Origin of the sequence: Thermomicrobium sp. 4228-Ro, assembly GCF_026241205.1 — a bacterium.
Taxonomy (GTDB): domain Bacteria; phylum Chloroflexota; class Chloroflexia; order Thermomicrobiales; family Thermomicrobiaceae; genus Thermomicrobium.
In genome coordinates, this window is record NZ_JAPFQM010000001.1 from 1,832,833 (window position 1) to 1,948,175 (window position 115,343).

The following is a 115,343-nucleotide window of genomic DNA, read 5'->3' on the forward strand; positions in this document are numbered from 1 at the left end:
GTTCCGGGGCATGCGCGCGTTCCACCGAAGGGGCAATCGTCTGCGTTTCCATAGATCATTCGGTCCTTTCCTGCTTCAGACCTGACTACCCGTGCGTGCTTGTCGGACGACCGTCGTGAGCGCTTGGACACCGCGGAGCAAGGCTGCGAGGTCATCTGCGGCAAGCTCGGCGAGGAGCTCTCGCCACGGCTGTTCGTTGCCTTGGCGAACCTGCCGCAAGAGCGCGTCCCCGCGCTCGGTGATCTCGACGAGCGTTCGCCGGCGATCGCGTTCGTCTTCCCGGCGTGCGGCCAACCCAAGTTGCACGACACGGTCGACGAGGTGGCTGGCCGTCGGCAGGCTAATGCCAAGTCGCTCAGCGATCTCGCTGATCGTGAGCGAACCGCCACAGCTGACAGCGAACAGCACCTTGAGCTGCGCCATCGTGAGGTCGAGCGCATCGAACGGTGGCGGGCTGCGCCGATGGAGATAGGCGACGATGTCGCGCATTCCCTCAATGATCATCTCGATCAGCTGATCGCGGTCATGCATTCTTTCCTCCCGTCCTGCACACACAGCAGCGAAGTCTACGTCACTGATTCGACGGCGTCAAACTATTTGAGGAATTCGACTGGTTCGATCGCCCGATCTCCTGGCGGTAGCTTGACGTATAATGGTGGTGGCTCCGGTGTCGATGGTCATATCCGCACACACCGCTCCACCCCTCCCCTTCCCGCGTTCGAGCCGGGCACGCGCCCGGCTCGGCGTCTTCGCTCGTGCCTCGGAGGCACTGGTTGTCAGCAGAGTGCACCCATGCTACGATCCAGGTACGTGTGTACGTACACGCCCGTGGGGGACAGGCATGCGACCGAAGCAGCTGTGGCAAGTGGCCCTGGGAGACCTAGCGAAGCGCGTGTCGCGGGCGAACTTCGAGACGTGGCTCAAGCACACCCAGCTCGTCGCCTTCGAGGACGACTGTGCGACCATCGCTGCGGCATCGAGCTTCGCCGCTGAGCAGCTCCGCAGCAAATTCGCTGCGGATATCCAGGAGACGTTATCGCTCCTGCTCGGTCGACCGGTCACGGTGCAATTCACCGTGCTCGGCGCAGAAGGAGAGGTGCTGCCCAGCTCTCGCAAGAGCCAGCGCCGTGTGGTGGCGGCTGATGGTGCCGAACCGCAAACGAAGCAACTCGCTTTGGCTCCCTCTCCTGATCATGGCTTGAATCCGCGGTACACGTTCGAGAAGTTCGTAGTGGGCCCGAACAATCGCCTCGCCCATGCTGCTGCACTGGCGGTCGCCGACCGACCCGGTGAAAAGTTCAACCCATTGTTCATCTACGGGGGGGTCGGTCTCGGAAAAACGCACCTTCTCCATGCGATCGGTCACCGCGCACTGGCAAACCGCCCGACGCTCCGTGTGTGTTACGTCTCGTCAGAAGTCTTCACGAACGAACTCATCAATGCTATCCGTCATCAGCGGACGGACGAGTTCCGCAATCGATATCGCACGATCGATATCCTGATGATCGACGACATCCAGTTCATCGCTGGCAAGGAGAGTACTCAGGAAGAGTTCTTCCACACGTTCAACGCGCTCTATCAGGCTGGCAAACAGATCGTCATTTCGAGCGACCGCCCGCCACGGCTCATTCCGGATCTCGCTGATCGCTTGCGCTCCCGCTTCGAGGGAGGATTGCTTGCCGACATCCAGCCACCGGATCTCGAGACACGACAGGCCATTCTCATCGAAAAGGGACGCGAACTCGGCATTCGGATTCCGGACGATGTAGTGGAGTTCGTGGCACGCCGCGTCGAGAGCAATATTCGCGAGCTCGAAGGCGCACTCAATCGGATCGTGGCGTTGTCGCAACTGTTGCATCAGCCTATTACCTTGCAGCTCGCCGTCGAGGCGCTGAGCGACGGCGACGCGCGCGGGCGGCGCGAGCAGCTCACGCCCGAGCTGGTGCTCCAGTCGGTGTGCAACTACTACCGGGTCTCGCTCGCCGAACTGGTGGGACCGGGACGCCGCCGGGAAATCGTCGTGCCTCGGCAGGTGGCCATGTATCTCCTGCGAGACGAGCTCGGCTTGTCGCTGGTCGAGATCGGCCAGCGGCTGGGTGGCCGAGACCACACGACGGTCCTGCACGGCATCGAGAAAATCGAACAACAACTGCGCCAGGACGAACAGCTTCGTGGTGACCTCCTGGCGCTCCGGGCACGACTGTACCAGGACAGTGCAGCACCGATCGGTGCGTGAGGTCAGACGCGGTACGCGAACCCTGCTGCGAGAACGAGAACGACGAGCCCCACCCAGACGACCGCGATGCCGGTCGCGCCGGCAGTGAAACCAGCGACGAGGGTCAGCCGGATCGCTGCTATCAGGACGAGAAGGAGCGTGAGTCCCTTTCCGAAGGCAGCCCGACGGCGTCGGCGTTCGCGCTCGTGCCAGAGGGTGTCGATACGCTCTTCGATCGCTGCTTGGATCTGCACGAGGAAGGCGTCGACGAGTTCAGGATCGTACTCCGATCCCAGCTCTCTGCGGGCACCCAGAAGGATCTCGAGTTCCTCGGCGATCCGGCGATCGGGCGGTGGTGGGGGACGATCGGGCTGACAACGGACCGTCGCGAGGATCGTCCCGAGCGTGTCCTCCCAACGAGGCCGTCGGTTCGGTGATGCCACCGTGAGCCCTCACAGCGAGCCTCAGTCGGCAACGATGCTAGCATGCTGCGCGTTCTCGAGGCGATGGGCCAGTACTTCGGCGAGATGGAGCGGTCGGCGTCCCGTGAAGTGCGCGATCTGCTCGCGACACGAGACGCCCATGACCGCGACGATCGTCTCCGCCGGTTGCTCGAGCACCTTCGGGAAGAGTCGGTCGGCACCGATCTTCTCCGAGATCGCATAATGCTCGGCCTCGTAGCCAAAAGAGCCGGCCATTCCGCAGCAGCCCGCGCCACTCTCCTCGGCCTCGCAACCCGCTGCCTGGAGAAGCGTCAATGCGTGCTTGGTCCCGACGAGCGCTTTTTGATGGCAGTGCCCGTGGAAGAGGACGCGCGGTCCACGGTCTCGTTTCCAGGGCAGGGAGAGGTTGTCCTGCTGCATCGCGCGGACCAAGAACTCGTCGAGCAGGAAGCTCTGCTGGGCGACGATCTCGACATCCTCGCTCTTCGGGAGGAGATCCGGGTATTCGTCCCGGAAAGTCAGGATGCAGCTCGGCTCGGTTCCGACGATGGGAATGCCCGCGCGCGCGAACGGGGCGAGCAATGCGACGTTTTCTCGGGCCAGCCGCTGAGCCTCTCGCAGGAGCCCCTTGGAGATCATCGGTCGACCACAACAACGTCGGCGTTCGAGAACGAGCACCTGATAGCCGGCTGCCTCGAGCAGAGCGACGGTGGCACGACCGATCTCCGGGTAGTTGTACGTGGCGAATGTGTCTTGGTAGTAGATCACTGGCCCGCGGATTCCATCGGTCTGCGGCACATGGCGCTCGCGGAACCAGCGGTCGAACGGTACGCGCGCGAACGCCGGCAGGGATCGTGCTGGGTGCACACCGAGCACGCGCTTACCGACAGCACTGAGCGGGCTGCGAAGCAGCAAGTTGCTGAACGGTGCGGTGCGCGAGCCGATCCGGTTGAGCAGATGGATGTGCCCGAAGGCGCGAGCACGCAGCGGAGTCCCGTGCGCGGCGTAATACTGCGCGAGGAACTCCGACTTGATCCGCGCCATGTCGACGCTCGACGGGCACTCGGTCTTGCAGGCCTTACAGGCGAGGCAGAGATCCAGCACCTCGTAGGTGCGCGGGTCAGTGAAGTGGCGCGGCTCGAGGATGCGGCCAGCCAGCGCGTTCCGCAAGGCATTGGCCCGTGCCCGCGTCGTATCGCGTTCGTCGCGAGTCGCCATGTACGAAGGGCACATCGTTCCGCTGCCGATCTTCCGACAGACGCCAGCACCGTTGCACATCTCGATCGCGCGGAGAAAGCCGCCGTCCTGTTCGAAGCGGAAGAACGTCTTCGGCTCGATCGGTCGATAATCCGGCCCGTACCGGAGGTTCTGGTCGAGGGGTGGACAGTCGACGATCTTGCCGGGGTTGAGCAAGTTGAGCGGGTCGAACGCCGCTTTCAGTTCCCGCATGCACTGGTAGAGCGTCGGTCCGAAGAGTAGCGGATTGAGTTCACCACGGGCGAGGCCGTCGCCGTGCTCGCCGCTCAAGACACCGCCGAACCGCTTGGCCAGCTGGAGCGATCCTTCCGTGAGCGCTCGCATCGTGCGCACGCCGTCGGCTGTCTTCAGGTTGACGAGTGGACGGACATGGAGGCAGCCGGCGCTAGCGTGGGCGTAGAAGGCCGCCTTCGTACCGTGTTCCGCGACGAGACGAAGGATCTCGCGGACATACTCGGCCAGGTGCTCGACCGGAACCGAGACGTCCTCGATACACGCGATCGGCTTGTAGTCGCCCCGGATACTGTAGAGCAGGCCGAGTCCGGCTTTGCGCACTGCCCAGACGTCAGCCTGGCGCTGCCGATCGCTGATGGCGATGGGGTCCCGTCCGAGCTTGCGCTGCTCGACGAGCTGGACCAACGCTTGGAGCTTGTGCTGGAGCTCGGTTTCGGTCTCAGCGTAGTACTCGACCATGAGGAGGGCTTCCGGGTTGCCCCGGAGGAAAGCGATGCGGTGTGCGTATCCTGGTTGCTCGCGGGTGAGCCGGATGAGCAGACCGTCCATCAACTCGATTGCTGAGGGGCCCGTCTCGAGGAAGGCCGGCGTGGCCTCCATCGCTGTGACGAGGTCATCGAACTGGACGAGCACGAGCCCGGTCAGTCGCGGCACAGGAACGAGGTTCAGCGTGTACTCGAGGCCGACCGCGAGGGTACCCTCGGAACTGGCGAGCAGGCGTGCCACGTTGAGCTGCGGCTCGAGGAGGACCGGCAGACCATAGCCACTGGCCCGGCGCCAGTGCTTGGGGAAATCGCGAGCGATCGCCTCACCGTACTGTGAACGGAGCCGGAGGAGCTCGCGATAGAGTGCTCCTTCGCGGGTCGTTGTACTGGCGCGGCGTTCCGCTTCTTCCCAGGTCAGTGGGGAAAAGGTCAGTTCGCTGCCATCGGGGAGTAACGTGTGAGCCTCGAGGACATGGTCTGCCGTCATACCGTACAGGATCGAGTGCGATCCCGAGGCGTTGTTCCCGATGACACCGCCGATGGTCGCGCGGTCCGCACTCGAGGGGTCTGGCCCGAACATGAGCCCCAAGCGCCGGAGTTTGGCGTTGAGCTGGGCGAGCACGATGCCGGGCTGGACACGCACCCGTCGTCCGGCCGGATCGATATCGAGCACCTGGTTCAAGTACTTCGAGAAGTCGATGACGATCGCTCGCCCGACCGCTTGCCCGGCGAGACTGCTGCCTCCGCCGCGTGGCAAGACCGGTACCTCGAACTTCCGAGCCAGCTCCATCGTCCAACGGACGTCATCGTAGGTACGCGGGATGACGACGCCGATCGGCTCGATCTGATAGTTGGACGCGTCGGTGCTGTAGAGCATACGAGTGTAGAGGTCGAAGCGGACTTCGCCATCCAGACGCCAGCGCAGTTCCTGTTCGAGGGCAGTGATCTTCTCTCGCTGGTCACGGCGAGTGATGCCGTTCGTCGCGACTGTCGTGGGCACCGTGCGATCCTCTCTCGACGCTCGACCAGTTCGATTTCGCACGGTGCAGTCTAGCACTCGGTGACCGGTCCCGTCAGTCCTCGAGGGACTCGAGATCCGGATCGTCGGCGCGCCAGAGTCGTTCCGGTGGAGCGAAGCCGAGATCGACGAGGTGAGCGATCACGGCGAGGATGACCTCGTCCGGGGTCGAAGCACCCGCGGTCACGCCAACCCGACGAACCGACGCAACGAGCGCAGGCTCGATCTCCTCGGCACGCTCGACCAGGACGCTCGGTGTGCCGAGAGCACGACTGACCTCGACGAGCCGGGCTGAGTTGGAACTCTTCCGGCCGCCGACCACGATGACGAGGTCGACATCGCGCGCGAGACGAGCGAGGGCTTCTTGCCGTTCCCAGGTCGGTTGGCAGATCGTATTGACCACCCGTAATTCGCCGCCGTGCGGGAGAACCCAGCTCGCGAGCTGGTGCGCGAAAGCGATGAACTCCTCGGTCCGTTTCGTGGTCTGGGCGAGCAGTGCAACCTTTCTCGGCGGTTGTTTTCCGCTGGACCCGCCACGCGGTGCGTCCCACGGCAGATCGTTGAGGTGCTTCGCCGCACAGGCTCGCTCGGTCCCGGCCCAACCGAGCACACCGCGGACTTCGGGGTGCTGGGCGTCACCGAAGATGACAAGAAAATAGCCTTGCACCGCGAGCTTTTGGGCGAGGCGCTGGACGCGTGTGACCAGCGGGCATGTGGTGTCGATCACTTGGAGTCCGTGGCGAGCCGCTTCCTGGTAATGCTGGGGTGGTGCGCCGTGGGCGGTAATCGCGACCGTGGTAAAGCCACGCGCCTGTGCTTGCGCGACCTCACTGATCGGTTCGATCCGTTCCTGCTGCAGCTGCTGCACGACGATCGGATTGTGGATGATGTCACCCAGCGCAGCGACCGGTTGCTCGCGGGCGGCGGCACGCACGATGTCGAGTGCTCGGCGAACACCCCAACAGAAACCGAGCACCTCAGCGACGAGAATCTCTTTTTTGGCTACGGAGAGAGTCATGTCTTGTTCACTCTGCATCGATCCGTCCCCCTATTGCTCTCGGTCTCTCGTTCACCATCACGGACACGCTCTTGCTCGGCGGGATATCCTCGCAGAGGACGCCCGTGGTCACTGCCGCGGAAAGGAGGACTCCTGGGATGCCGGCACCCGGGTGCGTGCCGGCGCCGACGAAGTACAGGCCAGGAATGCCCGCTCGGTTGTGCGGTCGGAAAAACGCGGACTGGAGGAGTGTCGGCTCCAGCGAGAAGGCCGCACCCTTGAAACTTCGCAGGACTTTCCAGAAATGCATGGGCGTCCACTCACGTGCAACCCGTATGGCCCGACCCAGTCCTTCCAAGCCGTGGACGTATTCGAGTGTCGTGAGGACACGCTCGCGAAAGCGGTGCTGTTGGTCCTCAGACCATGGACCGGTTTTCCCGAGATGCGGAACCGGCACGAGAATGTAGAGACTCTCGTGTCCAGGCGGTGCGAAGGTCGGATCGGTGCGAGCTGGCGCGTGCAAGTAGAACGCTAGTTCCGAGAGGGTGCTGTTTCCATCAAACAGCTCTCGTAACTGTTGTTCGTAGTCGAGCGGCATGATGATCGTATGGTGTCGCAGTTGCTCGAATTGCCGATCGATCCCGAGATAGAGGAGATAACAGCTCATCGAATAGCGTGCCCGGCGGAGCCAGGCAGCCAACAGTCTCGGTCGCTCGGCAGCCGGGAGCAATTCGAGGATCGTGGTGGCGACATCACTGTTCGCGACGACAGCGTCGGCCGCGAGCCCGGTGCCATCGGCCAGCACGACGCCGGTCACTCGTCCATGTCCGTTCGTCAGAAGCCGCTCGACCGGAGCGTTGAGTTGGATCGTGCCACCGAGTCGCTGGACCAGCTGTCCGAGGAGCGCGACGACCGAAGCCATACCGCCGATGGCGAAGAAGACGCCTTCGCGCCGTTCGAGGTAAGGGACGATGCTGTAGATCGCACTGGCTCGGAGCGGATTGCCACCGATGAAGAGCGGGTGGAACGAGAAAACCATCCGGAGATGAGGTTCGCGCAGGAACTGTCCGACGAAGCGATAGACGCTCTCGTGCGCGCGGACAGCCAACAACTCCGGAAGAATGCGGAGGAAGGTCGTCAGTCGATCGAACGGGACACGAGCGAGGTCCTCGAAGGCTCGTTCGTAGATCCGTTGCGTTGCCGTCAGCAACCGACGAAATCCCAGTACCGCGTCGGGGGAAAAACGGGCGACCTCAGCTTCGTCACGTTCGGCTTCGCCCCAATAGTCGAAGCACGCACCGTCGCTGAAAAGGATACGGTAGGCCGGTGTGAGTCGGACGAGACGCAACTCGTCATCCAGCGTCGTTCCTGCGAGCCGACAGAGGTCGTCGAGCAATGACGGAAGCGTGATCAGCGTCGGTCCGGTATCGAAACGATAGGGCCCGAGCTCGAGGACACCGGCACGGCCACCGAGCCGATCGAGCGCCTCGACGACCGTGACACGATATCCGTGGTGGAGAAGGCGGATAGCGGTGGCGAGTCCACCGATACCAGCACCGATAACGAGTACGTGCGTCACTCAACGATCCTTTCCGACGATTCCCACAGCTGGCTCGCGTATGTCGGTCGCGGCTCGGTCCGTATGTAACCCGAGGCGATCGGCGAGCAGTTTCGCGATCGAGTCGGTCGACGAGTCGGCGTTGACCCAGATGGGTGGTTCGAAAACCAGTTGGGTGTCACTGGGCTCGAGAATCAGACGAACTGGAATGACGGGAACGGCGGTGGCGAGACGACGGGCGGCTTGTTGGGCGATCCAGACCGCGCCTGGTTTCATCCCGCCGACCATCGCCCGGCGCCCAGGAAGGTGCGGGTCGATGACGGGATACCCCTCGGGAAACACGACGAGGAGTTGTCCGCTGGATACTCGATGGATCGCGTCACGCAAGCCGCGAACCAGCAGGAGCTGCGCTTCCGTGGTGCCGTACTGTATTCCTGGGCGATCACGCTCCGATGGGCGGACGATCACCGGCCAGCCAGCGAGGCGGCACAGGAACTCCATGAGCCACCGCCATCGCTGGTTGGGTACCCAGTCGAGGGCAACCAAGAAACGGAGCGGCCGTGGGACGGTCGCTAACAGGATCCGACCATCGTCGAGGTGATGGATATGCTGCGGAGCCAGCACGACCGGACCATGGGCTGGCACGAGATCGAGTCCGTGAGTCTTGAGCCGGCGGTCCCGGAGCGTACGCCGTGCCAGAGTCGCGAGAAACCGCCAAGCCATGTCTTCCGCGAGAGCGTTTCTGGCTGCTCGCCGTTCAGCACGGGGAAGCGACCCCTTTTCGCCGATTCGACCTCGCAGCGCGATCGTCGCTGGGAGGAACCCTCCGAGAGCCGCGAGAGCGATCGGTCCCCAGAGACCGACTGCCGCGCAGAGTGCACTCGCGAAGAGAACGTTGGCACTGTAAATGGCCCACGGGAACGTGGCGGAGAAGTGCTCAGGCTCCTGGCGCCAGATCCATCGGCTGATACTCATGAAGACGAACCCTGTCAATGCCCAACCGAGGAAGTTGATCACCGGCATCCCGTAGTACGCACCGCTCTGGTGCCAGACCCAAAAGCGCGCTTGCATCGACTCGTGTGCCATCGCTGGGTCGAGCACGAGATCCCAGACGACGAGTAGCCAGACACCGATCGGAACAGTGCTCCAGGAGGGAAGACGAGGGAACAATCGGCTGCGGAGTGCGATTGCCAGCAGATACGAACTCAGACCGACCGTGAACCAGGAGAGCGGGATCGTGAATGGCACACGGTCGAGAATCTTCCAGCCGAGTCCGGACGTGTAGCTGTAATTGCCGAATGGCCAGCCGGTGCTCGTCCCGATCAACTCGGCCGCGAGCGAAGTTGGGACCGTCACGAGGAAGAAGCCGAGCGTCTTGCGCGGGCCGATCGCGTGCCAGGCCCACACGAAGAGGGCAGCAGCGCCGAGAACGATATAGGCAGTGCCGCCCCACTTCATGCCAAAGGCATAGACAGCTCGCCCAAGCTCGAGATCGGCCCAGAGCTCGGGATTCTCGAGCGCGATAGCGATCCCGCCGACACCGAAAGCCAGCGCCAGCACATATGCTGCATACAACAGCCAGGCAAGTGACAGCCTACGCATGTTTCCTCCTCTCGATGACGCGTCCACGCCAGGTCGGCGTACCGACGAGGGCCTGTTGGACGAGCCGGGCGACGACCAGCGAGTCCGCCAACGGTGCGAGCCAGTACCACCACTGCAAGGGCCGATAGGCACGCCGCATCCCGAGCGCCATCCCGAACCGCACGGCAGTTGCGAGGGTCGCGAGCAGTCGAAACGATCGCTGGCGCCAGCTAAACAGGAGAAGCGGGAACCACGCAGCCTGTGTCGTCAGCAGGAGGAGAAAGTCGAGTACGCTCCGCCACCTCGGCTGCTCGTCGGTTGCCGGGAGAGAACGGGGCCAGGACCGCCAGAGTGCTTTGCCATCTCGGTACATGGTCACGAACGAAGCGTCGCGCAGTTCGAGGAATGCGACTCGGTAACCGAGTCGAGCGAGTCGGCGCCCGATCGCGACATCTTCGGCGACTGCGCGGGCCACGGCACGGAGGCCGTCCAGTTGCTGGACAGTCTCGCGATGCAGGAGAAGCGCTTGGCCATTGACGAGCACGTGGTGGGACTGCGAAAAGACCTGTCCGGGGATACCGTAGCGGTAGACCAGCGTCGCTAGGAATGCGGGGTGGAGGAGCCAACTCAGAGGATCCGGCATGAGTGTCTGGGTCAAGGCCACGCTCACACAGTCGGCCTCGAGTTTCCGCGCCGCAGCCAGGAGGCGCTCGGCGAGTGCGGGATCTGGCCGCACGTCAGCATCGAGCACGAGGTACCAATCGGCGTCGACCTCCTGGCAGGCTCGCTGCAGCCCCCATACTTTCCCGTTCCAGCCGATCGGTGGTGCACCGGCCTCCAGCCAGCGAACCCGTGTGTCGCGCGCGCGATACGCAGCAACCACCCTTTCTGTCCAGTCTGTCGAGCCCGTATCGACGATGACGATCGTTCCGACGAGGTCAGGCGGTTGCTGGATCGCCCCCTCCAAGCACAGTGCGAGTCGTTGTTGTTCGTTGTAGACCGGAATGAGCAGTGCGACGGATCCGGATCGCTCCGGAGGCGTCACCTGGGCGAGTTCCAGCCTGACCCTCCGACTCTCGATGGCGGAGTCGACCAAGCGAACGATCGCGAGCCCGTGCCCGAAGGCGACAGCTCCTTGGATCAGAAGTCTCATCCAACGCATGCTCATTCGCTCGACCCTTCACCACGATCCATGAGCAGTCTCTCGAGTAGACGGAACGCTGGGTGGGTGGGGTCGACCAGCTGGTGATCCCCGGACGTTTCGATATAGACCTCAAGCGTTCGAAACGCTTGCGCGAAGCGACGCGTGTCTTGCGGACGCACCGTCCGGTCAGCCCGGCCTTGGACGATCGTGACTGGGCACGTTACGCGGCATGCAGCGGCTCTGGCTCGCCGTGCTGTCTCATCCAAAGTCCGCAGCAGTGACCACGGAAAGCGGACCGCACGAAGTTCTTGGCGGACGATCGGGTCGGAAAGATCCAGGGTAGCGTTCCAGCCGGAGAAGGCTCGACTCACTGCTGGATCGTCGAAGTCGATGCGGGCGAACGGTCGCGGTCCAGCTGTGAACCGTGCGAGCACCGGGACGATGGCACGATACCAGAAGGGCAGCGGCAAGCGGGAGAACGGGGCGAGGAGGACGAGCTGGCTGGGTGGAACGATAGAGGCTGCGATGGTCGCCAGTGCACCACCGAAGGAAAAGCCGACCAGGATGACTGGAGCAGGGGAACAGTCTCGGACGGTGGTGAGGACGCTGTCGAGCCAGGTGCGAAGCGAAACGCGCGGTAGTTCTGGTAGATCCGGTCCGAAACCCGGTAACAGGGGTGCCTGAACTGCGAAACCGGCGTGGTTGAGTTGCTGGGCGAGCGGCAACCATTCCCGCGGTGTGCCCATGAAGCCGTGCAGGAGTACGAAGACTGGGGAGCGGCCTGTCAGACGAATGGGATGATGCTCTGGTCCATTCAGCGAGTTGCGCAAAATCGTCCACAGGTTCGACACGGTTGGTCCCCCTGACGCCGTAGGTCGAGATGAGCCTGCCACGCTCGGAGCAATGCACAGAGCTTGTCGTCATACCCGGCAATGGCCCGGACACGGACGGTGTCGAAACGATTCCGTTCGATGGCACGGAGGATGGCTGCATAGATCTCTGCTGCAGCGATGATGCCGAAGCGTACCCGCTCGGGGAGACAGCGGTAGCCGATCCGTGCTCGTTCGTAGATTTGTCGGGCACGGGTGATCTGCAGGCGAACGACCATCTGGAGCTGCGGGGTCGGTGGGCTGAACGTCTGAGCGAGATGATAGAGGCTCCTCAGCTCGATACCGTAGCGGGACAGGTCTTCGGTCGGGAGATACAAGCGCTGGCGGCGGAGGTCCTCACCGAGATCGCGCGTGATGTTGGTGAGCTGCATCGCGATCCCGAGTGCGTTCGCGGCAGCTTGTCCAGTATCACACCGAACACCGAGCACGGGTGCCAAGGTCAGGCCGACGGTCCCGCCGACCTGGTAGCAGTACCGGTAGAGCTCATCGCGGGTGCGAATCTGGCGAGGCGTGATATCAGAGAGTATGCCCGAAATGAGGTCAGCCGTATAAGCTGTTGGGATATGGTACCGTCGATAGACACCAGCGACCGCCTTGGCGAGTGTCGGCTCCGGACTGCTCGACGCGAGACCCGAGACGACCCACTGGTACCATTGCTGGAGAACTTGCGCGGCGAGACCTTGCTCGACGGTATCGGTATCGGCGAGATCATCGAGATAACGGAAGAAGGCGTAGATAGTCGTGACATCACGGCGGATGTCGGCCGGAAGAAAGCGGCTAGCGAGCCAAAAACTCCGTCCGTACCGAGCGAGGATCTGTTCGCTCGGAACCTGGCTCCGGGGCGGAGCGGTCTGCGCGGCGAAAGAGCTAAAATTAGTTAACGGACTTCTCGACTCTCGCTCAGTGACGGGCATTGACCAGATCCGCACCGCGACCTTCTGCACCTGCAACGAGCAGTATAGTGACGATCGACTTCGCGATCAAGGCACCAGTCGGTCGCGAAGCCCCTGGATGTCCAGATTGTATTGGGTACGAACTGTCTCGGTTCCGCTGACGGGGCATCCTGTGGAAACGCGAGGCGAGACGCTGCACAGCCACGCGAACCGCGATGGGGATCGGACAGGAGCGTACCTGCCAGGCGACGGCCCAGCGAGGACACGACGTCGACGGAGGACACAGCGTGTCTAGTGCTTGAGAGGGGCGGCTGACACGGTCGTACTGCAGCCTATCGTTGCGCGTAAGAAAACGAGAGGGAGCGCGTGAGGCGCTCCCCCTCGTTCATCGATCGCCCGGAGCGATCAGCCTTCTAGGCACGGAGTCCGTCGAGCAGCATGGGAAGGGCTGTCTCGACGAGCTCGGTCGCCTCCTTCCCGGTTAGCCGCGCGTGCGCATGCAATGCCTCGGCCAGCGAGAGAATCGCGAGGGCCGCGAAGCGCGGCTGAACCGACCGTGCCTCTCCGCGCTCGTGCGCTGCTTTCAGGAGCTGTTCGATCGGCTGGACCAGACACTCGGTCACCAGCTCGGTGAGCCGCTTGCGCGGTTCCTCCGAGATAGCTGGGAGGTCTGCCAGCAGCATTCGGCCGACATCGACCGGTGCATGAGCTGCGAGCCATTGCAGGATTGCCCGGAGGCTCGACTCTAACGACGCCCCAGCGCTGGCAATCGCTTGCTCGAGACCGTCACGATGGGCCCGCAGGTTCCGCTCAGTGACCGTGACGTACAGTTCCTCTTTCCCGCCTGGAAAATGGTAGTACAGGGACGCTTGGCGAATCCCGAGTTCCTGCGCGATATCGCGGAGCGTCACCGCTTTGTAGCCACGTTCCGCGAACAATCGCTCCGCTGCTGCTTGAACCCGCTCGCGTGCAGCGCTCGTCGTGCTCACCACGGTTGCCTCCTCCTGATGGTTCATTCGCACTTCTACTGAACGGCCAGTCACACTATAGCAAAACTTGTCTGCGTCGTCAACTGGCCGTTCCGAGCCTCTTGCCCCGGTATCGAGCAGAATCGTGTCGTTATGGACAGCCAATCATGTGCCGAAAGCGAATCGAAACGTGTCCGTTGCTGATTCGCTTTCTGCTCACTGCACTGTGATCAGGTATGATCGAGTTTGGGTAGGTGAGAGGCGACGGGATGCAGGTGATGCAGCACGTTCAGGTAAAGGTGCCGGTTGGGAGCTTTTGGGTCTTGCGCCTGCTGCTCTTCGCGTCGTTCTTCGACCTGTTCGTCCAGTATCCGATCGCCGCTCCCTATGCTTCCGCGCTCGGTGCCTCTCCAGCGCTGGTCGGAGCGATCGTCGCTGCGTATTCTGTGAGCAATCTCCTGGGAAACGTCGTAGCCGGTATCGCGCTCGATCGCTTCGGTCGCTTCCCACTGCTCGTCGCCGGTGCTCTCACCACCGCCGCTGTCGTCGCTGCCTACACGCTCGCCCGGACACCAGCTCAGCTTCTCAGCCTCCGGTTGCTCCACGGATTGACGGTGGCAGCGCTCGCACCGGGAACCTTCGCGTTGTCGGGTGACCTGGCTCAGGGAGATCGCCGTGCACGTGCGATGGGAGCGAACGGTGCAGTCATCGCGCTCGCGGCGATCATCGCTCCTGCTCTCGCTGGTATCGTGCAGGAGCGAACTGGATTCGCGACGGTCTTCCTTCTCGACGCGCTCGTCCTCGCTGTGGCAGGTTCGCTCGTGTTGGCCGCCGGTCGATCGCTTCGGCGCCTCGAGTCAGCTCGTGGTGGCCGCGCGCAGTCACCATCCAGTGCACTGACGGCCCTTCGTGCTCTGACGGTTCCGTACGGTGCTCTTCTGCTCTTCGCCTTCGCACTCGGCACCTTCGTGACTGGACTCCCCGAACAGCTTCATGCCCTGGGTATCGCTCCCTCGATTCGTGGCGCGGCGTTCAGTACCTACGGACTGGTTGCAGCCGGAGTGATGGTGAGCCCGATCGCGAGCCGTCTCATTCGGCGAGCCTGGCGGCTCGGAACTGCTATCGGCTCGCTCTCGATCGCCATCGGACTCGGTCTCGCCGGTACGGGATCGGCCGTCTCGACCGTCGAGCGCGCGGTGCTCAGCGGTGCAGCGTTCTTCGGTTTGGGCTTCGGATTCCTCTTCCCTGCTCTGACGACCGAAGTCGCTCGCCGTACCGAACCTGGACAACGAGGCCGCGCCTTCGGGGTCTTTTATGCCTTGTACTCACTCGGTGTGATCGGGGGATCGCTGGTCGCTGGCTGGCTCAGCGAGCGTGCTGGAGCGGACAGCGGGTGGCCTCTCTGGATCGGGGCAGCGGTCGCGCTCTGCGGTGTCGCGTTCCCGCTCCTCGAGCGATGTCGGTCGGCCCTTCCAGCTGCATGACGACCGCTCGGTAAGCGTTGACTAAGCCGTGCGAGCAGTGCCTGGAGCCCATTGACGAGCGCTGAGCGTTCGGCATCGGTCAGTTCGTCGATCGCCTGCGCGAGGACAGCGGCGGGTGCGATTTCAGCGAGGGCGACGAGACGTCCGGTAGGGGTCGCACTGACGAGGACAGCGCGACGATCGCGCGGATCGGGCTCGCGGTGGGCAAGGCCAGCGTGTTCGAGACTATCGATCAGTCGGGTCGCAGCAGCGCGCGAAATGCGGAACATATTGGCGAGATCGCTGGCTCGCTGTGGTCCGAGAATGACGAGGACATGCAGTGCCGCGAGATCCCGCTCCCCTGCCGTGAGTTGCGTCACTCCGGAGACGATCCCGACTGTCCGCGCGGCGGCGATGGCGTGGAGCAGCAGCTCTGTCGCTGGTAGCTGCGACGAACTCGCCCGTTCTGGTGACGACTCCACAGCTCGCTTCCTCTCGTCTTGGAAAGCTACCGCGTCCGCCGGATGCCGGAAACGGCGGTAGCCTAGCCGATCAGTCATGAACGAGGTGGCCAGATGGTCCCGATACTGCGCTCCGCTGCACTTCACCGAGCGCTGACCGAGCATGCACCGTGCTGATCACGAATGATCGGCATCCGAACGGTGGTCCATTAGGGGATTGGCGAATCATGTGGCAGAGGAGCATTCGCGGTACCGATGTGCCTGCAGATCTTCAGTCATCCGGATCGCGTCGTGTAACTTGTCAGGGCGGAGAAGGTACCGGTTGGACCGCTGGCAGGCTCGTCAGTCGCGGCATCGATGGGTTTGGCGTTCTGGCTCCCGTCGTGTAGGCTAGCGAAGTTGGAAAGTGGAGACGTGGGGGACGCATCGATCGAGGGACGGAGCGAGCAGCGATGGCAGAGCATCCTGTAATCACCTGTGAGCGCCGTGAAGTCATCGGGAAGAAGGTGAAGCGAGTTCGACGTCAGGGTAAGACTCCGGGCGTCATATCCGGGCCGGTCGTGTCCGAACCCCTGCCGATCGCTTTCGATACGCGCGATTTTGAACGGGTCTATCACCAGGCTGGCCTGGCTCGCCTGGTCGATCTCGTCGTCGATGGCACAACGTATCCCGTCTTCATCCGGGAAGTCGCCGTCCATCCAGTGACGCGCGAAATCCTGAACGTCGAGTTCTACGCGCCGGACCTGGCACGACCGGTGACGGTGACAGTTCCGGTCGTCACCGTCGGGTCGGTGTCACCGGACGTGGTCGGTGTGGTGACGGTTCAGACGCCGGAGCTGGCGATCCGGGCTTTGCCGACTGCCGTGCCGGAGCATATCGAAGTCGACCTCGGTCTCCTCTCGCCGGAGCGCACCGCGATTCACGCTGGTGAGATTCCGCTCCCCGCGGGAGTCGAGCTCGACACGGACCCGGATGTGGTGGTCGTGGTGGTGGAGGAGGCCGAAGAGGTCGAGGCTGCCGAAGAAGCAGCGCATGTTCTGGCTGAAGAGACCGGCGATCGCTTGCGGGCAGTAGAACAGGGCGCTGCCCCGGTGCACGAGCGCGAGCTGCGCGAGTCCTAACGCGTGAGCCTATCGCTCCGGCCGCTGGAACAGGAGATCGAGACGGACTGATCGCGTTACTGCCCAGGCCAGTAGGCTGAGGCAGGAGACTCCGAGTAGCCATCGCCCCGGAAGCCCGCGGCGCCGGGGCTTTTCCATACTCACGTGCTCCAGTTCCCACAGACGGGAACCGTCCGCGTCCTCGAGGAGCCGGATGCTGAGCGCCTCGACCAGGACGAATCCCTCCGTCGAGGGTGGACGCGGCACGCGCTCAGGCCGCGCCAACCGGTGCACCAGTTCCCCAACCACAGGCGCGAGCGGCGCGGCCCGCTGCACCAGGTCACGCGCTCGGCCGAGCGACGCGACAGCCTGCCTCGTTTTGTCGGGAAATTCGGACACTGGCACCGGGAGTGGACGCGTCATCAGTCCTCCCCAGCTTTCCGACGGGCTTCCCAGCGTTCACGCGCTTCTCGTACCGCTTCTTCGCCACCGAGATATTTTTCGATAAGCTGATCGAGACCGAAGACGACGTCGACACGGACATCGACGTCATGATACTTCAGGACGAGATCCTCGTAGCGTGCCCAGTACCAGTCCTCGCCACCGCCAGCATGATATTCCCACTCCGGTCGAACTTGAACGAGAAGCCGCTGGTCCGGATCGTAGTATTCGAAAATCGTATCGATTGCGCGCGGCTGCTTGCAGACGGGACAGCGTGTCCAATGCATCGTCTTGAGGAGGATGCCCAGCCGTGCGTCTGGGTGCGTTCGGACGTTCACTCGCCGGGCGACGGGTGCTGACCAGACGGCATTACAAGGCGGACAGCGCATTTCGATCTCACTGAATTCCGTCGGGAGATCAGGTGCTGTAACAACATCCTGGTCGTGGTCCGACATATGCCGATCCTTCGTGAGCCATGCACGACCTGCGATGCCCCACCGCATTGTACCGCAGGCGGGATCGGTATCGTGCTCGAATCCATCCCCGCAGCGTTGATGACGGTGTGGACCTACTCCTATTCCGATTCTGTTGCTTCCGGCTGTTCCGAGGCCCGTACGCACTGAACCGCTACACTTGAGTGAAGGAGGTAGCTTAGTGACTTCTCCGGATTTCGTTATCGACCAGCTGGAGCGAGCGGGGTTCCGAGTTGCCCGGAGGACGGGCGCCCTCACCTTCCTCGTCCATCCAGCGTATCCTGGACTGCAACTCCGCGTGGGGACCGTCTACGTGGTCGCTGAGCGTGACGAGGGAGAGATCGCGCGCCAGCGCCTCGACACGCTGGACGTCGAGGCGTTGTTGGCAGTGATCGAACGGGCGCAAGCGAGGATACAACCATGAGCAGGGGGCGAGCGGTCTCGTTGTTCCTGCAGGGGGCGGTTGTCGGTCTCCTCTGGGGCATCGTGGCGCTCCTTGCCGAGTTCGGGTTCGGACATCCCGGGATCGTGGGTCGACTGCTCGAGGGGCTCACGAGGCTTGTGCCGCTGGGCGTCCAGAACTGGGCACTCGGATCGGGGGAAGCCTGGACGAAAGTGGCCGCGCTCCTCGCCCTGCTCTTCGTCGGTGCGGTCGCGACCGGTGCTGTGGTGGTTTTGGCTGGGAGCAGCCCGCAGCGCCGCGTACCGGTGGTCGTGGTCTACGCGGGTGCTGTTGGGCTCTTACAGGTCTTTGCTTCGGCAACGCATGCATTCCTGCTCGCGGTCTCCCTCGCGGATACGATGCTGCTGGGGATCGGACTCGTCGCGGTCACCGAGCCGGGAGCTGTACGCGAGCAGGTCGGACGGCGACAGTTTGTCCGAGGGTTCGCTGCTCTCGGGCTGGTAGTCGGTGCAGTCGGCGCAGCCCGTGCCCTCTGGCTACTCCGCGCACGTTCGCAGCCACCGGCCGCCGTCGATGAGCGGGGGTTGCCACCACCGCTCACACCGATCAGTGATTTTTACGTCGTTTCCAAGAATCTCGGCGATCCTGACGTCTCGCTGGCTAGCTGGCGCCTGGAAGTCCGGGGGCAGGTACAGCGGCAACTCGTCCTCGATATGGCTGCCCTGCGGCAGCGCCCGGCGACGCGGCAGATCGTGACACTGGAATGCATCAGCAACGACGTCTGGGGACCATACATCAGTAATGGCGAATGGGTCGGGATACCGTTACGCGACATCCTTCTCGAGGCAGGGCCGATCGAACCGGTGGTCGATGTCGTGTTCACTGCAGCCGACGGGTACAGCGATTCGATCCCGTTCTCCCTCGCGCTGGAGCCGAGCGTTTTGCTCGCCTACGCGCTGAATGGGGAACCGCTGCCGCGGGAGCATGGCTTCCCGCTGCGACTGGTCGTTCCCGGGATCTATGGCATGAAGAATGTGAAGTGGATCACCGGTATCGAATTGAGTCCGACGGACTATCGTGGATTCTGGCAGCAGCGCGGCTGGAGCGATGTGGCGATCGTCCAGATTCACTCTCGGATCGATACGCCGCGTGGTGGTGCGACGGTACCAGTCGGTCGCGAAGTCTTTATCGGTGGCATCGCGTTCGCTGGTGATCGAGGTATCGCGCGCATAGAGCTCTCGACCGATGGCGGGGAGAGTTGGCGGGAAGCGGAGCGGGAGCAACCGCTGTCGCCCTATTCGTGGGTCCGTTGGTGGACCTGGTGGCAGCCTCCGGCCCCTGGCCGGTACCGCCTCGTCGTGCGAGCCTGGGATGGACAAGGCAACCTGCAGGTGGAGGATGAGCGTCCCCCACTACCGGACGGCGCGACCGGCTGGCATCGTATCACGGTGGAGGCCCGGGCAGGCGCCTGAGCGAGGACGGAGGCAGAAGCGGTGACCCAAACGGCGTTCCAGCTCGTCCCGATCGGCATCGTCCATTCACCGATCGCCGATCGGCGGATGATGCCGCCCGAAGGGGTGGAAGCGGAAATCGAAGTCTTCCCCGAGTTCGCCGAGGGGTTGCTTCGTATCGAAGAGAACACGCACATCTGGGTGCTCGGCTGGTTTCACGATGCCGATCGTGCCCGGCTCGAGCTGGTCCGTCCTGAGTACGAGCCAGCACGACGTCGGCGCGGTGTCTTCGGTCTCCGTTCCGTCGCCCGGCCGAATCCGATCGCGCTCACCGCGACGCGCTTACTCTCCGTCGAAGGAAGGCGGCTCCGGGTGGCACGTCTCGACTTCGTGGATGGGACACCGGTCATCGATCTCAAACGGTACTCGCCGAGCTGGGACTGCATCTTCGCGGCGCGGAGCTCGCGAGATCGATATCTCATCGATCTTGCCAGTCCAGAGCGCCTCGCTGAATACGAGATGGAAGCAGCCAACTTTCACGGTGAGCAGTGCGTCTGGGTCGCGCTGGCGGCACGGCTCGTGCAGTACCTCGCACTATCCTGGAACGTACGCCCCAAGGACGATCGTCTGATGGTGACTGTCAGTCTCGCCGACGAACTCCGTCACTTGGCTGACGCACTGCAGGCGCTCACCGGTGCCACGTTCGGGAACGGGCGGCTGGCGGTGACCGGCGAGTCGGTCGTGCGCTTCAGCTTGGAGAATCAGCAGCTCAGCGTGCGACCGAAGGTGCCGAGCGACATGGGTCTCGCGACGGTGCGGACGATGCCGCTCGAACACCTCGTTGTGGTGACACCCTAAATCGCGTTCTCCCTTCACTCCCAGCGGAAGGTCCGTCGCGCGACCAACAGGATCAGTGCGGTCCACAAAGCGAGCATGCCGAGTTGGGGCAGGGGCCAGCTCGGTTCCGGTGAGAGCGACGCCCGGAGCGCACTCGCCAGCGCATTGGAGGGGAGGACGAGCCCGACGAGCGCGATCGGCCCGGGAAGCCGGTCGAGCGGCCAGGCGACGCCTCCGAGCAAGATGAAGAGGACATACAGGCCGTTGGCCAGGCCGAGCGTTGTCTCGGCGCGGAACGTGCCAGCGATGAAGAGGCCGAGACTGGCGAAAACGGCTGTGCCGAGGAGTAGAGTGACCAGTGCGACGGCGAGAGCGCCAGTGGGACGCCATCCGAAGAGGAAGGCGGCACCTCCCAGGAGGAGGAGCTGGAGCACTTCGACCGCGAGAACGGACAGGATCTTGGCACCGATCAGGCGCCCGCGTCCCAATGGGGTTGCACCAAGCCGTTTGAGTACGCCGTAGTGGCGCTCGTACGCCGTGCGGATCCCGAGGCTCACCAGCCCGATCGACATCACTGCCAGGGCGAGCATGCTCGGGAGCAGAAAGTCGATGGGACGCGTGTATCCGCTCGGTGCCAAATGGAGTGCTGCGAAGAAGACGAGCAGCGCCGGTGGGACGATCAGCGTGACGAGCAGCCCTTCTCCGCTGCGCAGCGTGAGTCGGAGTTCCATCTGTGCCTGTGCCAGCAACGCGTGCATACCGTCACTCCCGTAACCCGTTGCCGGTCAGGTGGAGAAACACTTCTTCGAGTGATTGGTGACCGACGCGGAGTTCGAGCAGCAGGATGCCGCGGTCGCGAGCCCAGCTCGTCACTTCGACGAGCGTATCCATCGGGCTGTCGGTCTCGAGCGCGTAGCGTCCGTTGCCGAGTGCCTGGACCTGACGGACACTGGGCAATTGCCGGAGTTCGGCCGGTTCGATCGCTTGAGCAGCACTCAGAGTGACCTGGTCGGCCTCGTGGCGCATCAACTCGTGCGGTGTCGCGAGCACGAGGAGGCGGCCGTGGTCGATGATGCCGACGCGATCGGCTAAGCGCTCGGCTTCCTCGAGAAAATGCGTCGTCAGGACGATCGTCTTACCACGCTGCTTCAGTTCCTCGAGCAAAGACCAGGTGAGCCGGCGTGCCTGGGGATCCATACCGGTCGTCGGCTCGTCGAGGAACAGTAACTCGGGCTTCCCGATGAGTGCCAGAGCGAGCGCGAGTCGCCGCTGCTGGCCGCCTGAAAGGTAGCGATAGCGTGTCCTAGCGACTTCCTCCAAACCGACGAGACGGAGCAATTCGTCCGGATCTTCCGGATCCGGATAGTAGGTCGCGAAGAGTTCCATGACCTCCTCTGGGGTCGCGGCCGGATACACGCCACCACTTTGCAGCATGACGCCGATGCGCGGTTTCAAGCGACTGGCATCCTGCCAGGGATCGAGGCCGAGCACGCGGACAGAACCCTCGTCCGGCTTGCGGTAACCCTCGAGGATTTCGATCGTCGTCGTTTTGCCGGCTCCGTTCGGACCGAGCAGGGCGAACAGCTCGCCTCGAAAGATTGTCAGGTTCAAATGATCGACGACGACGCGACCGCTATAGCGCTTGACGAGTGCTTCGACCTCGATTGCCCGATCCTCCGGCGGCGCGACTGGCTGCGTTGGGGATTGCACTCGAGCGTGTGTCATCGTCATCGCCTCGCCTCACGAACGCTGTGCGGGGTGGTCGAGCTGGCGCCAGCGGGTGCGGGACTGGTCCGGTGCCAGGGAAAGCAGAGGGACAGGGGCCCACGTGTGACAGACGGATGCACCCGCGGTGCACATCGGTACCGGCCAAAAGCGCGTGGAATCGAGCGGCAACGCGCGTCACAACCCATAGAGCATCGCATAGATGATCCAGCCAGTCACCGCAACATACAGCCAAATGGGCAGCGTGATACGGGCAATTGCGCGATGCCGACTGAACTGTCGTCGTAGGGCGCGCGCGAGCGTCACGAGCACCAGTGGTCCGAGTGCAGTGGCGAGTATGGTGTGCGAGATCAGGATGAACAGGTAAACGATGCGCACCCATCCCTCCCCAGTATAGAGCTTCGTACCGAGCAAGAAGTAGCGTAGGACATAGACGACGAGGAAGAGTGCGGCGAACACGGTGCCGGTGAGCATCGCGGTTCGGTGCACCTCGATGCGGTGCCTCCGGATTGCGACGTAGCCAACGAGAACGCTCAGACCGCTGATCACGATCAGGGCGGTATTCAGGATCGGAAGCCATCGTTCCATGATGCTGGTGCCAACCTTCCGGCACGAGCACGACTGTCGTCCAACGCGCAAGGATACCGAACTGGTTCGATCGGAACGTCAGGAAAGCTCCGATCCTCGACCGGGGAGCGAAAGCCGATGGCGGGTCGGTTTGGTGCCACCGTGAACCGTGTGCAGCGGACGAGGATCGTACCTGTCGTGACGAGAGGCCGGAAGGCGTATCGCTCTCCGCCGGTCTACGGGCATGGCCCGGTGCTCAGGGAGAGGTCGTGGGCTGCAGCCCGATCGAGGATCCACACGACCGTGCCATGCGCTCCGCGCAGAATATGGGCGGGAACGCGATCCGGGTCGTCCGTTTCTTCGAGTGCGGCGCGTACGGCCGCTGCCTTTTCCGAGCCAGTTACCAGGACGATCACGTGTCGTGCCGCGCGGATCAGCGGTGGCGTGAAGGTAATGCGGACGGTGCCGAGCGCTGGTACCTCGTTGGCAACGACGAGGTGCTCGGTCTCGTGCAGTGCTTTCGTTCCGGGAAAGAGGGAGGCGACATGCGCGTCCGCACCCATGCCCAGCAGGACGAGATCCAACTGGGGAATGTCGCGTTCGTGCGTGCCAAAAAGACTTCGGAGTGTTCGTTCGTAGGCAACAGCTGCAGCTTCTGCACCGAGTTCGGTCGGAATACGATGAATGCGGTCCGGATCGATCGGTAACCGGTTCAGGAGCGTTTCGGCAGCGAGCCGATAGTTGCTGTCCGGATGATCGGGTGGTACGAGCCGTTCGTCGCCCCAGAACCAATCGACCGCTTGCCAGGGAACGCGATCACGATACGGAGGGTCAGCCAGCAATCGGTACAGAAGCCGTGGAGTGCGACCGCCTGCCAGGGCGACCGACGCGCGTCCGTTCTGCGCGATCGCCGCAGCGAGAATCGTCGTAATGTACTCGGCTGCGTGCTCGGCTGCCGCACGCTCGTTCTCGAAAATGCGGATTTCGCATGCCATAGGTTCAGTGTCCGCGTTGCGCTCGTTCCAATTTCCGAAGCTCCACGGCGAGCGCTGTCGCTTCGTCGAGTGCTTGCTCGTAGAGCCAGTCCGGTCCGGTCTCCTGCAGTTCTTCGACGAGCAAGCGTTGGAGGTCGAGGAGGTGGTGGTGGAAGGCGTGTTCCAAAAGACAATGGGTCCGATCGTGAACGCGGAGACGGAGAGTTGCGTGCCGATCGCTACCACCCGTGAGGTCGATCGTCAAGTTCGCTGCGTCGTGGTCGTGCTCGGCTGTGAAAGCGACGTGGAGGAGCTGACCGTGAAACAGAGCGGGGCAGGATTCGGGGAATAGGACCCACTGCAATTGGCGGTGCCCAGGAGCGGTGAATTCGAGGATCCAGGTCGGATCGCGTCGGTCACTCGCAGCGAGTCGCCAGCCGAGTCGGCTCGCCATCCAGCCGAGATAGAGGAGCGGTTGCGTCGGATTGTCGGGAGTATTACTTCTGCCGTGACCGTAGCGCAGCTCCACGCGGACGATGGACTCCAGAGCCCACCGGCAGTGCGTGATATCGAACATCCGAGCTGTCGTTTCCAACCACGGACCGAGGCGTCCCCAGTTCAGGTCAGAGACGGCAGTGCTCCGAGCAACCTGCTGGATAAGCCGACGCGTGGCGATAATATCGGCGATGGGGTGAGGGCTTTCCAACGAGTCGAAGATCAGGCGATCGACCGTCCGGGCGACGGCTGGGAAGCGACGATCGTGACACGGTAGGGGGCCGAGCCACCAGAGAAAAGCCGGAAGGTCGGGTAAGGCGAGCGGCATGATGAGGCTCGGTAGGAGTTCGATCCCTTCGTCCGGTAGGGTGATCGTGATCTGCTCGTAACAGGGGGCATAGCGGCCTGCGGTTCCGAGATCGCACTGGATACTGACGGTCGGTTCCTCGAGCGATGTCGAGCGATTGGCGAGGAAGAGGACGACCCGGGAGGGATGGTGGGTCGAGAGGCGACCGATCACCTCTCGGGCCCAGGCCGCTCGCTGGCTATCCGGTGCGTAGACGAAGAGCGTCAGAACACTCGTCCGGCTGAGGGCGAGTTCGTTCCGTCGGTCAGCCCACGGGGGCGATTGCCAGAGCCGAGCGAGTTCCCGCTCGATCGCCTCGATGTCGACTGGGACAGCTGGTGGTGCGTTCATCGTGCACCTCCCCGGGTCGCACTCCTAGGGACGACGCCAGCGACGGCCGTCACGAGCGATGAACAGTTCGGCCTCGGGTGGTCCCCACGTTCCGGCATCGTAGTTCGGGAATTCGGGCGGCGGCAATTCGGCCCATCCGCGGAGAATTTGCGTGATCGGTACCCAGGCAGCCTCGGTTTCGTCGCGTCGTGTGAAGAGCGTCGAGTCACCGAGCATGCAGTCGAGCAGCAAGCGCTCGTACGCATCGGGCGACTGCACCAGGAATGACGTGCCATAGAGGAACCCCATCGTGACGGTGCGCAGCCGGATACGAGGCCCGGGTACCTTGGCAGCGATATGGAGCGAGACTCCCTCGTCGGGCTGGATGCGGATGATCAGCCAGTTCGGCTCGACACCGGAGGTCATCATTCCCTTGAAGAGCGGGTGCGGAACGCGCTTGAACTGGATCGCGATTTCGGTGACGCGTCGTGGAAGCCGCTTTCCGGTGCGCAAATAGAAGGGGACGTCTGCCCAGCGCCAGTTATCGATGAAGAGTTTGAGCGCCACGTACGTTTCGGTGATCGAGTTCGGGGCGACTCGCGGCTCTTCCCGATATCCGGGAACCGGCCGACCGCCGATGAACCCCGGACCGTACTGACCGCGGACAGTGATCTCATTCACTTCTTCCGGTCGGATCGGACGGATCGCCCGCAGTGCCTTGACCTTCTCGTCGCGTACCGGATCGGCCTCGAAAGCGATCGGTGGCTCCATAGCGACAACACTCAAAAGCTGCAGCATATGGTTCTGCACCATGTCTCGAAGCGCTCCGGCGCGGTCGTAATAGCCACCTCGTCCTTCGATGCCGATCGTTTCGGCAACGGTGATCTGGACATGGTCGATGTAGTTGCGGTTCCAGATCGGTTCGAAAATCCCGTTGGCGAAGCGTAAGGCGAGGATGTTCTGCACCGTCTCTTTCCCGAGGTAGTGATCGATGCGATAGATCTGCTCCTCCCGGAAATATTTGAGGAGATGGTTGTTGAGAGCGATCGCACTCTCGAGATCGTGTCCGAACGGCTTTTCGACGATCAGGCGCACCCAGCTTCCTGGTTGGCTCGGTTGGGCGAGGCCGCTCTCACCGAGGTGCTGGGTGATCGTCTCGTAGGCATCAGGTGGGGTTGCGAGGTAGAAGATGCGGTTACCGGAGGTGCCTCGCTCTCGATCGAGCCGCTCGAGTTCCTCGCCCAGCTTCGGATAGGCGGATCGATCGTTGAAATCCGCACTGAAGTAGAACAGTCCTTGGGCGAACGTCTGCCAGACGTCGGGATCGATCCGCTGACGCCGGGAAAAGCGCTCGACCGCGGCGCGCATCTCCTGACGGAACTCGTCATCCGTATATGGCCGCCGGGCATACCCAACGACGGTCAACCCAGGTGGCAGCAAGCCGTCGTAGGCGAGGTTATAGAGGGCTGGCAGCAACTTCCGATGTGTGAGGTCTCCCGATGCGCCGAAGATGACCATGATGCAGGGATCGGGTAAGCGCTCGAAACGAAGTCCCTCGCGGAGCGGATTGTGCAACGTGGTCGCAGTCATGGACTCGTCCCACTCCCTCTGGTTTCGACAGGCTTGACGCTGTGGCCACCGAACTCGCGGCGGAGAGCGGCGACGACCTTGGCAGCGAAGGAATCTTCCTGCCGCGAGCGGAAACGCATCTGCAAGGAAAGGGTGATCACCGGTGCCGGGACGTCCTCTTCGATCGCCGTGAGAACGGTCCACCGCCCCTCGCCGGAATCCTCGACATAGCCGCGTATCGCGGTGAGATGCGGGTCGTGACGGAACGCTCGCTCGGCCAGCTCGAGGAGCCAGGAGCGGATGACGCTGCCACGGTTCCAGAGCGCGGCGAGTTCAGCGAGGTCGTACTCGTAGGGTGAGCGTTCGAGAATCTCGAAACCCTCTGCATAGGCTTGCATCAAGCCGTACTCGATGCCGTTGTGCACCATCTTCGCGAAGTGGCCTGCACCGGCCGGCCCGAGATACCGGTATCCGTTCTCCGGCGCGAGCGTCGCGAGGGCTGGCTCCAGGTGGTGGAAAGCGGATTTGTCGCCGCCGACCATCAGGCAATAGCCGTACTCGAGTCCCCAGATACCACCGCTCGTCCCGACATCGAGGAATCGGATACCTCGCTCTTCCAGATGAGTCGCACGCCGAACCGAGTCTTTCCAGTAGGAGTTCCCTCCGTCGACCAGGATATCGCCGGGCTCCAGCAAGGGGGCGAAGCGTTCGATCATCTGCTCGGTCGGATCGCCGGCTGGTACCATCAGCCACACAGCTCGTGGCGGTGTGAGGGCTCGGACGGTTTCCTCGGGGGTATAGGCACCGATCGCGCCTTCAGTTTCCAGTTGCCGGATCGGCTCAGGACTTCGGTTATGGACGATGACCCGGTGACCGCCCTGCAAAAGGCGGCGAGCCATGTTGCTGCCCATCCGGCCGAGTCCAACGATCGCGAGTTCCATGTCGACCTCTCCCGTTTTTCTCCTTCAGCGCGCAGCAGTGACGACCAGTTCCTGCTCCAGGCGTTCCAACGCAGCGACTGGGTCGCCACGGAGCGTGATCTGAAGGACCGGTCGTCGCCGCTCGGTGAGCGCCGCGAAGTCGCCGTCGGCTTGTGCCAGGAACAAGGTGCGGAACGAATAGGGCTCACCGGGAATCGGCAGATCGTACTCCGGTTCGCTAACGAGTTGCAGGAAGACACCGGTATCGGGACCACCCTTGTAGAGCTGGCCGATCGAGTGCAGATAGCGCGGTCCGATGCCGAGCGTGGTCGCGACGCGGAGTCGTTCCGCGAGTAGTTGGCGGATCGTGTGCAGCCGATCGAGCATGTCCGAGTTCGGATCCACGAAGGCCAGGATACCGAGATAGCCGGAGGAGGAGATTCGGGAGAAGAGCTCAGTGAGGGCGCTCCGGAGATCGGTCGCTTCGGTCCCCGCGACAGTGAGGGAGCCCTCGGTAAACGCGACTGCCGGACGGACGAGTTCTCCGGAGTGCCGGTAATGCTCGAGGAGCATCGCGGTGCGTTCCTTGCTCGCGCGGACATCAGGCTCGTCGAACGGGTCAATACCGAGCACGCGTCCAGCGATCGCGGTGGCGAACTCCCAGCGGAGCATTTCGGCACCGAGTTCCCAGAGGTTCCAGAGCTGTGTACGCAGGATCGGGTGCCCGAGCGTCTCGGCGGCCTTGAGGAGCGCTTCGGTCGGTTGATATGGCTGCAAGGCGAGATCGATGCCGACGAAGACGCGGTCAGGACCGTACTGCTCCGGTGGGAGATGCGGCTCGTGCACGATCGGCACGAGGCCGGTTCCTTGCTTCCCCGTGCTCTCAGCCAAGAGTTGCTCGAGCCAGTCGCCGAACGGGGCGACCGCCGGTTCGAGTAAGAAGGTGACCTTATCGCGGCCCAGCTGCGCGAGTGTCGCCAGAGCAGCTCCCAGCCAGAGACCGGGGTTCTCTCCGTTCGGACGGTGCAGCCGTTCGACCATCGGATTCACACGGTCGAGGAGCGCTTCGATCGAGAGGCCGATGACACTGGCCGGTACCAGCCCGAAGTAACTCAGCGCACTGTACCGGCCGCCGATGTCGGGTGGGTTGAGGAAGATCCGCCAGGCCTGATGGCTGCGTGCCCATGCTTCCAGAGGAGTACCCGGATCGGTGATCACGACGAGGTGGTTCCCAGCCCTGTCACCGAGTTCGCGTTCGAGTTCGCCGAACCAATAGGCGGCGAGGCTGGTCGTTTCGATCGTCGTGCCGGACTTCGAGCTGACGATGACCAGTGTCTGGGTGAGGTTGACGCGTTCACGCACGCGCTTGATCGTGTCGGGGTGGGTGGTGTCGAGGACGATCAGTTCCGGATGCCCCGCGTCGTTTCCGAGTACACGCTGGAAGACCTCCGGCGCGAGACTGCTCCCGCCCATACCCAGCAGGAGCGCATGTGCGAACCGACGTTCGCGAACCTCGTGGCGGAAGACAATGAGTTCCTCGAGTCGCTCGCGGATCCAGTCGACGATCGCCAGCCAGCCCAGTCGCTGGGCGATACGACGCTGGCGTTCCGGATCGTCCGTCCAGAACGAAGCGTCTCGTTGCCAGACGCGTTCGACCGCCTTTGCCGCGACGAGTTCCTCGACGGTGCGCTCGATATCCTGGCTATACGCGCCGAGGTAGCTTCCGCGGCGCTCGCTCGCGGCGATGAGGTGGCGTCGCCGCTCGGCGATACGCTGGAGTGCACTCACGTAGGATTCCTCGAAGAGCCGCACGCCATCCTCTTGCAGCTTGGCGGTAACCTCCGTGTACGAGATACCGAGTTCTTCCAGCCGCTGAAGGACTGTGGCAGCGTCCTCGACTCCCTCCTCGACGGTATTCGGCCGCGGGTGCCCATGGTCACGATAGGCTTCGACTGTGACTGGAGCCATCGTCTGCACGGTGTAGGGGCCGATAAGATGCTCGACATACATGACGTCGGAGTAAGCCGGGTTCTTCGTGCTGGTACTGGCCCAGAGGATGCGCTGGATCTGCGCGCCGTGTTCACGCAAACGGGCGAATCGCGCACCCTCGAGGAACACGCGCTTGAACCGCTGATACGCCAGCTTCGCATTGGCGATCGCGGCCTTCCCCTTGAGCGATTCGACCAGCACTCTCCGCTCCGGATCGCGCTCCTGCTCCAGCAGCTGGTCGAGACGACGATCCACCTCCGTATCGACGCGTGAAACGAAGAAGCTCGCGACGGAGGCGATCCGATCGATGGCGAGACCCTCGACCAGCCGGCGCTCGAGTCCGCGCAGGTAGGCTTCCATCACCTGCTCGTAGTTCTCGAGCGAGAAGAGCAAGGTGACATTCACGTTGACACCATCAGCAATCAGCTGCTCGATCGCTGGGATACCCGGTGGTGTTCCGGGAACCTTGATCATCGCATTAGGACGGTCGATCCTCGCGAAGAGCCGCCGTGCTTCGGCAATCGTTCGTTCGGTGTCGTAGGCGAGTGCCGGTGGGAGCTCGAGCGAGACGAAGCCATCCTGCCCTTGTGAGGCTTCGTAGACGAGCCACAGCAGGTCACAGGCCTTCTGGACGTCGTGAACAGCGAGTTCCTCGAAGATTCGCTCGTCGGACAGTCCCTGTGCGGCCAGTTCAGCGATCTCCTGGTCGTATTCGTCGGTTCCGGCGATCGCCTTGTCGAAGATCGTCGGATTCGAGGTGACGCCGCGGAGGCCATCTTCCTCGATCAACCGGGCGAGCTCGCCCGAAGTGATCAGCGGACGACTCAGGAAGTCCAACCAGAAACGTTGGCCGTAGCTTGCGAGTTGACGGAGCGGGTTCGTCATCGTGGTACCCTCCGGTCATCGGGTGGTTGTCGCTCGGTGCACCGAGCGGCCGATCCGTGTCGTGACGAAGACCGGCTCTCAATCTTAGCGCACGGAGGACGCGCGGTCCTTCAGCCACAGGTCGGAAGCTCGGTATGGGGACGAAGCTCGATTACTGGCAACGCTTCGGCGTGTCGCAAGGCGAAAGCGATTTCGGCGTCGTAGTCGAAGATCCGGAGCAGCCGCAGGAGTGGCCGGGTTGGGACTGGCGGGCCACAGCGGCGCGAGTAAACCGCCATGCGTTCCATCAGGGCACGGCGCTCGGCAGGATCGGCGACGACCCGGGCCGTGGCCCGCCAGCACCGGTGCCCGTGGCGGACGATCACCTCGGGATGCGCGACGATGTTCCGATACCAGTCGGCTCGGACGCCAGCGAACCCGGCGAAGACGACGAACCGGTCATCGAGGCGCATCGCGCTGACGGCCGTCCGGCGTGGCAGACCCGTCTTCCGGCCGATCGTCGTGAGCAGGATGACACAGCGCCAGGCGAGCAGACTGGCGAGCGGTCCTCGATACAGGTAGACCGGTAAGCGAAACAGGAACCGCTGAAGACCACGTGGCCGGTGTCGTACGAGTGTCGGCGGTTGCACCGTCATCGTTCGTTGTCCTCTCCCGTGGAAGCGCGGTACATGCGTCCGATTGCCGCGATCTCCTCGACCGCTGCCGGGTTCTCCAGCGCGGAGAGATCGCCAGGATCCTGCCCGAGATAGACAGCCCGGATGACTCGTCGCATGATCTTCGCATTCCGAGTCCGCGGTAGCTCGCGGACGACGTGAACCCGTTCCGGACGTAACGGCTTGCCGAGCCGCTCGGTGATGCGGTCACGGATCTCCTCGAGGAGCTCGGCTGAGGGTTCAACGCCTTGCCGGAGCTGGCAGAACACGACGAGGGCCTCCCCCTTGACTGGGTCGGGGATACCGATGGCAGCGGCTTCCTGGACAGCAGGATGGGAGACGGCGATCGATTCCACTTCAGCTGGGCCGAGGCGCTTGCCGGCGATCTTCAGTGTGTCGTCCGAGCGACCGAGGATGTACCAGAAGCCATCGGTATCGATCAGAGCCCAGTCACCGTGTACCCACATGTTCGGCCAGCGTGACCAATAGGTCGCAAGGTACCGTTCAGGATCGCGCCAGAAACCAGCGGTCATACCGACCCAGGGCTGCCGGAGGACGAGCTCGCCCACTTGTCCGCGCACCGGGCGACCTTCGTCGTCGACGACATCGGCAGCCATGCCCGGAACCGGTCCGGTGAAGGCACACGGTACCTGCGGCTCGATCGTCGTGCAGCTGAGGATGCCGCCAGCGATTTCCGTCCCTCCAGTGTAATTGATGATCGGGACACGTCGTTGGCCGACGGTCTCGAAAAGCCACCACCAGGGTGTGGGATTCCACGGTTCGCCGGTCGACCCGAAGGCTCGGAGCGACGAGAGATCGTGCCGGTCGTCTGGGGAAGCGCCGCGTGCCATTGCAGCGCGGACGACGCTCGGCGTGAGGCCGAGGACCGTGATCCGGTGACGGGAGACGAGCTGCCAGAGCCGATCCGGCGTCGGCCAGTCGGGCGTACCCTCATAGAGCACGACCGTGGCACCGAGCAGCAAGGTCCCCTGGATGAGCCAGGGGCCCATCATCCAGCCCAGATCGGTGAGCCAGAGAACGCGATCGTCCGGTTGGACATCGAAGCAATAGGCGAGATCGTGCGCAGCTTTGATCGGAAAACCAGCCTGGACATGGACGGTTCCCTTCGGGCGTCCGGTCGTGCCGGAGGTGTAGATCAGCATGCAGGGTGCCGTCGCGCCAGTAACAGCCGGTTCGGCTCGGGAGTCGTTCTGCTCGAGCAGGTCGTGCCACCAGACGTCGCGGCCTGGGATCCAAGACGTTGCAGTACCGGTACGCCGAACCACTACGACGTGCTGGACACTCGGGCAGCGCTCGAGAGCCTGGTCGACGATTGCCTTGAGGGCGATCAGTCTGCCCCGTCGGGGGAACGCGTCGGCAGTCATGACGAGCGTCGCTTCGGCGTCCTGGAGGCGCGTCGCCACGGGATCGGGACCGAAGCCCGAGAAGATTGGCACGACGAGAGCCCCGAGCCAGCTCGCGGCGAGGACGGCAAGTGCCGTTTCGGGTAGCATCGGCAGGAAGATGCCGATGCGATCACCAGGCGATACACCAAGAGCGGCGAGCCCAGCAGCGAGTCGGGGAACGAGCCGCGCGAGGTCGGTATACGCGAATGCGGCAGTTGTTCCGTCGTCACCCTCCCAGATGAGCGCTGGCCGATTACTGCTTCCCCAGCGCTCCAGAATGTCAGCGACGTAATTGTAGTGTGCATCTGGGAAAAAGCGTGCCCACGGTAAACCGTCGGACAAATCGAGGACTGTTGTCGGAGGCTGTTGCCACCGGATACCTAAGTCATGGACAGCAACGTTCCAATACCAGGCAGGGTCTGCTGCACTCCGCTCGCGCAACTCGGTCAGCGAAGCCAGGCCGAGCGAGCGGTAGAAGCGATAAAGACGACTGCGGGCCAGCTCAGCTTCCGACGGTACCCAGGCGAGTGTCTCCATCGCGCCTGCTCCTTGTCCGATCGTGCCGTTTCGCATTCATCGTAGACGGGAAGGGACCATCTTGGCTAGCGATGGAATCTCGGTGTGCCCACTTGACAGCCAACGCAGTCTTCGCGTAGCCTGGGGCTGGAGCCGAAGAGCGTCGATTGGTGGACGTCATACCGTAAGGTGTCCGATATTTCGGACTTTCGGGGACGTCAACGACGACGTGAAGGCTGCGGGATGGTCAGTCGTGCGAGGAGGTCAGAGGATGAGCCGGAAACCGGATGACCGCTGGATGCGGAGCACGCTGTCTCGGCGGGCTCTGGTGCGTGGCCTCGTCGGTGGCCTAGCAGTGCCGGCCGTGAGCGCGCTGCTTGCGGCCTGCGCCGGTCAGGCTACTCCGACGCCAGCACCGCAACCCACGCCGACAACTGCGCCGGCGCAACAACCGTCGCCGACGGCAGCTCCTGCGGCGACGACGGCACCCGCGGCGACACCCACAGCGACGCCGGTGGTCCTCAAGGGAACGAAACTGAACATCCTTATGGGAACGTTCTTCGTTCCAGAGACCCAAGACTTGATGAAGAAGCAACTCGAGGAGTTCGGGAAAGAGACCGGTGTCGAGGCGACGATCGACTTCATCAACTGGCCGGACTTGCAACCGAAGATCAGTGCGGCTGTGCAGGCAGGTGCTGGTCCGGACATCGTCGGGATGTGGGATACGTGGCCCTCGCTGTACAAGGATGCGCTGGTGGATGTACACGAGATCGTGGAGAAGCGCATCAAGGGCGAGGGTGACTACTTCGACTGGGTGAAGAAGACCGTCCTCGTCGGAGACCAGTGGTTGAGCATCCCGATCGGAGCACCGACCAGCGCCCAAGTGTTCCGGAAGAGCGCGCTTGAAAAGGCCGGGTGGCCTGATCCCAACAATCCACCGGACACCTGGGAGGATCTCTTCAAGGTCGGTGTCGAGATGAAGAAGAACGGGATGCCGCTCGGACAGGCCTTCGGTCACTCGACGGGCGATCCGCCTTCGTTCTGCTATGCCTTCATGTGGGCGTACGGGGCAATGGAAGTGGAGCAGGACGGCAAGACTGTCGCCTTCAACAAGCCACAGTTCGTCGAGGGGATGAAGCTGTTCTTGAGTTACTGGAAGCAGGCGTTCGACGAGACCGGCCTTTCCTGGGATGACGCGACCAACAACCGGGCCTTCCTGGCGGGACAGATCGGCTGGACGTTCAACGGAAGCAGCATCTACATCGCTGCGAAGAAGCAGGCACCGGATATTGCGCAGGATATTGTCCATCACATCTTCCCGAAGGGACCGGCAGGTCGTTTCAATAACCTCGGTAGCTGGTCAGTGGGTATCGTGAAGTACTCCAAGAATATCGCAGGGGCGAAGGCATTTCTCGAATGGTGGACTGCCCCCGAGCAATTCCGGAAGTGGTTGGAAATCCAGCAGGGATATCAGGTTGCGCCGACTCAGTACTACCTCGATGATCCGTACTACAAGGCTGATCCCAAACTGGTGCCGTACGTCGAGGCTGCCAAGTACGGTCGGAACAAGGGGTACGCTGGGCTCGGCAACGAAAAGGCGGCTGAGGCGTTCGCTCGGTATATCGTGGTCGATACCTTCGCGCGCGCGATCCAGTCGGGGAATGCGGAGGAAGCGATCCAGTGGGGTGCTAGTGAGCTGCAGAAGATCTACGGAGCGTGAACTGGTATCTGGGGTAGGGGTGTCGCGCCCCTACCCCTCTTTGCGATGACCGGCAGTGTGCGTGGCGAGGTGCGACGATGACGACTGCTCCGGCCGGTACGGTCACCCAGGTTGTTCCGCTCAGTCTCCGTGAGCGCGTCCGGCAGTGGCTCGACAGCGAGCCGGTGCTCGCCTATCTCTTCATGTCACCGGGATGGCTCATCTTGCTTCTCTTCATGAGCTACCCGTTCTTTCTCGGGCTCTGGATTTCGTTGACTGACCGGACGGTCGGGCTTCCTGGTGGCGAGTTCGTCGGTCTACGGAACTATGCGGAGCTTCTGCGGGATCGGACTTTTCACCTGACGGTCATGAATACGTTCATCTACGGCTTCGTGACCGTACCGTTCAAGCTGCTGCTCGGTCTCCTGCTGGCGCTGCTCCTGAACCAGGTCTTCCCCCTGCGCAACGTCCTGCGCGCGGCGCTCCTGTTGCCTTGGATCGTGCCGACGGCGCTCTCGAGCCTCGCCTGGTTGATGTTATACGACGCTGTTTTGAGCCCGTTTTCGTGGATCCTGAAGAACTGGGGACTGATCGAGTCGAACATCGCGTTTCTCGGCACCCGAACGAACGCGATCATCTCGCTCTGTCTTGCCAACATTTGGCGCGGTACGCCGTTCTTCGCCGTCGCCATTCTCGCTGGCCTGCAAGCCGTGCCGCAGGAGCTCCACGAGGCAGCGGCGATCGAGGGGGCCAATAGCGTGCAGCGGTTCTTCGCCGTCACGTTGCCGGTGATCAAGGGAATCCTCGTCATCACGACGCTGTTTTCGATCATCTGGACCTTCGCTGACTTCCAGCTCGTTTACGTGTTGACCAAGGGTGGACCAGCCAACTCCACCCATATCTTCGGTACCTACGCTTGGCAGATCGGAATCGGTGGGGCTGGAAAGCTCGGAATCGGTGCCGCGATTTCGCTCTACATGTTCCCAGTGTTGGCTGTCCTCTCAGCGATCCTGTTGCGCTACGTGCGTTCCCAGGAGGCATGACGGTGGTCGGCAGCAATCGCTTGCGTAATCGGCTCCTCTTCCTCTACTTCCCACTCGCCTTGTTCACGATATTTCTGTTGTTTCCCTTCTATTGGATGTTCATCATTTCGGTGAAGCCCAATAGCTTACTTCTCAACATGAAAGTCAATCCCTTGTACCTGACGCAGTTCACGCTCGAGCACTATCGCTATCTCCTCTCGAACACCGATTTTCCTCGCTGGGCACTGAATACGGCCATTGTGACCTTTGGGGCCACATTTCTCTCGCTGACGAGTAGTATTCTGATGGGGTACGCGTTGGGGCGTTTCCGGTTCCGTGGTGGGAACGTTGCTGGCACGCTCATCTTCCTCGCCTACCTCATTCCGCCAACGCTGCTCTTCATACCGCTCAGTCAAGTCGTTGCGCGCTTCGGTCTCTACAACACCTACTGGGCGCTGATTCTCACCTATCCGACCTTTCTCATTCCTTTCGCATCGTGGCTCCTCATGGGCTATTTCCGAACGATTCCACGCGAGCTCGAAGAATGCGCGATGATCGACGGGGCGAGCCGTTTTCAGGCGATGTGGCGGATCATCCTGCCTCTCGCCCTGCCCGGTGTGCTGTCAGCTGGAATTTTCTCGTTCACGCTGTCTTGGAACGAGTTCTTGTATGCCCTCGTCTTCATGGGTTCTGGTGAGATGAAGACGATCCCCGTCGGTACGGTCAGTGACCTCATCCGGGCTGACGTCTTCCAGTGGGGACCGTTGATGGCAGCGGCCATGCTCGGGTCGGTGCCGGTGGCCGTCGCCTACATGTTCTTCGTGGATCAGTACGTGTCAGGACTCACGGCTGGCGCCGTGAAGGGATGACCTCGGTTGACCGTGTATACTGTGCATGGGCGGTCTCCGGTCGAGAACGGTCGGGAATCACGCACGACGGAGGGTGCGTATGGCGCAGGTGATCTACGATCATGTGACCAAGCGATTCGATGGCGTCATCGCTGTCAATGACCTCAATCTGGAGGTCAGGGACGGTGAGTTCCTCGTTCTCGTCGGACCGTCCGGGTGTGGAAAGACGACAGCCCTGCGCTGTCTCGCTGGGCTCGAGGAAGTCACGAGTGGGGACATCATCATCGGCGATCGCGTCGTTACCCATATCCCACCGAAGGACCGCGATATCGCGATGGTCTTCCAGAACTACGCCTTGTACCCGCACATGACGGTGTACGAGAACATGGCCTTCGGTCTCAAGCTCCGTAAGGTGCCGAAGCAGGAGATCGATCGGCGGGTCAAGGAAGTCGCCGAGATGCTCGGCATTCAAGACCTTTTGAACCGGAAGCCACGCCAGCTCTCCGGCGGCCAGCGGCAGCGTGTCGCGCTCGGCCGGGCGATCGTGCGTGAGCCTCAGGTGTTCTTGATGGACGAGCCGCTCTCGAACCTGGACGCCAAGCTGCGTGTCCAGACGCGTGGTGAGCTCATCAAGCTGCAGCGTCGGCTCGGCGTTACGACAATCTACGTGACGCACGATCAGGTCGAGGCCATGACGATGGGGCACCGGATCGCGGTGATGAACCAGGGTGTCCTGCAGCAGCTCGATACCCCAGAAAACCTCTACGATCATCCGGCCAACTTGTTCGTGGCGACCTTCATCGGGAGCCCGGCGATGAATATCTTCCCGGCTCAGGTCGTTACCGGTGAGGGAACCGTGCGGCTCGTGGCGGGCGACATCACGCTGGAAGCTCCAGCTGAGCAGCGCAGCCGTCTCGCGGAGTACAGCGGGCGTGAGGTACTGGTCGGCATCCGCCCGGAGGATCTCATCGTCCAACCTGGCACGGTGGCGGAAGATCGTCAGTTGCGTCTGCCGGTGGAAATCGTCGAGCCGCTCGGCTCGGAGACACTTGTGCATTTGCGTGGACCGAACGGAGCGCTCGTCGCCAAGGCAGAGCCGCACGTGCACTTCTCGGTTGGTGAGCTCGCTTCCGTGCGCGTGCGAACCGAGCACCTACACGCGTTCGATCCGCAGACTGAACTGGCACTCTTCTGACGATAGCTGCCGACTGAGGAATGACCCCACCGAGCGCCGCTCGGTGGGGTCACTCTTTTCGCGGGGACGTCAATGCTCCGTTAGATGAGAACGGCTCGTGATGAGGAACCTTTGCCGCGGTCCCGGAGACGTGCTCGCTCACGCTCGGCCCAGTTCTGCCTCGATGCGAGCGGCGACCAACTCGGCCTCGCCGTGTTCGAGTGTCTCTGCTGTCAGGGAGAGGTGTCGTTCGTCATGCAAGGCGACAGCGATACGAGGATCGCCCTCCCAAAGACGATCTCTCAGCTCGCGTGCCGTCATACCGCAGTGCAGTGGATCGAGTTCCAGGACGAGGCGGGGCAGGGGCTGCCCCGCTTCGTTGGGGAAAGCACGATAGGCGCGCACACCCGGCAACTGCGCGAACCGAGCGATCCACCTCGCGATCGTTTCCTCGCAGGCTCGCGTGCGGGCGGCATGATCCAATCGCAGGTAGCGATCCACCGCGGCCAGCAGGCCGATCAGCTCCTCGCGGCTGACTTTGAAGGGTCTCCCGAGTCGCTGATTTGGCGGCCCGTGCAGGGCAATCGCCTCGATCAGCTCGGCTCGCCCCACGATCAAACCGGTCGATTGTGGTCCGGCGAGATCCTTGCCGCCGCTGAAAATCGCCACATCGGCGCCCATGTCGCGTGTGAAGCGCCAGAGATTCTCGGGCGGTGGAAGCTGTGCTGCAGCATCGACGATCACCGGTACGCCGTGCGCGTGGGCGATTTCGACGACCTGCTCGAGCGGTAGAGCACCGCGCGACAGATGGGCCCCCGCGACGTAGAGGATCGCTGCCGTGCGCTCGCTCAGGGCAGCCTCGAGTTCAGACGGCTCCGTCCTGAGAACGTTTCCGACTTGAACGAGTCGGACGCCAGCGAGCCGGACAGCCGGATCGTAGGGAATGCGGTGAGCGACGTGTATCACGACGTCTGTTTTGAAGCCGGTCAGATCAGGAAACTGCTGTTGAAGCCTAGTGATCGCTCGGGGGTCGGGACCAGTGAGACACGCGAGGGTGACGAGCGTCAGACCAGCGGCAGCGCCGGCGGTCACGTAGGCTGCTTCGTTGTTCGTCAGTTCGGCGAGTCTTCGGCCTACCGCTCGTTGGAGTTCGACGAGATCGACATACCATCCGGCTGCCTCGTGCATCGCCTGCAGCACTTCTGGCGGCATGATGGAGCCACCGAGGCGTGTCAAGCGAGCGTCCGCGTTGATCACTCGTCGAACTCCCAGTCGCTCGTACCACATCATCGTCTCCTTTTCGTTTCTCGTACGCGAGCTGCTGTGACCCACCTTACCGGCGCCGTCGCTTCGGCACAACGGTAATCGAACCGTCCGGTTCGAGCATGACGAGTGCTGCTTCCGAGACATCGGTGAGGCCAGCTCGGTGCACTGCCGCGAGTGCCTCATCGAGATCGATCCCCTCGCGAGCCAAAGCTCGCACGTCCCATTGCCCGTCCCGTGCCAGGATCGTCGGCGGCGGTTCGAGGAGCCGCCGGAAACGGGGATGGCGGGAAGCGAGCTGGGCGACGATCCAGTTTACGGTAAAGAGCGTACCGGTGATGACGAGTCCTCCGGTGAGCGAGTTGTCGGGACCAGTCATCGCTGGCTGGAGTGCGTTGGCGGCAAGCAGGAGCATGGCGAGATCGTAGACGGTGAACTGGCCGAGTTGTCGCTTTCCGAACAGCCGAAGCGCGACGAGAAATGCACCGTAGATCAGGAGACTGCGGGCGATGAGCTCCCAGAGGGGAACTGCGAGGTGCCACATACGACCCTCCCGATCATGCTGTGTCTCGATCGACAAAAAAGCGTCCAGGCTGGAAGGTCGCCTGGACGCTTCGGGAAAAGCCATCTGCCGCTTCAGGCCGCGCCACGTACCTCGGCCGGAAAGCTCGCGTTGGTGTAAACCTCTTGGACATCGTCGAGATCCTCGAGCGCCTCGAGCAGCTTGAGCGCACTCTGTGCCTGGCTGCCGTCGAGTTCGACTGTGGTGGTCGGTATGCGTTGGATGTCGGCCTGCCGGATTTGATAGCCGGCTTCCTGGAGCTTTTCGACGATGTCGCTCAGCTGGTCGGGATCGGTCGTGATGACGACCGCATCGTCCTCGACCTCGAAGTCGCGTGCACCAGCGTCGATCGCCATCAGAGCGATTTCCTCTGGATCGTGTCCATTGGTGGCGACGACGATCTGGCCGAGCGTCTCGAACTGCCAGGCGACGGAACCGGTCTCACCGAGCGAGCCACCGTACTTCGAGAAGGTGTGCCGAACGACCGACGCAGTCCGGTTGCGATTGTCCGTTAGGGCGATAGCCATGATGGCGATACCACCTGGGCCATACCCTTCGTAGACGACCGTTTCGTATTCGGTCGCACCGCCCGCTGCTCCGCTAGCCTTGGCGATCGCGTTCTCGATCGTGTCCTTCGGCATTCCCTCGCGCTTGGCGCGTTCGATCGCCATGCGGAGGCGCACGTTCGTCTCCGGATTCAGTCCACCCTCGCGCACGGCGACATGGATCTCTCGGGCGAGCTTGCTGAAGATCTGCCCTTTCCTGAAGTCGGCGGCCTGCTTCTGCCGCTTGATCTGGGCCCACTTGGAATGCCCTGCCATCGTTCTCACGCTCCCCTCACGTCGCTACCCCCTCGCGCAGCACGATGCAGTACTCCGCATATCGACAGAAGAACCGGTACCTTGTCTCGGCATGAGAAGGCTCCGGAGTACCGCACCGTCCGCGTGCTTGCCGGTCGAGTGGCCGGTTGATTCCGCCTCGACGGCACATGGGGCCTCGACCTTGTCAGGAAAAGTCTGCCAGAAAGACGCCGAAACCGGCAAGTCCGGTCAGCGAGCCTCCCGTACAGGCGCGTGGACAGGGATGGGGCGGCCGCGCCAGCCCGCCCGAGCGAGCGCCGCCACTACCCGGTCGGCGGCCTGGACCGGAACCTCGACCAGGGTGAAGCGATCGGCAATCTCGATTTGTCCGATAGCCCGAGCAGAGAGACCGGTCGTGCTGGCGATCATTCCGACGATGTCACTGGGGCGCAACCCGTCACGCCGACCGAGTTCGAGGCGGAGACGCACCATACCGGTTTCCGGTCTGTCCTCTTCGACCGACTCCAGCATCTGCAGTCGTCCAGGCTCGATACCACGTTCGCGCAGAGCGAGGGTTACCGCTGCCGCGGCGACATCCATCGCGTCATGATAGGACAGTAGCTGGTTGACGATATGGCGCCCCGTCTCGAGATCACCTCGTTCGATCAGTTCGAGGAGCGACGTTCCGAGGAGTTCGCGCTGTCGCCGAACGATCTCCTCGCGGGTTGGAATGCGTCTCGCGGTGAGACGCTTGCCGACCGCACGCTCGATAGTGCGCAGAAGCCAGCGTTCACGCGGTTCGACGAGTGTGATCGCGATACCAGTGCTACCAGCACGTCCTGTACGGCCGATCCGGTGAACATACGACTCAGGATCGCCCGGGATATCGAAATTGATGACGTGGCTGACCTGCGGGATATCGAGACCGCGTGCCGCGACGTCCGTTGCGACGAGAAGATCGACCTGGCCGCCACGGAAGCGCTGCATCGCTCTATCACGCATCGCCTGACTGAGGTCGCCGTGAATCGCCTCGGCGGCATACCCGAGCGCCTGCAATCGATGAGCGAGCTCGTCGGCGCCGCTCTTCGTGCGGACGAAGACGATGGCCGAGGCGGGAGCTTCATAATCGAGAATGCGAGCCAGTGCCTCAACCTTTGCCGAACTGGCAACTTCGTAGACGAATTGTTCGATCTGCGGCACCGTGACGCGTTCCGGATGGATCGCGATCGTGACCGGATTACGAAGGTATCGACGCGCGAGTTGCCGGATACGTTGCGGGATCGTGGCCGAAAAGAGCGCTGTTTGTCGATCGGCTGGAGCTCGCTCGAGGATCCACTCGACGTCCTCGAGGAAGCCCATGTCGAGCATCTCGTCGGCCTCGTCCAGCACCACCATCCGGACCGAATCCAAGCGGAGGGTCTCGCGGCGAAGATGATCCATGATGCGTCCCGGAGTGCCGACGACGATGTCGACCGGATGGCGTAGGGCACGCAACTGTCGTTCGATCGGTTGCCCACCGTACAGGGCCAGGACCCGGGCATCGAGGTAACGGCCGAGCCGGTGGATCGTCTCGGCGACCTGGACGGCCAGTTCGCGAGTCGGTGCGAGAACGAGCGCTTGCGGTCCCTGACGATCGGGCTCGAGACACTGCAGAATCGGGAGAGCGAATGCGGCTGTCTTGCCCGTGCCGGTATGCGCTTGGACGATCGCGTCGTGGCCTGCTAGGAGAACGGGAATCGTTTCGCCCTGTACCGGCATCGGCTGTTCAAAGCCGACGTCGCGAAGGGCCTCGAGCAAAGGTTGACTCAATCCGAGCGCCGCGAACGCACTCGGCTGAGCAGGTCGAGTCATGGTCATGTTCACAGAATACTCCTCAGATCTGGTTGCATTTGTCAGTCGTGCGACCTCACGTGGGGTGCACAACCACTTCAGTTTACCACAGAGATGACGGTCAACTGCCGACGGATCGCAGCGTTTTCCAATTCCTGTTCTTGGCAGCACGTCTGTGCCCGAAGGCCGGGGGATGTACAGGAGGAGGCTTCGTGAGGCGCACGGACCGATCGTGGCCGTCGATCCGGTAGATTCGACGGGGCGGGCAACAGGCCCAGCACTGTGCAGCAGATCGCTGCGCAGTGCCTCTACGGCAGGCCGTGCCACGCGTCTTAAAGATGGGGACGGCCGCGACACTCGGGTCTCTCGTCCTTTCCGCCACACGTGTGAACATGGTGTGTACTAAACCGGAGACTTGAGTTCATGCGCATCCGCGGATCTATGCGCATGCGGGCTGATCAGCTCATTTTGGCGATGTGATTTCGGTGCTCGCGAGGGAGCGTTTCTGTCATGCGCACGGCCGCAACTACGCCGGACAGTGCTGTCAGTCCCGCCACGGCGATGATTGCTGCGGAAAGCCCCAGAAGATCGGCCAAGCCCCCAGCCAACAACGCCCCGACTGCGTATCCCTCGTCGCGCCAGAGGCGATAGACGCCCACCGCGGAGGCACGCCAGTGTGGGTCAGCGACGTCAGAGACTGCCGCAAGCAGCGTCGGATAGACCAGTGCTGTGCCAAGACCGAGGAGTATGGCAGCCCCTGCCCAAATGCTCAGTGAGGACGTCAGTGGCACGAGCGCAATGCCGAGCGCTTGCAGCCACATGCCGCCGACGATGAGTGGTTTGCGGCCCAGATGGTCGGATAGAGCACCAGTGGCGAGTTGTGACACACCCCAAACTGCCGGGTAGAGCGCGGTGAGGAGTCCGATCGTTTCCAGTCGCATACCCGAGGCGGCAAAGAAAACCGGAAACAAACCCCATGCCACACCGTCGTTGAGGTTATTGACGAGGCCGGCCTGACAGACCGAGAAGAGTGTTGGTTGTTTCCAGCTTGTGAGAACTAGTACCTGGCGTAACGTGAGGTTATCGGATGCTGTTTGGGGACGATGGACGCGTTGCTCATGCAGCGCATGGTGGAGTGTCTCCCGTACCAGTGTCGCTGAAAAGAGAAGTCCCGCGAGTGCAATAGCGATACCGAGCAGGAAAGGATAAGGGCGAAGTGCTGTACTCGCCGCGATAGCCGAAGCGAGGAACGCAAAGAGTGCCACTGCTCCATAGCCGAAAGCCTCATTCAACCCCATGGCGAGGCCGCGGCGTTGGGGACCAGCGAGGTCGATCTTCATAATGACGGTCGTTGACCAGCAGAGTCCCTGATTCACGCCGAGCAGGATATTGGCGATGACGATCCGGTTCCAGCTTGGAGCCCAGATGACTAGCACTGGAGCGGGAAGACCAATCAGCCATCCGGCAACGAGGACCGTTTTTCGTCCGATTCGATCACTGAGGTGACCGGCAAAGAGGTTTGTCAGTGCCTTGGTCAGTCCAAAGCTGAAGACGAAGGCAAGGAGCGCTGTCCGGGAGGCGAGTCCGAACTCTTGCTCGGCAATGAGTGGGAGCACGGTGCGCTCAATGCCAACCATTCCGCCGACAAAGGCGTTGATGAGGACCAGTAAGCTGAATTGCTGCCAGTTGGCCAAGATTCCAAGGCGAATCGGAGCTGTGCCGCCAGCAGACGGGTTTACCTCGCGTTTGTGGTTCGCTGCTGCCCGCGACAACAGATCCATCATCATGCTCCCTGGACTGCACAGCGGTTCGGTCCGGCCTCGAGTTCCAGGAAGGATGCCAGCTCGCTTGGCAACACACCGAGCTCGTTTGCGCGGGTGATCTGGTCAGTATTCGGAGGCGGAGGTGGAAGGTATCGGAGCAACGCTCCGGCGAAGCGGTCTGGCCGCTCGAACGGCGCAACAAAGCGTTTGTAAAGCTCATCGAGCCGACCGGTCACTAGTGGCTCACCAACAGCGAGTGGGACTCCAACGTGGCTCGGGAGAACCCAGAGTGAGCCGGAGAGTGTGCCGAGCCGTTGCAAGGAGTCGAACAGCGCATATGCCTTGCGCTCGCGTTCATCATCCCCTGCTTTGAGGTCGGGACGCCCGACACCGTCGGTGAACAGTGTGTCGCCCGTGAAGAGCGCGTGATCGGGAAGGAGGTAGCTGGTACTCTCCCACGTATGCCCAGGAGTGGAGAGGGCAATCAGCTGGAGCGAGCCGACGGTGATCACATCACCGTCGGTCACTGGGGTATAAGTGAAACGGATGCGATCGGTGGCGGGAATGCGGTAGGGAGCTGCCGCTGCCTCAGAGAGCAACCGACCGCGACTCACGTGGCAAGCGTGAACGTGTGTCTCCAGGACACCGACGATCTTTGCTCCAAGCTTTTTGCGAGTTGGAGATACACATCGGGCTGGAGTGAGGGATCAATGACGAGAGCCTCACCACTGTCGACGACGAGGTAGGAGAGGCACCCCTTACCCAGCCGCCGTACTTGCAGCACTTGACCAGTGCTGCTGATCGGAAGCGTCGTGACATCCCACGCCAAACTCCTGGCTTGCATCCCACCGGCGAGAGACGCAGCGCGGATGCCGCGTCGTTGGAGCTCCTGGGCAACACGTGAACTTGTGCGGCCCGCATTGCACACCACGACAACGAGAGAATTCTCGGGTACAGCCAACGTGTCGAGCAGATGGAAGTCACCTCGTTGAGCTGCGTCGTACAGGTCAATCCAGAGGCTGTGCGGGATAGCCCATTCCTCTCGCTCGGTACGGGGACGGATGTCGAGGATGAGGACAGGCTCACCACTTTGCAGGCGCGTGACGAGTTCCTCCGGTCGTATTTCTGCCGCATTTGGGGAGCGATCGGTGGCTTCCATTGTTGATCCTCCTTCCCTGCTCGGGATCAGGCTGCTCCTTCGCTCACAATGGGAAGACCAAGCAATCGGAAATCAGGCAGACCGAGCCGCAAGCGGTAGGCCCGAAAACCAGCGGCTCGTAAGACTGCTACTGCTTCGTCAGCGTAAACGCAGTGGGGACCGCGGCAGTATGCCACGACCGTGATGTCGCGTGGGAGAGCGCTCGGTAGTGCTGCCACCCGATCAGGAGGGACAAGCTGTGCGCCGGGCAAATGACCGGCACGATATTCCGGCTCGGGTCGGACGTCGAGCAAAAGGATTTCCCCGCGCTCTGCGGCAGCGACGAGCGCTTCGAGATCGGTCTCCAGTTCGTAGTTCGAACGGTCACCAAGATAGCGCTTGATGATCATCGAGACCTCGGCGAGTTGTCGCTCCGCCGTTGTCCGTACTGCCCGGAGAAGCCCGAGCACGATGGGGTCGGCGATTCGGTAGAAGATGTGGCGTCCAGCACGCCGAGTGGTGACCAAGCGAGCCTCGCGCAGTACTCGGAGATGCTGGGAGGTCGCTGGGAGCGGGAGCTGGAGTTCCCGGGCGAGTTCCTCGACAGTGTGTTCCCCTTGGGCGAGGAGTTCAAGCAGTTGCAGACGGTAAGGACTGGCGATTGCCTGGCCAATCCGAGCGAGTTCTCCGTAGATCTCTCGCTTGAACTGTCGGTGCTGCTGTGGCGAAAGGCGCATGATCGGCCATCCTCGCGCGATATTTGCATATTTGCGCAATCATTTTACAATGACCCGCAGCTGACGACAAGTGTGAACTACCAGGTGCTCGTGCAAGGCAGACGGGAGGTGTGCTCTCCAGCAGTGGAGTCCCTCTTCACGGCGTAGCTTGGATCGGGTAGTGTTAGCGCAAAGGGGCGAGGCTGCTGGTAGACCGGAGGAGTTGATGCGAGAGAACACCGCAAAGCGAAAGATGTTCGCAGGCCAGCCTGCCTTCGGCTACACACTCCAGTTGGGTGCACCGCTGGTCGCCGAGGCACTGGCGAACTGTGGGATCGACTTCATCCTCATCGATACGCAGCACGGGACGTTCGGGTCGGATACGATCATCGCCACGCTGATGGCCCTTTCCTGCGGTCGAGCTGTCCCGATGGCACGGGTCGCGCGGAACGATTACACCTTGATCGGGCGCCTGCTCGACGACGGTGCACTCGGGATCATCGTGCCACTCGTGCATACGCGAGAAGACGCTCAAGCTGTCGCCGATGCTTGTCACTTCCCACCGCTCGGGAAGCGTTCATGGGGGTGGGGGCGTGCCCGGATTTACGGTTCCGACTATCCGGAATGGATCGACCGAGAACTGTTCGTCGCGGTGCAGATCGAGAGCGCGCAAGCAGTGGAAAACGCCGAGGCGATCCTCTCGGTTCCTGGCATCGACGGGTGCTGGATCGGTCCGGGCGATCTCGCCCTTTCGCTCGGTGTGGACCCGCGGCATGCAGCGGAAGACGAGCGGCAGCAACGGGCGATCGAGCGGGTTCTCCAGGCCTGTCGGAACACTGGGAAGATCGCAGGTTACGCTGCGTACAGCATCGAGGATGCGTTGCAACGTGCGGCGCAAGGATTCCGGTTCGTCACGGCTGGCAGTGACATCGGCTTTCTCATCCAGGGTGCGATTCGGGGCGTTCAGCAGCTGGGATTGAGTGCGCAGATGGGGCGGGGATACGGCGAGTGATACAGCGAGCCTGCCCGGCAAGCGTGGCCGGACTCGTCCCGCTGTACCGGCAGAGTCTCAAGTCGAGACCGGCTCCGGAAATCCTGAACGCGCTCCTTTTCCGACCGCTGGGTTTCATCGTGGCGCGCAGCCTTTGGGCAACGCCTATCCGCCCGATTCATCTCGTACTTCTGCACACGCTGCTCGGTTCCCTCGCTGCTGTCGCGATCGCGTGCCGGTACGATCGACTGGCTGCAGTGCTCCTCCAGTTGGTGACGGTCTTGGACAATGCGGATGGGCAATTCGCCCGGCTCACCAGACAAGAGACCGAGCTCGGCCGCTATGCCGATACCGAGCTCGATGCCCTGAAAAATGCGGCGCTGCTTGGCGCCATCGCCTGGCGAACCAAACGGTGGGTGGAGGCATCAGTTGCTTTTCTCATTCTGACGTTCCTGCTCAGTTGGGATTTCAATGTCGAATATTTGTATCGGTCCGTGCGAGGCGAAAGCTTTCGTCCTGATGTACGCGATCCGGATGGGCGGTGGGTCGCAATCGGACGAGCGGTCTATCGCGCGCTCTTTTCCCCACAGGACGCAGCCGTCCGGCGGCTCGAGCGCTGGCTCTATCGTATCCTAACCCAACGAACTGAGGACGACCTCGCTGCTGCGCGGGTATGGTGGAATCGGGACGTGGTCTTCATGGGAGCGAATCTGGGGCTGACGACGCAGTATGTGTGGCTCGGGCTGACGCTCCTTCTCCGCACCCCTGGGCGGTATCTTCGGATCGCGCTCCTTCAAGGGCTGGTGCCGCTCGCGTCGGTGGTCTGGCGCTCTCTGGTCTGGACGTCTTGCCAGCGATGTCCGATCGGCGCGAGTCGTCTTCGTGGCATTGGATGATGGAAGTCAGCAGTACGACGAGGGACTCTGCTGGTGGCATGATTGCGGACGAAAGAACACGCTGGTTGGTTTTTTCCGGAGCATCGGAAAATCGGAGTGCTCGATGACACGGCAGGAACGGATCGTCGAATTCGAAGAAACTGGACTCCGCTTCGCGACGGCCTGCGATCTCGAACGGATGCAGGCGCTGGTCGCCGAGTGGCTGGAACTCATCGGTGAAGATCCCCAGCGGGAGGGACTCACACGGACACCAGAGCGTGTCGCTGAGACATGGGCATTCCTCACGCGCGGATACCGACAAGACCTTCAGGAAATCGTGAGCGGTGCAGTCTTCCATGTCGACCACGACACGATGGTCGTCGTCAAAGGGATCGAGTTCTACTCGCTCTGCGAGCACCACCTGTTGCCCTTTTTCGGCCACGTGCACATCGGATACCTCCCACAGGGGCGGATACTGGGATTGAGCAAGTTCGCCCGCATCGTCGATCTCTATGCACGGCGCTTGCAGGTACAGGAACGATTGACGCAGCAGATCGCGCAAGCGATCCAGGACGTTCTCGACCCGCAGGGTGTCGCGGTCATTGCGGATGGCATCCACCTCTGCATGATGATGCGCGGCGTCGAGAAGCAACACGCCCGAACGACGACGAGCGCGATGCTCGGCGTCTTCGAAACGTCGGCGAGCGCCCGTGACGAGTTCTACCGTTTGCTGGCGACGACAGCCTGAGAGCGGGTTACCCCCACTTAGCTACGGGTACCGGGATCCTGCGTGAGCCATTCCGTGAGTTCGGCTTCCATCTGCGCGAAGCCTTCCGTTGTCGGCAGTTGGAAGGTGACTGCTGGCCGCGGTTCAGCCAGGAAATCGCCCTCGATGACCCCGGCTAATCCGCGCCCGGCGAGGAACCAGCAGCGTCCGAAGGCGCGGACCTCTGGCTCCGGCGCCGCATAACCCAGAGAACGGGCGATATCTCGTGCCGCGATTTCTGCCTGCTGCTGCGCGAAGACGGCAGCCTTGGGAACGACGACATTGTCCCGAATCCGGACGGCGGTGACGTCGCCGATCGCCCAGATTCCCTCGACCTGTGTCCGCATCGTGTGCAGCATCGCCGGCACCCAATCCCCCTCGACAAGTCCGGCCGTGCGGGCCACTGCAGCAGCCCGGTGCGGTGGAACGACGACGAGAAGATCGAACAGCTCCCGCACACCGGAAACGAAGGAGGCTTCGCGATGGCGGAGATCGACGGAAGCGAGGTGTTCACCGGTGCGGACAGCGATGCCATGCTCGGACAGATAACGCGTGAGCTGCTCGCCGATCGCCGGGCCGGCGACCGCCAGGGGACTCGGTTCCGGCGTCACCACGACGATCTCGGTCGACTGGCTGAGGCCGCGCTCTTCGACGAGATCGCGGATGAGGAGCGCTGCCTCATACGGCGCGGGTGGGCACTTGTAGGGGAGGCGTGCGATGACGACCAGGATTCGTCCACCAGTGAAGCAGCGCAACCGTTCGCGCAACTGGAGTGCTGCCGGAAGCGACCAGCAGTGACCAGCTATCCCGTTCTCGAGCGCACTGGACAAACCGGGAATCGAATCGGGTGCGAGCTCCGCCCCGGTTGCGAGGAGGAGCGCGTCGTACTGGAAAGAACCGACACTGGTCTGGACGGTCCGCGTGTCCGGGTCGATGTGGAGCACCTCAGCTCGCTGGAATTCGGCGATCCCCTGAAGGACGCGTGAGGGGCGGATCGTCACCTGATCGGGATCTCGCCAACCGCGCATGACGAGAAGCAAACTGACGCCGAGTCGCTGCTCGTCCTGCCGATCGAAGACGACGATGCGATCGTCCGGCGCGAGGAGTGTCCGGAGTGTCCGCGCTGCGGCAATGCCTCCGGGGCCAGCCCCGAGAATAACGATGGTCTTTCCCATCGACGGCCTCCTTCACTCATTTGCCCTCCGCTCCTACGACAGCATTGTACCGATCCGAGCTCCAATGGCAGCCTGCTGCGTTGTCAGGTTGCTCAGTGGGAGACTCTACGGGTAGAATCGCCCCGACAAAGGAATGTGGTGAGGTTCGAGCAAATTCGGCGGGATCGATCAGTGTACGAGCACCCGGTACAGCGACGAGCGAGCGGTGGGGCAGGGGGGATCCGTGTCGGGACCCGGGGCAGTGCACTCGCCCTGGCCCAGGCGCGTGCTGTCGTTGCGCAGCTCGAACGGATCGAGCCGACCTGTTCATGCTCGCTCGTCGCGGTGACCACCACCGGTGATCGCGATCGGGCGACCTCGTTGACGATCCTGGGTGGTAGCGGCGTCTTCGTGAAGGAGCTGCACGAAGCGCTCCTCGCAGGTGCGATCGACCTCGCGGTGCACAGTGCCAAGGATTTGCCGACCGTTCTTCCGTTGGAACTGGAGATCGTTGCCCTTCCGGTACGGGCTGACGTCCGCGACGTCCTCATCACACGTATCGCGTCGTCACTCGCGACGCTTCCTCCGGCCGCGCGCGTCGGTACGAGCTCGCGTCGTCGTCGAGCGCTCCTCGCCGCTGCGCGACCTGACCTGAAGCTTCTCGATGTGCGCGGCAATGTCGATACGCGCCTACGCAAACTCGACGATGGATCGTACGACGCACTCGTTCTCGCCGCTGCTGGACTGGAGCGCCTGGATAGACTCGAGCAGGTGACCGAGTACCTCGACCCGGATGTGTTCGTGCCTGCACCCGGTCAGGGGGCGCTGGCGGTGGTCTGTCGGCGCGACGACCCGTGGCGGGACATCTTCGCACGCATCGATGATCACGAGATCCGGCTCGCTGTGACCGTCGAACGATCGTTCCTCGCTGCCTTCGGGAGCGGCTGCACGGTGCCGCTCGGTGCCTATGCGACGGTCGAAGGCGAGAGAGTGCGGCTGCGTGTAGCCGTGGCTCCCAACGAAAGTGGACCCGTCATTCGCGAAAGCGCGGTGTGGCACCGCGACGAGGCGGTCGAGGGGGCTGGTGCGCTGGCGCAGGAACTTCTTCGCACGCTCGCAGCAGCAGCTGGCCGGTCGTGGGCACCAGGAGCGAAGCCACTGACCGGTCGTCGGGTTCTTGTCGTCCGTCCAGCCGGGCAGGAACAGGAGCTGGTTGAGCGTTTACGCCGGCTCGGTGCCGAGGTCGTCGTCGAGCCCTTGATCGCGATCGTGCCACCTGAGGATTGGCGGGAGATCGATCATACCCTCCTGCGTCTCTCGGACTACGACTGGTTGGTGTTCACGAGCGCCAACGGCGTGCGATCCGTGCTCGATCGCATGAGCGTTCTCGGTATTCCAGTCGAGATGCTCACGAGGGTGCGGGTGGCGACGATCGGTCCGGCCACTGCACGAGCGCTCCAGGAGTACGGGATCGAGCCGGCGCTCGTTCCGGATCGCTACGTGGCTGAGGCGGTGGCCGATGCTCTGGTGGCAGCCGGCGTGGCGGGCAAGCGTGTCTTGCTGGCACGGGCAGCTGAAGCGCGTGACGTCTTACCCCGGAGGCTCGTCGAGGCAGGTGCTGAGGTCGAAGTCGTCCCGGTCTATCGCACCGAACAGCGGCCGCTCTCCGAGTCGGTACGAAAGGAATTGCAAGGGGGGACGATCGACTGGGTCCTGCTGACGGCGAGCTCGACGGTCCGGAGTCTCGTTGCTGCTCTCGGTGACACGAGTAGCCTGCACGAGCGTGTCAAGTTTGCGGCTATCGGCCCGGTGACGGCATCCACGGCGCGCGCGTACGGGTTGCGGGTCGCAGTCGTCGCGACCCGGTACACCAGCGAGGGGTTGGTCGAAGCTGTCGTCCGAGCGGAGAGGAGCGCGCGATGACTGAAGGCCCACTCGAATTCCGGCGCTTCCGGCGCCTGCGACGGACTGAAGGCTTGCGCCGTTTGGTGCGCGAGACACGGCTGAGTGTCGAGGATTTTATCTACCCGCTGTTCGTCGTTCACGGTCGCGGCGTGCGACGCGAGGTGGCTTCGATGCCCGGCGTCTACCAGCTCAGCGTCGATCAGCTGGGTTACGAGGCGGAAGAGCTCCTCTCGCTCGGGATCGGGGCAGTACTCCTCTTCGGTATCCCGGCGCGCAAGGACGAGCTGGCCAGTGAAGCGTACGATCCGGATGGTATCGTCCAGCGGGCGGTTCGCGAACTCAAGCGTGTGGCGCCAGAGCTGGTGGTCATCACCGATGTCTGTAACTGCGAATACACCTCGCATGGGCATTGCGGCGTCGTTCAGGATGGCCAGATTCTGAACGACCCTACCCTTGAGCTCCTGGCTCGCACGGCCGTTTCGCACGCGGAAGCCGGGGCCGACATGGTGGCGCCGTCGGACATGATGGACGGGCGCGTGCTCGCGATCCGGCATGCCCTGGATCGTGCCGGATTCGTGGAACTTCCCATCCTGTCGTACGCAGCGAAGTACGCATCGGCGTTCTACGGCCCGTTCCGGGAGGCTGCCGAGTCGGCGCCGGCGTTCGGTGACCGGCGCTCCCACCAGATGGATCCCGGCAATCGCCGGGAGGCGCTGCGGGAGATCGCGACAGATATCGAGGAAGGCGCTGATGCTATTATCGTCAAGCCCGCACTCGCCTACCTCGATGTCATCCTTGCAGCTCGTGAGCGCTTCGATGTTCCGATCGCTGCCTACAACGTGAGTGCCGAGTACGCGATGGTGAAGGCGGCAGCACGCAACGGGTGGATCGACGAGCAGCGGATCGTGTTGGAGATCCTCACCGGCATTCGCCGCGCCGGTGCGCACATGATCATCACCTACCATGCCAAGGAAGCCGCGCGCTGGCTACAGAGCGGACGACTGACTGCTGCAGCGGAAGAAGTGGTAACTCGTTAGCCTGGGGAGCGTGCCATGTCGCGGACCGCAACGTTGTGGGAGGAAGCCCAGCGGTATCTGCCGGGTGGCGTCAACAGTCCGGTGCGTGCCTTCCGGGCGGTTGGTGGAGAACCGCTGATCGTGGCACGCGGCGAGGGGCCGTATCTCGTCGATGTCGATGGCAACCGTTGTCTCGACTACATCTGTTCCTGGGGCGCTCTCCTCGTCGGCCATGCACATCCGCAGGTCGTTGAACGGATCAGCGAAGTCGCCCGCGCGGGAATGAGCTTCGGTTTGCTGTCGCCCTACGAGATCGATCTCGCCCGGGCGGTCGTGGAAGCCGTCCCGTCCGTCGAGCTCGTTCGCTTCGTCAACTCCGGTACCGAGGCGACGATGAGCGCGATCCGCCTGGCGCGCGCGGCGACCGGACGGCCGCTGATCGTCAAGTTCGCTGGATGCTACCACGGACATGTCGATGCGTTGCTCGTTGCCGCCGGCTCAGGGGTCATGACGTTCGGCATTCCGGGAACACCAGGAGTCACGGCCGGAACCGCGAGCGACACGATCGTTGTGCCGTACAACGACGTCGCAATCGTTGAGGAGACGTTCCAGCGTCACGGTGAGCGGATTGCCGCCGTGATCGTCGAGCCAGTAGCGGGTAACATGGGTGTCGTTCCACCGATGCCTGGTTTCCTCGAGCGTCTACGCGAGTTGACCCGCGAGACAGGAAGCCTGCTGATTTTCGACGAGGTCATTACCGGTTTCCGGCTCGGGTGGGGCGGTGCGCAAGAGCGGTACGGTATCCAACCGGATCTCACCTGCTTCGGTAAGGTGATCGGCGGGGGACTGCCGGTCGGTGCCTACGGTGGGCGTCGCGATCTCATGGAGCGTGTCGCGCCGAGCGGACCTGTTTACCAAGCTGGAACACTGGCCGGGAATCCCCTCGCGATGGCGGCTGGTCTGGCCACGCTCGAAATGGCGCGACAGCCGGGTGCCTACGAACGGCTGGAGCAGTTGGGGAAGCGACTGGAGGAGGGGTTGCGGGAAGCTTTGCGCACCAGCGGGATACCGGGGGTGGTACAACGCGTCGGCTCGATGCTGACGCTGTTCTTCGCGAGCGAACCCGTGACTGACGCTGCACGGGCAGAAGCGTGCGACACTCCATTGTTCGCGCGTTTCCACCGGACGATGCGTGATCGCGGAATTCTCGTGCCACCCTCGCAGTTCGAAGCGTGGTTCGTCTCGCTCGCGCACAGCGAGGCGGATATCGATCGAACAGTCGAGGCTGCTGCCGAGTCGCTACGCGAGATCGACGGGTGCGAGTGATGCAACTGGCGAGCGTCGCGATAACACATCGGACCGCGCCGATCGAGGTTCGAGAACGGCTCAGCTTTCCGTCCGATCGACAGGTGGAGCTGTTGCGTGATTGGCGAGCAGTCGCTGACGAGGTGGTACTGGTTGTCACCTGCCACCGGACGGAGTTGTACTGGGTAGGGCGCGATGCCGATCCCCAACAGAGTCTTCAGTGGCTGGCGACCCGAGCAGGACTACCAGTCGAGTATTTGAGTCGTTTCGCCTGGTGCGGCAGCGGGATGCGAGTGGTGCGGCACCTCATGCGGGTCGCAGCAGGCCTGGACTCGCGGGTCGTCGGAGAGACGCAGATCCTCGGCCAAGTGCGTCGGGCCCGTGACTTGGCGCACGAGGTGGGAGCGCTCGGGCCGGTAACGGATCGCTTGTTTTCGCTCGCGTTGGCAGCGGGGCGGGAGGCACGCGTCCGGAGCGGGATCAGCGGCAGCGATCGGTCGCTCGCTCGTGTTGCACTCGACGAGGTAGAGCGACGATTGGGAGATCTCGCGCGGTTCACGGTTCTCGTGCTCGGTGCTGGCGAGACAGGTCGACTCGTGGTGAGCGCACTGCGCCGGTATCGACCGAAAGCGATCTGGTGGAGCAATCGGTCGAATGACCGTTTCCCACGGTGGGCTCACGACGATGGTCTGCGGCTGCTCTACTGGACGAGCTGGCCGAACGTTCTTCAGGAGGTTGATATCGTCTTCGTCACTACTGGGGCGCCAGAGCCGGTGCTGACTGCCGCGCACCTACCGAGCGGTGTGCGGGCGCAGTTGATCGTCGACCTCAGTGTGCCGCGTAACGTCGATCCCGACGTTACCCGGATCACAGGCGTCACGGTGATCACTGTCGACGATCTACCGGAAGACGTTGGGGGAACCGATTCTCGGGAACGCTGGCAGCGCGCAGAACTCGTCGTCGAATTGTTCGTTCAGCGCTTCTCTCGCTGGTATCGTGCGCATGCACTCGCGCCGGAGCTGGCTGCGACACAAGCGTTGCTCCGAGCGACGTGCGGGCGGGAGATCGCCCGCGCGTTCCGGATGGCTGAGAGTGACCCGGCTCGCGTGTCCGAAGTCCTCCAACGCGCTGCCGAGAGCATCACTGGAAAAGTGCTCGCGCCAGTCTACCACGCCATCGAGAGCGATCCGGAGCAGGCTGCGGCGACCCTCCGCCTACTCCGCTCGTTGCGCTAGGACGTTCTTCCCGGAGGTTCTGGTAAAAATGGAGCTCGGTGTGCAGGACGAGTGGCCGATGACCGTTCGCCACTCGTTCGTCGTGATTGTGGAGTGGGCACTGCGCGTGGTGTCGAGCTGCACGCGTAACGAACGGAGAAGCGGGTGTTCGTCCGGCGGCTCGGCAAGGTCGATGAACCGCAGCCTGTTCGAACTCGAGAGCGGCTCGGTGAGGCGCTGGTCGCTCGCGGGCTCTTGAGCCGAGAGCAGCTCGAACGAGCGCTCGATTACCAGCGCCGGACTGGCGATCGACTCGGTCGCATCCTGATCGCACTCGGGTATGTGCGGCGCCAGCAGCTCTATCAGGTTTTGGCGGAGCTGTGGGGCTATCCCTTCGTCGATCTACTCTGTGAGCCCTTGGATCTGCATTTGGCACGTCGCTTCGATCCCGAGACCCTCGTGCAGCGCCGATGCTTCCCGGTACGGGTGCAAGGTAGCGAGGTTTGGATCGCGACCGCCGAGCCACCGAGTCGCGAGCTGGAGGAATTCGTGCAGGCCGTCCTCGGCCCCGTGCGGGTACGACCGCTCGTCACGACCGAATGGGATATCGACCACGCGATTCGCCGCGTCTTCCGGGACGTCGTCCTCGATCGCGCTTCGTTGGGGTTGTATTTCCGGAATCCCGACGAGAGTGCACGCCAGGTTCTGGTTCGCTGGCAAAAGATCCTCCTCTGGTGTGTCATCGCGGGACTGGTGTTCAGCCTGCTGGTGGCACCACGCCTGACCGCAATCGTCATCTCGGCGGTGGTCAACGGGGCCATGTTCGCCTACGTCGTGTTTCGCTTCGTTGTCGCGATGGTCGGTGCGCAACACGAGCACGTGCAGGCGATTCAGGACGACGAGGTGCGGGCACTCCGCGATGACGAGTTACCGATGTACACGGTACTCGTGCCGGTTTACAGAGAGGCGAACGTCGTCGGTCACCTCATCGAGAACCTGCGTCGGCTGGACTACCCACACAGTAAGTTGGAGATCTTGTTACTCATCGAAGAGGACGACGTCGAAACCCTGCACGCTGCGAAAGCTGCTCGGCCGCCCGAGACCGTGACGTTCATCGTGGTACCGGATGGGGTGCCGAAGACGAAGCCGAAGGCCTGCAATGTCGGCTTGCTGTTCGCACGGGGTGAGTTCCTGACAATCTACGATGCGGAAGATCGTCCGGATCCGGATCAACTGAAGAAAGCTGTCGTTGCCTTCCGAAAGGGGCCACCGGAACTCGTTTGCGTTCAGGCCGCGTTGAATTACTACAACGCAACAGAGAATCTGCTGACGCGGATGTTCACATTGGAGTACTCGGACTGGTTCGACTATGTCTTGACTGGTCTCGATCGGCTTCGCCTGCCGATCCCACTAGGTGGTACGAGTAACCACTTCCGAGTCGATCGGTTGCGGGAACTCGGTGGCTGGGATCCGTTCAACGTCACGGAGGATGCTGATCTCGGGATCAGAGCGGCCGCACACGGCTATCGAGTCGGGGTCATCAATTCGACGACGTGGGAGGAGGCGAACACCCGAGTCGGGAACTGGATTCGGCAAAGGTCACGCTGGATCAAGGGGTACCTGCAAACGCTGCTCGTCCATTCACGGCATCCGGTCCGTCTCGTCCGTACGGCAGGGTTACGGAACACGCTCGCTTTCATCTTGCTCATCGGTGGCGCACCATTCGCTTTCTTATCTTTGATACCGTTATGGTCTTTGACTTTGGTCTGGGTGATCACCCGTACCCATGCCTTCGATATCCTCTTTCCACCCTTGGTTCTCTACATCAGCCTCTTCAATCTCCTGATCGGGAACGGGCTGATGATCTATCTCGGCATGATGGCCGGATTCAAGCGGCGACGGTACGAGCTGATTCCGTTCGCGCTCCTGAACCCGTTCTACTGGGTTCTCCATTCGATCGCGGCCTACAAGGCAGTGTGGCAACTGATCACGAAACCGTTCTACTGGGAGAAGACACAGCATGGCCTCAGTCGTTATCTCCAGTCCCGGCCCGTTGCCGAGCACACCAGCTAGGACCGAACTGCGGTTGGTCGGCCTTCGCTGGTGGGAACACTCGATTCGGGTCGTGCTCTTCAGTTTACCCTTCCTCGGGTTCGCGCTAATGACGCAGCAGCTCGGCTTCGCCACCAACGCGCACGCGCATGTGACGGCGAAGGCACTGCTCGCTCTCGATCGACTGCGCCTGGAGGTGATCGGTTTCCTCTACCCACCGCTGCCGTTCTTGCTCATCCTGCCTTGGCCACGTCTGGTGACACCGGCACTGCTCGGCAGCATGGCGGCAGGGGCCACCACTTGGCTCCTGTGGTACGACCTGGAGCGGACAGGTCTTCCACGCTTGTGGCGGGCTCTTACCCTAGCTGCGGTCGTCGCCGTTCCTTCGATGCTGTTCCTCGCGACGCAGGCATTTCCGGACATGCTGACACTCCATCTTCTCGTCGTGGCCTGGCATTACTACTGGAACTTCGTACGGTATCGGCACACGTTCAGTGGTTTCGTTGCCGGGCTCGTGCTCGGCCTAGCGTTCTATGCGAACTTCTATTCACTGCTCTTCGCTCTCGCACTGGCTTCGCTCGTGCCGCTCTTCCGCCGGATCGAGAAAGAAGAGGCGGGGCCCCGTGAAGGATGGGCTGCGGCGAGTCAGATCCTGGTTACCGCCTTCCCGGCGCTCTGGGCGGTAGCGAGCTGGAGCTACGTGAACTGGGTGTTCACCGGAAGCCCGTTCACGTACATTGCCGAGCCAGTCGCGGCTGTGGTCGATCCGGTGCGCTGGACCATGCCATGGAGCGCACGCTGGTCATGGCTGCCGGAGTTCGGTCGGGAGTTGCTGAGCCAGCCGCTCCTCCTTGCGGCGTTCGTCCTCAACGCGCGGTACTTCCCACGGCGTGTCGTTCCTCTGGCGGTGCTGACCGTTCTGCCGGCGATCGCTCGTTTCCTCGGACTCGCGTTTTCCCTGCCGCTCGTCGTCGGGAGCTATGCAGTGTTGGCCATCCTTGCCTTACCGGAGCGGATACCGCGATGGCTCGGGTCGGTCCTCGTTATCCTCGCGCTCGCGCAAGGAATCGCGGGGACATCACTCGTGCAGGAGGCGGGAGAAAGCCGCGAGTGGCTGCAGGTCGTGACCACAGGACGGACCCGACCGATCGACCAGCGTGAGGCGGAGCTAGCGAGGCTGTTGCGCGAAGCGCCAGCTCGGTCGGTTCTGGCCGACGATCGGAGCGCGTATCGCATCGTCGCCCGCACCGGCACGGCACATCCGTTCTTATTGCCAGCCGACCGATCGTTCGACGCCGCGCTCGACGAACCCGGTCGGTTCGTTCACTACATTCTCGTGACCACAACGCCGTCCGACCGCGACCTGGTGAGCGAGCGCTTCGCTGCGAGCCCGCCGCCCGGTTTCGTTGTCGACGGCCGCATCGGCGACTGGACGCTCTACCGCCAGAACGAAGCAGCCAGCCTCTTCGTTCGGTCGTGAGCGGCGAATCGCGGACGAGCTCACCGGAATCCCTGCCAGCATGTCACTGTGGCACAAGTGTCAGTCGCTCGGCAGCGACCTGGTTCACCGCCTGTTCGGACCAGGCCAGCGGCACCGTCTCGCCCTGCAGCCAATGGGCGAGAAGATCGTCATAGTGCGGGGATAGGGGGTGTCCGGCTTGCCCGCCAGCTAGGACGATGCGCGCGTTGTCCCAATCGTCGATCTCTACGGCGAAGCGCAGCGATGCGATGAACTGCACTGCTCCCAACGGATCATGAGCCGAAACGCCACCGGGATTGATGGTGTTGGCGTCACCACCGATGGCCAGTGGCCCGCGGTCGAACAGCCAGCGGAGCGCGGGAACAGCGCCCAAGGGATGCGTGAGGTACAACGGGCGCACGCTTCCCCACGACCAGTCGTGCGGATCGTCTCCGTACCGCTGTGCCAGTGCACGCACGACCTCGCTGAGCGCAGTGGCGATCGCCTCGGCGCGATCGACATCGTCCCACTCGCCGGTGGGTTCGGTGAGGACACGTGCGAGGTGTCCGATCCGCCGAACGCCCCAGCTCGTTCCGCCGACCGAATCGTGAAATCCGGCACCGAGAACCCAGCGCCAGCTGCCGGGCGCCTTGCGCTGGGCCAGAGAGCGCGCCACCTGATGGACTACCAGCTCGAAGACCGTTGCCGCGGGGCTGTCCGCGCGTACATACCCGTCCCAGGCGCGCAGGAGTTCCAGGGCCGCTCGACTCCCCTGATCGCGCGGGGTGACGGAGAGAAACCGCTCGCGGAGATCTTCCCAATGCAGGGCATAGGTATCGAGTTGGGCGGCGAGGGTGCTGCCGAGCGTCCAGTCGGTACGGCTGGCGAGAAGACGAGCGATGCCTTCGACGCGGTAATCGTCGAGAAAGTCTGCTCCGAGCCAGCTCGCGTTTTCCCCGATTCGCGGACGGTTGTTGGCCGTAGCGATGAACCCATCCCGTGGATCGACAGTTCGTGGAAGCTGGTCTGCCGGGACGTAGCCGGTCCAGGGTTCGGGATTTTCCCAGCCCAGGATGGGAACGAAGCCTGTCGATCGTCGTCGTTGCGGAACGGTTCCAGCGAGCAACCAGCCGATGCGTCCAGTGCGATCGGCGTAGACGACGTTGAGCGGGAGATGGGGCCAGTCAGCGAAGGTCTCCTCGACCTCCTCGAAAGAGCGAACGCGGTGCATGGCGAGGAGTCCCCGAACCGGCAGTGGATCGAGCCAAACCGCGCGCAACGACAGTGCCCAAGGAACGTCGCGCAATGCTGGACTCACGATCGGGCCACGACGCGTTTCGAGAACCAGGTCCGTGACCGGCCGCTGTCCCCGGACATGAATGGGTTCCCGGTGGACGAGGCAGGGCACAGGCGTCTCACCTTCGAGAACCGATCGACCGTCCGGACCGAGTCGTTCGAGAACGAGGTCGGTGTTGTCGCTCAAACCGGCGGTGACGCCCCAGGCCGCGTAGCCGTTCTGTCCGGCGATGAACGCCGGTGTGCCGATGAGCGTCGCACCGGCGATCGCCCACTCGGGCGTCCGCAGATGCGCGAGGTACCAGAACGACGGAAGCAGCGGTGACCAGTGCGGGTCGTTGGCGAGGATCGGGCGCCCGCTCCGCGTGCGACGTCCGGCGATGACCCAGTTGTTGGAGGCGATCGTCCCTGCGAACGCGCGGAGTGCATCGAGCTGGTGGACGAGCGCGTCGAGATCGAGGTTCGCGAGACCATGGAGCGTGCGAGGCACGGCTTCGGGATCGGTCAGACCGGGATCGAGTGCCTGGAGTGCTTGCGGCCCGTCCTCGAGGAGAACACGAAGCCGGACGAGTTCCGATGTCCAGTTGGAGGCGAGCGCGAAGGAAAGAAATTTGACGAGCGCGAGCACGTCAGCGACGTCCCACGGCTGCGGCTCGGTGCGGAGCAGGAAAAACTCGAGCGGGCGGCCGCGTAGCCCATGCTTCAGTCCGGCCCGCATGCCGGTGAGGAACGCCTCGACCTGGGCGCGGACATCGTGGGCGATCACCGGGAGTTGGCGCAGCGCAGCCCGACGGAAACCGACTCGCCGGGCCAGGCGATCGAAGGTGAGGCCCGGCGGGCCGAGCACTTCGGCGAGCTCGCCGCGCACCAGGCGACGGAGGAACTCCAGCTGGAAGGTGCGGTCTTGTGCCTGGCAGAAGCCGAGTGCGAACCACGCGTCGTGCTCGGCTTCTGCCTCGATGTGCGGGATACCCCAGTGATCTCGCACGATGGTGACCGAAGCTTCGATACCGGGTACGACCACGGTGCCGCGCGCGATCGGGAGATACCGGGCGAAGACGAGGCGACCGACTGCGCGGAAGAGTGTGCGTGCGAGGTGCGTGGCGAGCTGGTCCTGCATTATCGCCTCCTCGAAACGGTCAGACGTTCGACGAATGCGATGCGCTTGACACCGAACACCGTTCGGGGATCGTCGCCGAGCGCGAGGAACGCAAGGCCACTGAGGAGGAGAAGGGCACCGAACGCGCGCGCCGCACCGAACGGCTCGCCGAGAACGAGTGTCGCGAGAAGGCTCGCGGTGAGGGGTTCGGCGAGTGAAAGGGTCGCTGTCGTCGCTGCAGGGGTACGCGAGACGCCGCGTGCAAAAAGTATGTAGGCCAGCGCGGTCGCGACGATTCCGAGATGCAGCACGATGACGAGGCCACGCCGCGTGGTAACCCAGACCGGAGAGTACCAGGTGAGCGTCGGCACGAGCAGCAGCGCTGCAGTGGTGAAGGCGATCGCGACGACATGGTGAGCTGGGACACCTGCCGCAACGCACCGGCGAGTCGCCAGAACGAAGAGCGCGTAGGCGCAACCGGCACTGAGGCTGGCGAGGAGTCCGAGCGGATGGATGGGACGATCGGTGTTCGGCTGCACGAGGATCGCCAAACCAGCGATCGTCGAGAGCGTGGCGAGGCACCAGGCGATGGTCGGTCGGTGTCGCTCGAGCGGAACCTGCAGGGCAGCTGCGAAGAGCGGTGCACTGCCGATCGCCACGAGTGTGCCGATCGCGACGCCGTTGGTACGCACCCCAAGGAAGAAGGCGGGTTGGTAGAAGGCGATCGCGAGACTCGCAGTGAGCAAGCCAGGGATCGCGGTGTTCGCAAGACGTCGGAATGGACGAAAGAAGAGCAGGAGCAACGGTCCACCGATGAGAAGCCGCAGCGTACCGACGGCGATCGGGTGAGCTCCCTGGGGCGCAAGGGCGAGGGCTGTTCCCGTCGTGCCCCACAGGACAGCAGCGGCCAGAATCCAGAGCGGGGCCGTTTTCGACGGCCCCGCTTGCTGGCTGCGTGCGGTCAGTGCGGCGAGACGAGTCCCGGTCCAGAAAGCCTCACTCGCCTTCGACGCCGCTTGGCTGCGGCTGGTCGAGGTAGACGCCGACGCGGAGCATTTCCTTGAGCTGGAGCCAGGCCGCCCGTGCTTCTTCGACACTGCCCTCTTCTTCGATCGTCGAAATATCGCCCGGATCACGGTCGAGAATCACAGCCTTCAGGACCCGCCGCATGATCTTACCGCTCCGCGTCTTGGGGAGGGCGCGAACGAAGTTGATCTCGCCGATTACAGCCACTGGACCGAGTTCGCGCCGGACTGTCTCGATCAACTCGCGTTCCAACTCGGGAGAAGGCTCGTATCCCTGCTTGAGCGTGATGAAGGCGCTGATCACCTCACCGCGGAGAGGATCCGGACGGCCCGTGACCCCTGCTTCAGCGACGGCCGGATGGCGGAGGAAAGCGCTCTCCACTTCGATCGTACCGATCCGGTGGTCCGCGATCTTGATGATCTCGTCGGCTCGGCCGGCGAACCAGAAGTAGCCGTCTTCATCGACCGAAGCGGCGTCACCGGTGAAGTACACGCCCGGGATGCGCTGCCAGTAGTCGCGGGCATACCGTTCCGGCTCGCCCCAGAGACCTGGTGTCAGCCCCGGGAACGGACGGCGGATGATCACGACGCCGCGTTCTCCCGGTCGACACGGCGTTCCGTCCTCCGGTCGAACGACCGCGACGTCCATACCCGGTAGCGGGAGGCTAGCCGAACCGGGCTTGATCGGGAGCATGGCGATGCCGTATGGGTTGCCGACGACCGGGCCAGCTGTTTCGGTCTGCCACCAGTGATCGATGACCGGGATACGGTCATGGAACACGTCCTTCTGCAGCCACTCCCACGCCGGTGGGTTGAGGACTTCGCCAGCGCAGACAACGCGCTCGACCGAGGAGAGGTCGTACTTGCGCGCTGGCTCCGAACCGTACTTCATGAGCAGCCGGACGGCGGTCGGCGAGGTGAAGATGCCGGTGATACCGTTCTCTTCGATGATTCGATAGGGTGTTTCCGGTGACGGATGATCGAGCGCTCCCTCGAACGCGATCGTCGTCGCACCCAAGAGCAGCGGTGCATAGACGATATAACTGTGACCGACGATCCAGCCGATATCCGACGTTGCCCACCAGACGTCGCCGGCGCGGAGACCGTGACACCACTGCCCAGTGCTGGTGATGCCGACCTGGTAGGGGCCGTGCGTGTGGATGGCGAGCTTCGGCTTGGCGGTCGTTCCCGATGTGGCGAGGATGAACGCGGGCTCGTTCGATTCCATGACTTCGTGGCTGTCGCTCTGCCCGTCCGCGAGGGAAAGGAAGTCGTCCCACCAGATGTCCCGTCCCGCAGTCATCGGGGGCTCGCTCGCACCCCGGCGCAGGACGACGACACGCTCGACACTCGGCAGGCCGCTCGCCAGTGCCTGATCGACGATCTCCTTGAGCCGGACCTCGCGTCCCCGGCGCCAGGTCACGTCGGCGGTAAACACCGCACGCGCACCGGCCATGCCGAGCCGGTCAGCGAGTGCACCAGCGCCGAACCCGGCGAACACCACGATGTGGATGGCGCCGATTCGCGTTGCGGCAAGCATCAGTGCGATGGCCTCAGGGCACGTGGGCATGTAGATACCGATACGGTCGCCGCGCTGGATGCCGAGCCCGTGGAGTGCGGCAGCGATACGCCGGACGAGACGCCAGAGCTGCGCGTAGGTGTAGGTGCGGCGCTCGCCCCATTCGGTTTCAGCGATCAGCGCAGCTTGCCCGCCGCGACCAGCATGGACGTGTCGATCGAGCGCGGCGTAACTCAAATTGGTCTGTCCACCGACGAACCAGCGGAAGGTCGGTGGTTCCCAGACAAAGGGTTCGTCCCACGTCCGGAACCAGAACGCTTTCTCAGCTGCCCGGGCCCAGAAGCTGACCGGATCGTCGAGTCCTTGCTGGCGCCAATGACTGACGATCGGGTTCACGACCTGCATCTGGCACCTCCTCGACTCGGGTGTGACATCGGCTGATCTGCTCGTCAGGCGAGTATAATGCGTCTGGATCAGACCTGTCGAGATGGTGAGGTGGCGTGTGGAGGACGTCGTTCTTGGAAGTGTGGTCGAGTTCCTACGCCGAACACCCCCCTTCCAGTTTCTCAGCGAGGAGCGCTTGCGCGAACTGGCGAAACGTGTCGAGGTGCACTTCTTCCCGCGGGGGACAGTCGTCATCCGTCGTCGCGAGCGTCCGCCAGAATACCTTTGGGTCGTGGTCCGGGGTGGCATCAAGAAGTCACTTCGTTCAGCGACCGGCGAGGAACACGTGTTCGAAGTCGCCAGTGAGGGCGATCTGGTCGGTGTCCTCTCCTCTGTCGATGGTGTCGAAGGGCAACTCGACGATATCGCGATCGAGGATACAGTCTGCTACGCTATTCCCCGTCGAGTGGTGGAGGAACTCATCGCCTCGGAGCCGGCGGTCGCGCAGTTTTTCCTCGGTGCACTCAGGGAGTGGGTCCGTGCGAGCCTGACAGTTCTCGAACGGCACGAGGAGCCGGGGGATGGAACCTTCGTCCTGTCGGCACCCTGTCGCGCTGTTGCGCGACGACCGCTCTTGACGTGCTTACCCGAGCTCTCGGTACGCGAAGCCGCTCGACGGATGAGTGCGGAGCGTGTCAACTCGATCGTCGTCATCGACAACGACGGCAACGGCCTCGGGATCGTCACCGACTGGGATCTCCGCGAGCGCGTGGTCGCGGCTGGCCGCTCGCTGGAAACACCGGTCAGTGAAGTCATGAGTACACCGCTCGCGACGATCGATGCTGACCGTCTGCTGCTGGAAGCGGTGCGAATGATGATTGCGAGGCGCATCAATCACCTCGTGGTGACGGAAGAAGGTAAACCGTTCGGGATGCTCACCGCTTTCGACCTACTCGTCCAGCAGGGGACGAGTGCGCTCTTTCTGGCACGGGCGATCGAACGTGAGACGCGAACCGAGCGCCTGGCGCAGGTGCTGGAACACGCACAGCTTCAGCTTCTTCCCTTTCTGCTTTCACGCGGCATCCGGGCGTCGGAGATCGCGCAATTGGTAAGCGAGGTGAACGACCGGGTGATCGCTCGTGTCCTCGAGCTGCTCGAGCAAGAGCTGGGACGCCCTCCGGTTCCGTACTGCTGGCTCGTTTTCGGGAGCGAAGGGCGACGCGAGCAGACGATTCGAACCGATCAGGACAACGGAATCCTGTATGCTGATCCACCAGCAGGTGAGGCAGACCAGGTGCGTGGCTACTTCGAGCGTCTCGGCCAGTGGGCTGTCGAACGTCTCGTTGCGCTCGGTTTCCCGCCGTGTCCTGGTCGCTATTCGGCTGACAACCCGGAGTGGGTGCAGCCGCTCAGCAGCTGGCAGCGCAAGTTCCGCAACTGGATGGCGGTACCGGAGCCACAATCCGTCCTGAACTCCTTGATCGTCTTCGATTTTCGAGGCGTCCGTGGTGAACTCGCGCTGGCAACGGCGTTGCGTGAGTTCGTACGACAGGAGTTATCTCACAGTCCGCGCTTCCTCTTCCATGTGGCAGCTGTTTCGACTGCTCAACCTCCCCCGCTCGGTTTTCTCGGACGTTTCGTCGTCGAGCGGTCCGGCGAGCACAAGAATCAGCTCGACTTGAAGATGGGTGGAACTGGTGCCATCGTCAATCTCGTGCGTCTTTTCGCGCTCGAGCACGGTGTCGAAGAGACAAATACACTGGCGCGTTTGCTTGCCTTGCTGGAGGTACAGGCGATCGAACGTCAACTCGCAGATGACCTCGCACAGGCGTTCGAGTTCTTGCTCGGCCTGCGGCTGCGCATGCAGCTCGATCAGTTGCAACGTGGCGAGAGGCCGTCGAACCACGTCGATCCACGCCAGCTGTCTACCCTGGACCGGACCCTCCTCAAGGAAGCGTTTCGGGTGATTGGGCGGGCACAAGCGGTTGTCCGCGAGCGGTTCCATCTTGAACAGGCGGGAGAATGAAGGACGACCGGAAATGGCTTGCACGCCTAACGCGTGCTCTTTCGTGGTATTCCGCTGGTCATCTGTACAGCACGTCGATGCTCGAGTTGCCGTATACCGTCCTCGATGCAGAGATGACCGGGCTCGATCCGGCCTACGACGAGCTTCTCGCCCTCGGTGCCGTGCGGATGGTCGGGCCACGCATCGTACTCGGCGAAACGTTCTACCGTCTGATCCGGCCGGAACGTGAGCATTGGGGCCAGAGTGTCGTAATCCACGGCATCCGTCCGGTCGACGTGGCGGCAGCACCGCCAATCCACGAAGTATTGCCGGAGTTCGTGCGCTTCTGCGCGGGAACGATTCTCGTCGGGCACGGTGTGGAGGTCGATCGGCGATTTCTCGAGGGCGCAGCGAGCCGACTCGGCCTTTCGTGGCCGAAGACCCTGTGGATCGATACGGGACGGGTCGCGCGGTGGCTGACGACCCACCACGGTGCCTTGCCTGAAGCGGGGGCCGATCGAGGGCGATTCTGTCTGGAGGATCTGCTCGCCGCGTACGAGATCGAGCCGCCAGCCCGACATCACGCGCTGGCTGATGCCTATGTGACGGCCCTCGTTTGGCAACGGCAATTGACCGAACTGTTCGCTGAGGGTATACACACGCTGCGGGACCTCCGACTGGCTGGGCTCGCCTAGGAGGTCGAGACAAGAACGACGAACAGAGCCAAACGGAGCCCGACGAAGACCGGTATCCACAGTGCGACACGGGCGACAGGGGTTAGGCGTGGGAAGAAACGCTCTCCAACCCGGTCGAGCGGGACAGTGAGGAAGCGGAACAACCGCCCGATCACCGTTGGGTAACCGCGCGTCAGCACATCCAAGGCCACCCGCCCGATAGCCAGCCACATGGCAACAGCGAGTATCCAATTGACGAGTTCGACGAGTTCTCGGATCATCTGCTCCCTCTCTGACGAGAGAGCGTGCCGGAAGCCGGAAGACGATCCGGCTTCCGGCACGCGAGCAGGTCTCGATCAGTCTTGACCAGCTGGAGCGACACCGGGCGCCGTACCGGGCGCGGGCCCCGGCGCGGGGAGTCGCATCTCGCCGACCGGAATCCGCAACTGGTCGACCATGTCTTGGATGTACTTGGGTGCCGGCGCAGTGGCGAGGCTCACGATGATGAGCAAGAGGAAGTTTGCCAGCATACCGAAGATGCCAGCCGAGAGGTGCGAAAGTCCGAGGACATTGAAGCGAGGATCGACGTAGTTCCACACCATGTACACGATACAGGTGATGAGTCCACCGACCATGCCGGCAATCGCCCCGTTGGCATTAGCACGCTTCCAGAATATACCGAGAAGAACCACTGGGAAGAAGGTGGAGGCTGCGAGCGAGAAGGCCCAGGCGACGAGCTGCACGATGAGCGCGAACTGGGGGATAGCCAGGAGCGCAGCGGTCACAGCAGACACCAGGATCATGATGCGACTGAGAAGGAAGCGGCGGCCGTACGGTGCGTTGGGATTGATGATCTTCGCGTAGATGTCATGGGCAACCGCCGTCGAAATGACCAAGAGGAGTCCGTCAGCCGTCGACAGTGCAGCTGCCAGACCACCGGCCGCGACGAGGGCGGCGATCGTGAAGGGCAAGCCAGCGATCTCCGGCGTGGCGAGCACGACGATATCACCGTTTATCGACAACTCGCTGAATTGCAGGATCCCGTCGTTGTTGGCGTCGGTGATCTTGAGGAGCCCGGTCTTGATCCAGCTGGCTGTCCACGCGGGTAAGGCGTTGATCGGCTGACCGACGACGTTTTGCAAGACTTCCCAGCGCGAGAAGGCAGCGTAGGCGGGGGCGGTGACGTAGAGCAGCCAGATGAAGAAGAGCGACCAACCGACGCTCATCCGCGCTTCCTTCGGGCTCGGGACGGTGTAATACCGGATCAGGATGTGGGGCAGGCCGGCTGTACCGGCCATCAAGCAGAGCGTGAGCGCGAGAAACTGCCACGGCGTGCCGACCCAATCCTTGACGGTGATGGGCTGCGGTGGCGTCAAACCGATTTGCTTGAAGGCCGTGATCGCGCTCGCATTCGAGAGCGCCTGCTTGAACGGCTGCACATAGGACGACAAGTTCATCGCCTGCTCGAGCTGGGTGATCTCGCTGAGTGCTTTCCCGTACATGAGCTGCGGGAAGGGGACACCCGTCAGCTTGGCCGACAGGAAGGTCACCGGGATCAGGTAGGCCACGATGAGAATGAGGTACTGGGCCACCTGCGTCCAGGTAATCGACTTCATGCCACCCAGGAAGGAGCAGACGAGCACCCCTGCCAGGCCGACAAAGACGCCGATACGGTAGTCTAGACCGAAGAAGCGGCTCATGATGATGCCGACACCGGTCACCTGCGCCGTGACGTAGGCGAGAGAGACGATGATCGCGCAAATCGCTGCAACGAGGCGGGCGAGGCGTGCTCGCTCGCCGTAACGGGTAGCGACGAAGTCGGGAATGGTGTACTGTCCGAACTTTCGAATGTAGGGCGCGAACAGGAGGGCGAGCAAGACGTACCCCCCGGTCCAACCCATGATGTAGGCGAGTCCGTCGTAACCGAGCAGCCAGAGGGTTCCGGCCATGGAGATAAAGGAAGCCGCGCTCATCCAGTCCGCACCGGTGGCCATACCGTTGAAGATCGCTGGCACGCGGCGTCCAGCCACGTAGTACTCTTCGAGACGCCGGGTGAAGTTGAGGATCCCGATGAATGCGTAGAGCGCGAGTGTCAAGAAGATGAACGCATAGCCGATGAAGCGGTGCGGTAATCCTGCGCGTTCGAGGAGATAGAGCACGAGGATGAAGGCGATGAGGAAGACGAAGAAGGCACCGTAGTACCGAGCGAGGCGGCGGCGGAATTCGCTCAGCTGTGCTCGAGTCAGAGGTGTGTAGCCTGCTTCCTGTGCCATACCTACCCTACTCCTCTTCCTCGAAGCCGTACTTCTTGTCGAGCACGTTGTTCATGGTCAGGGCATAGATGAAGATCAAGATGACGTAGACGGTGACCGAAAACTGGCTGGAGAGCCAATAGCCGAGCGGGAACCCAGTGAGAATTTTGATCTTGTTCAACGACGCGGCGAACGGGGGATGGAGATAGGTCACGGCGAACCAGATCGCGAGGAGCGTGAGAATGAGCCGCCAGTGCTCACGCCAGTAGGCGTCGAGCCGGCTGGTGTCGACCTGCGGTGTACTCGCCATCGGTCTCCCTCCTACCCTCCGAACCACGCATACTCGCCGGGTGATCAACCCGACCCGATCTCGACCACCTTATGACTACAGGTACGACCTACGTCCTGTCGGACTAGGTCACCGATTCACCTCCTCTCCCGATAACCATGCTGCGTATCCAGCGACGTCTCGCGCCGGATCCGACTCCGTTCGCCACGTCGAGGCGTACCCTCCACTCACTCGATCAGTACCTGACCATACGAGGCTATTTCGTCTATAGCGGATCGCTCATGCATTGTCAAGAGGGGTCGCTTTTATTGCACGATAAAGCGCCTTTATACGGTATTCCCCGTGGTGGGGGCAAAGACTATTGCAAATCCCGCTCTGTTTCGAAGTCCGCAAGGCGCCAAGTCGTGAATCGGTGGAGACGAGTCGCACCCGAATGGTGGGTCGTCACTCCCGAGTGCACGTTCGTACACTAGTGCGAGGGGTGACGATGACGACGCCGATCCGCCGACAGTATCTCGCGATCAAGCGCCAGGTACCAGACGCGCTTCTCCTGTTTCGCCTGGGTGACTTCTACGAGTTGTTCGACGAAGACGCTGAAATCGCAAGCCGCATCCTCGATATCGCCTTGACTTCGCGTGACCTCGGTCGAGGACAGCGCGTCCCGATGGCGGGTATCCCAGCGCATGCGGCCGAGCCCTACATCGCCAAGCTGGTTGCCGCCGGCTACCGGGTGGCGCTCTGTGATCAAATCGGGACACCGGACGGGCGACGGCTGGTCGAGCGGCGGATCACGCGTGTGCTCACACCCGGCACGCTCACCGAGCCAGCGATGCTGGACGCAAAACGGAATACGTACGTCGCAGCACTGATCGTAGAAGAGGCCCGCGCTGGCATTGCCTTTGCTGAACTCTCGACCGGGGAGTTCGCTGCGACTGAAATCGTGAGCACTGCGGGCGAAGATTTCGCGGCAGCTATCGAGCGCGAGTTGCTCCGGATCGCTCCCGCCGAATTGGTCGTACCGGTGAGCCAGCAGGAACAGGTGCCCGATATCGGGGCGGTCGTGACGCCGACGGAGGACCGAGCGTGGCGCGAGCGAGCAGCCCGCGAAACGTTGCACGAGCACTTTCGCGTGGCCTCGCTCGAGGCCTTCGGCCTCGAAGAGCGGCCTGCCGCGCTGCGAGCCGCTGGCGCCTTGCTGCAGTATCTCCAGGAAACGCAGGCCGGCAACGTACCACAACTCGACGATCTCGTCGTGTACCGCACTGACTCCTTCATGACACTGGATGCCGCGACACGACGGAATCTGGAACTCTTGGAACCTGTCCGGGGTGGACGAGAGAGCGCGCTGATCGCGGTTTTGGATCGGACGCGCACACCGATGGGGGCGCGGTTGTTGCGGCGTTGGCTGGGGCAGCCTTTACTCGATGTCCGAGCGATCGTGGAGCGACAGGAGCGCGTCGCGGCATTGGTCGAGGAATCGCTGGCCCGGATGCAGCTCGGGACACTACTTGCCGAAATTGCCGACCTGGAGCGACTGGCGAATCGCCTTTTGACGGAACGAATCACGCCGCGCGAGCTGCAGCACCTCGGCCGGTCGATCGCTTCGTTGCCGCGTCTCGCTGAGCTCCTCAGGCATCGGCCCGAGCTCGCGGCACTCGTTGCGTTCCCGGATCTTCAGCTGGTCGCCCAGCTCGTCGAGCGAGCGCTCGTGGACGAGCCCCCGGTCGCGCTCGGCCAGGGTGCAGTGATTCGGCCCGGCTTTGCGCCGGAACTCGACGAGCTCCGCAGTCGGGCGCACGCGGCGCGTGAGTGGATCGCCTCGCTCGAGCAGCGGGAGCGCGAGCGGACGGGTATCCGCTCGCTGAAGGTCGGCTACAACAAGGTGTTCGGGTATTACATCGAAGTGAGCAACGCCAACCGGCACCTCGTCCCGGAGGACTACCAGCGCAAGCAGACGTTGGTCGGCGCGGAGCGGTACATCACGCCGGAACTCAAGGAATACGAGCAGCTCGTCCTCCACGCTGAGGAGCGGATCGCTGCACTCGAATCCGAAGTGTACCGCCGCGTCGTCGGCGAGATCGCAGCGTATGCCGGCCAGATCAAGCGTGTGGCGCAACAGGTTGCTGAACTGGACGTCTATCGATCCCTGGCCGACCTCGCGGTCGAACGTCGCTATGTCCGACCGATAGTCGACGACAGCACGGCCCTCGAGATCATCGGTGGGCGTCACCCCGTGGTCGAGGCGACGATGGAAGCGGGACGCTTCGTCCCCAACGACACCTATCTGGACACGCAGGAGGAGCAGATCGTCATTCTCACCGGCCCGAATATGGCTGGAAAGTCGACGTATTTGCGTCAGGTCGCACTCATCGTCCTGCTGGCACAGATCGGTTCGTTCGTTCCGGCCGAGCGAGCACGCATCGGGCTGGTCGATCGGATCTTCACGCGGATCGGGGCCCAGGACGATATCGCCTCTGGGCAGAGCACGTTCATGGTCGAAATGGTCGAGACCGCGACGATCCTCCGGCAAGCGACTCTTCGCTCGCTCGTCGTGCTCGACGAGGTCGGTCGCGGCACCAGCACCTACGACGGGCTCGCGATCGCGCGCGCTGTCGTCGAGTACTTGCACAACCACCCGCGGCTCGGTTGCCGGACGCTTTTCGCGACGCACTACCATGAGCTGACCGAGTTGGAACGTGTCCTGCCGCGTGTCCGTAACTACCGTATGGATGTCTTAGAAGAGGGCGATTCTGTCGTGTTCCTGCACCGGGTCGTTCGTGGGGGTGCGGACAAAAGTTATGGGATTCATGTCGCGCAGCTGGCTGGTTTGCCGCACGCCGTCGTGCGCCGGGCGCGGGAGATTCTCGCCGAGCTCGAGGCAGCGGGGAGTGGCGAGCGGGGGCGGCGGCGTCGTGCTCTGGCGACTGCGGTACCGGTGACGGTGCAACTCACGCTCTTCGGCCCGCCGCATCCGGTGATCGAGCGCCTGAAGGCACTCGAGCTCGATGCCTTGACCCCGCTCGAGGCGCTCACGATCCTCTACGAGTTGCAGCGGATGCTTCAGGAGCACGAGGCGACGAGCTAGTCGTTGGTAGCCGCAGCTGGCGTGTTCGCACCGGTGTGGTGAGGCCGGAACGAACGGAGCGGTACGAGTGCGCTGAGCGCGAGGGCAGCCGAGAGTGCGAAGACCGCTCGAGGACCGAACATGCCGTATGTGGGGGTATAGACGGCCGGTGCGAGCCCTTGGATGAGAAAGCGTGCTCCCGAGAAGTAGGCTGATGCTGTCCCGCGATGCGTCGGTGCGGCCTGAACCGCCAGTGTACTGAAGGCTGTCCACGTCAGCATTGCTGCCAACCCCAGTGCGAGGTAGGCGCCGGCGAACACCCACGGGTGCGGTGCGAGTGCCATGGTCGCGATGGACAGGCTGACGGCGAAGAGACCGATCGTCGAACCGGTGCGCAGGCCGAATCGCTCGAGGAGGAATCCCGCCGGCGGGCCGAACAGAATGGCACCCAGACCGTACAGCGAGACGATGACGCCGATGGTCGCGTAGTCCAGTTGCCAGAGGTCGCGGAGCGTTTGCCCGAGCAAATAGGCCGTACCCATGACGGCGGCGTTGGTCAGAAAGGCCAGGGCGACTACTTGAGCGACCGCGCGATTGAGTGCCCGGGCAAGTTCATGCAGCGACGCACGCAGCGACTCCACGCGTGGCCGATCCGGTACGGCTCCCCCGAAGCGACGGAACCAGAAGAACAACCACCCTCCAGCGATCCAGCTCAAGAGCGCGACCGACACGAAGAAGAGGCGCCAGGACCAGCCGGCAAGAAAGCCGGCGACCAGCGGCCCGAGCAGGTGGCCACTCTGGTTCGCGGCGGAAAAGACCGCGACGGTTCTCGGCAGGCGTTGCGGTGGGAGCGCATCACCCAGCGTGGCGAGAAGAATCGGCGTCGTGAAGGCGTTGGTGACACCTAACAGGATGCAGCCGAGGACGAATACCGGTAAGTTCGGAGCACCCGCGCAGAGCAGTGCTGCGAGCCCGAAGGTCGCGAACCCGACCAGGATGGTTCCCCGGCGCGATGTGAGGTCAGAGATCGTACCCGAGAAGAACTGGCAGAGACCGAACGTGACGAAATACGCGGGGACGATAACCGAGAGAGTTGCTCGATCGACGTGAAACACGCCCTGCAGGATCGGGAACACGATCGGGAACCCGCCACCGTTGTAGGGGCCAATCAGCGAACCGAGATGGAAGGGTGCCAGACTCCACTGGCTAAAACGGCAGTGCTCGACTGCAGCGGATCGTGGCACGCGCACCAGACCGTCCTTCCCCGGCTGAGAGTGTAGTGGACGAGTAGCGTCGCGCACCCGGACCGTTCTGGTTAGCGGAACGCGGCGCGACCGTTTCGCTGACGCCAGCTTTGGGCGCTAACGGCCGCACCGGATGGTTCACGAGCCGCCCTCGACTAGCAGGAGAGGGGCGATCTCGGCCAGCGAGATACCAGTGAACCGAGCTGACGCTCGCGGTCGGCTGTGTCCTGCCGTGAAGTCTGGAGAACCTGATCGTTTGTGCTCAATGCACAGTTTAGTTTCGTCCTTTTCCGCGAGCTGCCCGAGCTGCGGCCGGTTGACTTCGGTACTCTGCACGAACAGAGAGGAGGCTCGAGGGATGAGTGGCGGGACGCTGGAGCGAGCGCGTGAGCCACCAGAGTGAGCGACCCTCACGTTCGCCGGTACCGAAGGACGGAATGGCCATCAGTGCTGCGATGGAGCAGCGGAAAGGAGCTCGACGATGAGCGAGGGTGCAGGAGCGTGGATGCTCGTGGCGACTGCGTTGGTTCTCTTGATGACCCCTGCGCTCGGTTTCTTCTACGGCGGTCTCGTACGATCAAAGAACGTTCTGAACACGATGATGATGAGCTTCGGCGCTCTGGCCGCCGTTGGACTGGCCTGGGTGTTGATCGGGTATTCGCTTGCCTTCTCGTCTGGCCTTCCGGTGGTTGGTGACCTCTCCCATGCTCTTCTCCGGGGCGTCGGCCTCGAAGAGAACGGCGCGATCCCGCACGTACTCTTCATGTGCTTCCAGGGAACCTTCGCGATCATCACGGCAGCGCTCATTTCGGGTGCACTGGTCGAGCGGATGCGTTTCGGCCCGTATCTCGTCTTCATCATGCTCTGGGCCGTGCTGATCTACGCGCCGATCGCTCACTGGGTGTGGGGCGGCGGCTGGCTGGCTGAGCTCGGCGCACTCGACTTCGCTGGTGGAACGGTGGTGCACATCAATGCTGGTATCGCTGCAGTTGTCGGTGCGCTGGTACTGGGTAAGCGGCGCGACTACGGTCGACAGGCGATTCTCCCGCACAACATTCCCTTCACGCTCCTCGGTGCCATGCTGTTGTGGCTCGGCTGGTTCGGGTTCAACGCGGGGAGTGCGCTCGCGGCCAACGAGATTGCCGGACTCGCCTTCGCGAACACGATGCTGGCGCCGATGGCGACGGCACTCGTGTGGATGATCCTCGACTCGATTCGCGATGGGAAGGTGACTGCTGTCGGACTGGCTACGGCGATCGTCGTCGGGTTGGTGGCGATCACCCCAGCGGCCGGGTTCGTCGCACCCCTTTCGGCGATCGCGCTCGGGGCTTTGGCTGCGTTCCCGAGCTACTTCGCCCTCCTCTGGCGCGCACGGACACGACTGGACGATTCGCTCGATGTGTTCGCTGCGCACGGTGTGGGTGGGTTGACAGGGGCCGTGTTGACGGGTGTTTTCGCCCAGCAGTCATGGAATGGCGTTGCCGATGGGCTCCTCTTCGGGAATCCGATGCAAGTCGTCATCCAGATCATCGCGGTTCTTGCTGTTGTTGCCTACACCGCTGCTGGCACCTTCGTCATCTTGCGCGCGATCGGTTTGGTGACCGCATTGCGCGTCTCCGAGAAGACGGAGCGGCTCGGTCTGGATGTCGCCGAGCATGGTGAACAGGCCTACACGAGCGGCGAAGGTGCCGTCCTGCTGCTTCCCTCGGGCCGAGCGAGCGAGGCCGGCTTCATCGGTGAGGCTGTGGCGAAGCGGGTGGGAGGTAACGCATGAAACTGATCGTCGCCATCATTCGACTGGAGAAGCTGAACGACGTCCTGGAAGCATTGTTCCGGGCCGAGGTGCGTGGGTTGACGATTTCCACTGCGCAAGGGCACGGTGGGGAGACGGAACAGGTCGAGACGTATCGTGGTACGACCGTGAAGATGGAACTCTCTCCGAAGATTCGTCTCGATATCGGTGTCCCCGATCACTTCGTCGAGCCGACAGTCCAGGCGATCCTCAGTGCGGCGCGTACCGGAGAGGTCGGCGACGGCAAGATCTTCGTTTTGCCGGTCGAGGCGGTCTATCGGCTCCGAACCGGTGAGCGCGATGAAGCAGCGGTCACCCCGGTGGCTTGATCGAGCAGACACCACATCCCCACCCACCAACCAGCCCGCGGGGAGTTTCCCGCGGGCTGGTTGCGGCATGGGATGGATGGGAGGTCAGTCTGCAACAGCTTGGGTGGCAACCGGTCGCTCGCGGACGCGTCGGGTCGGTCGCTCGTCCGCAGCCTCGATCGGCGGATGCGGGACGACCTTCCAGAATGCGCTGCGCAGTTCGTGCCAGCGCTCGAGGATCTCGCGCCCGCGCTGGCTACCGGTCAAGGCGACATGCTTCGCGATCAACGCGCGCAGCGGCTCGTCGTCGCTGTCGCTGAGTCGCTCGAGCTGCACGTACTCGCGATTCAGCCGGCTCGGGAAGACCCCTTCGGGGTCGAAGACGAACGCAAGGCCGTTGGTCATTCCGGCTGCGAAGTTGCGGCCGGTCGGACCGAGGACGACGACGATGCCGCCGGTCATGTACTCGCAGCCGTGGTCACCGACACCTTCGACGACAGCGACAGCGCCGGAGTTCCGGACGGCGAAGCGCTCCCCAGCTTGCCCCGCGACGAAAAGTTCGCCGCCCGTCGCGCCGTACAGCACCGTGTTCCCGACGAGCACGTGTGGTCGGGTCGGATCGGCTGGTGGTTCGGGCGAGCGGACGACGATCGTACCGCCGCCCATACCCTTGCCGACGTAGTCGTTCGCCTCGCCGGTGAGGACCAGTTTCAGCCCATGCCAGCACCAGGCACCGAAGCTCTGTCCCGCCTCACCCGTTAGCTCGACGGTGATGAGGCCGTCAGGCGCGTGCGCGCGACCGAAGCGGAAGCTGAGTTCGCCCGCCAGTCGCCCGCCGACCGCGCGGTTGTGGTTCCGGACCGTCGTCGTGATGTAGACCGGCTTTCGTTCCTCGAAGGCGGGACGCGCCTGTTCGAGCAGCCACTCGTCCAGTGCCGGGCCGGTCAGGTCGTGGAAGATATTGCGCTCGTAGAGACAGCGCCGCGGTGCGTTCGGGTCCGGCGGCACGGCGAGGATCGGACTGAGATCGAGGAGCGCGGCTGGTCCCTCGAGATCGGTGCGCTGGGTAAGCAGCTCGACGCGCCCGACGATCTCGTCGAAGCGCCGAGCGCCGAGCATCGCCAGGTACTCACGGACCTCTTCAGCGAGCAACGTGAAGTAGTTGATCACGTGCTCGGGCTTCCCAGCGAACCGCTTGCGCAGGTCCTCGCGTTGGGTGGCGATACCCGTTGGGCAGGTATTGAGGTGGCACTGACGGGCCATGTCGCACCCGATCGCGACGAGTGCAGCGGAGCCGAAGCCGAATTCCTCGGCACCGAGCAGCGCGGCGATGATGATATCGCGCGCCGTCTGCAGTCCTCCGTCGGTGCGGAGCCGGACGCGACTGCGCAGGTCGTTGAGGACGAGCGTCTGCTGTGTTTCTGCCAGGCCGAGTTCCCAGGGCACACCAGCGAACTTGATCGAGGAGAGCGGCGAGGCGCCCGTGCCGCCGCTGTGACCGCTGATCAGGATGTAGTCGGCGTGCGCCTTGGCGACACCAGCCGCGATCGTGCCGACTCCCGCCTCGGCGACGAGTTTGACGCCGACGCGCGCCCGTGGGTTGACCATCTTGAGATCGTAGATCAGCTGGGCGAGGTCCTCGATGCTGTAGATGTCGTGATGCGGCGGCGGCGAGATGAGCTGGATACCCGGGATGGCGTGGCGGAAGCGTGCGATGATGGCTGTCACCTTGTGGGCAGGCAGCTGGCCACCCTCGCCAGGCTTCGAGCCCTGCGCGATCTTGATCTCCAGTTCCTCTGCCCGAACCAGGTACTCGGCAGTCACGCCGAAGCGTCCGCTCGCCACCTGCTTGATCTTGTTGTGCGGGACGTCGGTGCCGCCTTCGTAGTACCAGTCAGGATCCTCGCCCCCCTCACCGCAGTTCGAGCGCGCGCCGATGCGGTTCATCGCGATCGCCAACGTGCGATGTGCTTCCGGTGAGAGGGCACCGAGCGACATGGCCGTGACGACGAACCGCTTGACGATCTCCTCGGCCGGCTCCACTTCCTCGATCGGGACGGGCTGGGTCGGCCGGAACGTCACGAGGTCGCGCAACGCCATGGGGCGGCGGTTCTGAACGAGTTCGACGAACTGGTGGTAGGCCTCCCGGTCGCCGGTCTGCGCAGCGTGCTGGAGCGCACGGACGTTGGTCGGGCTGAACGCGTGGTACTCGCCGTCCTTGCGGAAACGCACGAAGCCCCAGTCGGGCAACTTGTCGACCGGCTGCTGGAAGGCAGCAGCGTGTCGTGCCAGGGCGCGTTCGGCGATGCCGGTGAGGTCCAGGCCGCCGAGACGCGACGGCGTGCCGGTGAAGAACTCGTCCACGACGTCCTGGGAGAGGCCGAGAATCTCGAAGAGCTGCGCCCCCTGGTAGCTGGCGAGCGTCGAGATTCCCATCTTGGACATGATCTTGCGCAAGCCCGACTCGAGCTGCTTGATGTAGTTCTTGGCGAGCTGATCTGGTGTGAGGTCGCCAGCGGTGCGACTTCCAGCGAAGCTCCGAGCAACGGAGAGCGCGAGATACGGATGGACTGCCGCAGCACCGTAGCCGATGAGGACGGCCGCCTGATGCACGTCCCAGACGTCACCGGTATCGCAGACGATCGATGCGCGCATCCGCTTGCCGGCGCGGATCAAGTGGTGGTGCACTGCGCCGATTGCCAGCGCCATCGGAATCGGCGCGTGCGCAGCGTCGACCGCGCGGTCGCTCAGGATGAGCAGACTCGCGCCGCTGTCGATTGCCTGTTCCGCGTTCCGGAGCAGTTCGCGAAGCGCCTGCTCCAGGCCAGCAGGACCAGCTGCGATCGGGAACACGGCTTCGAGCGTCGCTGCCTTCAGGTCCGGATGGTGCGTCAGGGCAGCGAACTGCTCTTCGAGGAGGAAGGGGCTCGACAGATGGAGCAACCGGGCGTGCTCTGGCGTCTCGGTGAGGAGGCTCGCTCGCGGGCCGAGGTAGACGTCGAGCGACATCACGAGCTTCTCGCGATAGGAGTCGATGGGTGGGTTGGTGACCTGCGCGAAGCGCTGACGGAAGAAATGGGCCAGCGGGCGCGGAAACTCCGAGAGGACCGCCAGTGGCGTGTCGTCGCCCATCGACCAGAGCGGCTCCTTGTTCTCGATCGCCATCGGCTGGACCACTAGCCGCTGGTCCTCGGCGGTGAGCCCGAAGGCGATCTGTCGCCGTAGCCACTCGGTCTCGTCGATTTCCTGACCGTTTCCGTCGACCGGTGCGGCCCCGAGCCGGATCCGGTGCTCGGCCAGCCAGGCCGCGTAGGGTTGCCGGGTCGCCAGCAACTGCTTGATCTCCGTATTGCGGTAAACGGCACCGGTTGCCGTATCGGCAACCAGCATCTGACCAGGGCCGAGCCGGCCACGCTCGACGATGCGGCGCTGCGAGAGATCGATCACACCGGTCTCGCTGGCCAAGACGACCAACCCGTCTTCGGTGATCGAGTAGCGAGCGGGACGTAGGCCGTTGCGGTCGAGCACAGCTCCAGCGACGCGTCCGTCGGTGAAGGCGATCGCCGCTGGCCCGTCCCACGGTTCCATGAGGCCAGCATGGTAGTCGAAGAAGGCGCGGATCTCCGGCGAGAGATCGTCCATCTGTTCCCAGGCTTCCGGAATCAGCATGGCCACTGCATGGACGATGTCGCGACCGGAGAGTTCGAGCAACTCCAGAACCTGGTCCAGGCTCATCGAGTCGGATCCGTCCGGATCGATGAGCGGGAGAAGCTCGGCCAGGCGGTCACCCCACAGTGGCGAGGACAGTTCCGGTTCGCGGGCCCGCATCCAGTTCCGATTACCCTGGAGCGTGTTGATTTCGCCGTTGTGCGCGATCCGGCGGAAGGGCTGGGCGAGCTGCCAGGTCGGGAACGTGTTGGTGCTGTAGCGCTGGTGGAAGAGCGCGAGCGCACTCTCCATCAGCGGATCCTGGAGATCGGTATAGAATGCCGCCAGATCCTGGGCGACGAACAGCCCTTTATACACGATCGTTCGACAGGAGAGCGACGGCACGAAAAAGTCGCGTGCCCCGATCTCCTTGGCGACCCGCTCGGCGCGTCGTCGAGCGAGGTAGAGGCGCCGCTCGAACTCCATGGCGTCGATGTCAGCTGGTCGTACGGCGATCACCTGCTCGATGCGCGGCATCGTCTGCCGAGCTTGCTGGCCGAGGACATCCGGGTCGATCGGGACCTCGCGCCACCAGATGTCGGCGATACCGTGAGCCTGCAGGGCTTCGGCCAGTGCCTGCTTGCACCGTGCTGCGACGGTCGGATCGCTGGCTGGGAGGAACACAAGTCCAGCAGCCAGACGCTCAGGCTCGACGGTGAGGCCGTACAGGCGAGCCAGTTCACGAGCCAAGAGCTTTCGCGGCAATTGTACCGTGATGCCGGCGCCATCGCCCGTCTTGGCGTCCGCGGAGACGGCACCGCGATGGGTGAGATTGACGACCGCCTCCAGTGCGTAGCGCACGATCGCGTGGCTCGGCTTCCCGCTGAGGTCGGCGACGAAGCCGGTTCCACAGGCGTCGTGCTCGTACTCCGAGCGGTACAGTGGTGCGTGCTGTCGGCGCTCTTCTACCGTCATGCGCTTCATCGCGTTCTCGACTCCCTTCCCTCTCCAGCGAGGTGGCCGCTCACGGGCTCGGAGCGACTTCGATCGAATCCGTATCGTCCCTCGTCTCTTCACAGCCATCAGCCAGGAGTAGTTTCTGGTTGTGGACGGCGCCGGGCGGATCTGGTCATGATCCGGAAGCCACGAGCTCGTGACGAGGCGATACTTACAGTCGCCTCAGCACGCGATTACGAGGTGTCGGCCTCTGAGGGGAACAGGTAGGGGATGCGTGACAGCGATTCGGTTCCGGACAGCAAAGCCGCGCCATTGCAGCCATCGTCGCTTCCTCCTCCACCGCTCGCGCGCCGTTGCGCGGGCAACGCATCGAGGACTTCAGCTCGCTACTATAGCATTCAGGCACGGTGAGCGCAAGACCTTTCCTCGCTTTCTGTGCAGGACTGAAGTCTCTTTGCCTGTTGTGCTGCAGGTGAGACGGCTCGCGAACAGTCCGTGCAAGGTGCCCTGCCCACCGCACTGGGCACCAGGCGATGTTCGAACGGGCGAAACGAACCATCGCGCGCAACGTGCCGAGCGATTCCAGTTTCGATTCGTGCGTGGCGTGCCGATCGCGTGAAGAGTGTTGAGCATCTTGTCTCCATCCGAGAATTGTGTGACACTGCTCGGTGCGGATCGGTGGGTCGTCGGAGAATCAAGACCCGCTAGCGAGCCACACGTACCACAGACCGAGTGGTGACGAGGACACATGGGGGTGTCGAATGACCGAGCAGGTGAAACTGCATCCAGAGCCGCGGACTGCTGTCGATTTCGAACACGAGGCGCTCAAGCATGTCTGGATTCATTCCGCCGAGTGGATCAGGCTGGCTGAAGAGCGTGGCTTTCGTGTTTTCGAGCGAGCCTACGGCAGTACGCTCGTCGATGTGTACGGGCGCGAATACATCGACGGGCTCTCGGGCTTGTGGGTAGTGAATGCGGGCCACGGTCGGCGTGAAATAGCCGAAGCGATGGCCGCGCAAGCAGCCAAGATCGCGTACGTCTCCTCGGCGAACCACACGACCGTTCCCACTGTCCGGCTCGCGCACGAGCTCGCTGAGCGTCTCCCTGGCGATCTGAACCGCGTCTTCTTCTGCTCGGGCGGATCGGAAGCGGTGGAGAGCGCGATCAAGATCGCGAAGCAAGTGCAGGCCATGCGCGGATTCCCGAAACGGTACAAGATCATCGCCCGGCGTGGCAGCTACCATGGGATGACCTATGGCGCGATGTCGCTGACGCAGTCCCGGAGCGAGAAGTTCTTCGGGCCCTTCATGTACGGCGTCTACTACGTGCCGTCGCCCAACCGCTACCGCAACGACTTCGGACTGGAGGGTGAAGACGGTGACCTGATGTGCGCGAACTACGTCGAGCAGGAGATCCTCTATCAGGACCCGGAAACCGTCGCAGCCGTTATCGGCGAGCCGATCTCGACCTCGAACGGTGTCCATGTTCCGTCCCCGAAGTATTGGCAGCGTTTGCGGGAGATCTGCGACAAGTACGGTGTGCTGCTCATCATGGACGAAGTCATCAACGGATTCGGGCGGACCGGCAAGATGTTCGCGGCCGAGCACTTCGGGATCGTACCCGATTTGATGACGATGGCCAAGGGGATCACCTCGGGCTATGCCCCGATGGGCGCAGTCGCAGTCCGCGACAGTGTGTTCGAGATCTTTCAGGAGCAGAAGGAGGTACCGCTTGGCCATCTGTTGACGTTCGGCGGCCATGCTGTCGCGGCAGCAGCTGCGCTCAAGAACTTGGAGATTTTCGACCGCGAGGGCCTGGTGCAGCAGAGTGCCGAAAAAGGGGCGTATCTCCTCCAGCAGCTGCGTGAGCTCCTCCGTCATCCGACGGTCGGGGATGTGCGGGGCCTCGGGCTCATGTGCGGGATCGAGCTCGTCAAGAGCAAGTCGACCAAGGAAAAGTGGCCACGGAACAGCGCCTTCATCAAAGCACTCGAGCGGCGGATGAACGAGAAGGGACTCCTCACGCGGGTTTGGGAGATCGTCCACGTGGCCCCGCCCCTCGTTGTCACCAAAGAGGAGATCGACCGGATCGTCGCGATCATCGACGAGGCACTCACCGAGACCGAGGCGGAGTTCGCGAGCGAGATCACTGACTGAGCGCTCTCACGAGGCGGCGAGGCGCTCGAGCAGCCCAGCGAATCGATCCGGATCGAGCGCTTCGTCGCGAACGAGAAAGGCGAGTCGCCCTTCCTGATCGAGCACGTACGTGACCGGCGTGTGCAGGAGCGTCACCTGCCCGCTCGCCGCCGGAACCTGCTCGACGGTGATCGCGAAGCCGGACCATACTGGCTCGAGCGCCTGCCGGGCACCGGTCAGAAAGAGGATGTTGTCCAGACCGTTCGCCTCTACATACTGCGCCATACGGTCCACTGTATCGTGCTCCGGATCGACGGTGATGGCGACGAGCTGTACTTGTTGTCGGAGGTCTGGCGGAAGTTCCCGGTGTGCAGTTGCCAGCTTGTGGAGCGTGAGCGGACACGTCTCTGGACAGGAGGTAAACACGAACGTCACGACCGTGATCCGACCGGTAAAGTCTTCGAGACTGACCGTTTGTCTACGGTGATCGGTGAGCGTGAAGCTCGGTGCTGGACGGCCGTCGAGTTCGAGCGCCCACGAGTCGGACTGCTGAGCCTGATACCAACGATACAGGTGTCCTGCACCTGTGGCGAGTAGGGAGACGAGCGCGACCACCCACAACACCGTGCGCAATAGCCGGAGCATTACCGCCTCCTCGTTCGACCCGTGGCTCCAGTGGGGGGTTCGGCTCGTTCCGGAACAGGAGCAGCGAAGAGCCGCCACAGAAAGATCACGGCAGCCACACCGACGAGCCCCCAGAACCACCAGGAGCGCCAGAATCCGGTGCCGGCACGCTCGACCGTGGCCGTGAAGGTGACGCTACCGGCTCCCTCAGGCGCCTGGATCTCCAACTGGAACAGGTATTCGCCGGGTTGGTCGATCGAGAACTCGGCAGCATAGTAGAGCTTGTTCGTCGCCTGATCGCGCGTCACAGGGTACCGGAGCGAGGTGCCACCGCCCACCGGCGCGACCGAGAGCACGAGCTCGGCACCATCGACGATTTCCTTCGTGTCGGCGCGCTGGAGGAGCACGCTCACGTCGATGGTGCCGGTGCGGAGCGGGACTGGGCTGGTGAAGACGGTAACTTCGTACGGCCCCACTGGCTGGTTGGCGATGCGTACCTGCCCACCGTTCGCGTCAACCGTCGAATGGGTGGCCAACAGCAGGGTTCCGAGCACGGTCGCGATCATGAGTAGGCTGATGTGGCGCATCCGATCCTCGCTCTCAGCCGAGGAGTGTACCGCGCATTTCCATCGGTTGACCGAGTAGCCAAATTCCGAACAGGAACAGCAGCGTGTTCAGACCGAGCCAGGGGAGGAGCGCGATGAAGCCGAGACGATACCGGCTGCCAAGCCGCATCGTCCAGAACAGCGAGCCGAAATACCCGAGTGCCAGGACGATGACGACGAGGTCGGTCGTGGCGGCGACCGAGAGCAGGCTCGCCAGGTGCCAGGCTGGTTGCCCGAGCAGAGCGCGACCCGTCACGTCGACCGCGAACTGCTGTGCCAGCGGTAGCACGGTCAGGGCCCCGGTGAAGAAGTGGAAGAGGTAGTGTGCCGACCACATACCGAAACCGAGCGGTGCGAGCGTGTAGACGAAGCGCATCCCGGACCAGCGCGGACTAGGCGTGGGCAGGAGCCAGCGTGTCGCCAGGCTCGCCAGCGTGACACACGTCGCCAGTACAGCAAGGCCGCCGGCGAACACGATGGCCAGGAGCACGGGTTCGCGGGTGACGTGCAGCGTCTGGCTCAGCCAGCGCAGGAAGTGGTACACCGGGCTGACCATGCCGAACGCGTTGAGGAAGCCCAGAGCGGTCAAGACGACGACGAGCGTCGCCCAGTCGTGCCTGCCGCTCAGGCGGCCGATGCCGGAACGGAGACTGTCCGGATCTGTCTCAGCACGAAGTGGGAACCGCCAGCGGATGCCGACGTTCTGATGCGGACACGCGTGCAGACAATCGAGGCAGAACGTGCAGTCGAGGTTCCCGACCTTGGCCGGCTGGAAGAGGCCGAGTTCGCAGCCTCGCTGGACGAGTCGCCCGTCCCGATCGAAGCGACCGCGGATACAATCTTTAGTCCGACATCGCTGGCAGACCGAGGCATCGCGAATGCGGACCTCGGTCGGCGAGACGAGGGAACCGATGAAGTTGAACTGCCCGATGGGGCAGACATGCTTGCAGAAAGCTGCTCCCCGGAAGAACCCGTCGATCGCGAAGGCGGCAACGAAATACGCGAGCGCGACCCACGCAGTGAGCAAGGGGCTGGCCCACAGGTCGAACGCCTCGTAGGCCCAGAAGAACGTCACGAGGAGCACGATGGCGACCCACTTGCCTGGGAGCCAGCGCGGCCAGGAGCGCCTGGGCCGGAAGAGGAGCTGAGCGAGCCGTCGCGGCAGCATGAAGGGGCAGGCGAAGCAGAAGAGATTGCCCGCCAAAAGCAGAGCGAGTACGACGAGCCCACGCCAGTGGACCCACGGCAGGACCCCTGCCAGGTTCTTCGGTGCGATGGGTGGGCCGAAGAAGCCATCGTAGAGGACGAGTGCCGCGAGCACCAGCAAGACGGTTTGGGCTATCGTTCGGGCGTGGCGCAGGCGGAGAAAGCGGCCGAGCAGTGGCCATCGGGTGAGATCGCTCCAGCGTGGGTGAGAGAGCGTGATCGGCACTCCCGAGCGACTCATGGTGTGGCCGTCCCGTGCTGGTGACCCGGACTACCCGCACTGCTGCGGACGCCGGAAAGCTCGAACCGGGTTTCGAAACGCTCTCCGTTCCGTGTACCGCGCACGATGACGATCCAGTCTCCGGCCATGGTGAACCGAAACCCTTCCGTCACATAGATGCCGTCTTCCTCTTCGCGTGCGGTCGTGATGACAGGCTCCATGCCGGCGTGCGACATTGTTCCTTCGACTTCGACCGTACCCAGCCCGGTCACCGGTCTTCCGTCAGTACTGTCGAGCAGGCGGAAACGCAGCGTAGCCGGACCGACGGCCGGCGGATCGGGTTCGATCGCTGCGAGCTCGGCCCGCACGTGCGTCGTCGCTTCTCCCCGTCGGCAGGCTGCGGTCAGCGGTACGAGGAGCACGAGCGAGAGGAGCAGGAACAGCTTTGTCCACCGTAGGCCCATTTGACCCTCCTCGCGATGTTCTCTGCCTGGTGTCGGTCGACGAGGTAGGGCCTCATGGGCGAGGTGGAGGTGGTTCGGGGGCCGGTGACCACCGGGGAGGGATCTCCTCTCTCCCTACGGGAACGTGTTGGGCGGTCGAGACGAGGTACAGCGTGATGAAGCCAAGCAACGTGGACCAGGCCATGATGGAACTCGGTTGTCCGTTCGGCACGGCAGCGCGCGTCGCGGCGGGGCGCTCGTCCGTCTCGTGGTGGATGTGTGGACCGTGGTGATGGCCCGGGAGCGTGAAGAGCGCGTGCGGATGCGGTTCGACGGCTCCGCAGGAACACTCAGTGGGGAAGAGGAACAAGCCGAAACACGTCACGAGAACGAGGAGTACGACGTTCGCCGAGAGCCACCGACGCATGCCACGCTCCCAGCGGCTGCATCAGCCGCTGGGAGCAAGTCTACTCATTCGCCGAACCCCGTGATCAGGGCGCAGCCGAACCGGGCGTCGGGAGCGGTGGCGGCAAGGGGCGAATTCCGAGACCGATCGCGACTGCGACATCGGCGAGAAGCGACGTTGTATCAACCAGTGGAGAGTCGGATCGCTCCTCGAGCAGAATGAGCGACAGTTCCGTGCAGCCGATGACGATGGCGGCGACTTCTCCTTTTGCCATCCGTTCGACGGTGAGGGAGACGAGAGCCGTTGTCTCCTCATCGAGGCATCCCTGCTTGATACGCGTGATCACCCGATCGACGAGGCACTGGCCGGCTTCGTCCGGTACGAGGACTCGGAGACGCTGCCGGGAGAGCGCACGTTCGTAGAGCCCGGCCGCGATGGTTCCCCTCGTGGCGAGTAAGCCGAACGGTGTGTCAGGCGGATAGCGGCGCGCGAGTTCAAGAGCGGCCTCTCCGATCATGTCGACGATCGGTATGCCGATCGCTGCCTGCACTGCAGGCAGAAACGTATGGGCGGTGTGGCAGGGTACGACCAGAAAGTCAGCACCGGACGCTTCGAGGCGCCGCGCTGCGGCGATCAGGCGCGGTGTGGGATCGGCACCGCGCTCGACCAGTGCTGCCGTACGGTCGGGTATCGTGGGGTCGGCGTCGATCACGACGTGCAGATGGTCCTGATCGGATCGAGCGGGTGTGCGTGTGACGACCCGCCGGTAGAACTCGACCGTGGCGAGCGGCCCCATGCCGCCGAGTATCCCGATCGTCCGTCGGTGCATCGGTCCGCGCCACCTCCTTTTCGACAGTGTACTGGTTTGCCGGGGGTCGGCTGCGGGACAGTGCCTGACCCAGCGTCCTGGCAAACCGGGTCGGAACTGGTGCGTGGTTGACGCTCGTTCGGTCGACGACGCAGGATAGCGGGAAGAGTAGACGGGGGAGGCCGATGTTCGTGGATCTGAGCTTCTTCGAAGTCGAGGAAGGTATGCAGCCCGAGTTCGAACGGGCTTTTCGTGTCCTGATCGCTGCGGCGCGTGAGGCTGAAGGCTGTGTTTCTTCCGAACTCGTCCGACTGGACGAAGAGCAGCGTTACGTGTGGGTCGAGCGCTGGGTGAGCCGCGAGGCACATAACGCGTTCAACGAGCGTTTGTTCGGGGAGTTGTTGCCGCGGTTACCTGATTTCGAGCGCTACGCGCGTCGTCTCGTGGACCGTGACGGCGAGGGGTACGTTGTCATCTGACGCCGCTCGCGCGACACCCCGGATCACTCGAAGAGCACTGGATCGACCTGGTCGACAGGCCCGACGAGCGGGAGCGCGTACTGGCGGAACGCGGCAGCGATACTCCGGCCGTCACGATCGATCCAGGTCTCGGGAAGCCGTCGCTCCTGAGCAGCGACCGCCGCGATGCCGACCGGTCGGAATTCCGCACGATACGGATCATCGGCGAGTCGCCGGATGGCAACCATGACAGCCTGCCGGCCCATTCGCGCCCAGGTAACCGCTGTCCGGCCGATCGCTCGTGCCTCTTCGCGGTCGAGCTCGCACGGTGCGGCTGCGAATGACCGGGCGAGAGCATTGGGTCGGATGACGCGCACCCGTGTGCCGAACCGAGCGGTGAGAACACCCGCGAGCCGTTCGCCCGGGCTTGCTGGGTAGGCGTGTCCATGGGGATCGGTCCAGCGCGGTTCTAGACCAGCGATCGGCTGTCCGAGCTGGTCGCGCAGCGTTTCCGGGATGACGGCGAGCAGCCAGCCGTGCGCTCGCTGTGCCTCGAGCAGCTCGGCGATAAGGCCGTCGAGGGAATCCGGTGGACGCTCGGGAAAGAACAGCAGCAGATGCTCGAGCAGCGTGGGTGGAGACGCCAGTGCGCAGGCTGCGGTCAGCCACCCCGCATTGCGGCCTTGCACCTCGAGGAGTGTGACGGGATAGAGGTTGCGGACCGACCAGGTGTCGATGAGGAGGTCGCGAGTCGCCAGCGCGAGGAAACGAGCTGCCGACGGGTAACCGGGCGTATGATCGGTTTCGGGAAGATCGTTGTCGATCGTCTTCGGGGCGTGGACGACGACCAGTGGCCGGTTCGCTTCCGTCGCGGCGACGTGGAGGGCTTGGGCGTTCGCCGCGGTGTCGTTCCCGCCGATAACGATGAGCGCGTCGATGGCTTGTCGGTCCAGGATGCGGAGCACCTGCTGGGCGGAACGTGCGTCCAGACGATCGCGCGAAGTACCCAGGGCTGCGCCGGGGGTTCGGGCCAGTCGCTCGAGTCGTTCGCCGGTGAGCGCAGTCAGGTCGATGAGGCGCTCGGCCAGGAGACCACCGAATCCCTGCAAGGCGCCCAGCACCCGGGCGAAGCCCTGTTCACGGGCAGCTTCGAGCACGCCAGCGAGCGTTGCGTTGATGACTGCTGTCGGCCCGCCGCTTTGGAGGACGAGGAGATGCGGCGGCACCGTCACTGCTCCATCCCGATCGGAAGGCGGAAGAGGCGTCGAGCGTTTTCGCTGAGGATCTTGTTCTTGGCGTGCGGCGAGATCGGGAGTTCTTCGATCACGCGAGGGGCACGCTCGATATCACCGACTTGATGGGGGTGGTCGCTGCCGAGGATGAGCCGATCTTCCCCAGCGAACGCGAGGCCGAGGAGCAGACAAGCCGGGTCGAACAGAACTGTGTCGAAATACATGTCGCGGAAGTAGTCCAGGGGATCGCGACGGAGACGACCCTGCAGTTCGGGATAGGCACGGTAGCCGCGCTGGATACGTTCAGCCAGATAGGGGAGCGCTCCGCCCAGATGGGTCTGCACGAGTGTCAAGCGCGGGAAACGGTCGAGAACTCCGCCAAGCACCATGCGGGCAGCGACCATCGTCGTATCGTAGGCGAACCCGAGCAATGCGACGAGCCGGTAGTCCGCGAGGACGTCAGCGAAGGATGGTGCCGTCGGGTGGATCACGAGCGGGACGCCGAGTGCCTCAGCAGCTTCGTAGATCGGCCAGAACTCCGGCAGGTCGATCGGTTTTCCGTTCACGTTCGAAAAGAGCATCGCTCCGACCAGCCCCAGCTCGCGCGTGGCGCGCTCCAGTTCGCGAGCAGCTCGTTCCGGAGCTTGCAGCGGCAAGGTGGCCAGACAACGGAAGCGGTCGGGATACTGCCGCTGGATCGTCGCGAATTCATCGTTGACGAGCGTTGCGAGCGCAACGCCACGCTCCGTTCGTTCCACGTGCACGCCCGGGGTCGTGAGCGAGAGAATCGCGAAGTCGATGCCGGCTCGCTCCATGTCGGCCAGGCGAGCCTCGAGCGAATGGTGGGCAGGCGCGAGCACGTTGTAATCGCCAGCGTAGGCGAGAACCAGTGTACCGTCGCGTTCTCGGCGGAGTACGGCGTGATCGCTCGAACGCTCGATCGCCGCGAGAAACCCAGCTGGATAGAAGTGCGTGTGGCAGTCGATACGCATCGTGCCGGCTCCCCTCGATTCGCTCACCGGCTGCAGCCTAGCAGAAAGACGCACCGAACGGAAGTCGATCGAGAGCCGCGCCGGAGTCCGTGTTCGGACTGTGGCACATGCGAGCTGCCATTCGACCGGTACCGGACAGCTTTCGTTGTGGGCGATCGTTCCGCCCGGACACTCACCAGCGAACCGATACGTGGCTCGGGCGGCGCAGACGGTGGACCGTTACGACGACCGGGCTGTCACTGGCATCGGGCCACGGTCCCGTCCAGGTGTCCTGTTCGTCGTGCCAGCCGGCAGTACGAAGCTGTTCGACGAAGTCGGCCGCCGTCTGCCGGCCCGGCTCGGCGAGCCACAGGAGCCCCCCTGGAGCGAGAATGCGTTCGATCAAGACGAGCAACGGCTCGAGATCGCGCCGCTCGTAGAGCACATCGGCCGCGAGCACGACCGGCACACCAGTGCTACCGAGTGCCGCGAAAAAGTCTGGACTGGGCCGTCGCCAGTTGAGCTGCATGACTGCCGGTTCCCGGCCGACGTTGCGCCGGCAATTCCAGCGCGTGAGCAGCAGAGCCGCTTCGCTGTAATCGGTGGCGACGAGCTGTGCGCCTGCTCGTAGCGCAGCTGCGGCCGTCAGACCAAGTCCGCAACCGAGTTCGACGACGGTGGTGCCGCGCACTGTTCCAGGGTCGAGGAGGATCGCGTCAGCCAGGGCGATGCCGCTCGGCCACAGTTCCGCCCAGTACGGAAGATGCTCCTCCGGATCGTTCGCAGCGAACTCGAGCAGCCGGTCGAAGTCGACTGGTTGGAGGAGACGGAAACCCTGGCCTGTCCGTGGAAGGACGATCCTGCGCTCGCGCAAGGGGCCGAAACGTTCCCGATCCCAACCCGGGATGGTGACGGTACTGGGTTGGGATCGGGGCGCTGGCTGGAACATCGGTTGGGCTCCTCGTCTCACCGGCGAGTCTCGGCCAGCCGGCCGACCCGACGGAGCGAGACGACGAAGCGCTCACGCCCGACGCGCACTTCCTCGAGGTGTCCGTCTTCTCGCTCCGGTTCACCTGCTCGCAACTCGACCGCGAGGGTCTCGTGAGCGATGTAATCCCGGAAGCGCTCGATGGCCTCCGCCAGGTCTCCGGACGCGCGGTAGACGATGACGATGGTGTCGTCGATCTCGAACCCCGCGTTCTTGCGCGCTTCCTGGACGCCACGCACGAAGTCGCGCGCCAGTCCCTCGAGCTTCAACTCGGGCGTAATCGTGAGGTCGATCGCGACCAGGAGGTCCCGGTCCTCGAAGGCGGCGAATCCGGGTCGATCGATCGTCTCGACGAGGAAGTCGTCCGGTCCGAACTCTTCCTCCTGTCCGTCGATGAGCAGTGTGATGCGATGGCCGAGCCGCAACTGGCGGGCCAGCTGATTGTGATCCAGCTCAGCCAGGAGCTTCTGGAGTGCCGGTAGTTTGGCACCCAAACGAGGACCGAGAACCGGCAGATTCGGCTTCACCCGGTACGAGAGGTAGTCCTCCGGCCGGTCAGCGAACTCGACGGCCTTGACGTTCAGCTCGTCCATGAACTGGTCGAGCAACCGCTCGATCGCACGACGAGCTGTAGCGTCGCGTGCAGCGACGACAGCCCGCGGTAGCGGTTGGCGCACTTTGACGCCCGCTTTGTTGCGGGCTGCTCGGCCGAGTTCGACGGCTCGCAGGAGCCAGTTCATGTCCTCGATAAGGGCGAGGTCGATCTTGCCGGGATCGGCTTCCGGATAGTCCGTGAGGTGAACCGACTCCGGTGCCTGCGGATCGACCCGGCGGACCAGATTCTGGTACATGAGTTCGGTCGTGAACGGGATGAAAGGAGCGAGCAGCTTCGCGAGCGTGACGAGGACTTCGTAGAGCGTGAGGTAAGCGGCTGCTTTGTCCTGGTCACTCTCCGTCTTCCAGAACCGTCGCCGGTTACGACGGATGTACCAGTTCGAAAGGTCCTCGACGACGAAGTCCTGGAGCGCCCGCGCTGCATTCATCGAGTCGTAGTCCTGGATACGGTCGCGGACGGTCGCGATGACCTGCTGCAGTCGTGCGAGGATCCAGCGATCGAGGAGTGTCCGCTCCGCGAGCGGCACGTCGTGCTGGCGGGGATCGAACCCGTCGAGGCGGGCATAGTTGGCGAAGAAGGCGTACGAATTCCAGAGCGGCAGCAGGAATGTCCGGCGAACTTCGTCGAGCAAGCGCCAGCCGAAGTTCAGGTTTTGGGCCGGATTGTGCTTGAGGTAAAGCCAGCGCATGACGTCGACGCCAGCTCGCTCGGCTGCCTCGTCGAACCAGATCGCGTTCCCCTTGCTCTTGTGCATCTCTTCGCCCTTCTCGTCACGGAGCAGGGCGAAGCCCAGGCACGTCTTCATCGGTGCCTGGCCGGTCAGCACCGTGCTCTGGGCGAGGAGGGAGTAGAACCAGTTCCGGAACTGGCCCGGGAAGGATTCGGTGATGAAATCGACCGGGAACCATTCCTGCCAGTAGGCGCGGTCATGCCGGTACTGGAGTGTCGAGAAGGGGACGATGCCCGCATCGAGCCAAGGATTGCCGACATCGGGGATACGGCTCGTGACGGCGCCGCACTGCTCGCAGCGGATCTTGACGGCATCGATCCAGGGACGATGCGGTGTGTGACCCTCGAAGTCCTCCCAACCGGCGATCGCGCGTTCCTTGAGTTCTCGTTCGCTACCGATGACGTCGAACCAACCGCATTCCGGACATTGCCAAATCGGCAGGGCGAGACCCCAGTAGCGCTTCTTGGAAATCATCCAGTCGTCCATGTTGCGGAGCCAGTCGAGCTCGCGTTCGAGACCGAACTCGGGGATCCAGCGGACCTGGCGAGCTGCCTCCATCACCTTTTCGCGCCAGGGATCGACGGCGATGAACCACTCGTCGACGAGGCGGAAGACGAGTTCGGTCCCGCACCGCCAGCAGGTCGGATAACGGTGCAAGTAGGGCTCGCGGCGGTAGAGCAACCCGCGACGCTCGAGATCTTCGGCGATCGGCTCGGCAACCGCATGGACGTGCTTTCCGGTCAGCCAGTCGAACCCCTCGACATAATAGCCATCCTCGGTGAGCGGTGCGATCACGTGGAGCTGGTGCTCCTTACTCAGCTGATAGTCCTCCCGACCGCAGCCAGGGGCGATGTGCACGATTCCGGTTCCCTCGCTGGGATCGACGGCCTCCCACGGGATCACGCGGTGCTCGATGCTGGCATTGACTGGGAGGTGGTCATAGGGACCGCGATACCGCAGGCCGACCAGGTCGCTGCCCTTGAGGTACTGGAGAACCTCGTAGGGACCGCGGAGTGCGTGACGTGCCGCCTCTTCGGCCAGGATGAGGACCTCATCGCCCTGGCCAACGCGGACATAGGTGAGGTCCGGGTGGACAGCCGCCGCGACGTTGGCCGTGAGAGTCCACGGGGTCGTCGTCCAGACCAGGAGCGATTCTCGCTCACGTCCCTCGAGCGGGAAACGGACGTAGACGCTCAGGTGGGTGATCTCCTTGTAGCCCTCGCTGACTTCCATTTCGGAAAGACCGGTCGCGCAGCGAGGGCACCAGGGCATCACGTCGTACCCGTGGTAGATCCACCCGTTCTGGTGGCACACCTTCAAGAAGTGCCAGATCGAATAGTTGTTCTCGTCCGAAAGCGTATAGTAGGAATTGTCCCAGTCCATGAAGTACCCGAGCCGCTTGGACTGTTCGGTTTGGATGGCCGCATACGTGAAGACGCGTTCTTTGCATTTTTCGACGAAGCGGTCGATACCATAGGCCTCGATGTCACGCTTGGACGTGAATCCGAGTTCCCGCTCGACTTCGACTTCAACCCACAGACCCTGGCAGTCGAAGCCGTTCTGATAGCGCTGCCGGTATCCGAGCATGCTGTAAAAGCGCTGGTAGAAATCTTTATAGGTGCGGCCCCAGGCGTGATGCACGCCCATAGGGTTATTGGCCGTGATCGGCCCGTCCATGAACGAGTAGCGCTTGGGGCTGTTGGCATTGCGCGTGATGTACTTCTGTACGATGCCGTAGTCGTACCACCAGCGAAGAATGGCACGCTCGAGTGCTGGGAAGTCGACGTCCTTGGTCGGTACTGGATCGAACATGTGACGCACCTCCATGCGAGCAACTCGGTTAGCAGCGTTAATGCGTGTTGCTCTCGGTTTTATCCGAAAACCCCCGCCCTCGGTCTGAGGGCGGGGGCTGCCCGCGGTACCACCTCAGTTGACGCGAAGGGACGACTTTCGCGCCCACTCTCTGCTGCGGTAACGGGCAGCACCCGGCCACGCCTACTGCGGTGCGCGGTCACCGGTTCGGGTAGCAGCTCAGGAAGGATCTTCAGTCGCGTCGTTCCCGTCCGGCTCGCACCGTCCCGGACTCGCTGAGGGCGGCTCGCGACCTACTCGCTTCCGTCGTCGCTGTTGCCATCATCGCTTTGTCGCCGATACAAAAACGTACCATTCAATCCAGGTCGCTGCAAACCGGCCGATCGAGGAAGGTAGGGTTGCCCGAGCTGCGAGGGGTACGATCCTGTTGCGTTGACCGCGTCCGAGCAGTTGAGTAGTGTTCGAGTGCTATCTGTCGAGGAGGTCGGTACGGGTGGAGCAGGCAAGTCGTTCGCCAGTGGGAACATGGGCGGCGCTGATCGGGGTGACTGCCATCATGGCGACCGCTGCCGGGGGACGCTTCCTGGTCGGACTGGTCTTCCCGGACATTCAGCATGACCTTCGCCTCAGTCATGCCGAGCTCGGTTCGGTCGTCTCGCTCAGCGTGCTCATCGTCGGCTTCGCGCAACCGATCATCGGGTGGCTGGTCGACACGCTTTCAGCGCGCATCGTTGCCGCCGCCGGACTGATCTGTCTGGGGGTGGGGTTGTTTCTCGGCAGTCGGGCTTCCTCGCTGCTCGTGCTCATCCTTGGACTCGGCCTCCTGACCGGTATCGGCCTGGCGAGTCTTTCGCCGACACTGCTGACGCCGGTGGTGGCAGCCTGGTTCGAGCGGAGTCGAACCACGGCGCTCTCGCTGGCAGCCACAGCCAATCCCGCTGGCCAGGCGCTGGTGGTACCGCTGCTGGCAACACTCGTCGCGGCACTCGGCTGGCGAGACGCCTTCGCGACGCTCGGCGGAGCGCTCGTCTTGCTCGCGCCAGCTGCTTTCCTGCTCCTGCGGAGTCGAGCCAGCGCGCGTCGTTCAGCGAGCGAGACGAGCGGCTGTACCATACGCGAAGCGCTGCGGTCGCGAGCGTGGTGGCAGCTGGGTTTCGGTTTCTTCGTCTGCGGCTTCACCATGGGATGGGTCATGACATACTTCGTCGATTACGCGACACGCCTCGGGGCGAGCCACACGGTGGCGGCGACCGGGCTCTCGCTGACAGGGTGGGCCAGCATCGCTGGCGCATTCGCGACCGGCTGGTGGCTCGACCGTAGCGGGAACAGTCTGCCGCTGTCGACAGTGTACGCGCTCCGCGGCCTGGGCTTCCTCGGGTTACTCCTTTTCGGAGCGCATCCGGTCGGACTCCTTGCTGCAGCACTGGTGATCGGCTTTTCGTGGAGCGCGACCACACCGCTTACCTCGTCGCTCTGCGCGACACTGTACGGACGACGTCGTCTCGGGACCATTTTCGGGATCATTTTCGCGATCATGCCGATCGGGACCGCCGCTGGATCGGCCCTGGGTGGTGCCCTCTTCGATTGGACGGGCAGTTACGCGTGGTCGCTTGCCCTGTCTGCGTTTGCTGGACTCGCCGCAGCAGCCGTAGTCTTCCCGGTGCGCGTGGCACCGCGTCCGTGCGCGGTCGGGGAGATACCGGGCGGGCCAGGGTATTCTCCAGCTCGGTGAAGCCATGAAACTGGCAAGCTATCCTTCGACCCAAGTAGCGGGAAACCGAACTGCCGGAGGCGCTGTCCGATTCTGGGAAATCGACGCACTGCGTGGGGTCGCTTTCTTACTCATGGTCGTCTACCATGCAGCGTTCGACCTGGCTGCCTTCGGGGGCTGGCCCATCGCGGTCACGGTGGGTGGCTGGCGACTGTTCGCCGACTTCATCGCCAGCCTCTTTCTTTTCGTGAGCGGTGTCTCGCTGGTGCTCGCGCACGATCGGCTGGGGCGTGACCGGGAACGCTATCGTCGCCACCTCCTCCGCCGCTTCTCCCGTCTGGCTGGTGCGGCCTTGTTGGTGACGATCGTGACATGGTTTCTCAGTCCGGCCGATGTCGTACTCTTCGGTATCTTGCATCTCATTCTGGTTTCGAATCTTCTGAGTCTGGCATTGCTCCGTTTGCGTGAATGGAACGTCCTGGTAGCCGGAGGAGCATTGCTCCTGGGTTCTTGGTTCGCGTCCTTGCCGGGTAATAGGTGGCTCTTCTGGCTCGGTCTTGTGCCGGAAGGGTACCGTTCGTTCGATTTCCGGCCGCTGTTCCCCTGGATGGCGGTCGTCTTACTGGGAGTCGCCCTGGCGTCGTGGTTCTACGCTGGCGGCGTGCGACGGTGGCCGTTCCCGGAAGCACCGACGCTACCCGGTAGTCGCGTCCTGATCTGGCTGGGGCGGCACAGCTTGCTGCTCTACCTGGTGCACCAGCCGATCCTGATCGCATGCTTGACCGCCATCGGTGCGATCGATTTCCGACGGCTCATTGGCTGAGGCGTCGCTCGTCGCGCCGAGCGCGGTGAAGAGCGGAGCCAGATGCCGCCCGAGGCGGGCCAGCACTGCAGCCTCGTCCGACGTGAAGGGGCGCGGTTCCGTGCGCGAAATGACGAGTGCCCCGATCGCTCGCTCGCCGTCGAGGAGGGGAGCCGCGAGCACCGCGTACAGGGGACGTCGTTCCCAGGCCACGATCGTGCCGGGTGGGGATTCCAGTAGGGTCACTGCCTGCGATGTCTTCGACTCGATGGCTTGCCACGCAATTCCTTGACCGCGCGGCAGGCGCACCGATTTCGCCAGGTCACGATCATGACGTGTGTAGGCGATGCGCAGTGTGTCACCGGAGGCATCGAGGAGCAAGACGACGATATTGTCGTTCGAGATCGTGCCGGAGACTGCGACGTCGATCACTTCGGGGAGCGTCTCCAGATCGACGACCGACGAAAGCTTTCGACCGACCTCGTGGACTGCGTGGAGGGTCAGCGGCGCTCGAGGGGACAGTGACCGCTGCACCAGAAGGACAGGGAGGCTATCAGGGTTCTGCAACGCCTTCAGGAAGGCGTCGACCACCGCTGGGTGGAATTGCGTTTCCCGGCAGCGCTTGATTTCTTCGATGGCCTCGCCTAGCTTCAGTGCAGGCCGGTACGGCCGATCGGAGATCATGGTGTCGAATGCATCGGCCAAACCGATGATTGCCGCTCCCAGTGGAATGTCCTCGCCGGCGAGCCCTCGGGGGTATCCCTTTCCGTCCCACCGTTCGTGATGGGCCCGAACGAGCGGGACGATATGCTCGAGCTGCGGGTGACCAGCAAGGATTTCGGCGCCCACATCCGGGTGAGACCGAACAAGTGACCATTCGGCGGGCGAAAGTTGATCCGCTTTGCGCAGGATCGCGTCGGGAATCGCGAGTTTCCCGACATCGTGGAGAAGCGCAGCGAGCTCGATGCGCTCGATTTCGTCGCGAGGAAGCTGCAGCTGCTCGGCGATGATCCGTGCGATCTGGGCGACGCGACGCGAGTGTTCGTGGGTAGCGGGATCCTTGGCGTCGACCGCAGCAGCGAGTGCTTCGACCGAGGCACGGTACAATGCCCGTTCACGCTCGTGCGCTTGCACGATTTCCATCGCCAGAGCGGCACTGGTCGTCAAACCGGCGAGCCGGCGCTTGTCGCTCCCGGTGAAAGCATCCGTACCGTCTCGGCCGAGCATCAGAAAGAGCCTCGGGCCCTGCCGCGTCGGGATCGGAGCGAGCAGGAGCGTCGTCGCCTGCCCAGCGGTGACGTGTCGGATGGCATATCCCAAGCGAGAGACTTGGGCGCCGGTGACGGTCGCCACCTTCTCGTCTTTTTCCGCCATCGCCTGCAGGACGTTCTCGTACGGGATCGTCCAGCCTGCTGGGAGCGAGCGGAACCGGGCTGTCGCAGCGATGGGGCGAAGTCGGCATCGCTGCTCCTCGACACGGAAGATGGCGGCGAAGTCGTACGGGACGACCGAGGCGATCTCGTCCAAGAGCGTTTTCGCCAGCGTCTCGTCGTCCGAAGACGTGGCGAGGCGGAGCGTGAGGCGCACCTCGAACTCGCGTTCGAGGCTGATAGCCCAGCGATCGAGCGCCTCGGAGAGACGAGTCTGGATCTGTCGGAGCGTGCTGACCTGGGCAGGCTGTTGCAGCCAGTATGGCTGCGGAGCGGTGAAGAGCAGGAAGCCGGATGGCAGACCGCCAGGTGTGAGTGGCAGGAACACGATCGTCCCAGCGGTTTCAAGAAGCCTGGCGAAGGTGGCGCGATAGGGCGCGGGTACGAGATCGGCAGTCTGAAAGAAGAGTGGATGCACTGGAGAGCGATTGGCAAGCCAGCGGAAGAAGGACGGGTCAGCCAGGAGCGCCAGGCCGTCCGTGATGCGGTGACCATCGCGATTCGTCGCGAGAATCGTCCGCTCCCAGTCGAGCGGCCAGGCAATGACGAGGCCGACATCGCCGCCGCTCCAGGCGGCGAGTCGATCGACCACAGGTTGCGCGAATGTAGAGGGATGACTCTCTCGCAAGAGGAGCGAACTCAGTTCAGCAAGAAGAGTTTGGCACTGCGCTTGTTCACGAAGCGCTTGGCGTTGCCGAACGACGACCAGTGCGGTCGAGAGTTCTTGAGCGACCAGCCCGGTCAGTTCGCGATCGGCGTCGGAGAATGGGTCGACCGAAGCCCGACCGAAACCGAGTACCCCGATGACCTGGTCGTCCAGCCGGATGGGGTGGAGCACAACCGAGCGAAGCGGGAATCGTCGCTCGGGACGGTGATACGTACGGGGATCCTCCCAGGTATCTTCGACTGCGAGCATGCGTCCGGTACGATAGACGCAGCCTGCCAGACTCCGGTCGATGGGGATGCGGTGACCGATTTCCGCTTCTGGGTACGTACCGGAACCCCAAACCACGCGGAGCATTGACGGTTGCTCTGCGTCCAGCTCGAGGTAGATCATGGCATCGTAGCGGATACGGGTACGGAGAACACGCTCGACCTCGTTGAGAAGCTCCGTACTCGTTTCCGCTTTGACGACATGTTGGGCGACCGACAGGAGCGCGCGGAGCTGGGCGATCGTGCGCTCCAGCTGAGCATGCGCCACGAGGCGAAGCGCAGACGCCGCGATTTGCCGCAACAGGATCGGCAGGATGGGCAGTTCACGGTCACAATGCTCTGTACTCGTACCGGCGTACCACGCCAAGAGCCAAACCTGGGGTGACTGATCAGTGATGACCGGTAGGACGAGCACCTCGCTGACATCCGAGGGAAGCTGTTCGATCCACGCCCCAAGCGAGTCTCGTGCTCGGTCGCGCCGCAGCGTGACCGGATTCCGCTCACTGAGGATCTGATGCCGCCAGTGGGTCATGGTGGAGCGAAGCGAACTGCACAGCGAAGGGGGTACGTCTTCCGTGCAAAAGATGCGTGTCTCCGTATCCCAGCGGAAAACAAGCACGATCGAGGCAGGGGCGAGGAACTGCTGCACGGCTCGCAAAACAGTCTCTGCGAAGCGTCCGAGACTATGGGTACGATCGAGCACATGCTCGATAGCGAGTAGACGTTCCAGGGCTGCCCGGAGCGAGGCTTCTCGCTCAGTCAAGCGACTGACCGCAGCGACGACTGCCGCGAGCTGACACCACCGTTCGACTTCGCGAATCTCGCGGCGTAAGAACGGTTTCGGCATCCGATGGCGCCAGAAGTAGGCGACGCCGACAGGCTCTCCAGCGAAGCGCAAGGGGACGGCGAGACCGACGAGCTGTCCCCGTTCGGCCAGCCTGCGAAGCGCAGGGTTGACCGGCGGGAAGCGCTGCCAGTCGCTGGGCCGAAACAGGTGCAGTGGGCGCGGGTGCTCGCGGAGCCAACGCTCGACCGGAACCTGACTGGGTGGCACTGCGGCAACGGCGACCGGCGGGAGCGATTCGGCCGGCTGCTCTCCCTCAATCGTGCCGCAGACGATGCGCTCGAACCGTTCGTCGAACACGAAGAATCCGCCGAGATCAGCGTGAATGAGCGGAAGGAGGACACGGAGAACCGCACGGAGGTGTGTTTCTGTACGATAAATGTCTATGGATCCGCTCATCGAGTCATGGCTCCGTTGCGGTACGGTAAGATGCCCCAGATCAGTGTAACCCGCTGTCGGTGTCGGAGTCGGCGAGGTTAGCCCCGCAAGAGAGGGCCGAAAAGTTCCAAAGATGCACGATACTCGAATTGTGTCCAGTCACGATCGGAGGGTGCAGCGATGCGTGAGAGACTGCACAGCATCGTGATGAGGATCGAGCAGGCGATCGCGCATGGTGAGGTCGATGGGGCAGGGCTCATGGTTGTCTCGCAGGGGCAGCTCCTTCTGGAGTGGTACGGGGGACGAGCAGCCTCGAATCTGGAGGCGGAGCCAGACGTGCTCTGGCCGCTCGCCTCGATCACCAAGGTGTACACGGCGACGACGATCATGGCGCTCGTGGAACGAGGCTTCTTGACGCTGAACTTGCCCGTCGCGTCGGTCGTCGAGGAGTTCGATGACGAGGAGCGACGGCCGATTACGATCCGGCACCTCCTCACGCATACGGCGGGGGTTCCGTACGAAGCACCCGATATCGAGGCCTTGCTCCGTCAACGCCTCCCGCTCGACGAGCTGCTCGAGGCAGGGTTAAGCCAGCCGTTGGATTTCGTACCGGGAATGCGCATCGGCTACAGCGATCTCGGTTACGGGCTGCTCGCAGTCGTCGCCGAGCGTGTTACGGGTCGAGCGTTTCCCGAGCTGGTACGCGCGTTCGTCCTCGAGCCGGCTGGGTTGACCGATACCTGGTTTCCCTTGCCGGATTCGGAATCGGTCACAAGCCGCCTCGCTCATGTCGTTGGGGGGCTCGGTGCTGGGGAGCCTTGGGCGATGTACGGAGCGACGTACGGGCTCCGGCTCGGGCATCCAGCATGGGGAGTCGTCGCCACGTTGCGCGACCTCGTACGCTTCTTCACGCATTTCACACCACATACTGCAGGGAAGCTGCTGTCCGGTGCGTCGATCGCTGCCATGACGCGACGCCAGACGCCGGAATCCTTCGGCTTGCCGGGATGGGGCTATGGTTTCGAGATCGGTGGCGGGTACTTCGGTGAGGCCGATCTCCTTTCCCCACACTGCTTTGGGCACACTGGTGCGACAGGCTGTACCGTCTGGTACGACAGCGCGTACGACCTCTTGGTGGCGTTCGTCTCGAACCGGCACATGAACACCGGACGGCAGGAGTTCGTGCGTCGCATCGCTGCAGTGGTGAATGGCGTGGTGGCATCAGTGACGTGATGAGGAGCGCGTGCTATACTAGAGCCGCCGTGGCGGCGATTGCCGACGCGGGCTTTTTTGTGTGAAATGACGAGAGAGCAGTGCGTGAGGAGCTGAGCAGTGCCGAAGCGAACGTATCAGCCCAAGCGGCTTCGACGGAAGCGTGTTCACGGATTTCTCGCCCGGATGAGCACGCGTGGGGGTCGCGCGGTCTTGAAGCGCCGGCGACTCAAGGGACGGTGGAAGCTGACGGTTTCGGACGAGAAGAAGGTGACACCGAATAAGCGCTAGGGTGTGCGGTGATTGCGCGGCGGCTGCGGCTCCGCCGCTCCCGCGATTTCGAGCGCGTCCGACGGCGCGGCCGAACCGTGGCGGATCGGCTCTTGGTGTTGAGTGTCGCGCCGAACGGGCTCGAGCACAATCGCTACGGGTTCGCTGTCGGCAAGCGGGTGGGGAAGGCAGTCCGGCGCAACAAGGTCAAGCGCTGGCTGCGCGAGGCCGTACGGCGTTTCCATCCGGAGCTCGAACAAGGGTACGATATCGTTTTCGTCGCACGGGGTGCGCTGGCTGAGCCCTCGGTGACGTATCATGAAGTCGCAGCGCAGGTCGAGTCGCTCCTTCGACGGGTCGGCTTGTGGCGAGCGACGGAAGAGCGATCGGCCGGGGCGGGAGAGCAGAGCGAATGACCAAGGTAGCGCTTCTCCTCATCCGGTTCTACCAGCGCTTCATCTCGCCGGGATTGCCGGCAGCCTGCCGCTTCTATCCGACGTGTTCGGAGTACGGCTATGAAGCGATTGCCCGGTACGGTATCATCAAGGGCGGCGTGCTGACGCTGCGACGTGTGCTCCGGTGTCATCCATTCCATCCCGGTGGGTACGATCCAGTCCCCTGATGACTGCGACTACCGGGTGACGATCCAGCAATCGGAGGGATACCGTTGATCATTTGGGATCAGTTCGTTTACGCGATCGAGTGGGGCCTGGCGCGAACCGCCGAAGTCACCGGGAGCGCTGGGATCGCGATCATCCTCTTCACGATCCTCATCAAGACGTTGCTCCTGCCACTGACCATCAAATCGGTTCGCTCCACCAGGGCGATGCAAGAACTCCAGCCGAAGATTCGCGAGTTGCAGAAGAAATACGGACAAGACCGCCAGCGGCTCTCGGCGGAGATGATGAAGCTGTACCAGGAGCATGGGATCAACCCGATGTCGGGCTGCTTGCCGATGCTCCTGCAGATTCCGATTTTCTTCGGGTTGTACTTCGCGATTCGCAATCTCTCGATGAGTCAGGTCGGGGCTTGGGCACACGGTTTCCTCTGGGTGCCTGATCTTTCGAAGCCCGATCCGTTGCACATCTTGCCGATCCTGGCCGGGCTGTTCCAGTTCATCCAGACCCGGATGACCCGACCAGCGGGCATGCGCCGTTTCGACGATCCGCAGCAGCAGATGATGTACTCAATGATGCTCTTCATGCCCGCGATGGTCGTGCTGTTCGGTTGGAATTTCGCCGCTGGCCCGGTGCTGTACTGGGTCGTGTCTGCATTGTACAGCGTGGTGCAGCAGTGGCTGATCACTGGTTGGGGTGCGATGCGCGACTGGCTCCCCTTCTTGCCCGAGTTGCCCGAGCACCGGCGGCTGGGCTACGTCGACCCGAAGAAGCGGGCCGAGCAACGGCGTGGCGGTGGTCTCTTCGGCCGGCTCCTCCAGCAAGTGCAAGTCCAGCAGAGCCAACCGACGGCGGTGTCCTCGGCCTCGGTAGACGGTGATGTACGGCAACGGCCAGCGCCTGTCGAGCAGGCAGCCGAGAAGCAACCGCCACTCGACCCGGCAACAGTCGTGCCGCGCCGGTCACGGCCGCGTGGCAACAAGCGCAGTCACTGAGCCGAGCTCGGGTCGCGCAGCGTGCCCCGCTAGTCCGAAGCTGAGGGGACAGGGGCGCGGTCATGGTTCAGAATCAGCGAAAAGCGGTCGAGATTCAAGCACGGTCGGTGGACGAGGCGATCAGGCTCGCGCTCGAGCAGTTAGGATTACCACGCGAGCGGGTGCACGTCGAGGTGCTGGTGGACAACGTCCCGTACGGTGGCGAGGCATTGGTGCGGGTGACGCCCATCGGTAGCGGAGAGGGAGCGCGCGGAACGGTTCGGCGCCCGGATACGCAGACGGAAGCGATCGTCAAGCAGGTCGTGCGCGATTTGTTGCATGCGATGGGGTTTTCCTGCACCGTGCTCGCTGTGGACAATCCGTCGATCATCGAGCTCGGTCCGGAGGATCCGCCGACGGTCTTCATCGATATTCACGGACCCCATGCCGGGATGTTGATCGGTCGACGTGGCGAGCATCTCGCTCAGCTGCAGTATCTCATCAACGTGCTGGTCAATCGTCGACTGCCATCCTGGACGCGCGTGATCATCGATGTCGAGGGGTATCGAAGCCGCCGCGAGGAAGCACTGATCGCGCTCGCGCAGCGTGTGGCGCGGCAGGTGGCGCGAACCAAGCAACCGGTGACGCTCGAACCGATGCCGGCGAACGAGCGTCGCGTCATCCATGTTGCCTTGCGTGACAACCCGGATGTCGAGACGCGGAGCAGTGGCGAGGGCGAGCAGCGCCGGGTGACGGTGTACCCGCGTCAGGCATAACCGTGGTCTCCGCGTTTCGGAAAGGATCGTTTACGTGGGTCCGCCGCGCGCCCCACAGTACGTCGCGATCGGCCACGTCACGATCGATTTGGATCCGACCACCGGCACACCCCGGCTCGGAGGTACGGCACTCTACGCTGCGTTGGCAGCCGCGCGGTTCGGCTTGGACGCTGCCATCTTGACACGGGGGAACTTCGAAGCCTACGGTTCCTCTCTCTTGGAAGACCTGGCGCGATTTTCACGCGAGGTCGCGGTGATCGTGCAGGACAGCGCTGTACCGACGGTCTTCACGAACCGGACCGTCGCGGGCCGGCGTGAGCAGACGATTCACTCCTGGGCTGGTCCGATCGATCTGAGTGGCTTGCCACCGACCTGGCGGTCAGCGCCGGTGATTCACTTCGCACCCGTCGCACAGGAGGTCGATCCGCGCCAGGCCAGCCGCGTGAGTCCAGAATTCCTCGGGACGACGCCGCAGGGATGGATGCGCCAGTGGCCGCGGCAGGGTGGCCGTGTCCGTCTGATTCCACTGCGCTTGCCGCTCGAGTTCGTGGCCAGGGTGGACGGATTCGTGCTGAGTACGATCGAGCACACCCTGGCACGCGATGAGATCGAGGCGATCGCCCAGCGTGGTCTGGTGGCGATCACGCGTGGGCCCGAGGGTGCCACGGTGATCGATCGTGGGCGCTCCTACGATGTCCCAGCGTATCCTGTACCGGTACGCGACGATACCGGAGCCGGTGATGTCTTCGCTGCCGTCCTGTTCGCCTTGCGGGCACGGCGGGAACCGACGCTGTGGGCCGCGAAGATGGCCGCTGCAGCTGCTGCCCTGAAGGTGCAGGGAGTGGGGCCCGACGCCGTCCCGACGCGCGCGGCGGTTGAAGCCTTTCTCGCGCAACGTGGTGAACAGCGTCGGTGACCGGACGGTGTTCAGGTTGCCTGGCTGATCGGCGCGACAGTCGCACGCGCGAGGTGCACGAGTTCCTCTGGAGCGATTTCCAGCATGCTCTGCTCGTCTCCTCCTCCCCCGAAGACGACTGCTTCCTCGAGCACCGCTGGGTCGACGTACACCGGTAAAGCGGTGCGATGGCCGACGGGCGGGGTCGCACCAGCTGGGTAACCGGTTATGGCCTCCACCTCCGTTGCTGGGGCGAGTTTCAGGGAGGAGACTCCGCTCGCCTGAGCGAGCCGCTGCACGTCGACGCGCTGGTCACCCCGGACGACCGCGAGAACCGTGACAGCGTCGTCGCTGCGAAAGACGAGCGATTTCACGATCGAGCGTGGCGCGACCCCGAGCGCACGGGCTGCCTCGTCCACCGTACGCGTCGGCTGGCCGAGTCGTCGCACACGTGCTCGCGCACCGTGCTGCGTGACGAAGGCTTCGAGATCATTCGGTCCCAAGCGTGACACTGCGGCCATCCCGGTCGAATGGTCACTCGACCTTCACGATGCGCGCCGTGATCTGCCCGTTTGGAGTCTGGATGAGTACCGTGTCGCCGGCGCGGTGCCCGAGCAGTGCTTTGCCGACCGGTGATTCGTTGGAAATCCGTCCGGCCGATGGCTTCGCCTCGATGGCGCCGACGATCGCGTACGTCTCTGTCTCCCCATCGATCTCGATGGTCACCGTCGAACCGACGCGCACGACCGAACGATCACCATCCGTCGGCTCTTCGATGAGTTCGACGCGCTTGAGGAGTTCCTCGATCTCGCGGATGCGTCCCTCGATGAACGCTTGATCGTGCTTGGCTGCGTCGTATGCGGCGTTCTCACGGATATCGCCATGCTCGCGCGCTTCCTGGATGATGCGTGCGATCTCCGGTCGGCGGTGCTTCACCAGATACTCGTATTCCTGGCGGAGTGCCTCCAAACCTTCTCGCGTGATCGGAATACGTTCCCGCGTCATCCCCGTTCGACCTCCTGCACGGTATGGTGTCGACGTCTCACGCTTCACCCGTGTGCGTTCCTCCCGGGCGCGAACGGTAATGATAGCGTGATGCGGCGAAACCGCCAAAGTGTGCGACGACACGGAGTGGCGAGGTGAGGGCAACCTGGCGCTCAGACTGGACAGGGATCCTGTACGTCAGGAACAATCGGGAGAGCTGTCGAACACAAGGGGGCAGTGCCATGCAAGTCGAAACGTGGAACGCGGCCGAACTGGTGCGGAAGGATGTCCGGCACCATCTGCATCCCCTGAGCAATCTCCATCAGCTTCGCCAGCAGGGGCCGCTGGTGCTGGTGCGCGGTGAAGGAGTTTGGGTGTGGGATGCCGATGGTCACCGGTATCTCGATGGTTTCGCTGGCCTCTGGAACGTGAACATCGGGCATGGGCGTACGGAGTTGGCGGAGGCAGCGCGTGCGCAGATGGAGCGTATTGCCTTTGCGCCGACCTTCTTCGGTCTCGTGAGCCCACCGACGATCGAACTCGCCGCGCGACTGGCTGAACTCTTTCCGGATCCGCTCAACGTCTTCCAGTTCACCTCCGGCGGGGCGGAATCGAACGAAACCGCGATCAAGATCGCTCGCTACTACTGGTGGCTCAAGGGGCAGCCTGACCGCGTGAAGATTCTCTCGCGACGGATGGCATACCACGGTATCGCGATGGGCGCGCTGTCGGCAACGGGTGTCCCTGCCTACTGGGAGGGATTCGGCCCTCGCCCACCGGGTTTCATCCACCTGACCGCACCGTACAAGTATCGATTCGGTGAGGGACTGTCAGCCGACGAGTTCGTTTCTCGACTCGTGCAAGAACTCGAGGAGACGATCCAACGGGAAGGGCCGGAAACGATCGCTGCCTTTATCGGGGAACCGGTGCAGGGTGCCGGCGGTGTCGTGGTACCTCCGGACGGCTACTGGCCTGCAGTGGCAGCTGTGCTGCGGCGGTACGGCATTCTGCTGATTCTGGACGAAGTGATCACCGGATTCGGTCGGACTGGCACGCTCTTCGGTATGCAGCAGTACGGTATCGTGCCCGATATCGTGAGCTTCGCGAAGGGGATCACTTCCGGGTATGTACCGCTCGGTGGCGTCGGAGTGAGCGACGAGATCGCTGACACGCTGGCCAGCGCGGATCGAGTCTTCATGCACGGGTTTACGTACTCCGGTCACCCGGTCGCGTGTGCTGTCGCGTTGCGAAATTTGGATATTCTCCTCGCCGAGCGCTTGTGGGAAAATGCAGCTCGAGCAGGCTCGTACCTCCTGAACGAGTTGCGCCGTCTCGAGGATCGGCCGTATGTCGGTGAGGTACGAGGCAAGGGGCTCATGTTGCTGATCGAGGTGGTACGAGACAAAGCGACGAAAGAAAAATTCCCGCCCGAGTTCAAGCTGGGGCCAAAGCTGGAGGCGGCGACCCGGCGGCGTGGCCTCATCGTCCGCTGCACGCCGGACGGCATCGTCATGGCGCCGCCGTTGACGATTACTCGCGAAGAGTGTGACGTCCTCATCGAAGCAGTTGCTGGAGCGCTGTCCGACGTCCTCGACCAAGAGTACGCCTAGGTCACCGGGTCCGTTCGGACGGCTCGCGCGAGTGCTCGCCGGCGGAGCGCGTGGTTCCGCTCCGCCGCGCGCGTATCGTGCGCTTGACCAGGGGGTCGGAACGGCCTGTGGGAGAGGTTCTGAGGGCTGCTCCGTCCAGCGCCGACCTGTCCTGGTCGGTCGGTACCACTGATCTCAGCTATGGAGTCAGGCCGGGCTCGTAGCTTGCCATCAGGTCAGTCTGGTATCGGACTGGGTTGCCGTACGGGTCGAAGCGTTGTATACTGTTCGTTCGCGCGTGCCGTTCAGGAAGGTTCCCAGCACGAATCGAGGCGAGCTTAATCCGGCGGCGGTGGCGTGAGACCGCTGGGAACGTAGCGCTCGTCGGCTGCGGAGAGGAGGGGGCATGGAGCGTGTGCCGGGTCGGGTGCCGGTCGAGCTCGGGGTTGCTGCCGCCGAAGTCGCGTTTCGGATGGCACTCCGGAGACCGGTGACGCTGCTCGAAGCGAGTCACTCCGAACTGACCGATCGGCTCGTCGAGTTGATCTGGGAGGTTTACACGAGGTACCTGTCTTCCCCGCTGGACACCGAGGACGCGCTCTCGGAGCAGGAGATGACACACCGACTGCTCGCTGCCAATGCCTTTTTCGTAGGAGTGGCCGTGTTGGAGTCGCTCTACCGAATGGACACCGTCGCGCGCTGGATCGTCGGCGGGCTCGACGAGGAAGAGCTGAGCGCCTGACAGGAGAGGGACAGGGGCGGAGGCGACGCTCCGCTCCTGTCCTTTTCGACTTCGTTCGGGCAAACTCGAGCTGGAGGGCATTTCATGGCGGAGCTGACGCATTTCGATGAACGTGGCCAAGCGCGTATGGTCGATGTGGGGGCCAAGCCGGAGACGCACCGTGTCGCGATTGCACGTGGGCGCGTCTATCTCCGCCCGGAGACGCTCCGGCTGATCCGCGAGGGACGGGCAGCCAAAGGGGACGTGCTCGCCGTTGCCCGTGTAGCTGGCATCATGGCCGCGAAGCGGACGGGCGAGCTGATTCCGCTGTGTCACCCGCTTCCTCTGACCAAAGTCGAACTCGACCTCAAGCCCAACGAGCAGGACTCGTGCATCGAGATCGAGGCGCGGGTCGAAACGATCGGTCGAACCGGCGTGGAAATGGAAGCCCTCACCGCCGTCGCTGTCGCCGCGCTCACCGTGTACGACATGGTCAAGGCGGTCGATCGCGCTATAACGATCAGCGAGATTGGCCTGGTCTACAAGGCTGGCGGCCGCAGCGGTGAATGGCGTCGTCAGGAGTGAGTTGCTGCGCCTGTAACAGCCAGGTGAGTCGTCCCATCCTCCGCCTGGTCACCGGTGCGGATGACCTCCCCAGCGGTGCCACCACCGACCACGCGATCGTCGACGTAGAGTACGACTGCCTGCCCGGCAGCGAGGGGCGGAGCCGGATCGTCGAAGATGACCCAGTTCCCCTCCAGGCGTGCCGGGATTCGCGGACCCTGATAGCGGATGCGGGCATCGGCGTGGGTGACCGGCTCGTGCCAGATCGGATCGACCAGGCGCACGGCACGGGTCAGGATGCGCTCCCGGGGCGCGACACGCACGACGGCCGTGTCCGGCTCGATCCGCGCGACGTACCGGCGTTCCGGCGTCTGGCGAGCCCACTCGAGGCCGCGCCGCTGGCCGATGGTGACAAAGGCGATACCCGGGTGCGTACCGACGACCTCGCCACGCACATCGATCAGTGGACCCGGTCGTCCCGTTTCGGGGCGGCGCTGGGAGACGAGACGACCGATGCCTCCGTACGTCTTGGCAAAGCAGAGGTCGACAGAGGACGGCTTCTGCGCCACGAACAGCCCCGCCTCTCGAGCGATCGCGCGGACGGTCGTCTTGTCGTACTCGCCGAGTGGAAAAATCAGCCGCTCGAGTTGCTCGACGGTCAAGCGGTACAGGACGTACGACTGGTCACGCTGGAGATCACGCGCCTCGGCGATCCGCCAGCCGCTCGGTGTCGCGACCTTTCGAACATAATGGCCGGTCGCGACGTAGCGGATGTCGAGCGCATCGGCGAGTTCGAGCAAGGCTGGAATGCGGACGCGATGGTTGCAGGAGATGCACGGGTTCGGCGTTTCGGCCCGCGCGTAGTGCTCGACGGTCGGGTTCACGACATTCTGCTCGAAGTGCGGGCGCAAGTCACGGACGTAGAACGGTACTCCGAGCTGCGCGGCTACCGCTCGTGCATCCGCCGCAGCCACGTCACCGCAGCACACACCGTCCAGGTCAGGTGCCGAATCGAAGAGACGCAAATGGATCCCGATAGGCTCCCAACCGGCCTGCTTCAAGAGATACGCCGTCACTGCACTGTCGACGCCGCCCGAGAGGGCGACCAGAATCCGCTCCGCCATCGAACACTGCACCGTCCACTCGGTTCATCCGACTAATTGTAGCGAACCGACCGATTGCCTGCCAGCTCACTCGACCCGATACCGTCCGGTCTGAATCGGCTCGGCATGCGGCACCACGACCGTGAACGTACCTTCGCCCTCGATCTGGCTCTTCGGGCAGGTTCGGACGAGCAGCGCGCCGGGAACGGGTACGAGTATGCTCATCCAGGGGAGCTGCACGGGGACAAGATGCGGCTGCAGTCCGGCGATGGCCAGATCGTCGACGCGGGCATCGGTCGTGACCCAGCGCTGGAGGAGCGGGCTCAAACGTGGGCCGAGCAGCAGGGCAGCGATGAGTCCGACGAGGAACGGGAGAAAAGAGAGGTGGCGCAACAGCAGCAGCGTGATGAGGAAGGCCAAGGCCAGGACGAGCTGGCTCGCGATGAGCGTGGTTCCGCAGCGTGGGTGAATCGCGAGCCGGTGCTCACCACGCTGTAAACGCTGCAGTCCTTCCTGGGCGGCGTCGAGAACCAAAGCGGGTGAAACGGAACCGAAGATGAGAAAGCCGTCCGGCTGTGCTAGACCGGCGAGCCGGCTCGGGCCGTACCGTTCCTCGATGACATTGATCGTCGCGTGTTCCAACGCGTGATTCCGTCGCAAGCGACGGTCGCGGAGCAGCCGGGCCAACTGACCTGGTGCGGTGACGAGCGTCACCAACGACGAGACAGTCAACCCAACCAGAATGGTCGCGGCGAGCAGTCCGAAGACGAGCAAGAACGCGAGAGCGAACAGGGCAAACACGGGATCCTCCGACGATCACTGACGTCAGCAACCCAGTATGCCACACTGGGCGAGGATATCATTCGATGGTAAAAATACCTGCACGTCGAAAGGATCGATCATGCAACGAGAAGCATACCAGGTCGCCGTCGCGGAACTCCTGCTGGAGTTGGCCCGCCACCTCCGTCGCCGGACGCACCCGCTTCAGCAGAGTGACCTCACCCCCGAGCAGTTCTGGCTTCTCAAGCGGCTTTGGGTCCATGGCCCGCTGCGGGTCGGTGAGTTGGCAGCACAACTGGGGGTGACTCCCGGATCCGTTACCGTGGCCTGCAAACGGCTCGAACGTCTCGGTCTCGTGCAACGAGAGCGGGGAGCGAGTGGAGACGAACGCGTGGTAACTGTCAGTTTGACGCCAGCCGGCCGCCAGCGACTCGAGGCTTGGCGCGATGCGCGAAGGGGCTACCTTCTCGAGCTACTGTCGTCATTGAACACGGACGAGTTGGAAACGTTGCGTCAGTTGCTGGCACGGTTGGTGGTTGCTGCCGAGCGCGTCGACCGGGAGGGCAGGGATCTTCATGCCGCTCGTTGAAGTCGAACAGTTGGTGCAACGATTCGGTGACGTCGTTGCCGTCGACGGGCTCAGCTTCGCGATCGAACCTGGTGAAGTCTTCGCGCTCCTCGGGCCCAATGGAGCTGGCAAGACGACGACGATCCGCGTCCTGGTCACGCTCCTCCGGCCGAGTGCTGGACGGGTACGGATCGCTGGACTCGACGTGGTGGAGCACCCGACGCGCGTCCGGCGAGTGCTCGGCTACGTGCCACAAACGCTCTCGGCCGATGGTTCGCTCACTGGATACGAGAACTTGCTGATCGTCGCAAAGCTGCTCCGGCTTCCCCGGGCTGAGCGAGAGCGAGTCATTGCCGATGTGCTTGCACTTGTGCGTTTGGAAGATGCTGCGGACCGCCTCGTGCGGACGTATTCCGGCGGAATGGTGCGTCGCTTGGAGATCGCACAGGCGATCCTGCACCGGCCGCTCCTCCTCGTCCTCGATGAACCCACGGTCGGTCTGGATCCGACTGCGCGACGGGCGGTGTGGGAAGCGCTGACTGCACTGCGTGTGCGTGACGGTACGACGCTCCTCGTGACCACGCACTACATGGAGGAAGCCGATCTCTTTTGTGACCGTATCGCGATCATGAATCGCGGACGCCTGGTTGCGATCGGCACAGCGGCTGAGTTGAAAGCGCAGGTCGGGGGCGTTTCCACGCTGGATGAGGTCTTCACGGCTTTGACAGGAGATACGCTGGAGTCGGGAGGGTCCTATAGTGAGGTCCGGCAGCTCCGTCGGCGTCTCCAACGCTTCGGTTGACCTTTCAAAGCGCCTCGCCGAGGCGATTCGTCCGCTCTCGCCGCGGGAGCACCTCCTGAGTTTCGTGAGTGCCTCGCTCGTCGTCGCGGAAGTCGAGGCGCGCAAGTTGCGCCACGACCCCTGGGAAGTGATCACTCGCGTCGTCCAACCGTTCCTCTGGTTGACGATTTTCGGGCAGGCAGTCGCGCGTGCCCGTCTGATCGGTGGGCAGGAGGACTACTTGACCTTCATGGCGCCGGGAATCCTGGCGCAGTCCGTCATGTTCACCGCGATCTTCTATGGACTCGCGATCATTTGGGAACGCGATGCCGGTATCTTGCAGAAGATTCTCGTGCTTCCGGTACCGCGAGCGAGCTTCGTGACAGGAAAAGGACTGGGTGCCGGGCTGCGTGCGCTGATCCAGGGCCTCGTCATCATCCTCATCGCCCTCTTGCTCCGCGTGCACTTCCGGGTGAACCTGTGGACGGTCCTGACCAGTGCGGTCGCCATCGTCATCGGCGCGGCCGTGTTCGCGACGTTGTCGATGTTGCTCGCGACGCTCCTCAAGACGCGCGAACGGTTCATGGGTATCGGCCAGGTGCTCACGATGCCGCTCTTCTTCGCCAGCAACGCTATCTACCCCTTGGACCTCATGCCAGGCTGGCTCCAGGTGCTGGCGCGGGTCAATCCCCTCACCTACCTGGTCGAGCTCCTGCGCAACGCACTCGTCCATGGGATCGTCCCGGGCGCTGCGCGCGACTGGCTCGTCCTCGTCGCATGGCTCCTCGTCCTGCAAGTTTTGGTGAGCCGTCGCTACGATCGCGTACTCCTGTAATGCGCTCCGGTGCGGGAGGAGACGGGAACCAGTCGCTGCTTTCCCTCGTCAACTCGTTGGGAGACCTGCGAGCGAAGGGGGAGCGATGCGGCACCTCGCGTTCTGGTTGGTTCTCGTCTCGGTCCTCGCATCGGCCTGTGCACGGCCGCAGGGGCGGACAGTGCCCAGTCCTGTGCCCGCATCAGGCGAGGTCGGGAGTGCTGCGCCCGTTCAGTCGGTCGGCATCGAGTGGGCCGGTGGCAGTGGCCGTCTCGTCGTCCAGGAGGCCGAACTCCTGGTCGAGAGTGCCGATATTCGGCGTGCGGCTGACGCGTTCCAATCCCTGACACGTTCCTTCGGTGGCCATGTCAGTGTAGCCGACATCGCCACTGCGACGGAATCGAGCGAGCCAAACCAGGCGAAGCTGACGCTGCTGGTACCGGCGGATCGATTCGAGGAGTTCCTCGCTGTGCTCAAGGGCTCGACGGATGTCCTCCGCGTTCGGAGCGAGATTCGTCGTCAGAACGATGTGACCGATGCCGTGATCGATTACGCGGCGCGCCGGCGGTCGCTGGAGCGAACCGAGGCACGTCTTCAGCAGCTCCTGGAACGGGCCACGACGATCGACGAGGTGCTCCGTGTCGAGCAGGAGCTCACGCGTGTCCGAACCGAGATCGAACGGATCGCGGCACAGCAGGCAGAACTCGAGCGGCGGATCGCCTACGTTGAAGTCCGTGTCCTGGTCGTTCCACCGACTGTGACCGAGGTCCGATCGCTCGGCGAGACAGCGCGAGAGGCCTGGCGGACGTCGCTGTTTCTCCTGCGAATGCTGCTCCACGGCATCGTCTGGGCAGTGATTCTGAGCTGGTGGCTGCTGGCAGGTGCAGCTGTTGCAGCGGCCGTTCTGGTCGGTCTGTGGCGCCGGCGTCGCGCGCTCGGCCGGAGCGCGAGCAGCAGCTAGAACTCCGGAAACCGGACGGATGGTTCCAGGCTGCAAAACGGGCCAACGGAATCAGAGTGACCGCGGGGCATCGAGGACCCTACTCCGAACTGTCTCACAGGGCGATGACCTCCCGCAGTTCCTGTTCGTGGCTATCCGTCGCTCGCGACCTGGGGTGGTGCACGAGTGCTCCACGACGTTAGCCGGTGGCCGAGGTCGCGTATCCCGTGGAGAAGCTCGTTGCGGTCGAGGTCGGGACGTCCTGCCGGCATGCTCGTGTGAGGGGCCGCCGCTGTGGCGATACCGAGGGAGCGCATCGCGTGGTGTAACGATCGCGCAGTGGCCTTCGCTCCGGGGGTACGCTCTACCGGTCGGTCTGGCGAGATTGACGCCTCGGGCTCGCTCGGCGAGGATCGTCAAGTGGTGGCGGATGAGCATAGGGTAAGGTGGTAGGACGTGGACAATCGACGACCGCTCGCTGAATCGCTGCGACAGCAATTGGCGGGAGTGAGCACCGCGACACTCTGGACACAGCTCTACCGCCGGGGATATCGGAATCAGTTCCTGCAGGACGTCCGGCCGCTCCGGCCTGATGCGCGCTTCGTCGGGTTGGCGCGGACGCTCCGGTATCTCCCGGCCCGAGCAGACCTGCTCGCTCTGCTCGAACGAGAACCGGAGCGGAATGCCCAGCGCCAGGCGATCGAAGCGATCGAGCCGGGCGACGTCCTGGTCATCGAAGCTCGTGGGGAAACCGGCACAGGCGTGCTCGGCGACATACTCGCGGCGCGGGTCATGGCACGTGGCGGTGTCGCGATCGTGACCGATGGGGCGTTTCGTGACACACCGGGTATCGTGGCCCTGGGTATCGCTGCATACGCGCGTGGGCAGCACGCTGGTCTCTCGCAGAGTTTGCACGTACCAGTCGACTGGGATGTCCCGACCGCGTGCGGTGGTGTGACGATCCTGCCCGGTGACGTCCTCGTCGGTGACGGCGAGGGAGTCGTCGTCATCCCGCATGACCTCGCCGAGGAGGTGGCAGCGGCAGCCGCTGAGCAAGAAGAGCTGGAAGCGTTCATCCTGGAGAAGGTGCGGCAGGGTGCCCCACTGGCCGGAACCTACCCGCCGAACGACGAGACGAAACGCGAATTCGAGGCCTGGCGCCGGTCACGCGGTCAGTGACGATTGCGGGCCGAGAATCGCGAGACCGGCCAGCGCGTATGCCCGGGCACATTGGACGAGGTCGTCGATCGCGACCCATTCGTCTGGTTGGTGGGCGACACGCGGGTCGCCGGGGCCGTAGATGATAGTGGGGTAGCCCCGCGTGGCGAAGAAGCGACCATCGGTGCCCATGCTGAAGCCGGTGAGCGTGGTATCGAGGCCGAGATAGCGATTCACAGCGACCATCGTGCGGACGAGCGGAGAGTCTTCCGGCTGGACGATCGCTCTTCTCCCGGGCCATTCTGGCGCTGCTTCGACGATGACACGGAGACCGGGCGTAGCGGCGACAGCTCGCTCGGCGATTTCACGGACCTCCTCGACGGCCATCTCGGGCTCTTCGCCCGGGATGAGCCGCCGGTCGATATAGATCGAGCAGCGGTCAGGAACGACGTTCGTCTTGACACCGCCTTCGATCAGACTGATCGTGGCGGAGGCGGGTGCGAAGTAGGGATGGCGACGCTCGGCGAGGCGTGGCCAGAGGTCGTGCTGGAGCGCCGTGATAACCCTCGCCATGCCTTCGATCGCGTTCACTCCCTCCCATGGCAAGGCACCGTGCGCGGTACGTCCGAAGACGGTCACGCGAATGCCGACACCGCCGCGTTCACCAACGCAAACGCGGTTCTGCGTCGGTTCGGCGACCATGACCGCATCCGGGCGGAGATCCTCGCGTGCAGCGATCCTGGCTGCACCGAGCCGGCCACCGACCTCTTCGTCGGCCACTTCGGTAACGATGAGCGAACCGTGCAAGGGAATACCGCTGCGGACGAGGGCAGCGGCGGCCACCAGTTGGGCAGCCACGCCGCCCTTGACATCGCATGCGCCACGGCCGTAGATGCGACCGTCCTGAACGGTTCCCGCGAACGGAGGTACCGACCAAGCCGATTCCTCGCCGATCGGTACGACGTCGAGGTGCGAGTTCCAGAGCAGCGTCGGGCCGGGGCGCGTGCCGTAGCGTGCGATCACGTTCGGCTTCGTCTCTTCACCAGCATCGAGTTCGACGGTGAACCCCGCCTCGGCGAGATAGCGCGTGCAGAGAAAGGCAGCGTCGGTGACGTCGCCGGGTGGGTTGACAGTCGGAATCTGGATGAGCTGACGGGCGAGGTCGACGAGTTCCTCGGCGTGAATCGACTCGAGGACTCGCTCGGCCAGGCGTGGATCGATCGATATCGTCGACATCGTTTCCTCCAGACGGTCGTTCGCGAAAGCGGACCGAACGGAACGCTATGCTATGCTCGGCGGGAGCGAGGAGCTTGTCAAGCGGAGGACAGCTGCTGCGATGACCAGTGTCGTACGAGACCAGTTGCGGACCATTTTGCGACGCGTACGCGGTATCGCCTTCGATATGGACGGTGTGCTCTACCGAGGGGAGCGACCGTTACCGGCAGCGGCA

99 protein-coding genes and 2 pseudogenes (2 of these 101 only partly in view) are annotated in these 115,343 nt (G+C 63.4%); 44 read left to right on the forward strand and 57 right to left on the reverse strand.

Going from position 1 to position 115,343, the window contains the following annotated elements:
- Together OO015_RS08635 and OO015_RS08640 are read right to left on the reverse strand one after the other, a co-directional pair.
- Positions 1-52, reverse strand: partial view of an MDR family MFS transporter gene (locus OO015_RS08635; protein WP_265940826.1) — the 5' portion only. 1,571 nt of this gene lie to the left of the window's left edge; 52 of the gene's 1,623 nt are visible here — the first part of the coding sequence; its start codon is at positions 50-52; its stop codon lies beyond the left edge, outside the window.
- 23 nt (positions 53-75) lie between these two features.
- On the reverse strand, positions 76-531 hold the full coding sequence (locus tag OO015_RS08640; RefSeq protein ID WP_265940827.1) for a MarR family transcriptional regulator: 456 nt from the start codon (positions 529-531) through the stop codon (positions 76-78).
- A gap of 310 nt (positions 532-841) precedes the next feature.
- On the opposite strand from OO015_RS08640, the gene dnaA reads away from it, so the two are divergent.
- Positions 842-2,236 carry a chromosomal replication initiator protein DnaA gene (gene dnaA / locus OO015_RS08645; RefSeq protein WP_265940828.1) on the forward strand — a complete coding sequence of 465 codons (1,395 nt, stop codon included), beginning with the start codon at positions 842-844 and terminating at the stop codon, positions 2,234-2,236.
- Between the two features lie 2 nt (positions 2,237-2,238).
- On the opposite strand, the gene OO015_RS08650 is transcribed toward dnaA, so the two are convergent.
- The 9 genes from OO015_RS08650 to OO015_RS08690 all read right to left on the reverse strand — a co-directional run bounded on the left by OO015_RS08650 (position 2,239) and on the right by OO015_RS08690 (position 13,704).
- Positions 2,239-2,658: a hypothetical protein gene (locus tag OO015_RS08650; protein WP_265940829.1), complete on the reverse strand. Its 420-nt coding sequence runs from the start codon at positions 2,656-2,658 to the stop codon at positions 2,239-2,241.
- A gap of 21 nt (positions 2,659-2,679) precedes the next feature.
- On the reverse strand, positions 2,680-5,634 hold the full coding sequence (locus OO015_RS08655; RefSeq protein ID WP_265940830.1) for an FAD-binding and (Fe-S)-binding domain-containing protein: 2,955 nt from the start codon (positions 5,632-5,634) through the stop codon (positions 2,680-2,682).
- A gap of 73 nt (positions 5,635-5,707) precedes the next feature.
- Positions 5,708-6,688, reverse strand: coding sequence for a 4-hydroxy-3-methylbut-2-enyl diphosphate reductase (gene ispH, locus OO015_RS08660; protein WP_265940831.1), 981 nt, complete (start codon positions 6,686-6,688; stop codon positions 5,708-5,710).
- Complete coding sequence (gene crtI / locus OO015_RS08665) at positions 6,678-8,228, reverse strand: phytoene desaturase family protein (protein WP_265940832.1); 1,551 nt, start codon at positions 8,226-8,228, stop codon at positions 6,678-6,680. Before crtI ends, ispH begins: the two co-directional genes overlap by 11 nt.
- Complete coding sequence (locus OO015_RS08670; protein WP_265940833.1) at positions 8,229-9,809, reverse strand: carotenoid biosynthesis protein; 1,581 nt, start codon at positions 9,807-9,809, stop codon at positions 8,229-8,231. It abuts the gene before it with no gap.
- Positions 9,802-10,941 carry a glycosyltransferase gene (locus tag OO015_RS08675; RefSeq protein WP_265940834.1) on the reverse strand — a complete coding sequence of 380 codons (1,140 nt, stop codon included), beginning with the start codon at positions 10,939-10,941 and terminating at the stop codon, positions 9,802-9,804. The genes OO015_RS08670 and OO015_RS08675 overlap by 8 nt, the downstream gene beginning before the upstream one ends.
- Positions 10,942-10,952: 11 nt before the next feature.
- Entirely contained in the window at positions 10,953-11,783 is an 831-nt protein-coding gene (locus tag OO015_RS08680; RefSeq protein WP_265940835.1) for an alpha/beta hydrolase, read from the reverse strand.
- A complete protein-coding gene (locus OO015_RS08685; protein WP_265940836.1) occupies positions 11,747-12,736 on the reverse strand; it encodes a phytoene/squalene synthase family protein in 990 nt (329 codons plus the stop codon). Before OO015_RS08685 ends, OO015_RS08680 begins: the two co-directional genes overlap by 37 nt.
- 392 nt (positions 12,737-13,128) lie before the next feature.
- Positions 13,129-13,704 (reverse strand): TetR/AcrR family transcriptional regulator, encoded by a 576-nt coding sequence (locus OO015_RS08690; protein ID WP_265940837.1) that lies wholly within the window; start codon positions 13,702-13,704, stop codon positions 13,129-13,131.
- Between the two features lie 248 nt (positions 13,705-13,952).
- Here OO015_RS08690 and OO015_RS08695 point away from each other — a divergent pair, with 248 nt between their 5' ends.
- Entirely contained in the window at positions 13,953-15,167 is a 1,215-nt protein-coding gene (locus OO015_RS08695; protein ID WP_265940838.1) for an MFS transporter, read from the forward strand.
- 155 nt (positions 15,168-15,322) lie between these two features.
- On the opposite strand, the pseudogene OO015_RS08700 reads toward OO015_RS08695, so the two are convergent.
- Positions 15,323-15,772: pseudogene (locus OO015_RS08700) on the reverse strand (MarR family transcriptional regulator); the annotation flags it as partial.
- Positions 15,773-16,059: 287 nt separating this feature from the next.
- Here OO015_RS08700 and OO015_RS08705 point away from each other — a divergent pair.
- The gene (locus tag OO015_RS08705) at positions 16,060-16,728 is read left to right on the forward strand and encodes a 50S ribosomal protein L25 (RefSeq protein WP_265940839.1); all 669 of its coding nucleotides are present in this window, start codon (positions 16,060-16,062) and stop codon (positions 16,726-16,728) included.
- Between the two features lie 9 nt (positions 16,729-16,737).
- Here the strand turns inward: OO015_RS08705 and OO015_RS08710 are convergent, their stop codons facing one another.
- Complete coding sequence (locus OO015_RS08710; RefSeq protein WP_265940840.1) at positions 16,738-17,130, reverse strand: hypothetical protein; 393 nt, start codon at positions 17,128-17,130, stop codon at positions 16,738-16,740.
- Positions 17,130-17,603: a CpXC domain-containing protein gene (locus OO015_RS08715; protein ID WP_265940841.1), complete on the reverse strand. Its 474-nt coding sequence runs from the start codon at positions 17,601-17,603 to the stop codon at positions 17,130-17,132. Before OO015_RS08715 ends, OO015_RS08710 begins: the two co-directional genes overlap by 1 nt.
- A 199-nt stretch (positions 17,604-17,802) precedes the next feature.
- Here OO015_RS08715 and OO015_RS08720 point away from each other — a divergent pair, with 199 nt between their 5' ends.
- From OO015_RS08720 to tsaA, 3 genes are read left to right on the forward strand one after another with little or no spacing between them, the layout of a single operon-like run.
- Positions 17,803-18,045, forward strand: a complete 243-nt coding sequence (locus tag OO015_RS08720; protein ID WP_265940842.1) for a hypothetical protein — start codon at positions 17,803-17,805, stop codon at positions 18,043-18,045.
- The gene (locus tag OO015_RS08725) at positions 18,042-19,496 is read left to right on the forward strand and encodes a molybdopterin-dependent oxidoreductase (protein WP_265940843.1); all 1,455 of its coding nucleotides are present in this window, start codon (positions 18,042-18,044) and stop codon (positions 19,494-19,496) included. The genes OO015_RS08720 and OO015_RS08725 overlap by 4 nt, the downstream gene beginning before the upstream one ends.
- Positions 19,497-19,517: 21 nt before the next feature.
- Positions 19,518-20,333 carry a tRNA (N6-threonylcarbamoyladenosine(37)-N6)-methyltransferase TrmO gene (gene tsaA, locus OO015_RS08730; protein ID WP_265940844.1) on the forward strand — a complete coding sequence of 272 codons (816 nt, stop codon included), beginning with the start codon at positions 19,518-19,520 and terminating at the stop codon, positions 20,331-20,333.
- Between the two features lie 14 nt (positions 20,334-20,347).
- On the opposite strand, the gene OO015_RS08735 is transcribed toward tsaA, so the two are convergent.
- The 10 genes from OO015_RS08735 to OO015_RS08780 all read right to left on the reverse strand — a co-directional run bounded on the left by OO015_RS08735 (position 20,348) and on the right by OO015_RS08780 (position 32,708).
- Positions 20,348-21,070 (reverse strand): ABC transporter permease, encoded by a 723-nt coding sequence (locus OO015_RS08735; RefSeq protein ID WP_265940845.1) that lies wholly within the window; start codon positions 21,068-21,070, stop codon positions 20,348-20,350.
- Positions 21,071-21,074: 4 nt separating this feature from the next.
- Entirely contained in the window at positions 21,075-22,043 is a 969-nt protein-coding gene (locus OO015_RS08740) for an ABC transporter ATP-binding protein (protein ID WP_265940846.1), read from the reverse strand.
- A 171-nt stretch (positions 22,044-22,214) separates the two neighbouring features.
- Entirely contained in the window at positions 22,215-22,625 is a 411-nt protein-coding gene (locus tag OO015_RS08745) for a DUF420 domain-containing protein (RefSeq protein WP_265940847.1), read from the reverse strand.
- Between the two features lie 215 nt (positions 22,626-22,840).
- On the reverse strand, positions 22,841-23,599 hold the full coding sequence (gene pgl / locus OO015_RS08750) for a 6-phosphogluconolactonase (RefSeq protein WP_265940848.1): 759 nt from the start codon (positions 23,597-23,599) through the stop codon (positions 22,841-22,843).
- A 4-nt stretch (positions 23,600-23,603) separates the two neighbouring features.
- Positions 23,604-24,770 (reverse strand): glucose-6-phosphate dehydrogenase assembly protein OpcA, encoded by a 1,167-nt coding sequence (locus OO015_RS08755; protein WP_265940849.1) that lies wholly within the window; start codon positions 24,768-24,770, stop codon positions 23,604-23,606.
- A gap of 24 nt (positions 24,771-24,794) precedes the next feature.
- On the reverse strand, positions 24,795-26,339 hold the full coding sequence (gene zwf, locus OO015_RS08760) for a glucose-6-phosphate dehydrogenase (protein ID WP_265940850.1): 1,545 nt from the start codon (positions 26,337-26,339) through the stop codon (positions 24,795-24,797).
- On the reverse strand, positions 26,336-27,259 hold the full coding sequence (gnd, locus tag OO015_RS08765; RefSeq protein WP_265940851.1) for a phosphogluconate dehydrogenase (NAD(+)-dependent, decarboxylating): 924 nt from the start codon (positions 27,257-27,259) through the stop codon (positions 26,336-26,338). Before gnd ends, zwf begins: the two co-directional genes overlap by 4 nt.
- Positions 27,260-27,283: 24 nt before the next feature.
- Positions 27,284-30,112, reverse strand: a complete 2,829-nt coding sequence (locus OO015_RS08770) for a bifunctional transaldolase/phosoglucose isomerase (RefSeq protein ID WP_265940852.1) — start codon at positions 30,110-30,112, stop codon at positions 27,284-27,286.
- Positions 30,113-30,222: 110 nt separating this feature from the next.
- On the reverse strand, positions 30,223-30,747 hold the full coding sequence (locus OO015_RS08775; protein WP_265940853.1) for a nitroreductase family deazaflavin-dependent oxidoreductase: 525 nt from the start codon (positions 30,745-30,747) through the stop codon (positions 30,223-30,225).
- The gene (locus OO015_RS08780; protein ID WP_265940854.1) at positions 30,744-32,708 is read right to left on the reverse strand and encodes an AMP-binding protein; all 1,965 of its coding nucleotides are present in this window, start codon (positions 32,706-32,708) and stop codon (positions 30,744-30,746) included. The genes OO015_RS08775 and OO015_RS08780 overlap by 4 nt, the downstream gene beginning before the upstream one ends.
- A 250-nt stretch (positions 32,709-32,958) precedes the next feature.
- Between OO015_RS08780 and OO015_RS08785 the strand changes: the two genes are divergently transcribed.
- The 4 genes from OO015_RS08785 to OO015_RS08800 all read left to right on the forward strand — a co-directional run bounded on the left by OO015_RS08785 (position 32,959) and on the right by OO015_RS08800 (position 37,451).
- A complete protein-coding gene (locus tag OO015_RS08785; RefSeq protein ID WP_265940855.1) occupies positions 32,959-34,407 on the forward strand; it encodes an ABC transporter substrate-binding protein in 1,449 nt (482 codons plus the stop codon).
- A 77-nt stretch (positions 34,408-34,484) separates the two neighbouring features.
- Positions 34,485-35,429 (forward strand): carbohydrate ABC transporter permease, encoded by a 945-nt coding sequence (locus OO015_RS08790; RefSeq protein WP_265940856.1) that lies wholly within the window; start codon positions 34,485-34,487, stop codon positions 35,427-35,429.
- On the forward strand, positions 35,426-36,277 hold the full coding sequence (locus OO015_RS08795) for a carbohydrate ABC transporter permease (protein ID WP_265940857.1): 852 nt from the start codon (positions 35,426-35,428) through the stop codon (positions 36,275-36,277). Before OO015_RS08790 ends, OO015_RS08795 begins: the two co-directional genes overlap by 4 nt.
- Before the next feature lie 79 nt (positions 36,278-36,356).
- Entirely contained in the window at positions 36,357-37,451 is a 1,095-nt protein-coding gene (locus OO015_RS08800) for an ABC transporter ATP-binding protein (RefSeq protein ID WP_265940858.1), read from the forward strand.
- Positions 37,452-37,589: 138 nt separating this feature from the next.
- On the opposite strand, the gene OO015_RS08805 is transcribed toward OO015_RS08800, so the two are convergent.
- The 8 genes from OO015_RS08805 to OO015_RS14230 form a co-directional block, all read right to left on the reverse strand.
- Entirely contained in the window at positions 37,590-38,717 is a 1,128-nt protein-coding gene (locus OO015_RS08805; protein ID WP_265940859.1) for an aminotransferase class V-fold PLP-dependent enzyme, read from the reverse strand.
- A 46-nt stretch (positions 38,718-38,763) separates the two neighbouring features.
- The gene (locus OO015_RS08810; protein WP_265940860.1) at positions 38,764-39,237 is read right to left on the reverse strand and encodes a DUF421 domain-containing protein; all 474 of its coding nucleotides are present in this window, start codon (positions 39,235-39,237) and stop codon (positions 38,764-38,766) included.
- A gap of 92 nt (positions 39,238-39,329) precedes the next feature.
- Entirely contained in the window at positions 39,330-40,076 is a 747-nt protein-coding gene (locus OO015_RS08815) for a YebC/PmpR family DNA-binding transcriptional regulator (RefSeq protein WP_265940861.1), read from the reverse strand.
- Positions 40,077-40,304: 228 nt separating this feature from the next.
- The gene (locus OO015_RS08820) at positions 40,305-41,912 is read right to left on the reverse strand and encodes a DEAD/DEAH box helicase (protein WP_265940862.1); all 1,608 of its coding nucleotides are present in this window, start codon (positions 41,910-41,912) and stop codon (positions 40,305-40,307) included.
- 431 nt (positions 41,913-42,343) lie between these two features.
- The gene (locus tag OO015_RS08825) at positions 42,344-43,666 is read right to left on the reverse strand and encodes an MFS transporter (protein WP_265940863.1); all 1,323 of its coding nucleotides are present in this window, start codon (positions 43,664-43,666) and stop codon (positions 42,344-42,346) included.
- A 2-nt stretch (positions 43,667-43,668) separates the two neighbouring features.
- Positions 43,669-44,262 carry an MBL fold metallo-hydrolase gene (locus OO015_RS08830; RefSeq protein WP_265940864.1) on the reverse strand — a complete coding sequence of 198 codons (594 nt, stop codon included), beginning with the start codon at positions 44,260-44,262 and terminating at the stop codon, positions 43,669-43,671.
- On the reverse strand, positions 44,259-44,807 hold the full coding sequence (locus OO015_RS08835) for a rhodanese-like domain-containing protein (protein WP_265940865.1): 549 nt from the start codon (positions 44,805-44,807) through the stop codon (positions 44,259-44,261). The genes OO015_RS08830 and OO015_RS08835 overlap by 4 nt, the downstream gene beginning before the upstream one ends.
- Before the next feature lie 26 nt (positions 44,808-44,833).
- The gene (locus OO015_RS14230) at positions 44,834-45,523 is read right to left on the reverse strand and encodes an ArsR/SmtB family transcription factor (RefSeq protein WP_265940866.1); all 690 of its coding nucleotides are present in this window, start codon (positions 45,521-45,523) and stop codon (positions 44,834-44,836) included.
- 205 nt (positions 45,524-45,728) lie between these two features.
- On the opposite strand from OO015_RS14230, the gene OO015_RS08845 reads away from it, so the two are divergent.
- From OO015_RS08845 to folE, 3 genes are all read left to right on the forward strand, one after another.
- Positions 45,729-46,514 (forward strand): HpcH/HpaI aldolase family protein, encoded by a 786-nt coding sequence (locus OO015_RS08845; protein ID WP_265940867.1) that lies wholly within the window; start codon positions 45,729-45,731, stop codon positions 46,512-46,514.
- Positions 46,511-47,389, forward strand: coding sequence for a CDP-alcohol phosphatidyltransferase family protein (locus tag OO015_RS08850; protein ID WP_265940868.1), 879 nt, complete (start codon positions 46,511-46,513; stop codon positions 47,387-47,389). Before OO015_RS08845 ends, OO015_RS08850 begins: the two co-directional genes overlap by 4 nt.
- Before the next feature lie 103 nt (positions 47,390-47,492).
- Positions 47,493-48,116, forward strand: a complete 624-nt coding sequence (folE, locus tag OO015_RS08855; protein WP_265940869.1) for a GTP cyclohydrolase I FolE — start codon at positions 47,493-47,495, stop codon at positions 48,114-48,116.
- Positions 48,117-48,133: 17 nt separating this feature from the next.
- Here folE and OO015_RS08860 read toward each other — a convergent pair whose 3' ends face one another.
- Positions 48,134-49,309, reverse strand: a complete 1,176-nt coding sequence (locus OO015_RS08860) for an NAD(P)/FAD-dependent oxidoreductase (RefSeq protein ID WP_265940870.1) — start codon at positions 49,307-49,309, stop codon at positions 48,134-48,136.
- 138 nt (positions 49,310-49,447) lie between these two features.
- Here OO015_RS08860 and hemC point away from each other — a divergent pair, with 138 nt between their 5' ends.
- The 6 genes from hemC to OO015_RS08890 all read left to right on the forward strand — a co-directional run bounded on the left by hemC (position 49,448) and on the right by OO015_RS08890 (position 58,260).
- Complete coding sequence (gene hemC / locus OO015_RS08865; protein ID WP_265940871.1) at positions 49,448-51,211, forward strand: hydroxymethylbilane synthase; 1,764 nt, start codon at positions 49,448-49,450, stop codon at positions 51,209-51,211.
- Positions 51,208-52,230 carry a porphobilinogen synthase gene (gene hemB, locus OO015_RS08870; RefSeq protein ID WP_265940872.1) on the forward strand — a complete coding sequence of 341 codons (1,023 nt, stop codon included), beginning with the start codon at positions 51,208-51,210 and terminating at the stop codon, positions 52,228-52,230. Before hemC ends, hemB begins: the two co-directional genes overlap by 4 nt.
- Before the next feature lie 15 nt (positions 52,231-52,245).
- Positions 52,246-53,535: a glutamate-1-semialdehyde 2,1-aminomutase gene (gene hemL / locus OO015_RS08875; RefSeq protein ID WP_265940873.1), complete on the forward strand. Its 1,290-nt coding sequence runs from the start codon at positions 52,246-52,248 to the stop codon at positions 53,533-53,535.
- Positions 53,535-54,749 carry a glutamyl-tRNA reductase gene (gene hemA / locus OO015_RS08880; protein ID WP_265940874.1) on the forward strand — a complete coding sequence of 405 codons (1,215 nt, stop codon included), beginning with the start codon at positions 53,535-53,537 and terminating at the stop codon, positions 54,747-54,749. The genes hemL and hemA overlap by 1 nt, the downstream gene beginning before the upstream one ends.
- Positions 54,750-54,893: 144 nt before the next feature.
- Positions 54,894-56,801, forward strand: a complete 1,908-nt coding sequence (locus tag OO015_RS08885; RefSeq protein ID WP_265940875.1) for a glycosyltransferase family 2 protein — start codon at positions 54,894-54,896, stop codon at positions 56,799-56,801.
- Positions 56,749-58,260, forward strand: coding sequence for a hypothetical protein (locus tag OO015_RS08890; RefSeq protein ID WP_265940876.1), 1,512 nt, complete (start codon positions 56,749-56,751; stop codon positions 58,258-58,260). The genes OO015_RS08885 and OO015_RS08890 overlap by 53 nt, the downstream gene beginning before the upstream one ends.
- Before the next feature lie 43 nt (positions 58,261-58,303).
- On the opposite strand, the gene OO015_RS08895 is transcribed toward OO015_RS08890, so the two are convergent.
- The 3 genes from OO015_RS08895 to OO015_RS08905 are packed head-to-tail and all read right to left on the reverse strand — an operon-like array spanning position 58,304 to position 63,583.
- Positions 58,304-60,655, reverse strand: a complete 2,352-nt coding sequence (locus OO015_RS08895; RefSeq protein ID WP_265940877.1) for a penicillin acylase family protein — start codon at positions 60,653-60,655, stop codon at positions 58,304-58,306.
- Positions 60,655-61,731 (reverse strand): DMT family transporter, encoded by a 1,077-nt coding sequence (locus OO015_RS08900; RefSeq protein WP_265940878.1) that lies wholly within the window; start codon positions 61,729-61,731, stop codon positions 60,655-60,657. The genes OO015_RS08895 and OO015_RS08900 overlap by 1 nt, the downstream gene beginning before the upstream one ends.
- Positions 61,631-63,583 carry an acetate--CoA ligase gene (locus tag OO015_RS08905; protein ID WP_265940879.1) on the reverse strand — a complete coding sequence of 651 codons (1,953 nt, stop codon included), beginning with the start codon at positions 63,581-63,583 and terminating at the stop codon, positions 61,631-61,633. The genes OO015_RS08900 and OO015_RS08905 overlap by 101 nt, the downstream gene beginning before the upstream one ends.
- 97 nt (positions 63,584-63,680) lie before the next feature.
- On the opposite strand from OO015_RS08905, the gene OO015_RS08910 reads away from it, so the two are divergent.
- Both OO015_RS08910 and OO015_RS08915 read left to right on the forward strand, forming a co-directional pair.
- Positions 63,681-65,588 carry a putative nucleotidyltransferase substrate binding domain-containing protein gene (locus tag OO015_RS08910; RefSeq protein ID WP_265940880.1) on the forward strand — a complete coding sequence of 636 codons (1,908 nt, stop codon included), beginning with the start codon at positions 63,681-63,683 and terminating at the stop codon, positions 65,586-65,588.
- A gap of 77 nt (positions 65,589-65,665) precedes the next feature.
- Positions 65,666-66,262: a PolC-type DNA polymerase III gene (locus tag OO015_RS08915; RefSeq protein WP_265940881.1), complete on the forward strand. Its 597-nt coding sequence runs from the start codon at positions 65,666-65,668 to the stop codon at positions 66,260-66,262.
- Here the strand turns inward: OO015_RS08915 and OO015_RS08920 are convergent.
- From OO015_RS08920 to OO015_RS08930, 3 genes are all read right to left on the reverse strand, one after another.
- Complete coding sequence (locus OO015_RS08920) at positions 66,259-66,522, reverse strand: hypothetical protein (RefSeq protein ID WP_265940882.1); 264 nt, start codon at positions 66,520-66,522, stop codon at positions 66,259-66,261. The genes OO015_RS08915 and OO015_RS08920 overlap by 4 nt on opposite strands.
- 75 nt (positions 66,523-66,597) lie before the next feature.
- Positions 66,598-68,514, reverse strand: coding sequence for a sodium:solute symporter family protein (locus OO015_RS08925; RefSeq protein WP_265940883.1), 1,917 nt, complete (start codon positions 68,512-68,514; stop codon positions 66,598-66,600).
- Positions 68,515-68,521: 7 nt separating this feature from the next.
- Positions 68,522-68,803 carry a DUF4212 domain-containing protein gene (locus OO015_RS08930; RefSeq protein WP_265940884.1) on the reverse strand — a complete coding sequence of 94 codons (282 nt, stop codon included), beginning with the start codon at positions 68,801-68,803 and terminating at the stop codon, positions 68,522-68,524.
- A 466-nt stretch (positions 68,804-69,269) separates the two neighbouring features.
- Here OO015_RS08930 and mutS point away from each other — a divergent pair, with 466 nt between their 5' ends.
- A complete protein-coding gene (mutS, locus tag OO015_RS08935) occupies positions 69,270-71,867 on the forward strand; it encodes a DNA mismatch repair protein MutS (RefSeq protein ID WP_265940885.1) in 2,598 nt (865 codons plus the stop codon).
- Here the strand turns inward: mutS and OO015_RS08940 are convergent.
- The gene (locus tag OO015_RS08940; protein WP_265940886.1) at positions 71,864-73,096 is read right to left on the reverse strand and encodes an MFS transporter; all 1,233 of its coding nucleotides are present in this window, start codon (positions 73,094-73,096) and stop codon (positions 71,864-71,866) included. The two genes, mutS and OO015_RS08940, sit on opposite strands and share 4 nt — an antisense overlap.
- A gap of 475 nt (positions 73,097-73,571) precedes the next feature.
- Between OO015_RS08940 and OO015_RS08945 the strand changes: the two genes are divergently transcribed.
- Both OO015_RS08945 and OO015_RS08950 read left to right on the forward strand, forming a co-directional pair.
- The gene (locus tag OO015_RS08945) at positions 73,572-74,864 is read left to right on the forward strand and encodes an ammonium transporter (RefSeq protein ID WP_265940887.1); all 1,293 of its coding nucleotides are present in this window, start codon (positions 73,572-73,574) and stop codon (positions 74,862-74,864) included.
- Positions 74,861-75,211 carry a P-II family nitrogen regulator gene (locus OO015_RS08950; RefSeq protein ID WP_265940888.1) on the forward strand — a complete coding sequence of 117 codons (351 nt, stop codon included), beginning with the start codon at positions 74,861-74,863 and terminating at the stop codon, positions 75,209-75,211. Before OO015_RS08945 ends, OO015_RS08950 begins: the two co-directional genes overlap by 4 nt.
- Before the next feature lie 84 nt (positions 75,212-75,295).
- Here the strand turns inward: OO015_RS08950 and gltB are convergent, their stop codons facing one another.
- Positions 75,296-79,822: a glutamate synthase large subunit gene (gene gltB / locus OO015_RS08955; RefSeq protein ID WP_265940889.1), complete on the reverse strand. Its 4,527-nt coding sequence runs from the start codon at positions 79,820-79,822 to the stop codon at positions 75,296-75,298.
- A 734-nt stretch (positions 79,823-80,556) separates the two neighbouring features.
- Between gltB and OO015_RS08960 the strand changes: the two genes are divergently transcribed.
- Entirely contained in the window at positions 80,557-81,951 is a 1,395-nt protein-coding gene (locus OO015_RS08960) for an aspartate aminotransferase family protein (RefSeq protein WP_265940890.1), read from the forward strand.
- Between the two features lie 6 nt (positions 81,952-81,957).
- Here the strand turns inward: OO015_RS08960 and OO015_RS08965 are convergent, their stop codons facing one another.
- The 6 genes from OO015_RS08965 to OO015_RS08990 form a co-directional block, all read right to left on the reverse strand.
- On the reverse strand, positions 81,958-82,575 hold the full coding sequence (locus OO015_RS08965) for an SCO family protein (protein WP_265940891.1): 618 nt from the start codon (positions 82,573-82,575) through the stop codon (positions 81,958-81,960).
- Positions 82,575-83,141, reverse strand: coding sequence for a hypothetical protein (locus OO015_RS08970; protein WP_265940892.1), 567 nt, complete (start codon positions 83,139-83,141; stop codon positions 82,575-82,577). Before OO015_RS08970 ends, OO015_RS08965 begins: the two co-directional genes overlap by 1 nt.
- Before the next feature lie 13 nt (positions 83,142-83,154).
- A complete protein-coding gene (locus OO015_RS08975) occupies positions 83,155-84,606 on the reverse strand; it encodes a FesM (RefSeq protein WP_265940893.1) in 1,452 nt (483 codons plus the stop codon).
- A complete protein-coding gene (locus OO015_RS08980) occupies positions 84,603-85,049 on the reverse strand; it encodes a FixH family protein (protein WP_265940894.1) in 447 nt (148 codons plus the stop codon). The genes OO015_RS08975 and OO015_RS08980 overlap by 4 nt, the downstream gene beginning before the upstream one ends.
- A 52-nt stretch (positions 85,050-85,101) precedes the next feature.
- On the reverse strand, positions 85,102-85,455 hold the full coding sequence (locus OO015_RS08985; RefSeq protein ID WP_265940895.1) for a hypothetical protein: 354 nt from the start codon (positions 85,453-85,455) through the stop codon (positions 85,102-85,104).
- 64 nt (positions 85,456-85,519) lie between these two features.
- A complete protein-coding gene (locus OO015_RS08990; RefSeq protein ID WP_265940896.1) occupies positions 85,520-86,263 on the reverse strand; it encodes an aspartate/glutamate racemase family protein in 744 nt (247 codons plus the stop codon).
- Between the two features lie 164 nt (positions 86,264-86,427).
- Between OO015_RS08990 and OO015_RS08995 the strand changes: the two genes are divergently transcribed.
- On the forward strand, positions 86,428-86,721 hold the full coding sequence (locus OO015_RS08995) for a putative quinol monooxygenase (protein ID WP_265940897.1): 294 nt from the start codon (positions 86,428-86,430) through the stop codon (positions 86,719-86,721).
- A 23-nt stretch (positions 86,722-86,744) separates the two neighbouring features.
- Here the strand turns inward: OO015_RS08995 and OO015_RS09000 are convergent, their stop codons facing one another.
- The 4 genes from OO015_RS09000 to ileS all read right to left on the reverse strand — a co-directional run bounded on the left by OO015_RS09000 (position 86,745) and on the right by ileS (position 93,049).
- Entirely contained in the window at positions 86,745-87,926 is a 1,182-nt protein-coding gene (locus tag OO015_RS09000; protein WP_265940898.1) for a diphosphate--fructose-6-phosphate 1-phosphotransferase, read from the reverse strand.
- A 2-nt stretch (positions 87,927-87,928) separates the two neighbouring features.
- On the reverse strand, positions 87,929-88,924 hold the full coding sequence (locus OO015_RS09005; RefSeq protein ID WP_265940899.1) for an amidohydrolase family protein: 996 nt from the start codon (positions 88,922-88,924) through the stop codon (positions 87,929-87,931).
- A gap of 172 nt (positions 88,925-89,096) precedes the next feature.
- Positions 89,097-89,852 carry a class I SAM-dependent methyltransferase gene (locus OO015_RS09010; protein WP_265940900.1) on the reverse strand — a complete coding sequence of 252 codons (756 nt, stop codon included), beginning with the start codon at positions 89,850-89,852 and terminating at the stop codon, positions 89,097-89,099.
- Between the two features lie 17 nt (positions 89,853-89,869).
- The gene (gene ileS / locus OO015_RS09015; protein ID WP_265940901.1) at positions 89,870-93,049 is read right to left on the reverse strand and encodes an isoleucine--tRNA ligase; all 3,180 of its coding nucleotides are present in this window, start codon (positions 93,047-93,049) and stop codon (positions 89,870-89,872) included.
- A 493-nt stretch (positions 93,050-93,542) separates the two neighbouring features.
- Between ileS and OO015_RS09020 the strand changes: the two genes are divergently transcribed.
- Positions 93,543-94,781 carry an MFS transporter gene (locus OO015_RS09020; RefSeq protein ID WP_265940902.1) on the forward strand — a complete coding sequence of 413 codons (1,239 nt, stop codon included), beginning with the start codon at positions 93,543-93,545 and terminating at the stop codon, positions 94,779-94,781.
- A gap of 4 nt (positions 94,782-94,785) precedes the next feature.
- The gene (locus OO015_RS09025; RefSeq protein WP_265940903.1) at positions 94,786-95,583 is read left to right on the forward strand and encodes a heparan-alpha-glucosaminide N-acetyltransferase; all 798 of its coding nucleotides are present in this window, start codon (positions 94,786-94,788) and stop codon (positions 95,581-95,583) included.
- Positions 95,584-95,631: 48 nt separating this feature from the next.
- Here OO015_RS09025 and OO015_RS09030 read toward each other — a convergent pair.
- Positions 95,632-99,168: pseudogene (locus tag OO015_RS09030) on the reverse strand (HD domain-containing phosphohydrolase); the annotation flags it as partial.
- Positions 99,169-99,327: 159 nt separating this feature from the next.
- Here OO015_RS09030 and OO015_RS09035 point away from each other — a divergent pair.
- The 7 genes from OO015_RS09035 (at position 99,328) to OO015_RS09065 (ending at position 103,912) form a co-directional block, all read left to right on the forward strand.
- Positions 99,328-100,380: a serine hydrolase domain-containing protein gene (locus OO015_RS09035; RefSeq protein WP_265940904.1), complete on the forward strand. Its 1,053-nt coding sequence runs from the start codon at positions 99,328-99,330 to the stop codon at positions 100,378-100,380.
- Between the two features lie 99 nt (positions 100,381-100,479).
- Complete coding sequence (rpmH, locus tag OO015_RS09040) at positions 100,480-100,650, forward strand: 50S ribosomal protein L34 (RefSeq protein ID WP_265940905.1); 171 nt, start codon at positions 100,480-100,482, stop codon at positions 100,648-100,650.
- 8 nt (positions 100,651-100,658) lie between these two features.
- A complete protein-coding gene (gene rnpA, locus OO015_RS09045) occupies positions 100,659-101,045 on the forward strand; it encodes a ribonuclease P protein component (RefSeq protein WP_265940906.1) in 387 nt (128 codons plus the stop codon).
- Positions 101,042-101,251, forward strand: coding sequence for a membrane protein insertion efficiency factor YidD (gene yidD / locus OO015_RS09050; protein WP_265940907.1), 210 nt, complete (start codon positions 101,042-101,044; stop codon positions 101,249-101,251). The genes rnpA and yidD overlap by 4 nt, the downstream gene beginning before the upstream one ends.
- 45 nt (positions 101,252-101,296) lie before the next feature.
- Complete coding sequence (locus OO015_RS09055) at positions 101,297-102,241, forward strand: YidC/Oxa1 family membrane protein insertase (protein ID WP_265940908.1); 945 nt, start codon at positions 101,297-101,299, stop codon at positions 102,239-102,241.
- A 62-nt stretch (positions 102,242-102,303) separates the two neighbouring features.
- Positions 102,304-102,996, forward strand: a complete 693-nt coding sequence (gene jag, locus OO015_RS09060; RefSeq protein WP_265940909.1) for an RNA-binding cell elongation regulator Jag/EloR — start codon at positions 102,304-102,306, stop codon at positions 102,994-102,996.
- Positions 102,997-103,030: 34 nt separating this feature from the next.
- The gene (locus OO015_RS09065; protein ID WP_265940910.1) at positions 103,031-103,912 is read left to right on the forward strand and encodes a PfkB family carbohydrate kinase; all 882 of its coding nucleotides are present in this window, start codon (positions 103,031-103,033) and stop codon (positions 103,910-103,912) included.
- An 11-nt stretch (positions 103,913-103,923) separates the two neighbouring features.
- Here OO015_RS09065 and OO015_RS09070 read toward each other — a convergent pair whose 3' ends face one another.
- Positions 103,924-104,403 (reverse strand): aminoacyl-tRNA deacylase, encoded by a 480-nt coding sequence (locus OO015_RS09070; protein WP_265940911.1) that lies wholly within the window; start codon positions 104,401-104,403, stop codon positions 103,924-103,926.
- Between the two features lie 22 nt (positions 104,404-104,425).
- Entirely contained in the window at positions 104,426-104,896 is a 471-nt protein-coding gene (greA, locus tag OO015_RS09075) for a transcription elongation factor GreA (protein WP_265940912.1), read from the reverse strand.
- A gap of 221 nt (positions 104,897-105,117) precedes the next feature.
- Between greA and OO015_RS09080 the strand changes: the two genes are divergently transcribed.
- The 3 genes from OO015_RS09080 to moaC all read left to right on the forward strand — a co-directional run bounded on the left by OO015_RS09080 (position 105,118) and on the right by moaC (position 107,770).
- Positions 105,118-106,485 (forward strand): aspartate aminotransferase family protein, encoded by a 1,368-nt coding sequence (locus OO015_RS09080; protein WP_265940913.1) that lies wholly within the window; start codon positions 105,118-105,120, stop codon positions 106,483-106,485.
- A 385-nt stretch (positions 106,486-106,870) separates the two neighbouring features.
- Positions 106,871-107,206 (forward strand): hypothetical protein, encoded by a 336-nt coding sequence (locus OO015_RS09085; protein ID WP_265940914.1) that lies wholly within the window; start codon positions 106,871-106,873, stop codon positions 107,204-107,206.
- Between the two features lie 84 nt (positions 107,207-107,290).
- Complete coding sequence (gene moaC / locus OO015_RS09090) at positions 107,291-107,770, forward strand: cyclic pyranopterin monophosphate synthase MoaC (protein ID WP_265940915.1); 480 nt, start codon at positions 107,291-107,293, stop codon at positions 107,768-107,770.
- Here moaC and mnmA read toward each other — a convergent pair.
- Together mnmA and OO015_RS09100 are read right to left on the reverse strand one after the other, a co-directional pair.
- A complete protein-coding gene (mnmA, locus tag OO015_RS09095; RefSeq protein ID WP_265940916.1) occupies positions 107,761-108,873 on the reverse strand; it encodes a tRNA 2-thiouridine(34) synthase MnmA in 1,113 nt (370 codons plus the stop codon). The genes moaC and mnmA overlap by 10 nt on opposite strands.
- 66 nt (positions 108,874-108,939) lie before the next feature.
- Positions 108,940-109,653 (reverse strand): DUF6391 domain-containing protein, encoded by a 714-nt coding sequence (locus tag OO015_RS09100; RefSeq protein WP_265940917.1) that lies wholly within the window; start codon positions 109,651-109,653, stop codon positions 108,940-108,942.
- A gap of 100 nt (positions 109,654-109,753) precedes the next feature.
- Here OO015_RS09100 and OO015_RS09105 point away from each other — a divergent pair, with 100 nt between their 5' ends.
- From OO015_RS09105 to OO015_RS09125, 5 genes are all read left to right on the forward strand, one after another.
- Entirely contained in the window at positions 109,754-110,221 is a 468-nt protein-coding gene (locus OO015_RS09105; RefSeq protein ID WP_265940918.1) for a MarR family winged helix-turn-helix transcriptional regulator, read from the forward strand.
- Positions 110,208-111,002 (forward strand): ABC transporter ATP-binding protein, encoded by a 795-nt coding sequence (locus OO015_RS09110; RefSeq protein WP_265940919.1) that lies wholly within the window; start codon positions 110,208-110,210, stop codon positions 111,000-111,002. Before OO015_RS09105 ends, OO015_RS09110 begins: the two co-directional genes overlap by 14 nt.
- Positions 110,959-111,816, forward strand: coding sequence for an ABC transporter permease (locus tag OO015_RS09115; RefSeq protein WP_265940920.1), 858 nt, complete (start codon positions 110,959-110,961; stop codon positions 111,814-111,816). The genes OO015_RS09110 and OO015_RS09115 overlap by 44 nt, the downstream gene beginning before the upstream one ends.
- Before the next feature lie 85 nt (positions 111,817-111,901).
- Positions 111,902-112,756 carry a DUF4349 domain-containing protein gene (locus OO015_RS09120; RefSeq protein ID WP_265940921.1) on the forward strand — a complete coding sequence of 285 codons (855 nt, stop codon included), beginning with the start codon at positions 111,902-111,904 and terminating at the stop codon, positions 112,754-112,756.
- A gap of 435 nt (positions 112,757-113,191) precedes the next feature.
- Positions 113,192-113,914: a hypothetical protein gene (locus OO015_RS09125; protein ID WP_265940922.1), complete on the forward strand. Its 723-nt coding sequence runs from the start codon at positions 113,192-113,194 to the stop codon at positions 113,912-113,914.
- Here the strand turns inward: OO015_RS09125 and OO015_RS09130 are convergent.
- Positions 113,900-115,129 (reverse strand): M20 family metallopeptidase, encoded by a 1,230-nt coding sequence (locus OO015_RS09130; protein WP_265940923.1) that lies wholly within the window; start codon positions 115,127-115,129, stop codon positions 113,900-113,902. The two genes, OO015_RS09125 and OO015_RS09130, sit on opposite strands and share 15 nt — an antisense overlap.
- Positions 115,130-115,229: 100 nt before the next feature.
- Here OO015_RS09130 and OO015_RS09135 point away from each other — a divergent pair, with 100 nt between their 5' ends.
- A protein-coding gene (locus tag OO015_RS09135) for an HAD-IIA family hydrolase (RefSeq protein WP_265940924.1) crosses the window boundary here: on the forward strand, positions 115,230-115,343 show its start. It continues 714 nt past the right edge of the window; only the first 114 of its 828 coding nucleotides appear in the window; it begins with the start codon at positions 115,230-115,232; its stop codon lies beyond the right edge, outside the window.

Excerpts from the sequence above, each read along its gene's own strand:
- OO015_RS08640 (WP_265940827.1), bottom strand. The coding sequence starts at position 531 with ATGCATGACCGCGATCAGCTGATCGAGATGATCATTGAGGGAATGCGC.
- dnaA (WP_265940828.1), top strand. The coding sequence starts at position 842 with ATGCGACCGAAGCAGCTGTGGCAAGTGGCCCTGGGAGACCTAGCGAAG.
- ispH (WP_265940831.1), bottom strand. The coding sequence starts at position 6,688 with ATGCAGAGTGAACAAGACATGACTCTCTCCGTAGCCAAAAAAGAGATT.
- OO015_RS08670 (WP_265940833.1), bottom strand. The coding sequence starts at position 9,809 with ATGCGTAGGCTGTCACTTGCCTGGCTGTTGTATGCAGCATATGTGCTG.
- OO015_RS08675 (WP_265940834.1), bottom strand. The coding sequence starts at position 10,941 with ATGAGACTTCTGATCCAAGGAGCTGTCGCCTTCGGGCACGGGCTCGCG.
- OO015_RS08685 (WP_265940836.1), bottom strand. The coding sequence starts at position 12,736 with ATGCCCGTCACTGAGCGAGAGTCGAGAAGTCCGTTAACTAATTTTAGC.
- OO015_RS08695 (WP_265940838.1), top strand. The coding sequence starts at position 13,953 with ATGCAGGTGATGCAGCACGTTCAGGTAAAGGTGCCGGTTGGGAGCTTT.
- OO015_RS08705 (WP_265940839.1), top strand. The coding sequence starts at position 16,060 with ATGGCAGAGCATCCTGTAATCACCTGTGAGCGCCGTGAAGTCATCGGG.
- OO015_RS08710 (WP_265940840.1), bottom strand. The coding sequence starts at position 17,130 with ATGACGCGTCCACTCCCGGTGCCAGTGTCCGAATTTCCCGACAAAACG.
- OO015_RS08715 (WP_265940841.1), bottom strand. The coding sequence starts at position 17,603 with ATGTCGGACCACGACCAGGATGTTGTTACAGCACCTGATCTCCCGACG.
- OO015_RS08725 (WP_265940843.1), top strand. The coding sequence starts at position 18,042 with ATGAGCAGGGGGCGAGCGGTCTCGTTGTTCCTGCAGGGGGCGGTTGTC.
- OO015_RS08735 (WP_265940845.1), bottom strand. The coding sequence starts at position 21,070 with ATGCACGCGTTGCTGGCACAGGCACAGATGGAACTCCGACTCACGCTG.
- OO015_RS08740 (WP_265940846.1), bottom strand. The coding sequence starts at position 22,043 with ATGACGATGACACACGCTCGAGTGCAATCCCCAACGCAGCCAGTCGCG.
- OO015_RS08745 (WP_265940847.1), bottom strand. The coding sequence starts at position 22,625 with ATGGAACGATGGCTTCCGATCCTGAATACCGCCCTGATCGTGATCAGC.
- pgl (WP_265940848.1), bottom strand. The coding sequence starts at position 23,599 with ATGGCATGCGAAATCCGCATTTTCGAGAACGAGCGTGCGGCAGCCGAG.
- OO015_RS08755 (WP_265940849.1), bottom strand. The coding sequence starts at position 24,770 with ATGAACGCACCACCAGCTGTCCCAGTCGACATCGAGGCGATCGAGCGG.
- zwf (WP_265940850.1), bottom strand. The coding sequence starts at position 26,339 with ATGACTGCGACCACGTTGCACAATCCGCTCCGCGAGGGACTTCGTTTC.
- gnd (WP_265940851.1), bottom strand. The coding sequence starts at position 27,259 with ATGGAACTCGCGATCGTTGGACTCGGCCGGATGGGCAGCAACATGGCT.
- OO015_RS08770 (WP_265940852.1), bottom strand. The coding sequence starts at position 30,112 with ATGACGAACCCGCTCCGTCAACTCGCAAGCTACGGCCAACGTTTCTGG.
- OO015_RS08775 (WP_265940853.1), bottom strand. The coding sequence starts at position 30,747 with ATGACGGTGCAACCGCCGACACTCGTACGACACCGGCCACGTGGTCTT.
- OO015_RS08780 (WP_265940854.1), bottom strand. The coding sequence starts at position 32,708 with ATGGAGACACTCGCCTGGGTACCGTCGGAAGCTGAGCTGGCCCGCAGT.
- OO015_RS08785 (WP_265940855.1), top strand. The coding sequence starts at position 32,959 with ATGAGCCGGAAACCGGATGACCGCTGGATGCGGAGCACGCTGTCTCGG.
- OO015_RS08790 (WP_265940856.1), top strand. The coding sequence starts at position 34,485 with ATGACGACTGCTCCGGCCGGTACGGTCACCCAGGTTGTTCCGCTCAGT.
- OO015_RS08795 (WP_265940857.1), top strand. The coding sequence starts at position 35,426 with ATGACGGTGGTCGGCAGCAATCGCTTGCGTAATCGGCTCCTCTTCCTC.
- OO015_RS08800 (WP_265940858.1), top strand. The coding sequence starts at position 36,357 with ATGGCGCAGGTGATCTACGATCATGTGACCAAGCGATTCGATGGCGTC.
- OO015_RS08805 (WP_265940859.1), bottom strand. The coding sequence starts at position 38,717 with ATGTGGTACGAGCGACTGGGAGTTCGACGAGTGATCAACGCGGACGCT.
- OO015_RS08810 (WP_265940860.1), bottom strand. The coding sequence starts at position 39,237 with ATGTGGCACCTCGCAGTTCCCCTCTGGGAGCTCATCGCCCGCAGTCTC.
- OO015_RS08815 (WP_265940861.1), bottom strand. The coding sequence starts at position 40,076 with ATGGCAGGGCATTCCAAGTGGGCCCAGATCAAGCGGCAGAAGCAGGCC.
- OO015_RS08820 (WP_265940862.1), bottom strand. The coding sequence starts at position 41,912 with ATGACCATGACTCGACCTGCTCAGCCGAGTGCGTTCGCGGCGCTCGGA.
- OO015_RS08825 (WP_265940863.1), bottom strand. The coding sequence starts at position 43,666 with ATGGATCTGTTGTCGCGGGCAGCAGCGAACCACAAACGCGAGGTAAAC.
- OO015_RS08835 (WP_265940865.1), bottom strand. The coding sequence starts at position 44,807 with ATGGAAGCCACCGATCGCTCCCCAAATGCGGCAGAAATACGACCGGAG.
- OO015_RS14230 (WP_265940866.1), bottom strand. The coding sequence starts at position 45,523 with ATGCGCCTTTCGCCACAGCAGCACCGACAGTTCAAGCGAGAGATCTAC.
- OO015_RS08845 (WP_265940867.1), top strand. The coding sequence starts at position 45,729 with ATGCGAGAGAACACCGCAAAGCGAAAGATGTTCGCAGGCCAGCCTGCC.
- folE (WP_265940869.1), top strand. The coding sequence starts at position 47,493 with ATGACACGGCAGGAACGGATCGTCGAATTCGAAGAAACTGGACTCCGC.
- OO015_RS08860 (WP_265940870.1), bottom strand. The coding sequence starts at position 49,309 with ATGGGAAAGACCATCGTTATTCTCGGGGCTGGCCCCGGAGGCATTGCC.
- hemB (WP_265940872.1), top strand. The coding sequence starts at position 51,208 with ATGACTGAAGGCCCACTCGAATTCCGGCGCTTCCGGCGCCTGCGACGG.
- hemL (WP_265940873.1), top strand. The coding sequence starts at position 52,246 with ATGTCGCGGACCGCAACGTTGTGGGAGGAAGCCCAGCGGTATCTGCCG.
- hemA (WP_265940874.1), top strand. The coding sequence starts at position 53,535 with ATGCAACTGGCGAGCGTCGCGATAACACATCGGACCGCGCCGATCGAG.
- OO015_RS08890 (WP_265940876.1), top strand. The coding sequence starts at position 56,749 with ATGGCCTCAGTCGTTATCTCCAGTCCCGGCCCGTTGCCGAGCACACCA.
- OO015_RS08895 (WP_265940877.1), bottom strand. The coding sequence starts at position 60,655 with ATGCAGGACCAGCTCGCCACGCACCTCGCACGCACACTCTTCCGCGCA.
- OO015_RS08905 (WP_265940879.1), bottom strand. The coding sequence starts at position 63,583 with ATGCAGGTCGTGAACCCGATCGTCAGTCATTGGCGCCAGCAAGGACTC.
- OO015_RS08915 (WP_265940881.1), top strand. The coding sequence starts at position 65,666 with ATGCTCGAGTTGCCGTATACCGTCCTCGATGCAGAGATGACCGGGCTC.
- OO015_RS08920 (WP_265940882.1), bottom strand. The coding sequence starts at position 66,522 with ATGATCCGAGAACTCGTCGAACTCGTCAATTGGATACTCGCTGTTGCC.
- OO015_RS08925 (WP_265940883.1), bottom strand. The coding sequence starts at position 68,514 with ATGGCACAGGAAGCAGGCTACACACCTCTGACTCGAGCACAGCTGAGC.
- OO015_RS08930 (WP_265940884.1), bottom strand. The coding sequence starts at position 68,803 with ATGGCGAGTACACCGCAGGTCGACACCAGCCGGCTCGACGCCTACTGG.
- mutS (WP_265940885.1), top strand. The coding sequence starts at position 69,270 with ATGACGACGCCGATCCGCCGACAGTATCTCGCGATCAAGCGCCAGGTA.
- OO015_RS08945 (WP_265940887.1), top strand. The coding sequence starts at position 73,572 with ATGAGCGAGGGTGCAGGAGCGTGGATGCTCGTGGCGACTGCGTTGGTT.
- OO015_RS08950 (WP_265940888.1), top strand. The coding sequence starts at position 74,861 with ATGAAACTGATCGTCGCCATCATTCGACTGGAGAAGCTGAACGACGTC.
- gltB (WP_265940889.1), bottom strand. The coding sequence starts at position 79,822 with ATGAAGCGCATGACGGTAGAAGAGCGCCGACAGCACGCACCACTGTAC.
- OO015_RS08960 (WP_265940890.1), top strand. The coding sequence starts at position 80,557 with ATGACCGAGCAGGTGAAACTGCATCCAGAGCCGCGGACTGCTGTCGAT.
- OO015_RS08965 (WP_265940891.1), bottom strand. The coding sequence starts at position 82,575 with ATGCTCCGGCTATTGCGCACGGTGTTGTGGGTGGTCGCGCTCGTCTCC.
- OO015_RS08970 (WP_265940892.1), bottom strand. The coding sequence starts at position 83,141 with ATGCGCCACATCAGCCTACTCATGATCGCGACCGTGCTCGGAACCCTG.
- OO015_RS08975 (WP_265940893.1), bottom strand. The coding sequence starts at position 84,606 with ATGAGTCGCTCGGGAGTGCCGATCACGCTCTCTCACCCACGCTGGAGC.
- OO015_RS08980 (WP_265940894.1), bottom strand. The coding sequence starts at position 85,049 with ATGGGCCTACGGTGGACAAAGCTGTTCCTGCTCCTCTCGCTCGTGCTC.
- OO015_RS08985 (WP_265940895.1), bottom strand. The coding sequence starts at position 85,455 with ATGCGTCGGTGGCTCTCGGCGAACGTCGTACTCCTCGTTCTCGTGACG.
- OO015_RS08990 (WP_265940896.1), bottom strand. The coding sequence starts at position 86,263 with ATGCACCGACGGACGATCGGGATACTCGGCGGCATGGGGCCGCTCGCC.
- OO015_RS08995 (WP_265940897.1), top strand. The coding sequence starts at position 86,428 with ATGTTCGTGGATCTGAGCTTCTTCGAAGTCGAGGAAGGTATGCAGCCC.
- OO015_RS09005 (WP_265940899.1), bottom strand. The coding sequence starts at position 88,924 with ATGCGTATCGACTGCCACACGCACTTCTATCCAGCTGGGTTTCTCGCG.
- OO015_RS09010 (WP_265940900.1), bottom strand. The coding sequence starts at position 89,852 with ATGTTCCAGCCAGCGCCCCGATCCCAACCCAGTACCGTCACCATCCCG.
- ileS (WP_265940901.1), bottom strand. The coding sequence starts at position 93,049 with ATGTTCGATCCAGTACCGACCAAGGACGTCGACTTCCCAGCACTCGAG.
- OO015_RS09025 (WP_265940903.1), top strand. The coding sequence starts at position 94,786 with ATGAAACTGGCAAGCTATCCTTCGACCCAAGTAGCGGGAAACCGAACT.
- OO015_RS09035 (WP_265940904.1), top strand. The coding sequence starts at position 99,328 with ATGCGTGAGAGACTGCACAGCATCGTGATGAGGATCGAGCAGGCGATC.
- yidD (WP_265940907.1), top strand. The coding sequence starts at position 101,042 with ATGACCAAGGTAGCGCTTCTCCTCATCCGGTTCTACCAGCGCTTCATC.
- jag (WP_265940909.1), top strand. The coding sequence starts at position 102,304 with ATGGTTCAGAATCAGCGAAAAGCGGTCGAGATTCAAGCACGGTCGGTG.
- greA (WP_265940912.1), bottom strand. The coding sequence starts at position 104,896 with ATGACGCGGGAACGTATTCCGATCACGCGAGAAGGTTTGGAGGCACTC.
- OO015_RS09080 (WP_265940913.1), top strand. The coding sequence starts at position 105,118 with ATGCAAGTCGAAACGTGGAACGCGGCCGAACTGGTGCGGAAGGATGTC.
- OO015_RS09085 (WP_265940914.1), top strand. The coding sequence starts at position 106,871 with ATGGAGCGTGTGCCGGGTCGGGTGCCGGTCGAGCTCGGGGTTGCTGCC.
- moaC (WP_265940915.1), top strand. The coding sequence starts at position 107,291 with ATGGCGGAGCTGACGCATTTCGATGAACGTGGCCAAGCGCGTATGGTC.
- mnmA (WP_265940916.1), bottom strand. The coding sequence starts at position 108,873 with ATGGCGGAGCGGATTCTGGTCGCCCTCTCGGGCGGCGTCGACAGTGCA.
- OO015_RS09105 (WP_265940918.1), top strand. The coding sequence starts at position 109,754 with ATGCAACGAGAAGCATACCAGGTCGCCGTCGCGGAACTCCTGCTGGAG.
- OO015_RS09110 (WP_265940919.1), top strand. The coding sequence starts at position 110,208 with ATGCCGCTCGTTGAAGTCGAACAGTTGGTGCAACGATTCGGTGACGTC.
- OO015_RS09120 (WP_265940921.1), top strand. The coding sequence starts at position 111,902 with ATGCGGCACCTCGCGTTCTGGTTGGTTCTCGTCTCGGTCCTCGCATCG.
- OO015_RS09130 (WP_265940923.1), bottom strand. The coding sequence starts at position 115,129 with ATGTCGACGATATCGATCGATCCACGCCTGGCCGAGCGAGTCCTCGAG.